96 protein-coding genes (2 of these 96 only partly in view) are annotated in these 115343 nt (G+C 62.5%); 30 read left to right on the top strand and 66 right to left on the bottom strand.

What is annotated here, in order from left to right; translation table 11 throughout:
* Positions 1 to 1423, top strand: partial view of a penicillin-binding protein 1A gene (locus tag KW832_RS02785; protein ID WP_218298729.1) — the 3' portion only. The gene continues 971 nt to the left of window position 1, outside the view; the window shows 1423 of its 2394 coding nt (coding positions 972–2394); its start codon lies beyond the left edge, outside the window; its stop codon occupies positions 1421 to 1423.
* A gap of 58 nt (positions 1424 to 1481) precedes the next feature.
* Here KW832_RS02785 and cyaY read toward each other — a convergent pair whose 3' ends face one another.
* On the bottom strand, positions 1482 to 1811 hold the full coding sequence (gene cyaY / locus KW832_RS02780) for an iron donor protein CyaY (protein ID WP_121422414.1): 330 nt from the start codon (positions 1809 to 1811) through the stop codon (positions 1482 to 1484).
* A 12-nt stretch (positions 1812 to 1823) separates the two neighbouring features.
* On the opposite strand from cyaY, the gene KW832_RS02775 reads away from it, so the two are divergent.
* Together KW832_RS02775 and KW832_RS02770 are read left to right on the top strand one after the other, a co-directional pair.
* Positions 1824 to 2033: a lipoprotein gene (locus KW832_RS02775; protein WP_121507458.1), complete on the top strand. Its 210-nt coding sequence runs from the start codon at positions 1824 to 1826 to the stop codon at positions 2031 to 2033.
* Positions 2034 to 2157: 124 nt separating this feature from the next.
* Positions 2158 to 2976, top strand: coding sequence for an MBL fold metallo-hydrolase (locus KW832_RS02770; protein WP_218298730.1), 819 nt, complete (start codon positions 2158 to 2160; stop codon positions 2974 to 2976).
* A gap of 100 nt (positions 2977 to 3076) precedes the next feature.
* Here the strand turns inward: KW832_RS02770 and KW832_RS02765 are convergent, their stop codons facing one another.
* The 5 genes from KW832_RS02765 to KW832_RS02745 all read right to left on the bottom strand — a co-directional run bounded on the left by KW832_RS02765 (position 3077) and on the right by KW832_RS02745 (position 9235).
* On the bottom strand, positions 3077 to 3730 hold the full coding sequence (locus tag KW832_RS02765; RefSeq protein WP_218298731.1) for a sulfite oxidase heme-binding subunit YedZ: 654 nt from the start codon (positions 3728 to 3730) through the stop codon (positions 3077 to 3079).
* A gap of 66 nt (positions 3731 to 3796) precedes the next feature.
* A complete protein-coding gene (gene msrP, locus KW832_RS02760) occupies positions 3797 to 4801 on the bottom strand; it encodes a protein-methionine-sulfoxide reductase catalytic subunit MsrP (RefSeq protein ID WP_055399284.1) in 1005 nt (334 codons plus the stop codon).
* A gap of 145 nt (positions 4802 to 4946) precedes the next feature.
* A complete protein-coding gene (gene ccsB, locus KW832_RS02755; protein ID WP_218298732.1) occupies positions 4947 to 6296 on the bottom strand; it encodes a c-type cytochrome biogenesis protein CcsB in 1350 nt (449 codons plus the stop codon).
* Positions 6293 to 8446, bottom strand: a complete 2154-nt coding sequence (locus KW832_RS02750) for a cytochrome c biogenesis protein ResB (RefSeq protein WP_055399287.1) — start codon at positions 8444 to 8446, stop codon at positions 6293 to 6295. Before KW832_RS02750 ends, ccsB begins: the two co-directional genes overlap by 4 nt.
* A gap of 159 nt (positions 8447 to 8605) precedes the next feature.
* The gene (locus KW832_RS02745; protein ID WP_055399289.1) at positions 8606 to 9235 is read right to left on the bottom strand and encodes a cytochrome c; all 630 of its coding nucleotides are present in this window, start codon (positions 9233 to 9235) and stop codon (positions 8606 to 8608) included.
* Between the two features lie 72 nt (positions 9236 to 9307).
* Between KW832_RS02745 and yihA the strand changes: the two genes are divergently transcribed.
* Both yihA and KW832_RS02735 read left to right on the top strand, forming a co-directional pair.
* Complete coding sequence (yihA, locus tag KW832_RS02740) at positions 9308 to 10057, top strand: ribosome biogenesis GTP-binding protein YihA/YsxC (protein ID WP_121422409.1); 750 nt, start codon at positions 9308 to 9310, stop codon at positions 10055 to 10057.
* A gap of 50 nt (positions 10058 to 10107) precedes the next feature.
* Positions 10108 to 11013 carry an alpha/beta fold hydrolase gene (locus KW832_RS02735; RefSeq protein ID WP_218298733.1) on the top strand — a complete coding sequence of 302 codons (906 nt, stop codon included), beginning with the start codon at positions 10108 to 10110 and terminating at the stop codon, positions 11011 to 11013.
* 52 nt (positions 11014 to 11065) lie between these two features.
* Here KW832_RS02735 and KW832_RS02730 read toward each other — a convergent pair whose 3' ends face one another.
* Both KW832_RS02730 and KW832_RS02725 read right to left on the bottom strand, forming a co-directional pair.
* Positions 11066 to 11935, bottom strand: a complete 870-nt coding sequence (locus tag KW832_RS02730; RefSeq protein ID WP_055399296.1) for a lysophospholipid acyltransferase family protein — start codon at positions 11933 to 11935, stop codon at positions 11066 to 11068.
* Complete coding sequence (locus KW832_RS02725; protein ID WP_055399298.1) at positions 11932 to 12786, bottom strand: lysophospholipid acyltransferase family protein; 855 nt, start codon at positions 12784 to 12786, stop codon at positions 11932 to 11934. The genes KW832_RS02730 and KW832_RS02725 overlap by 4 nt, the downstream gene beginning before the upstream one ends.
* A gap of 132 nt (positions 12787 to 12918) precedes the next feature.
* Between KW832_RS02725 and metK the strand changes: the two genes are divergently transcribed.
* From metK to KW832_RS02710, 3 genes are all read left to right on the top strand, one after another.
* Positions 12919 to 14100: a methionine adenosyltransferase gene (gene metK, locus KW832_RS02720; RefSeq protein WP_056060126.1), complete on the top strand. Its 1182-nt coding sequence runs from the start codon at positions 12919 to 12921 to the stop codon at positions 14098 to 14100.
* A 283-nt stretch (positions 14101 to 14383) separates the two neighbouring features.
* On the top strand, positions 14384 to 14569 hold the full coding sequence (locus KW832_RS02715; protein ID WP_055399302.1) for a DUF1328 domain-containing protein: 186 nt from the start codon (positions 14384 to 14386) through the stop codon (positions 14567 to 14569).
* Between the two features lie 47 nt (positions 14570 to 14616).
* Positions 14617 to 15075 (top strand): hemerythrin domain-containing protein, encoded by a 459-nt coding sequence (locus KW832_RS02710; protein ID WP_055399304.1) that lies wholly within the window; start codon positions 14617 to 14619, stop codon positions 15073 to 15075.
* A gap of 34 nt (positions 15076 to 15109) precedes the next feature.
* Here the strand turns inward: KW832_RS02710 and KW832_RS02705 are convergent, their stop codons facing one another.
* Together KW832_RS02705 and KW832_RS02700 are read right to left on the bottom strand one after the other, a co-directional pair.
* Positions 15110 to 16351: a diguanylate cyclase gene (locus tag KW832_RS02705; RefSeq protein WP_055399306.1), complete on the bottom strand. Its 1242-nt coding sequence runs from the start codon at positions 16349 to 16351 to the stop codon at positions 15110 to 15112.
* A 159-nt stretch (positions 16352 to 16510) separates the two neighbouring features.
* A complete protein-coding gene (locus tag KW832_RS02700; protein ID WP_218298734.1) occupies positions 16511 to 17182 on the bottom strand; it encodes an NUDIX domain-containing protein in 672 nt (223 codons plus the stop codon).
* A gap of 164 nt (positions 17183 to 17346) precedes the next feature.
* Between KW832_RS02700 and KW832_RS02695 the strand changes: the two genes are divergently transcribed.
* From KW832_RS02695 to KW832_RS02680, 4 genes are all read left to right on the top strand, one after another.
* Positions 17347 to 18204: a cysteine hydrolase gene (locus tag KW832_RS02695; RefSeq protein ID WP_218298735.1), complete on the top strand. Its 858-nt coding sequence runs from the start codon at positions 17347 to 17349 to the stop codon at positions 18202 to 18204.
* A 46-nt stretch (positions 18205 to 18250) separates the two neighbouring features.
* On the top strand, positions 18251 to 19450 hold the full coding sequence (gene pncB, locus KW832_RS02690) for a nicotinate phosphoribosyltransferase (RefSeq protein WP_218298736.1): 1200 nt from the start codon (positions 18251 to 18253) through the stop codon (positions 19448 to 19450).
* Positions 19451 to 19454: 4 nt separating this feature from the next.
* A complete protein-coding gene (locus tag KW832_RS02685) occupies positions 19455 to 21155 on the top strand; it encodes an NAD+ synthase (RefSeq protein WP_218298737.1) in 1701 nt (566 codons plus the stop codon).
* 108 nt (positions 21156 to 21263) lie between these two features.
* Positions 21264 to 22301 (top strand): bifunctional nicotinamide-nucleotide adenylyltransferase/Nudix hydroxylase, encoded by a 1038-nt coding sequence (locus KW832_RS02680; protein WP_218298738.1) that lies wholly within the window; start codon positions 21264 to 21266, stop codon positions 22299 to 22301.
* 79 nt (positions 22302 to 22380) lie between these two features.
* Here the strand turns inward: KW832_RS02680 and KW832_RS02675 are convergent, their stop codons facing one another.
* The 5 genes from KW832_RS02675 to KW832_RS02655 all read right to left on the bottom strand — a co-directional run bounded on the left by KW832_RS02675 (position 22381) and on the right by KW832_RS02655 (position 29569).
* On the bottom strand, positions 22381 to 23637 hold the full coding sequence (locus KW832_RS02675) for a Zn-dependent hydrolase (protein WP_218298739.1): 1257 nt from the start codon (positions 23635 to 23637) through the stop codon (positions 22381 to 22383).
* 26 nt (positions 23638 to 23663) lie between these two features.
* Entirely contained in the window at positions 23664 to 25115 is a 1452-nt protein-coding gene (gene hydA / locus KW832_RS02670) for a dihydropyrimidinase (protein WP_218298740.1), read from the bottom strand.
* A gap of 77 nt (positions 25116 to 25192) precedes the next feature.
* A complete protein-coding gene (locus KW832_RS02665) occupies positions 25193 to 26650 on the bottom strand; it encodes an NCS1 family nucleobase:cation symporter-1 (RefSeq protein ID WP_121507475.1) in 1458 nt (485 codons plus the stop codon).
* A gap of 222 nt (positions 26651 to 26872) precedes the next feature.
* Positions 26873 to 28186: an NAD-dependent dihydropyrimidine dehydrogenase subunit PreA gene (gene preA, locus KW832_RS02660; protein ID WP_218298741.1), complete on the bottom strand. Its 1314-nt coding sequence runs from the start codon at positions 28184 to 28186 to the stop codon at positions 26873 to 26875.
* 33 nt (positions 28187 to 28219) lie between these two features.
* Entirely contained in the window at positions 28220 to 29569 is a 1350-nt protein-coding gene (locus tag KW832_RS02655) for an NAD(P)-dependent oxidoreductase (RefSeq protein WP_218298742.1), read from the bottom strand.
* A 361-nt stretch (positions 29570 to 29930) separates the two neighbouring features.
* On the opposite strand from KW832_RS02655, the gene KW832_RS02650 reads away from it, so the two are divergent.
* Positions 29931 to 30638 carry a TetR/AcrR family transcriptional regulator gene (locus KW832_RS02650; protein WP_176888401.1) on the top strand — a complete coding sequence of 236 codons (708 nt, stop codon included), beginning with the start codon at positions 29931 to 29933 and terminating at the stop codon, positions 30636 to 30638.
* A 153-nt stretch (positions 30639 to 30791) separates the two neighbouring features.
* On the opposite strand, the gene KW832_RS02645 is transcribed toward KW832_RS02650, so the two are convergent.
* Positions 30792 to 31679 carry a LysR family transcriptional regulator gene (locus KW832_RS02645; protein WP_218298743.1) on the bottom strand — a complete coding sequence of 296 codons (888 nt, stop codon included), beginning with the start codon at positions 31677 to 31679 and terminating at the stop codon, positions 30792 to 30794.
* A 102-nt stretch (positions 31680 to 31781) separates the two neighbouring features.
* On the opposite strand from KW832_RS02645, the gene argC reads away from it, so the two are divergent.
* The 3 genes from argC (at position 31782) to KW832_RS02630 (ending at position 36794) form a co-directional block, all read left to right on the top strand.
* Positions 31782 to 32732 carry an N-acetyl-gamma-glutamyl-phosphate reductase gene (gene argC / locus KW832_RS02640; protein WP_218298744.1) on the top strand — a complete coding sequence of 317 codons (951 nt, stop codon included), beginning with the start codon at positions 31782 to 31784 and terminating at the stop codon, positions 32730 to 32732.
* 191 nt (positions 32733 to 32923) lie between these two features.
* Complete coding sequence (locus KW832_RS02635) at positions 32924 to 34918, top strand: tetratricopeptide repeat protein (protein ID WP_218298745.1); 1995 nt, start codon at positions 32924 to 32926, stop codon at positions 34916 to 34918.
* A 67-nt stretch (positions 34919 to 34985) separates the two neighbouring features.
* Positions 34986 to 36794, top strand: a complete 1809-nt coding sequence (locus tag KW832_RS02630; RefSeq protein ID WP_218298746.1) for a glycosyltransferase — start codon at positions 34986 to 34988, stop codon at positions 36792 to 36794.
* A gap of 138 nt (positions 36795 to 36932) precedes the next feature.
* Here KW832_RS02630 and KW832_RS02625 read toward each other — a convergent pair whose 3' ends face one another.
* Entirely contained in the window at positions 36933 to 37289 is a 357-nt protein-coding gene (locus tag KW832_RS02625; RefSeq protein ID WP_218298747.1) for a DUF2304 domain-containing protein, read from the bottom strand.
* Between the two features lie 267 nt (positions 37290 to 37556).
* On the opposite strand from KW832_RS02625, the gene KW832_RS02620 reads away from it, so the two are divergent.
* Complete coding sequence (locus KW832_RS02620) at positions 37557 to 38477, top strand: right-handed parallel beta-helix repeat-containing protein (RefSeq protein ID WP_218298748.1); 921 nt, start codon at positions 37557 to 37559, stop codon at positions 38475 to 38477.
* Between the two features lie 129 nt (positions 38478 to 38606).
* Here KW832_RS02620 and KW832_RS02615 read toward each other — a convergent pair whose 3' ends face one another.
* The 12 genes from KW832_RS02615 to KW832_RS02560 form a co-directional block, all read right to left on the bottom strand.
* Positions 38607 to 39221: a NeuD/PglB/VioB family sugar acetyltransferase gene (locus tag KW832_RS02615; RefSeq protein ID WP_233559430.1), complete on the bottom strand. Its 615-nt coding sequence runs from the start codon at positions 39219 to 39221 to the stop codon at positions 38607 to 38609.
* Positions 39221 to 40678 (bottom strand): glycosyltransferase, encoded by a 1458-nt coding sequence (locus KW832_RS02610; RefSeq protein ID WP_199727034.1) that lies wholly within the window; start codon positions 40676 to 40678, stop codon positions 39221 to 39223. The genes KW832_RS02615 and KW832_RS02610 overlap by 1 nt, the downstream gene beginning before the upstream one ends.
* Before the next feature lie 182 nt (positions 40679 to 40860).
* The gene (locus KW832_RS02605; RefSeq protein WP_218298749.1) at positions 40861 to 43161 is read right to left on the bottom strand and encodes a hypothetical protein; all 2301 of its coding nucleotides are present in this window, start codon (positions 43159 to 43161) and stop codon (positions 40861 to 40863) included.
* On the bottom strand, positions 43158 to 43907 hold the full coding sequence (locus KW832_RS02600) for an ABC transporter ATP-binding protein (RefSeq protein ID WP_121507486.1): 750 nt from the start codon (positions 43905 to 43907) through the stop codon (positions 43158 to 43160). The genes KW832_RS02605 and KW832_RS02600 overlap by 4 nt, the downstream gene beginning before the upstream one ends.
* On the bottom strand, positions 43904 to 44686 hold the full coding sequence (locus KW832_RS02595; RefSeq protein ID WP_121507487.1) for an ABC transporter permease: 783 nt from the start codon (positions 44684 to 44686) through the stop codon (positions 43904 to 43906). Before KW832_RS02595 ends, KW832_RS02600 begins: the two co-directional genes overlap by 4 nt.
* A gap of 4 nt (positions 44687 to 44690) precedes the next feature.
* Complete coding sequence (locus tag KW832_RS02590) at positions 44691 to 46211, bottom strand: hypothetical protein (protein ID WP_218298750.1); 1521 nt, start codon at positions 46209 to 46211, stop codon at positions 44691 to 44693.
* Positions 46211 to 47305: a DegT/DnrJ/EryC1/StrS aminotransferase family protein gene (locus tag KW832_RS02585; protein WP_218298751.1), complete on the bottom strand. Its 1095-nt coding sequence runs from the start codon at positions 47303 to 47305 to the stop codon at positions 46211 to 46213. The genes KW832_RS02590 and KW832_RS02585 overlap by 1 nt, the downstream gene beginning before the upstream one ends.
* 10 nt (positions 47306 to 47315) lie before the next feature.
* Positions 47316 to 48407: a GDP-mannose 4,6-dehydratase gene (gmd, locus tag KW832_RS02580; RefSeq protein ID WP_121507489.1), complete on the bottom strand. Its 1092-nt coding sequence runs from the start codon at positions 48405 to 48407 to the stop codon at positions 47316 to 47318.
* Positions 48408 to 48436: 29 nt separating this feature from the next.
* Complete coding sequence (locus tag KW832_RS02575; protein ID WP_218298752.1) at positions 48437 to 49891, bottom strand: mannose-1-phosphate guanylyltransferase/mannose-6-phosphate isomerase; 1455 nt, start codon at positions 49889 to 49891, stop codon at positions 48437 to 48439.
* A 627-nt stretch (positions 49892 to 50518) separates the two neighbouring features.
* On the bottom strand, positions 50519 to 50845 hold the full coding sequence (locus tag KW832_RS02570; RefSeq protein ID WP_147433773.1) for a hypothetical protein: 327 nt from the start codon (positions 50843 to 50845) through the stop codon (positions 50519 to 50521).
* A 9-nt stretch (positions 50846 to 50854) separates the two neighbouring features.
* Positions 50855 to 53143: a M12 family metallo-peptidase gene (locus tag KW832_RS02565; protein WP_218298753.1), complete on the bottom strand. Its 2289-nt coding sequence runs from the start codon at positions 53141 to 53143 to the stop codon at positions 50855 to 50857.
* Positions 53144 to 53601: 458 nt separating this feature from the next.
* Positions 53602 to 54834: a sulfotransferase family 2 domain-containing protein gene (locus tag KW832_RS02560; RefSeq protein ID WP_218298754.1), complete on the bottom strand. Its 1233-nt coding sequence runs from the start codon at positions 54832 to 54834 to the stop codon at positions 53602 to 53604.
* A gap of 497 nt (positions 54835 to 55331) precedes the next feature.
* Between KW832_RS02560 and KW832_RS02555 the strand changes: the two genes are divergently transcribed.
* Both KW832_RS02555 and groL read left to right on the top strand, forming a co-directional pair.
* A complete protein-coding gene (locus tag KW832_RS02555; RefSeq protein ID WP_055395161.1) occupies positions 55332 to 55622 on the top strand; it encodes a co-chaperone GroES in 291 nt (96 codons plus the stop codon).
* A gap of 94 nt (positions 55623 to 55716) precedes the next feature.
* Positions 55717 to 57369, top strand: coding sequence for a chaperonin GroEL (groL, locus tag KW832_RS02550; RefSeq protein WP_055395159.1), 1653 nt, complete (start codon positions 55717 to 55719; stop codon positions 57367 to 57369).
* Between the two features lie 148 nt (positions 57370 to 57517).
* Here the strand turns inward: groL and KW832_RS02545 are convergent, their stop codons facing one another.
* From KW832_RS02545 to edd, 4 genes are all read right to left on the bottom strand, one after another.
* Complete coding sequence (locus KW832_RS02545) at positions 57518 to 59623, bottom strand: TonB-dependent siderophore receptor (protein ID WP_255577468.1); 2106 nt, start codon at positions 59621 to 59623, stop codon at positions 57518 to 57520.
* A 321-nt stretch (positions 59624 to 59944) separates the two neighbouring features.
* A complete protein-coding gene (locus KW832_RS02540) occupies positions 59945 to 60244 on the bottom strand; it encodes a DUF805 domain-containing protein (protein ID WP_218298755.1) in 300 nt (99 codons plus the stop codon).
* A gap of 221 nt (positions 60245 to 60465) precedes the next feature.
* On the bottom strand, positions 60466 to 61095 hold the full coding sequence (gene eda / locus KW832_RS02535) for a bifunctional 4-hydroxy-2-oxoglutarate aldolase/2-dehydro-3-deoxy-phosphogluconate aldolase (RefSeq protein WP_218298756.1): 630 nt from the start codon (positions 61093 to 61095) through the stop codon (positions 60466 to 60468).
* Positions 61096 to 61256: 161 nt separating this feature from the next.
* Positions 61257 to 63026: a phosphogluconate dehydratase gene (edd, locus tag KW832_RS02530; protein WP_218298757.1), complete on the bottom strand. Its 1770-nt coding sequence runs from the start codon at positions 63024 to 63026 to the stop codon at positions 61257 to 61259.
* A 99-nt stretch (positions 63027 to 63125) separates the two neighbouring features.
* On the opposite strand from edd, the gene KW832_RS02525 reads away from it, so the two are divergent.
* A complete protein-coding gene (locus KW832_RS02525; RefSeq protein ID WP_218298758.1) occupies positions 63126 to 64055 on the top strand; it encodes an SMP-30/gluconolactonase/LRE family protein in 930 nt (309 codons plus the stop codon).
* A gap of 191 nt (positions 64056 to 64246) precedes the next feature.
* Positions 64247 to 64717, top strand: coding sequence for a GNAT family N-acetyltransferase (locus tag KW832_RS02520; RefSeq protein ID WP_218298759.1), 471 nt, complete (start codon positions 64247 to 64249; stop codon positions 64715 to 64717).
* 107 nt (positions 64718 to 64824) lie between these two features.
* On the opposite strand, the gene KW832_RS02515 is transcribed toward KW832_RS02520, so the two are convergent.
* The gene (locus KW832_RS02515) at positions 64825 to 66051 is read right to left on the bottom strand and encodes an AGE family epimerase/isomerase (RefSeq protein ID WP_218298760.1); all 1227 of its coding nucleotides are present in this window, start codon (positions 66049 to 66051) and stop codon (positions 64825 to 64827) included.
* A 68-nt stretch (positions 66052 to 66119) separates the two neighbouring features.
* Positions 66120 to 67685: a glucose-6-phosphate isomerase gene (gene pgi / locus KW832_RS02510; RefSeq protein WP_218298761.1), complete on the bottom strand. Its 1566-nt coding sequence runs from the start codon at positions 67683 to 67685 to the stop codon at positions 66120 to 66122.
* 187 nt (positions 67686 to 67872) lie between these two features.
* On the opposite strand from pgi, the gene zwf reads away from it, so the two are divergent.
* On the top strand, positions 67873 to 69327 hold the full coding sequence (gene zwf, locus KW832_RS02505) for a glucose-6-phosphate dehydrogenase (protein ID WP_121422369.1): 1455 nt from the start codon (positions 67873 to 67875) through the stop codon (positions 69325 to 69327).
* A gap of 86 nt (positions 69328 to 69413) precedes the next feature.
* Here the strand turns inward: zwf and KW832_RS02500 are convergent, their stop codons facing one another.
* A complete protein-coding gene (locus KW832_RS02500) occupies positions 69414 to 70325 on the bottom strand; it encodes a helix-turn-helix domain-containing protein (RefSeq protein ID WP_218298762.1) in 912 nt (303 codons plus the stop codon).
* A gap of 126 nt (positions 70326 to 70451) precedes the next feature.
* Here KW832_RS02500 and KW832_RS02495 point away from each other — a divergent pair, with 126 nt between their 5' ends.
* The 4 genes from KW832_RS02495 to KW832_RS02480 all read left to right on the top strand — a co-directional run bounded on the left by KW832_RS02495 (position 70452) and on the right by KW832_RS02480 (position 74622).
* Positions 70452 to 71318: an SDR family NAD(P)-dependent oxidoreductase gene (locus tag KW832_RS02495; protein ID WP_218298763.1), complete on the top strand. Its 867-nt coding sequence runs from the start codon at positions 70452 to 70454 to the stop codon at positions 71316 to 71318.
* Positions 71319 to 71445: 127 nt separating this feature from the next.
* Positions 71446 to 73209 (top strand): FAD-dependent oxidoreductase, encoded by a 1764-nt coding sequence (locus tag KW832_RS02490; protein WP_218298764.1) that lies wholly within the window; start codon positions 71446 to 71448, stop codon positions 73207 to 73209.
* Positions 73199 to 73549 carry an NIPSNAP family protein gene (locus tag KW832_RS02485; RefSeq protein ID WP_218298765.1) on the top strand — a complete coding sequence of 117 codons (351 nt, stop codon included), beginning with the start codon at positions 73199 to 73201 and terminating at the stop codon, positions 73547 to 73549. The genes KW832_RS02490 and KW832_RS02485 overlap by 11 nt, the downstream gene beginning before the upstream one ends.
* Before the next feature lie 68 nt (positions 73550 to 73617).
* The gene (locus KW832_RS02480) at positions 73618 to 74622 is read left to right on the top strand and encodes a tripartite tricarboxylate transporter substrate binding protein (RefSeq protein WP_218298766.1); all 1005 of its coding nucleotides are present in this window, start codon (positions 73618 to 73620) and stop codon (positions 74620 to 74622) included.
* A gap of 31 nt (positions 74623 to 74653) precedes the next feature.
* Here KW832_RS02480 and KW832_RS02475 read toward each other — a convergent pair whose 3' ends face one another.
* The 7 genes from KW832_RS02475 to KW832_RS02445 form a co-directional block, all read right to left on the bottom strand.
* Positions 74654 to 75085, bottom strand: coding sequence for a VOC family protein (locus KW832_RS02475; RefSeq protein WP_218298767.1), 432 nt, complete (start codon positions 75083 to 75085; stop codon positions 74654 to 74656).
* Positions 75082 to 76059: a glucokinase gene (gene glk, locus KW832_RS02470; protein ID WP_218298768.1), complete on the bottom strand. Its 978-nt coding sequence runs from the start codon at positions 76057 to 76059 to the stop codon at positions 75082 to 75084. Before glk ends, KW832_RS02475 begins: the two co-directional genes overlap by 4 nt.
* Before the next feature lie 201 nt (positions 76060 to 76260).
* Entirely contained in the window at positions 76261 to 77328 is a 1068-nt protein-coding gene (locus tag KW832_RS02465) for an ABC transporter ATP-binding protein (RefSeq protein ID WP_218298769.1), read from the bottom strand.
* Between the two features lie 12 nt (positions 77329 to 77340).
* Complete coding sequence (locus tag KW832_RS02460; protein WP_121422358.1) at positions 77341 to 78210, bottom strand: carbohydrate ABC transporter permease; 870 nt, start codon at positions 78208 to 78210, stop codon at positions 77341 to 77343.
* On the bottom strand, positions 78200 to 79081 hold the full coding sequence (locus tag KW832_RS02455; protein WP_121422357.1) for a carbohydrate ABC transporter permease: 882 nt from the start codon (positions 79079 to 79081) through the stop codon (positions 78200 to 78202). Before KW832_RS02455 ends, KW832_RS02460 begins: the two co-directional genes overlap by 11 nt.
* A gap of 121 nt (positions 79082 to 79202) precedes the next feature.
* Positions 79203 to 80321 carry a carbohydrate porin gene (locus KW832_RS02450; protein ID WP_121507506.1) on the bottom strand — a complete coding sequence of 373 codons (1119 nt, stop codon included), beginning with the start codon at positions 80319 to 80321 and terminating at the stop codon, positions 79203 to 79205.
* Positions 80322 to 80444: 123 nt separating this feature from the next.
* Positions 80445 to 81695: an ABC transporter substrate-binding protein gene (locus tag KW832_RS02445; protein WP_121422355.1), complete on the bottom strand. Its 1251-nt coding sequence runs from the start codon at positions 81693 to 81695 to the stop codon at positions 80445 to 80447.
* 224 nt (positions 81696 to 81919) lie between these two features.
* Here KW832_RS02445 and KW832_RS02440 point away from each other — a divergent pair, with 224 nt between their 5' ends.
* Both KW832_RS02440 and KW832_RS02435 read left to right on the top strand, forming a co-directional pair.
* Complete coding sequence (locus tag KW832_RS02440; protein ID WP_055395176.1) at positions 81920 to 82639, top strand: response regulator transcription factor; 720 nt, start codon at positions 81920 to 81922, stop codon at positions 82637 to 82639.
* 178 nt (positions 82640 to 82817) lie between these two features.
* Positions 82818 to 84212 (top strand): sensor histidine kinase, encoded by a 1395-nt coding sequence (locus KW832_RS02435; protein ID WP_121422354.1) that lies wholly within the window; start codon positions 82818 to 82820, stop codon positions 84210 to 84212.
* A gap of 1070 nt (positions 84213 to 85282) precedes the next feature.
* Here KW832_RS02435 and tal read toward each other — a convergent pair.
* The 4 genes from tal to KW832_RS02415 form a co-directional block, all read right to left on the bottom strand.
* On the bottom strand, positions 85283 to 86233 hold the full coding sequence (gene tal, locus KW832_RS02430; RefSeq protein WP_116748975.1) for a transaldolase: 951 nt from the start codon (positions 86231 to 86233) through the stop codon (positions 85283 to 85285).
* A 7-nt stretch (positions 86234 to 86240) separates the two neighbouring features.
* The gene (locus KW832_RS02425) at positions 86241 to 87323 is read right to left on the bottom strand and encodes an ABC transporter ATP-binding protein (protein WP_218298770.1); all 1083 of its coding nucleotides are present in this window, start codon (positions 87321 to 87323) and stop codon (positions 86241 to 86243) included.
* Positions 87324 to 87350: 27 nt separating this feature from the next.
* Positions 87351 to 89501: an ABC transporter permease gene (locus KW832_RS02420; RefSeq protein WP_370628624.1), complete on the bottom strand. Its 2151-nt coding sequence runs from the start codon at positions 89499 to 89501 to the stop codon at positions 87351 to 87353.
* A gap of 99 nt (positions 89502 to 89600) precedes the next feature.
* Positions 89601 to 90629, bottom strand: a complete 1029-nt coding sequence (locus KW832_RS02415; RefSeq protein WP_121507513.1) for an ABC transporter substrate-binding protein — start codon at positions 90627 to 90629, stop codon at positions 89601 to 89603.
* A 229-nt stretch (positions 90630 to 90858) separates the two neighbouring features.
* Here KW832_RS02415 and KW832_RS02410 point away from each other — a divergent pair, with 229 nt between their 5' ends.
* Positions 90859 to 91704 carry a MurR/RpiR family transcriptional regulator gene (locus KW832_RS02410; RefSeq protein WP_055394300.1) on the top strand — a complete coding sequence of 282 codons (846 nt, stop codon included), beginning with the start codon at positions 90859 to 90861 and terminating at the stop codon, positions 91702 to 91704.
* A 48-nt stretch (positions 91705 to 91752) separates the two neighbouring features.
* Here the strand turns inward: KW832_RS02410 and KW832_RS02405 are convergent, their stop codons facing one another.
* The 12 genes from KW832_RS02405 to KW832_RS02350 all read right to left on the bottom strand — a co-directional run bounded on the left by KW832_RS02405 (position 91753) and on the right by KW832_RS02350 (position 106699).
* The gene (locus KW832_RS02405) at positions 91753 to 93477 is read right to left on the bottom strand and encodes a hypothetical protein (protein ID WP_218298772.1); all 1725 of its coding nucleotides are present in this window, start codon (positions 93475 to 93477) and stop codon (positions 91753 to 91755) included.
* A gap of 339 nt (positions 93478 to 93816) precedes the next feature.
* A complete protein-coding gene (locus tag KW832_RS02400; RefSeq protein ID WP_218298773.1) occupies positions 93817 to 94800 on the bottom strand; it encodes a tripartite tricarboxylate transporter substrate binding protein in 984 nt (327 codons plus the stop codon).
* A gap of 126 nt (positions 94801 to 94926) precedes the next feature.
* Positions 94927 to 95859: an electron transfer flavoprotein subunit alpha/FixB family protein gene (locus KW832_RS02395; RefSeq protein WP_218298774.1), complete on the bottom strand. Its 933-nt coding sequence runs from the start codon at positions 95857 to 95859 to the stop codon at positions 94927 to 94929.
* Positions 95860 to 96609: an electron transfer flavoprotein subunit beta/FixA family protein gene (locus tag KW832_RS02390; protein WP_121507084.1), complete on the bottom strand. Its 750-nt coding sequence runs from the start codon at positions 96607 to 96609 to the stop codon at positions 95860 to 95862.
* Between the two features lie 47 nt (positions 96610 to 96656).
* Positions 96657 to 97661 carry a tripartite tricarboxylate transporter substrate binding protein gene (locus KW832_RS02385; RefSeq protein WP_121507516.1) on the bottom strand — a complete coding sequence of 335 codons (1005 nt, stop codon included), beginning with the start codon at positions 97659 to 97661 and terminating at the stop codon, positions 96657 to 96659.
* A 38-nt stretch (positions 97662 to 97699) separates the two neighbouring features.
* Complete coding sequence (locus KW832_RS02380; protein WP_218298775.1) at positions 97700 to 98707, bottom strand: tripartite tricarboxylate transporter substrate binding protein; 1008 nt, start codon at positions 98705 to 98707, stop codon at positions 97700 to 97702.
* A 78-nt stretch (positions 98708 to 98785) separates the two neighbouring features.
* Positions 98786 to 100033 (bottom strand): CaiB/BaiF CoA-transferase family protein, encoded by a 1248-nt coding sequence (locus tag KW832_RS02375; protein ID WP_121422342.1) that lies wholly within the window; start codon positions 100031 to 100033, stop codon positions 98786 to 98788.
* Positions 100030 to 100866 (bottom strand): oxepin-CoA hydrolase, alternative type, encoded by an 837-nt coding sequence (locus tag KW832_RS02370; protein WP_218299088.1) that lies wholly within the window; start codon positions 100864 to 100866, stop codon positions 100030 to 100032. Before KW832_RS02370 ends, KW832_RS02375 begins: the two co-directional genes overlap by 4 nt.
* A 4-nt stretch (positions 100867 to 100870) precedes the next feature.
* The gene (locus KW832_RS02365; RefSeq protein WP_218298776.1) at positions 100871 to 102004 is read right to left on the bottom strand and encodes an acyl-CoA dehydrogenase family protein; all 1134 of its coding nucleotides are present in this window, start codon (positions 102002 to 102004) and stop codon (positions 100871 to 100873) included.
* Positions 102005 to 102014: 10 nt separating this feature from the next.
* Complete coding sequence (locus KW832_RS02360) at positions 102015 to 103223, bottom strand: acyl-CoA dehydrogenase family protein (protein WP_218298777.1); 1209 nt, start codon at positions 103221 to 103223, stop codon at positions 102015 to 102017.
* Between the two features lie 45 nt (positions 103224 to 103268).
* Complete coding sequence (locus tag KW832_RS02355; protein ID WP_218298778.1) at positions 103269 to 104444, bottom strand: acetyl-CoA C-acyltransferase; 1176 nt, start codon at positions 104442 to 104444, stop codon at positions 103269 to 103271.
* A gap of 134 nt (positions 104445 to 104578) precedes the next feature.
* On the bottom strand, positions 104579 to 106699 hold the full coding sequence (locus tag KW832_RS02350; protein ID WP_218298779.1) for a 3-hydroxyacyl-CoA dehydrogenase NAD-binding domain-containing protein: 2121 nt from the start codon (positions 106697 to 106699) through the stop codon (positions 104579 to 104581).
* Between the two features lie 161 nt (positions 106700 to 106860).
* Here KW832_RS02350 and KW832_RS02345 point away from each other — a divergent pair, with 161 nt between their 5' ends.
* Positions 106861 to 107781 (top strand): LysR family transcriptional regulator, encoded by a 921-nt coding sequence (locus KW832_RS02345; protein ID WP_218298780.1) that lies wholly within the window; start codon positions 106861 to 106863, stop codon positions 107779 to 107781.
* 153 nt (positions 107782 to 107934) lie between these two features.
* Here KW832_RS02345 and KW832_RS02340 read toward each other — a convergent pair whose 3' ends face one another.
* The 7 genes from KW832_RS02340 to KW832_RS02310 all read right to left on the bottom strand — a co-directional run.
* A complete protein-coding gene (locus KW832_RS02340; protein WP_121422336.1) occupies positions 107935 to 108945 on the bottom strand; it encodes an ABC transporter ATP-binding protein in 1011 nt (336 codons plus the stop codon).
* Complete coding sequence (locus KW832_RS02335; RefSeq protein ID WP_218298781.1) at positions 108942 to 109928, bottom strand: ABC transporter ATP-binding protein; 987 nt, start codon at positions 109926 to 109928, stop codon at positions 108942 to 108944. Before KW832_RS02335 ends, KW832_RS02340 begins: the two co-directional genes overlap by 4 nt.
* 26 nt (positions 109929 to 109954) lie before the next feature.
* Entirely contained in the window at positions 109955 to 110866 is a 912-nt protein-coding gene (locus tag KW832_RS02330; protein ID WP_055398531.1) for an ABC transporter permease, read from the bottom strand.
* A gap of 131 nt (positions 110867 to 110997) precedes the next feature.
* Positions 110998 to 112578 (bottom strand): ABC transporter substrate-binding protein, encoded by a 1581-nt coding sequence (locus tag KW832_RS02325; protein WP_029413932.1) that lies wholly within the window; start codon positions 112576 to 112578, stop codon positions 110998 to 111000.
* Between the two features lie 84 nt (positions 112579 to 112662).
* Positions 112663 to 113880, bottom strand: coding sequence for a M20 aminoacylase family protein (locus KW832_RS02320; protein ID WP_218298782.1), 1218 nt, complete (start codon positions 113878 to 113880; stop codon positions 112663 to 112665).
* A 148-nt stretch (positions 113881 to 114028) separates the two neighbouring features.
* Positions 114029 to 115009 (bottom strand): ABC transporter permease, encoded by a 981-nt coding sequence (locus KW832_RS02315; protein WP_121422333.1) that lies wholly within the window; start codon positions 115007 to 115009, stop codon positions 114029 to 114031.
* Positions 115010 to 115327: 318 nt separating this feature from the next.
* Positions 115328 to 115343, bottom strand: the end of a protein-coding gene (locus tag KW832_RS02310) for an ABC transporter substrate-binding protein (protein WP_121422332.1). 1565 nt of this gene lie beyond the right edge of the window; the window shows 16 of its 1581 coding nt (coding positions 1566–1581); the start codon falls outside the window, past its right edge; its stop codon occupies positions 115328 to 115330.

Raw genomic sequence — 115343 nt, 5'->3', positions numbered from 1 at the left:
TGCGTATGCGGCGCTGCGCCGGGGCATCATGGACTACGAACGACGCCAGCAGTACCGCGGCCCGGAAAAGTTCGTGGTGTTGCCGACGGCGGCCCAGGAGGTGGAAGACGCCATTGACGACGCGCTGGCCAATCACCCGGACAACGGCGACGTCCTTTCTGCCGTGGTTCTGGAGGCCTCGCCGCGCAAGATCGTTGCGGCCCGCGCGAACGGCGACACACTTGAAATCACCGGCGATGGACTGAAGCCCGCACAGTCCGGCCTGAGTGACAAGGCCGCGCCCAACATCAAGGTCCGCCGTGGAGCAGTGATCCGGGTGGTGAAAACACCCAAGAACGCCTGGGAAATTACACAGCTGCCCGAAGTCGAGGGCGCCCTGGTGGCACTGGACCCGCGCACTGGAGCCATCCGGGCGCTGGTCGGCGGATTTGATTTCGACAAGAACAAGTTCAACCACGCCGCACAGGCATGGCGCCAACCCGGGTCGAGCTTCAAACCCTTCATCTACTCAGCGGCACTGGAGAAAGGGTTCACGCCCGCAACGGTCATCAACGACGCCCCTCTGTTCTTTGATGCAGGGGTGACCGGTGGCCAACCATGGGAGCCCAAGAACTACGATGGCAAGTACGACGGCCCCATGAGCATGCGCACGGGACTGGCCAAGTCCAAGAACATGATCTCGATCCGCATCTTGCAGGCCGTCGGGCCGAAGACCGCGCAGGAGTGGATATCCCGCTTTGGCTTCGATGCTGAAAAGCACCCGGCCTACCTCACCATGGCGTTGGGCGCGGGCTCCGTCACACCCCTGCAAATGGCTACAGCCTATTCCGTCTTTGCCAACGGCGGATACCGCGTGAACCCCTGGCTGATCACCAAAGTCACCGACCACAAGGGTCGCGTCATCTCTGAAACGACTCCGCCGGTCACCAGCGAACAACCGCGCGCCATTGATGCCCGCAACGCCTTCGTAATGAACAGCTTGCTGCAAGAGGTCACGCGCTCCGGTACCGCAGCGCGGGCGCAAGCAACTCTGAAGCGGCCAGACCTCTACGGAAAAACCGGGACCACCAACGATTCAGTGGACGCATGGTTTGCCGGATACCAACCTACGATCGCTGCAGTGACCTGGATTGGCTACGACACGCCGCGTAACCTGGGAAGCCGCGAAACAGGGGGCGGCCTCAGCCTGCCGGTATGGATCAATTTCATGGAACGTGCACTCAAGGGTGTCCCCGTCATGGAGCCCACAGTGCCCGCTGGCGTGGTCAATGTCGGCGGGGAATGGTTCTACGACGAGTACGCGCGCAACAGCGGTATCCCAAGTGTAGGTCTCGATGACCGATCCGCATCACCCGCTGTGGCTCCACAAGCGCCACCGCCCACCGAAGAGCGAAACCGCATCCTGGACCTGTTCCGCAACTGATGGCGTTGCGGACGCCCTTCCATCTACCCGAGAGACGTGAGCCACCCAGGAGGGTGGCTCACGCTGAAAACTGCAGTGGCAACCCCGCTTGGGCGGCTGCGTCGCGGCTCAGGCACTCAAAGAACTCCCCAGCTCCTTTGGTGTCCTGCCAGGCTTGGCCGTCAAACCGGTAGTGGTAACCACCGGACCGCGCGGCCATCCACACCTCGTGCAGAGGTTTTTGCAGATTGATGACGATCTGGCTGCGATTGGGGAACGTCAATGTCACCATGCCCCCGGAGCGCTGGGCGTCCACATCGGCATCGGTCGCATCGTTGATGCGATCGCAGCTGCGCTCGACGGCAAGCAGCAGTTTTTCGGCGTGGTCCATGAATTCGAGGTCGGTCATTACAATTTGCGCATGTTGAAAGCTTCCCAAATTCTAGTCAGGACGCTTGTCCTTGCTGCCAGTGCGGCAGCCCTTGCAGGTTGCGGTCAACGGGGCCCCCTGTATTTGCCCAGCAGTCCGGCAGCTGCGCAGCGTGCGACCCTGCCCCAGACCTTGACCCCCGGCGTCGGTACCGCCAGCCCTGCGCAGCCCCCCGCAGCTTCAGCGTCAGCGCCGCGCTGAAAAGCGGCAGAAGGACCGGGACAACGGTTCTGATCACCAATACCACCAGGGCACTTGATTTCTATCAAGGACGTCTCAGAGGGTCAATCGTACAGTTCGTGCTTTATTGCACCGCAGGATGGCCATGGCCCTCGAACTCTACCGCGACAAGAACCATGCTTGTCTGATGTTCACCGACCTCATCGAAGAAGACGGTCAGGCCGTTCAGGCCAACCAGTTTCTGATCGTGGACGACGACACCGGCGCCATCATCGACCCCGGTGGCAACCTGGCCTTCAACGAGCTGTTCATGGGGATGACCAAGCACTTCCCGCCGCACAAGCTGTCGTACCTGATCGCTTCGCATGCAGACCCAGACATCATTGCCTCGCTGGATCGCTGGATGACCAGCACTAAGGCCGACCTGGTGATCTCACGCGTCTGGGAACGTTTTGCGCCCCACTTCACCAAGGTAGGCAAGACGGAAAATCGCGTCATCGGTGTGCCCGACAGTGGCGGGCATCTGCCCCTGGGCCGCCATGAACTGGTGCTGCTGCCTGCGCACTTCATGCACTCCGAGGGCAACTTTCACTTCTACGACCCGGTCAGCCGCATCCTGTTCACCGGCGACCTAGGGGTGTCGATGATGTCGGGCGCCGAGGCTCGTGTGCCGGTGACCGACCTCCAGGCTCACATCCCGCGCATGGAGGGATTTCACCGCCGCTATATGGTGTCCAACAAGATCCTGCGGCTGTGGGTCCGCATGGCACGGCAACTTGATATCGCCATGCTGGTGCCACAGCACGGCGCGCCCATCATGGGCAAGCAGGCGATCAGCGATTTCTTCAGCTGGATCGAGAACCTCATGTGTGGCATCGACCTGTTTGACGATCGGGCGTACCAGATTCCCACCGGTTACATCGATCCTGTGACCCGGCAGATGCGCGCGGCACCGGCGCGGTAGCCACAGGTCTTGGAATTTCAGGCTAAATTTGCTGCTGGCGCTTTACCATCAAGCGCCAGCAGCTATTATTTATATAGCAAATAACTCCACAAGCACAGCGCTACGACGTGCGGGCGGCTTGGGATGCCTTGGCCCCCGCCGTACCCTGGGTTGGCCGACGCTTGCGCAGCCGGTGCCACAGCCGCCAGCCCAGCAAAGCTGACAAAACCGCCGCATACACCGCCACCTCGCCAAAATCATTCTTGCCAGCGCGCATCCAGAAGAAGTGCAGGATGGCCAGGCCCGCCACTGCGTATACGCTGCGGTGCAGCGCCTGCCAGCGCTTTGCGCCCAAAGCCTTGATCGCGCGGTTGAACGATGTGGCGGCAAGCAGCGTGAGCACCAGCAGCGCCAGAGACCCGACCAGGATGAAAGGCCGCTTGATGATGTCGCGCACGATGTCGGTCCCATCAAAACCCATGTCGAACCAGGCGTAGCTCAGCAGGTGCAGCAGGCCGTAGAAAAATACGAACAGGCCCAGCATGCGCCGAAAGCGCGCAAGCTGGGGCGTGGAAGTCACCACGCGCAGCGGCGTAACGGCCAGCACCAGACAGAGCGCGCGCAGCGTCCAGTCACCCGTGGCGCGGATCAGGGCCTCGGCCGGATTGGCGCCCAGCTGATTGGCCGCCGCAGCGTAGACCAGCCACGCCAACGGAAGCAGGCACAGTGCAAAGACCACGGGCTTGGCGGCAGGATGGAGGAAGAGTTTGCGCATGGTGATCCGCGCCCCTCTTCTGCCGCTTTACCTACACGTCAAGCGGAGAAAAAAGGCGAATGAAGATCAGTAGAACTTCTTGAGGTCCATGCCCGCGTACAGCTGCCCCACCTGGGCTTCATAGCCGTTGAACATGAGCGTCTTGCGCTTTTTGGCAAACAGGCCATCTTCGCCAATGCGTCGCTCGGTGGCTTGGCTCCAGCGAGGGTGGTCCACCTCAGGGTTCACGTTTGAGTAAAAGCCGTATTCCTGCTTGGCCGCCTTGTTCCATGCCGTGCCGGGTTCTTTCTCGACAAAGCGGATCTTGACAATGCTTTTGGCGCTCTTGAAGCCGTACTTCCACGGCACCACCAGGCGAACAGGCGCCCCGTTCTGGTTGGGCAGCACTTCGCCATACATGCCAAAAGCCAGCAGAGTGAGAGGGTTCATTGCCTCGTCCATGCGCAGGCCTTCCACATAGGGCCAGTCGAGCACGCGCGATCCGACAAAAGGCATGGTGGCCTTGTCGGCCAGCGTCACAAATTCCACATACTTGGCGCTGCCCTGGGGCTCCACACGCTTGATCAGTTCGGCCAGCGAATAACCCACCCAGGGGATGACCATGGACCAGCCTTCCACGCAGCGCAGGCGGTAGATGCGCTCCTCCTGTGCGCTGAGCTTGATCAGGTCTTCGATGCCGTATTTACCCGGCTTCTTGACCAGCCCTTCCACTTCCACCGTCCAGGGCGTGGTCTTGAGTGTGTGGGCATTGCGCGCGGGGTCGGCCTTGTCGGTGCCGAATTCGTAGAAGTTGTTGTAGGTGCTCGCGTCTTTGTAGTCAGTGAGCTTTTCCATCGTGACCGCACCCGCCACGGTGGACTTGGCACCCGCCAGCGCAGCCAGCTTGTTGGGCCGCACCACCTGCGCCTGCTGCGCCAGTGCCTCGCGGCCTGCCCAGGCCGCCATCGCGGCACCTGCAGCGCCGCCCGCCATGAGCTTGAGCATCTGGCGCCGGTCTTCGTAGACCGCGCGGGGTGTGATTTCGGAGGAGTGGGGGTGGTTGAAACCCGAATCGCGCGAAGGGATCAGCATGGAGAGGCTCCGGTCATGGTCTGGTGGAAACAGCTGCAGCAGTAGAGCAGCACAACTGTTAGTTCGTTCCCTAGACCACGCAGGTTACACCGAAGACGCAATAGTTGCCGGCCCCACCCCGATGCCCGACTGAGCCCTCACCCCATCACAGCGTGCCGTAGCTGTGCAAACCGCTCAGGAACATGTTCACCCCCAGAAACGCGAACGTGGTCACCGCCAGGCCCACCAGCGCCCACCAGGCCGACACGGTGCCGCGCAGCCCCTTCATCAGTCGCATGTGCAGCCAGGCGGCGTAGTTGAGCCAGACGATCAGCGCCCAGGTTTCCTTCGGGTCCCAGCTCCAGTAGCCGCCCCAGGCCTCGGCCGCCCACAGCGCGCCGAGCACGGTAGCAATGGTGAAGAACGCAAAGCCCACGGCGATGGACTTGTACATCACGTCGTCCAGGATCTCAAACGAGGGCAGGCGCGCCGCGATGCGCTTGCGGCCCAGCAGGATGCCAGCCACGATGAAAGCCGAAATGCCGAAGTACACCATCCAGTAGCTGCCACCGTTCTCGGTCGCACCTTGGCGAAACACGATGGGCTCGAAACACAGCACCACGCCCAGCAGCCACAGCGGCGCCAGCTTGTACCAGCGGGTTTCGGTTGCCTGCTGCTTGATGAGGTAGGCAAAGGCCACCATGGCGGCCAGCGCAAACGTGCCGTAGCCGATGAAGTTGGCGGGCACATGCAGCTTCATCCACCAGCTCTTGAGGGCAGGCACCAGGGGCTGGATCTCGTGCGCTTCGCGCACCACCGTGTACCAGAGCAGGAAGCCCACGGCGGCACTGACTACCAACATCACGAACCCGCCCAGTGCACGCGTGTCGTACTGCTGTTCGTAATACAGGTAGAACGCCGCCGTCATCCAGCAGAACAGCACAAACACTTCATACAGATTGCTCACCGGGATGTGGCCGATGTCCGGGCCGATGAGGTAGCTTTCGTACCAGCGCACCAGCGTGCCGATGAGCGCCATGGCCACAGCCACCCAGGCAATGCGCGAGCCCAGCATGCTCATGGTGCGGCCCTCGCCGCGGGAGAACATGCCCACCCAGTAAAAGATGGTGCTCATGAAGAACAGCATGCTCATCCACAGGATGGCAGATTGGCTCGACAGGAAATACTTGAGGCCGAACACCGTATCGGCCCGCGCCAGACTACCCGCACCGTCTTGCTGGTACAGGCCGATGGCCAACAGCGCCACCGCAGCCACGATCAGCATCAGCGCGCGCAAGGGGCGCCAGAACCAGCCCAGCCAGATCGTGCACGGAATGGCACCCAGCAAAATACCTTTCTCGTAGACGTCCATGAAGGCGCCGTAGCGCTGCAACGCATACAGCCCGCCCACGGCCACGATGGCGGCAAACAGCCAGTCGAACCAGTTGCGGCGGGCAAAAAAACCCTCGTTCAGGGTGATCGTGGTGGTCGTGGAGGAAGAAGTCGCGGTATTCATGCGGTGCCTTCGCGGGGCGATGCCCCGATCAGTTTTTGTGCGAGCTGGACAAACTCCTGGTCGCCGTCCATGGTCTTGCGGTTGGTGGACAGGGCCATGGTGGCGTGGGTACGCCCGTCCTGCGGCGCCACCCAGACCCAGACTCGCCGTTCGCGGACGTAGAGCATGGCAAAAACGCCCAGGATCAGCAAGGCACATCCCAGATAGACAACATTCTTGCCAGGGGCTCGCGCCACCTGGAAAACACTGGCCTGTACCTGGGTGAAGTCCTTGAGTTCAAACGCCAGCGGTGCGGGGTAGATCTGCGCGTCGCTGAGCGAGAGCACGGCCTGCGTCATGAAGCCCTGCGTCTGATCGTCCTGGGGAAGCGGCGGCAGGCCGGCACGCTGGCGCGACAACTGCGCCACCTCGAACAGCGTGCCGTTCAAAATGCGCACCAGCACCTCACCCGCCCGCGCGCGCTCGGCCTCGGGCACGTTGGCCTCCATGAAGTCCGACACCGCCTGCAGGCCACCAGTGGGCTTGCCATCGACCATGCCCTGGCCCGCAAACAGAGCCAAGGCCCGCAGTGCAGACTGCTGCAACTGCTCGGCCAGATCCGGGCGCGAGGTGTCGATGGCCTGCGCCACATAGCGGCGCACGGCCTGTTCGCGCGCCGCGGGGTCGGCCAGGGTGGCCTTCATGCGAACGAAACCGTCCATGCTGCCCTTGTCATCGGCTGGCACCCGGAGGTACCGGAATGGCTCTGCAGGGGTTTCGCGCACACCCAGCAGAAACACCGGCACGCCATCGCCCGTGTCCACGGGCAGCATGTAGTTGTGGAACTCACGCGCCTGGCCCGCTGCGTCCCGAAGCTTGTAGCTCACGCTCGGGCCCACGTTGCGCAGTTCTTTTTTGGTGACGGTCTTGTTGGCAGCGCCCAGGCGGGATTCCACCGACTCGCGCAGGTCCACCTTGCGCACATCCACACCGCTGCCACCGGGGCCTGCACCCCCGAAGTTCTCGACATTGATGGTGCGCAGTGCTGTGAACTCTAGCGTCAGCGTCTCGCTGCCCGGGCCGCCACCGTTGTTGGTCAACTGGGTGGAATTGCCGACCACTCCTTCGACCTCAATGGGCTTGGCGCCTGCCACCATGGGAACGCCGCGCAGCTTGAGGTGCGAGCCGCCGTCGTCAAAACTCGACTGGTAGATTTCTATGCCTTTGTAGCTGGCCGGGTGGTTCACCTCCACACGCGCGGGCGTCTTCTCGCCCGTGGCCTTGTCGTGGATGATGATCTCGCTGGCAAACAGCTTGGGCATGCCGGTGGAGTAGTGCTCCACGATGAACTTCTTGAGCTCGATGGCAAACGGCAGGTCCTGCAGCAGCACGCCGTCGGACTGATTCAGGATGGCCGTGCTCGATTGTGTGCCCTCAGCCACCAGCAGGTTGCCCCGAAAGGTGGGGTTGCGCTCGGAAAGCCGGTGCTCGGGCTTCACATCGGCAATCAGGCCGCCGCCCTGGTACGGTGTCTTGCCCCCCAGCAACATCTGGGCGCGCACGATGAGATCTCCGTCCAGCAGACCGCCCACACACACCAGCACGATGGCGCTGTGCGCGGCGATGTAGCCCAGCTTGTTGGCAGCACCCGCCTTGGCCGCCACCATCCAGCCAGTGCCGGGGCCAGAGGTGGTGTCGCGCTGCTGCAGGCGCACCTTCCATCCGCCACCGGCCAGCAGGGTGCCAATGCGGCGAGCCTCGACCTCGGCAGAACCGCTGAGCGTTGCCTCGGCCTTGTGGTGAAAGGCCTTCAGGCTTTGTTCGCGGATGTTTTCCTTGTAGACCTTGAGGTCGATGAGGATCTTGGGTGTATTGCGGGCGATGCACAGCGATGTGCTGATCACCAGAAACGCCAGGATCAGCAAGAACCACCAGGCGCTGTAGACCGCATTGAGTTGGATGGCGCCAAACAACTCCGCCCAGAAAGGACCGAACTGGTTGACGTAGTTGACCGCTGGCTCGTGCTGCTTGAGCACCGTGCCGATCACCGAGGCAATGCAGATCACCGTCAGCAGCGAGATCGCGAACCGCATGGAGGACAGCAGCTCGATCCCGGCGCGCCAGGCCTGGGAACCAGACTGGATGCGAAGGCCTTGGGTGTTATCGGACATGGATGAAAAAGTAAGGAGACGGCGAGGAGGCGCGAGAGAAGGAAAGAAAAAGGGCGGGACCATCTGTGCGATGGGCCCGCCCGTTTTGGGATTGTTATTGGCGGTAGGTTCCGTGCAACCCGGTCTAGCGGGCCACAAGATTGACGAAAATCAAGTCAATCAGCGCAGGCCAGCGATGTAGTCCGCCACGGCCTTGATTTCCTTGTCGTTCAGCTTGGCCGCCACCTGCGTCATCTGGGTGCTGTTGGCACGCGAGCCATCGCGGAAGGTGTTGAGCTGGGCCACAGTGTAGTCAGCGTGCTGACCCGACAGGCGGGGGTACTGGGCAGGGATGCCCGCGCCATTGGGGCTGTGGCAGCCAGCACAGGCAGCGATCTGGCGGTCGGCGATGCCGCCACGGTAGATGCGCTCACCCAGGGAGACCAGGTTCTTGTCCTTGGCGAAGCCGGGTTTGGCCGCCTTGGAAGCCACCCAGTAAGAAATGTTCTTCATGTCCTCGTCCGACAGCGCGGTGGCGAAACCCTTCATGATGGCGTTGTTGCGCTTGCCGGACTTGAATTCCTGCAACTGCTTGACCAGGTATTCGGGGTGTTGCTGCGACAGCTTGGGGTTGGCCGCAATGGCCGAATTGCCATCGGCGCCATGGCAGGCAGCACACACTGCGGTGTAGCTGGCCTCGCCTTTGACGAGATCCGGCTTGGCCGCTTTGGGGGCATCGCCCGCCGCATAGGCCGAAAAAACAGGTGCTGCCAGTGCGGCAGCCGTCAGCAAAGAGGCGAGCAACTTCATATCGAGGGTCTGTGTTTATGTGCGCAAAACCTCGCGATTCTACAATGAGGCTCCCAAGCCTCCCAATATTCCATGACGACCTCTTCCACCGCGCCAGTTGCTGGCTCCCTTCCGCCCGCTCCCGACGCCAAGATCGCCATGGGCTGGATGCACACCGCCAGGTTTCTGACCACGGCCGCCCAGCTGCACCACCTGCCGCCCATCCATGTGCCCGAGATCGCTTTTGTGGGCCGCTCCAACGCGGGCAAATCCACCTGCATCAACACGCTCACGCAGCAAAAGCAGCTGGCCTTCGCCTCCAAACGGCCCGGGCGCACGCAGCACATCAACCTTTTCTCGCTGGGCAAGCACGGCGCGACCGATGCGGTACTGGCCGATCTGCCCGGCTACGGCTACGCGAAGGTGTCGCGGTCCGACAAGGTGCGTTGGCAGCAGGTGATGGTCAATTACCTGGTGAGCCGCCCTGGACTTACCGGCATCGTCTTGCTATGTGACCCCCGGCTCGGGCTGACCGAGCTGGACGAGGCGCTGCTGGAGGTGCTGCGCCCACGCGTCGAAGAAGGCCTGAAATTCCTGATCGTGCTGACCAAGGCGGACAAGCTCACACGCTCGGAGCAAGCCAAGATCCTGTCGATTACGCGACTGAACGCGGCCGGCGGAGAGGTGATGATGTTCTCGGCCCTCAAGAAACAAGGCGTGGACGAGGTGGCACAGCTGCTGTGGCAGTGGGCGCACCCGGTGCAAGCCTCGGGCGACGCAGCCCCTGCCCCCGCCGTTGAGCCCCCAGAGCTCGGTGATTCTGAGGATATTCAGTCAAATTAGGCCCTAGCGCTTATCCATCAAGCGCTATTAGCTATTAAATGCATAGCGCCATGATCCAGACCGTCTCCGCTCCCCTGCCCCACGGAACCACCCTGCACTGCCGCGTAAGCGGCGTGGCGGGCCGCCCAGTGCTGCTGTTTTTGCACGGCTTCCCCGAGGGTGCCTTCATCTGGGATGAGCTGCTGCTGCACTTTTCCCGCCCCGAAAACGGTGGCTACCACTGCGTAGCGCCCTACCTGCGCGGGTTTGGCCCCTCCAGCAGCCCCGCCGAAGTGGATGCCTACCGTGCCAAGCATCTGGTGCAGGACCTGGTAGCGCTGATTGCCCACGAATGCCCCGGCGGCGCGCTGGAATGCCTGGTGGCGCACGACTGGGGTGGCGCCGTGGCCTGGAACCTGGCCAACCAGCAGCCGCAGCTCATGAAGCGGCTGGCCATCATCAACTCCCCCCACCCTGGCGCCTTTGTGCGGGAGCTGGCACACAACGCTGCGCAGCAGGCGGGCAGCCAGTACATGCACTTCCTGTGCAGGCCTGATGCCGAGGCCCTGCTGGCCGAGGACGACTTTCGCCGCCTGTTCGCTTTTTTCAACGCCCCGGACGGCAGCGCCCCCGCGTGGCTGACCGAGAGCGTGCGCGCCCAGTACCGCGCGCTGTGGCAGCAGGGCCTGACGGGTGCCTGCAACTACTACCGCGCCAGCCCCCTGCGCCCACCCCGCGATGGTGACCCGGGCGCGCAAGCCATCACCCTGCCCGAATCCATGTTGACGGTGACAGTGCCCACGCTGGTCCTGTGGGGCATGGACGACCCGGCCCTGCTGCCCGGCCTGCTCGACGGCCTGCCGGGCTGGGTGCCGCAGCTGCAGCTGCGGCAGGTGGAGAAGGCCTCGCACTGGATCGTGCACGAGCACCCTGAGCGCGTGGCCCTGGAACTGCAGCGATTTTTGCAATCAAAATGATAGCTACCAGCGCTTGACAGATAGGCGCCAGATGCTGATTTGACTCAAATTTTCAGGCGTAAAAAGACGGTTCGCCTTCGGGCCGTGTCTTGAAACGCTTGTGCACCCAGTAGTACTGCTCGGGCATGGTGTTGATGACGGCCTGCAGTTCGTGGTTCATGCGCAGGGTGTCGGCCTCGGCATCGTCGGTGGGGTAATTCGCCCAGGCGGGCGAGACCTCGGCCACGTAGCCTGTGGGCGTCATGCGCGAATACACACCCACCACCTTGGCGCGTCCCAGCCGCGCAAACCGCGACAGCGACGGGATGGTGGCCGCCGTCACGCCATAGAACGGCACAAACACCGAATCATTGCGCCCGTAGTCCATGTCGGGCAGCAGGTACAGCAGGCCGCCCTTGCGCAGGTTGGCGATGATGGGTTTGACGCCGTCCGAGCGGTTGAGCATGCGCACGTCACCAAAACGCTGGCGCCCGGCCATGAACCAGCCGTCCACCGCCGGATCGGGGTGGGTGGCAAAAATGGACGTGAACGCTCGGCCCGAATGCAGCGGCAGCGCCAGGCCACCCGCGTCCATGCCATAGAAGTGCGGGGCAAACAGTATCGTGGGGGTGTCGCCGTCGAGCTCGTGCACGGCACCTCTGAGTTGCACGCGCCGCTCGACCACCTCGCGAGGCGCGGCCCAGAGCCAGCTGCGGTCCAGCCAGGTCTGGCAAAACACCACAAAACTGGCGCGCGCCACGGCGCGGCGGCGCGCCTCGGTCCAGTCCGGGAAACACAACTCCAGGTTGCGCAGCGCCACCTTGCGCCGGGGCGCCACCAGCACAAAGGCCACCTGCCCCAGCAGCCATCCCATGCCGCGCAGCACGGGCAGCGGCAGGTGCGCCAGCACCCGCATGAACCACACACCCAGGCGTCCCGTCATACCGCAGCTCCCGCAGCAGGCGCTGCCTCGGCGCGCGGCTGCTTGTAACGGGCATAGCCCCACAGGTATTGCTCGGGGCACTGGCGGATAAGGTGTTCCATGGCCTGGTTGATCTGCACAACGGCAACGTCCAACTGGTCCGACAGCGGTTGCGCCAGCGGCTCGAAATGGGTGACAAAACCACGGCCCCAGGGCAGCCGCTCGCAGCGCACCAGCACAACGGCAGCACCCGTCTGCTGCGCCAGGCGCACGGCCAGGGTCATGGTGTAGGCATCGCGGCCAAAAAACGGCGCCCAGAGGCCCTGCCCGTCCGGCGGGACCTGGTCGGGCAGCAGGCCCACGGCCTCACCCCGCCGCAGGGCCTTGATCATCTGGCGCACACCCGCCAGTGTGGTGGGCACGGCCAGCATGCCGGGCCGGTTGCGTGCGGTCTCCATCACCTTGGCCAGCCAGGCCTGGCGCGCGGGGCGGTACAGCACCGTGATGGGGCCGCGCTCCGCGCTCCAGCGCCGGGCCGCTGCCTGGGCCGACAGTTCGAAGCACCCCTGGTGCGGCGTGAGGTACAAAATGCCGCGCCCGGCCGCATACGCCTGCTCCACACAGGCCTCGCCTTCGATGCGGCAGGGCAGTGGCGCCCCCAGCCACAGGCGCGGCAGCTCGGCCACCATGCGGCCGGCATGGGCCACAGCGGCACGCACGTCGCCGAGCGAATACCCTGCCAGGGCCGAATTGGCGAGAAAGCGACGCCGGTACGTGGGCGACGCACAAAACGCAATCCAGCCCATGGCCGCGCCCATGATGTGCAGCAACCACAGTGGAAATACGGAAAAGAATCGAAAGACGACTGGCATTAAAATGACGGGGTCGCTGAGTTAAATGAGCAACTTGCAGGGCGACGTTAAAAAAATCTGCTAAAGCGTTCGCCAGATCTCCTTCGGGGTGAGGGCAACGCCCCAAATGCCGGAACACAGGAGTTTATTCAAATGGCGAACGACTTTCTCTTTACCTCGGAATCCGTCTCCGAAGGCCACCCCGACAAGGTGGCCGATCAGATCTCGGACGCGATTCTCGATGCAATCTTCAAGCAAGACCCCCGCAGCCGCGTCGCCGCCGAAACGCTGACCAACACTGGCCTCGTGGTGCTGGCGGGCGAGATCACCACCAACGCCCACGTGGACTACATCCAGGTGGCGCGCGACACCATCAAGCGCATCGGATACGACAACACCGACTACGGCATCGACTACAAGGGCTGCGCCGTGCTGGTGGCCTACGACAAGCAGTCCAACGACATCGCCCAGGGCGTGGACCACGCGAGCGACGATCACCTGAACACCGGCGCCGGCGACCAGGGCCTGATGTTCGGCTACGCCTGCGACGAAACGCCCGAGCTGATGCCCGCGCCCATCTATTACGCGCACCGCCTCGTCGAGCGCCAGGCCCAGCTGCGCAAGGACGGCCGCCTGCCGTTCCTGCGCCCCGATGCCAAGTCGCAAGTGACGATGCGCTACGTGGACGGCAAGCCCCACAGCATCGACACCGTGGTGCTCTCCACCCAGCACCACCCCGACCAGAGCGAAACGCAAACCAAGATGAAGGCCTCGTTCACCGAAGCCATCATTGAAGAGATCATCAAGCCCGTGCTGCCCAAGGAATGGCTGCAGAACACGCGCTACCTGATCAACCCCACGGGCCGCTTTGTCATCGGCGGTCCACAAGGTGACTGTGGCCTGACCGGCCGCAAGATCATCGTGGACACCTACGGCGGTGCCTGCCCCCACGGCGGCGGCGCTTTCAGCGGCAAGGACCCAACGAAGGTGGACCGCTCGGCAGCCTACGCTGCCCGCTATGTGGCCAAGAACATCGTGGCCGCAGGCCTGGCGCGCCAGTGCCAGATCCAGGTGGCGTATGCCATCGGCGTGGCCGAGCCCATGAACATCACGGTCTACACAGAAGGCACGGGCGTGGTGTCGGACGAGCGTCTGGCAGCGCTGGTGCGTGAGCATTTCGACCTGCGCCCCAAGGGCATCATCCAGATGCTGGACCTGCTGCGTCCCATCTATGAGAAGACCGCAGCCTACGGCCACTTCGGCCGCGAAGAGCCCGAATTCAGCTGGGAGAAGACCGATAAAGCTGCTGCGCTGCGCGCTGCAGCCGGGCTGTAAAGCCCGCCGCGCGATAGCGCGGTTTTCGGTCTGCGGACGAAGCTCATATCGCGTCAGCGATGTGAGCGCAGACCAAAAGACCGTCAGAGCCGTCCCACCTCCAAAGCCGCAACGCTCCGCGTTGCGGCTTTTCTTTTGACGCTTCACCACTGCCCGCCAGCGGCCCTCTCCTACACCCACCGCCCGCCCGCACTGACGGCGCTGCCGACGGCCCCTCGGTATCGTTCCTGCACACCCTTTCGCAGCCCCGCTGCCTGAACATCCACTGCAAGGAGCGACCACCATGCTGAAGTACGCCATCATTTTTGCCCTGATCTCCCTGGTCGCCGGTGCCCTGGGATTCAGCGGAGTCGCCGCAGGCGCGGCGGGCATCGCCAAGGTGCTGTTTGTGCTGTTCCTGGTGATTGCCGTGGTGTTTGTGGTGCTGGCCGTCATCGGCGTGGGTGCCGCGCGCAAGGTACTCAAGTAGCCCACCGCACCTTTGTCACAGCTCCACATTCCCCACACAGCCGCACCATGACCGACACCACCAATATCTTTGAAGCCCTGCGCGAGAGCCACGAACGCCAACGAGCGCTGTACACCGCACTCACCGACACCAGCGGAGACACCCCCGAGCGGCGCGAGCTGTTTGACCAGCTCAAGCAGGAACTGACGGCCCATGAGCGGGCTGAGGAACGGCATTTTTATATTCCGCTGATGGCGCACGACGCGGGCATCGACCTGTCCCGCCACGCCATTTCAGAGCACCACCAGCTCGATGAACTGCTGGAGTCACTGGAAGAGGCCGATCCGGCCACCCCCAGCTGGCTGCCGCTGGCCAAGAAACTGGCGGAGAAGGTGGAACACCACCTCAAGGAAGAAGAACACCGCTTCTTCCAGATGGCTGGCAAGCTGCTGACGGAGAAGCAAAAAACCGCGCTGGCGGCGGACTACCGGGCTGACTATGAGGAGGCCAAGGCCGCCATGGCATGAGCGTGCCGGGCTCTGCCCGGAGACACGCAAGGGGTCATACGGACTCTTCGGCCTGCACCACGCAGTTGCGACCGCTGGACTTGGCCTTGTACAGCGCCGTGTCCGCGCGCTTGATCAGGGCGTGGCTGTCTTCCTTGTGGTCCCAGGTGGCCACGCCAAAACTGGCGCTGACATGGCCCACCGCGTCGAACGGCACGCCTGCAATGCGCGCGCGCACCGCCTCGGCCATGGCCATGGCGGCATCCACCGGGGTTTCCTTGAGCAGGATGATGAACTCCTCGCCCCCGAAACGCGCAGCGCAGTCGGACGACCGCAGCAGCTCGCGCACACGCAGCGCCGTGCTCTTGAGCACCACATCGCCCGAGTCATGCCCAAAGGTATCGTTGATGCGTTTGAAAAAGTCGATGTCAAACATCACCACCGACAGACTGCCCTTCTTGATGCGGGTGTCGGCCATCTCGGTCTCCAGCCTCTCAAAGAAGCGGCGGCGGTTGACCAAGTCCGTCAGGAAGTCCTTGGTGGCCAGGTCTTCCAGCTTGCGGTTGAGCCGCGCCATGGGCTCAATCACCAGCGACGACAGCGACAGGTTGAGCCCGACGAAAAGCAGCACAAAACTACCCACCAGCGCCGCCATCACCGTGTTGAAGGTCTGACGCGCCTTCTCCAGCGGGAAATACATCGGCACCTTCACCACCTGGATGCCCACCGTCTCGTTCATGCCCCAGCCAAAGCCGTTCTTGTCGCCATAGACCTTGAGCATGGTGGGCGGCGCCACGGCCGGTGTGCTGTGACAGGCCATGCATTGCGCCTGCTTGATGGTGATGGGGCGGGCCACGTACATGGCGCGGTGCATGCCCTCGCCCACCTCGCCGGTGACCTCTTTCTTGAGGTCGGCCCGGCCTTCGCGGAAGTCGCTGATGATGCGCTCCTCCCACTCGTTGGCACGGTCGCGCAGGTTGGTGGGGTTGAGCACCGCCTCCTTGTACTCATAGCCCGGAAACCGGTTCTGCAGGCGGCGCAGGGTTTCGGTGGCCGCATAGGCAGGCACCGTCTGCGGCAGGAATTTCTCGGCCAGCGTCACGTCCAGGTGGGGCTTGACCAGCTCTGTCGTGTAGTCGCGGATCGCCATGGCCGCGTGCATCATGATCTGCGAGTTGTGCTGCACCTCCTCGATGGCAGACTGCTGCAGAAAGCGGTGCACATAAACTCCCGCCCCCGCCGCTGCCACCAGCAGCACGGCCGCCAGCACCAGGTTGAATTTGAGCCGCAAAGACATGGATTTCCCTCAGGTGCCAGCGTTGTGCCGGCTTGTTGTTGGTGGTGCAACGGCAGCCACCCTGGCCCGCGCGACGCACCCACCGTTCGTGGGACACAAAGTTTGCGTTTGTGCCAGATTTCCGTGCGGCGGTCCAATAGTTTGTGCGCTAAGCCCGCGCTACAGCCCGCGCGCGCTCAGCGACAGATTGCGCCGGTAGGCCGGGCGCACCCGGTACAGCTGCGCGGGCCGGTGGGCGCCGCCGCCTTGCAGCGCTCCCGGCACCGGCTCCAGCATGGCCAACTCGTCCATCTTGCGGCGAAAACTCACCTTGTTGACCGGCTCGCCCAGCACCGCCTCGTACACAGCCTGCAGCTGCGGCAGCGTGAACGGCTCGGCGCACAGGTGCACGGGCATGGACGAATACTGGCTTTTGCTGCGCACGCGGGCCACGGCGGCATCGACCATGGCACGGTGGTCAAAAGGCAGCGCAGGCAATTCGGCCACGGGTACCAGCGTTAGCGGTGCCTGCGCCAGCACCTCAGGCGGCACCAGGGCACAGTAAGCGACGGCCAGCGACCAGCCCCGGGGGTCGCGCACCGGGCCGGAGAAGGTGGCCAACTGCTCCAGGTACGGGCTCTGCAAGCCCGCCTTGTCGCGCAGCACCCGGGCCGCGCTGGCCTGGGCATCGACATCTTCTTGCGCATGGATGTAGCCACCCGGCAGCGCCAGAGCCCCGGCAAACGGCGCGCGCTCACGGCGCAACAGGGCCACTTGCAACGCCCCTTGCTTCAAGGTCAGCAACACCACATCGACGGTACAGATCACAGTGGGCAAAGCGGATTCGGTCATGCACCGAGTTTGTCACAAGCATGAACAAACCGGAACCCAGATCGCGAACCACATTCCCTAGAGCAAATTCTTTGAGACCACTAAGAAACAAGTGCTTTCAACTTAGTTAGTTTATTTTTTTTACTAACAAGATTACACTGCATCCAACAACCCAGGAGAAGACCATGCCCCGCAACATCCAGCTGCTGGTGATTGACCCGCAAAACGACTTTTGCGACCTGCCTGCCGCATGGCAGCCCGTAGATGCGCTCACCGGCCAGCACACCGCCCCCACACTTCCCGTGCCGGGTGCGCATGCTGACATGCAGCGCCTGGCCCAGTTCATCCGCAACCAGGGCGACCAGCTTGACGGGATCACCGTCACGCTCGATTCGCACCAGCACTTTGATATCGCCCACCCTGGCTTCTGGCAGACCGGCGCGGGTGCCGATGTGGCGCCCTTCACCCCCATCACCGCCGCCCAGGTGCGCGCAGGCGACTTCACGCCGCGAAACCCCGCCACCCTGCCCCGCACCCTGCAGTACCTGGACGCACTCGAAGCCCAGGGCCGCTACACGCTGATGGTGTGGCCCGTGCACTGCGAGGTGGGCAGCTGGGGCCATGGCGTGCACGCCGATGTACTGGCCGCCTGCGGGGCCTGGCAACTCCAGCGCCAGCGCGCGGTGCGCAATGTGTTCAAGGGAACCAACCCCTGGACGGAGCACTACAGCGCCATCGAGGCCGAGGTGCCCGATGCGGACGACGAAGGCACCGCACTCAACACCGCCCTGCTGCAGTCGCTGGGCCAGGCCGATGTGCTGCTGGTCGCGGGCGAGGCCAGCAGCCACTGCGTGCGCTCGACCACCGAGCACATCGCGCAGCACCTGCCCCGCCTGGTGCCGGGCTGGCAGGTGAGCCGCATCGTGCTGCTGACCGACGGCATGAGCCCCGTGGGCGGGTTCGAGGCGCAGCACCAGGCATTTCTGCAGGTCATGCGGGCAGCCGGTGCGCATCTCGCAAATATGAATGAAATCAGGCTATAGCGCTTATCTATCAAGTGCTAGCAGCTACCAATTTTGGAGCAACACCATGAACCCTGTCATCACCAGCCTGCTCGACACCGACCTCTACAAGTTCACGATGTGGCAGGCGCTGCTGCACCGCCACCCACAAACACAAAGCGAATACCGCTTTGTGTGCCGCAACACCCCAGCCTACCCGCTGGCCGAGCTGCTGCCCGAGGTGAACGCTGCGCTGGACCACCTGTGCAGCCTGCGCTTCACGCCCGAAGAGCTGGCCTATGTTGGCAGCCTGCGCTACATCAAGAGCGACTTTGTGGACTTCCTGCGCATCTTCCAGTTCCAGCGCAGTTTCATCAGCGCCTGGGCCGAGGGCGAGCAACTGCACATCGTGGCGCAAGGCCCACAGGTGCATGTGATGGGGTTTGAGATCTTCGTGCTGGCCATCGTGAACGAGCTGTACTTTCGCCGTTTTGACGCGGCCCAGGCCCTCGCCAGCGGCCGTGCACGGCTGGCCGCCAAAGTGCATCAGCTGCAGGCCCTGGCCAGGCAGGCCGCGCTGCGCCACCCTTTCGAGCTGTTCGACTTTGGCCTGCGCCGCCGCTACAGCGGCGCCTGGCAGCGCGAGGTGGTGCAGACCTTTGCGACAGAGGCGCCGCAGTGGTTCAAGGGCACCAGCAACGTGCTGCTGGCGCGCGATTTGAACCTGGTGCCCATCGGCACCATGGCGCACGAGTATTTGCAGACCTACCAGGCCCTGGGCGTGCGGCTGCGCGACTTTCAAAAAGCCGCACTCGAAGACTGGGTGCAGGAATACCGGGGCGACCTGGGCATTGCGCTGACCGACACCGTGGGCATGGACGCCTTTCTCGCTGACTTTGACCTGTACTTCGCCAAGCTGTTCGACGGCCTGCGCCACGACTCAGGCGACCCGGTGGCCTGGGGCGAAAAAGCCCTCGCGCACTACACCCGGCTGCGCATCGACGCACACACCAAGCGGCTGGTGTTCTCGGACGGACTCGACCTGGGACGCGCCCTCATGCTGTACCGCCACTTTGGCGACCGCACACAGCTCGGCTTTGGCATTGGAACGAATCTCACCAACGACATGGGCGACGCACCGGAGATGAAGCCGCTCAACATCGTGATGAAGCTGGTGCGCGCCAACGGACAACCTGTGGCGAAACTCTCAGACACACCCGGCAAGACGCTGTGCGACGATGAAACCTACCTGGCCTACCTGCGTCAGGTTTTCAACGTGAAGGACTGACACCATGCTCCGCATCACCATTGCACAGCTCAACTTCACTGTCGGCGACATCGAAGGCAACATGGCCCGCATGGTGGCCGCCGCGCAGCAGGCGGCGCGCGAACAGGCCAACATCATCGTGTTCAGCGAGCTGTCGCTGTGCGGCTACTACCCCGGCGACATGCTGGAGGAAACCGGCTTTCAGCAACGCATCGAAGCCGGTATCTCCGCGTTACAACAGGCCTCTGCTGAATTACCCCAGCTGCACTGGGTGTTGGGCGCGCCCACACCCGCGCGCGGCCCCGGCAAGCGCTTGCACAACAGCCTGCTGGTGCTGCAAGGCGGGGCTGTGCGCCTGCAATACGCCAAGCAGCTGCTGCCCACCTACAACATCTTTGACGAGCGCCGCCACTTCGAGCCCGGACCAGACGTGGCCAAGGTGCTGCGCATCGGCAGCACGCAGGTGGGCCTGCTGATCTGCGAAGACGGCTGGAACGACCACGGCGCCGACTACGCCACCAACCCTTTCGAGCGCATGCGCGACGCCGCGCCCGACCTGGTGGTGAGCATCAACGCCAGTCCCAGCCACACCGGCAAACGCGAGCAGCGCCACCAGATCTTTGCCGACGCCGCGCGCCGCCACGGCCTGCCGATCCTGTACGTGAACCAGATCGGTGGGCATGACCAGGTGGTGTACGACGGCGCATCGTTCGCGGCCGAGCCCGATGCGGGTGTCGTCTTTGAAGCGCAGCGGTTTGTGGAAGACGTGCCCACCCTCCAGTTCGACAACGGGCATTTTCTGAGCGCGGAAGGCGCACGCCCCGCCCCCGTGCCCGCACAGGGTCTGCCCACCATGGACTTCTACCGCCAGCAGATCGTGCTGGGCCTGCGCGACTACGCACGGCGCTGCGGCTTTACGCAGGTGGTGGTGGGCAGCTCGGGCGGCATCGACAGCGCGCTGACGCTCGCCTTGGCCGTGGAAGCGCTGGGTGCGGACAACGTGGTCGGCATCACCATGCCCTCGCGCTACTCCAGCAGCGGCTCGGTCGATGACTCGGTGGCGCTGTGCCGGAACCTAGGTGTGCAGCTCTTCACGCACCCGATTGCCGAGCTGGTGGCGGGCTATGCGCAGCAGTTCGAGGCCAGCTTTGGCCAACCGCTGCTAGGCCTGCCGCTCGAAAATCTGCAGGCGCGCATTCGCGGAACGGTGCTGATGGAATACTCCAACGCCTTCGGCCACCTGCTGCTCACCACGGGCAACAAAAGTGAGATTTCGGTGGGCTACTGCACGCTGTATGGCGACACCAATGGCGGCCTGGGCCTGATTGGCGACCTCTACAAGACGGAGGTGTTTGCCCTGTCGCGCCACGTCAACGAACACGCCGGGCGCGTGCTGATTCCACAGGCCATCATCGACAAGGAACCCTCTGCCGAACTGGCCCCCGGCCAGCGCGATGTGGACAGCCTGCCGCCCTACCCCGTGCTCGACGAAGTGCTCAAGCTGCTGATCGAAGGCGACCGACTTTCTGCCGAGGAGCACCAGGCAGCGCAGAATTTTGTGGCCCAGCTGCAAACCGACGACGCGGGCCGCGCCCTGGTGCAGCGCGTGCGCATGATGGTGGCGCGCAACGAATACAAGCGCCGTCAGGCCCCGCCCATCGTGCGCGTGCGAGCGCGGGCTTTTGGCAGCGGGCGGCAGATGCCGATTGCAGCGCGATATGTGTGAAATCGGTCCACGGTAAAATCACTACTAAAACGATAGCTGCTAGCGCTTTATGGATAAGCGCTAGAAGCCAAAAACACTTAAAAGTTACCCGACAACGACTGGAGACACATGGTCGATACCGCCATCTACATCGGGCGTTTTGAGCCCGTGCACAACGGCCACATTGCGCTGCTGCAGCGCGCGCTCGACAGCGCGCAGCAGGTCATCGTGGTGGTGGGCTCGGCCTGGCAGGCGCGCTCGCCCAAGAACCCCTTCACTTGGCAAGAACGCGAGGCCATGCTGCGCAATGCGTTGCCCGAGGTCGACCGCAGCCGCATGGTGGTCCTGCCCATGCGCGACTACTACAACGAGGCGGTCTGGGTGCAGGCCGTGCGCCAGGGCGTGGCGCGGCTGACGACACCCGGTGCGCGGATCGGTCTGGTGGGCCACTTCAAGGACGCCACCAGCGGCTACCTGAGCGCGTTCCCGGGCTGGGAGCTGATCCATGTGGAGCGCCAGGGGCCGATTGACGCCACCGCCATCCGCGACGCCTGGTTTGGCGCCACACCCGACACGGTGCAGTCCGCCCTCGCTCCTCTGGCTGACCAGATGCCTGCCAGCACCCTGGCCACGCTGACCGAGTTTGCGCAGACCCCGTACTACCTGGCGCTGCAGCAGGAGTGGCAGATGCTGCGCGGCTACCGGCAGGCCTGGGCCGCCGCGCCCTACCCACCCGTCTTCGTGACGGTGGACGCGGTGCTGCGCTGCCAGGACCATGTGCTGCTGATCCGCCGCGCACACGCACCCGGCAAGGGCCAGCTGGCCGTGCCCGGTGGCTTCATCGAACAGCGCGAAACGGTGTGGCAGTCCTGCCTGCGCGAACTGGTGGAAGAAACCCACTGCCACCTGCCCGAGGCCACCATGCGCGCCGCGCTGCAGTCCGTGGCCGTGTTCGACCACCCCGACCGCAGCCAGCGTGGCCGCACCATCACGCATGCGCACTACTTTGATTTGGGAGATGCGCAGTTTCCAAACGTGCAAGCAGACGACGACGCGCTGCAGGTGCAGTGGACACGCATCGACCAGCTGGCGGGGATGGAAGAGGAATTCTTTGAAGACCACTTCCACATGCTGGACCACTTTTTAGGGCTGACGGAGCTGCACTGACAACGTGCAGCCAGACTTCAAGTAAAAACAGCCGCCAGCGCTTTTCCATCAAGCGTCGACAGCTGTAATTTAAATAGCATCAAGTCCCCGCACGCTCCAGCATGGCATGCAGCAGCACGTTGCATCCCGCCTCGATGTGCTCGGGTTTGGCATCCTCGATCTCGTTGTGGCTGATGCCGTCCTTGCAGGGGATGAAGATCATGCCGCTGGGTGCGAGCTTGGCCATGTAGACGGCGTCGTGCCCCGCGCCGGAGACGGCGGGCATGTGGCTGTAGCCCAGCTTGGCGGCTGCGCGGCCTACGGCGTCCACACACTCGGGCTGGAAGAGTTGCGCGGGGTAGCTGGACACCATCTCGATGTGCACCTGCACGCCATGCTCCTTGGCTACCTGGTCGGCAAAGGCCTTGACCTCGGCAGCCATGGCGTCCACCAGCGCGTCGGTGCTGTTGCGCAGGTCGATGCTGAACTTGACCCGGCCGGGGATGACGTTGCGGCTGTTGGGGAACACTTGCACCATGCCCACGGTGCCGCGCCCGTGCGGCGGGTGGCGGTGGGCGGCAGCGACTACGTCTTGCATGATGCGTGTGGCGGCCAGCATCGCGTCCTTGCGCAGGGCCATGGGCGTGGGGCCTGCGTGGGCTTCCATGCCGGTGACGGTGCAGTCAAACCAGCGGATGCCCAGCACGCCGCTGACCACGCCGATGGTCTTGTCGTTGTCTTCCAGCACCGGGCCTTGTTCGATGTGGGTTTCGAAGTAGGCGCCGATGGGGTGGTCTCCCGGTTCCTGGTCTCCGATGTAGCCGATGCGCTCCAGCTCGCCCTTCACCGTCTTGCCTTCGGTGTCGGTGGCGGCGTAGGCGTGCTCCAGCGTGAAGGCCTTGGCGAACACGCCTGAGCCCATCATCACGGGCACAAAGCGGCTGCCTTCTTCATTGGTCCAGAAGGCGACTTCGATGGGGGCCTCGGTTTCGATGCCGTGGTCGTTGAGGGTGCGCACCACCTCGATGCCTGCCAGCACGCCGTAGTTGCCGTCGAACTTGCCGCCGGTGGGCTGGGTGTCGATGTGGCTGCCGGTCATGATGGGCGGCAGTTTGTTGTTGCGTCCGGGGCGGCGCATGAATCCGTTGCCGATCTTGTCAATGGTGACGGTCATACCCGCTTCGCGCGCCCAGCGGGTCACGAGGTCACGGCCTTGCTTGTCCAGGTCGGTGAGCGTGAGGCGGCACACGCCGCCCTTGGGGGTGGCGCCGATCTGCGCCAGCTCCATGAGTGACGCCCACAGGCGATCGCCGTTGATGCGCAGGTTCTCGATGTCGGTCTTCACTTTGGTGTCCATGGTGTTCTCCGGATGCATTGCAGCGGTCAGCGTGCAACGGCGGTGGGGGCCAGGTCTTGCGCACGTTTTTGCACGGCCTGGAAGTTGGCGCCAAACGCGGGGCGCTTGATGTAGCGGCCCTTGCCCTGCTCCGCCCGCAGGTCGCCGTTGGCAAACACCACGCGGCCCTGGCTGATGGTGTGGCTGGGGATGCCGCGCACGGTGCGGCCTTCAAAGATGTTGAAGTCGCCCTTGCTGAACTGCGTCTTGGCCGAGAAGGTCTTGGTGCCTTGCGGGTCCCACAGCACCAAGTCGGCATCGGCACCTTCGCCGATGAACCCCTTGCGCGGGTAGATGTTGAACAGCTTGGCGGCGTTGGCCGAAGTGATGGCCACGAACTCGCTGGGCGTGAGGCGGCCGGTGTTCACGCCGCCGTCCCACAGCGCAGCCATGCGCTCTTCCACACCGCCGGTGCCGTTGGGGATCTTGGCGAAGTTCTCCTTGCCCATGGCCTTTTGCGCGGCGCAGAAGGTGCAGTGGTCCGTGGCCGTGGTGTGCAGCTGGCCCGACTGCAGCCCACGCCACAGCGCCTCCTGGTGCCCCTTGGGGCGGAAGGGCGGGCTCATCACATAGGCGGCGGCCTTGGCAAAGTCGGGGTCGCGGTACACGCTGTCGTCCACCAGCAGGTGGCCCGCCAGCACCTCGCCGTACACGCGCTGGCCGCGCGCACGGGCGCGGGCAATCGCGTCGGCCGACTCCATGCAGCTCACATGCACCACGTAGATCGGCACGCCCAGCACGTCGGCAATGGCAATGGCGCGGTTGGCGGCCTCGGCCTCGACCATGGGCGGGCGCGACAGCGGGTGGCCCTCGGGGCCGGTGATGCCCATCTTGGCGACCTCTTGCTGCAGCAGGTACACCAGCTCGCCGTTTTCGGCGTGCACCGTGGGCATGGCGCCCAGCTCCAGCGCGCGCTTGAAGCTGTTCACCAGGGTTTCGTCATCGCACATGATGGCGTTCTTGTAGGCCATGAAGTGCTTGAAGCTGTTCACCCCCTCGTCCTGCACCAGCGTACCCATGTCGGCGCGCACCTGCTCGCTCCACCAGGTGATGGCGACGTGAAACGAATAGTCGGCGGCCGACTTCTCCGCCCAGCCGCGCCACTTGCGATAAGCATCCAGGATGGGTTCTTGCGGATCGGGGATCACGAAGTCGATGATGCTCGTGGTGCCGCCGGCTAGCGCAGCCGCCGTGCCGGTGAAGAAGTCGTCCATGGTGACGGTGCCCATGAACGGCAGCTGCATGTGCGTGTGCGGGTCGATGCCACCAGGCAGCACGTACTGGCCGCTGGCGTCCAGCGTCTGCGCGCCTGCGGGGGCCTGCGCAGCCGCCCCATCCCCCACGGCCACGATGCGGCCATCGACGCACAACACATCGGCGCGCTGTTCACGGTCGGCGTTGACCACGGTGCCACCGCGGATCACAAGGGCTTGGGTCATGGGGGTCTCCTTCAGGGATGCGGATCAGATCGAAAAAAAACCCTGCACTGGCACCAGGCCCAGGCAGGGCCAAGGGGTCACTTCTTCTTGGCAGTCAGGTAGTAATAGGTGCCGGCCACGGCCAGGCTGAAGAACCAGCCAAAGTCGAACAGCGCCAGCAGCAGGCCGGGCACAGCCGCCTTGTCGATCACGCCCGACACGGCCAAGTAGCCCGGCAGGCAGGGCAGCACACCCAGCGCAAAGGCAATCAGCGCCTGCACGTTCCAGCCATTGCTGTATTCGTATTCGCCGCCGCGGCGGTACAGGTCGTCCACCTTCAGCTCGCTCTTGCGCACCAGGTAGTAGTCCACCAGCAGGATGCCCGCGATGGCGCCCAGCAGCGTGCCGTAGCCGCCCAGCCAGGTGAACAGGTAGCCGCCCGAGGTGGCCAGCAGCTTCCAGGGCATGAACACCAGGCCAATCAGCGCGGCGATCAGGCCACCCATGCGGAAGCTGATCTTGGACGGTGCGACCTGGCTGAAGTCATACGACGGCGACACCAGGTTGGCGGCGACGTTGGTGGTCAGGTTGGCCAGCAGGATCACCAGCAGGCCCACGCCCGCAGCCACGCTGCCCATTTGCGTGAGCAGGCCGTCGGGGAACAACTGTGCCTTGCCATACAGGATGGCTGAGGCCGAGAAACCAATCACACCCACCATGGAGAACAGTGCCATGGGAATCGGCAGGCCGATGGCTTGGCCCATGACCTGGTCCTTTTGCGACTTGGCAAAGCGCGTGAAGTCCGGGATGTTGAGCGCAAGCGTAGCCCAGAAGCCGACCAGGCCCGTCAGCGCCGCCCAGGTCTTGGGGCCACCTTCGACCACCTTGGCAGGCAGGTTGAAGAGCTGGCCCGAAGGCACCTTCATCATCAGCACCACGACGAGCACGATGGACGCAATGATCATCAGCGGCGCGGCGATCACTTCGAGCTTGCGGATGGACTCTGGGCCCTTCCAGATGAAGTAGATGTGCACTGCCCAGAACGCGAGGAAACACATGAACTGCGAGGTGCTGATGGTCTGCCCCTCCGCCGGGCCCGCGAGCCCCATGCCCAGGATGTTCAGGAAGCCATGCAGCGCCAGCGCGCCGAAATAGCAATTGATGGAGAACCAGCCACACGCCACCAGGCCCCGCAACACGGCAGGCAGGTTGGCGCCTTTCACACCGAACGAAGCGCGCGCCAGCACCGGGAACGGCACACCATATTTGGGCCCCACGCGGCCGATCAGCACCATGGGCACGAGCACGATGCAGTTGGCCAGGAACACCAGCCACACCGCCATCTGCCAGGTGAAGCCCTGGTCCAGCATGGAGCTGGCCATGGTGTAGGTGGGCACACACACGACCATGCCCACCCAGAGTGCGGCGAAGTCTTTCCAGGTCCAGTGTCGCTGCGCGGCGGTGGTGGGGAGCAGATCTTCATTGGCGAGCGTGTTGGAGGCTCCGCCGGGCATTAGCCCCGCCACATGGGCAGCGCTGCCGGTACTGTTGGTCATGCCTGTACTCCTGTCAAAGACGTCGTTGGGGTTGCACACAACCCGCCGTCTGTTTCAGCGCCCTCACGCTGGCAGATGGCGGGCAAAGGGAAGCGAGCGATGCTAGAGATCACGCAAGAACTGCACCAGATGCAGTGCAGCATGCGTTGCAAATCAGCACCACAACGGGTGCTGTCACAACGCCTTGCAGGGTCTGTGGCACACGCACGCATGGGTCGCATATCAAGCCGCTGCAGACACGCGCTGCGGGTTGTTGGGGTGCGTGGTCCAGTTGGCGTATTCGCCCGTCACCTTCTTGCCCGTGCGGACATCGACTTCGCCCGGCTCCAGCGCGCGCATGGTGATGCACTCGGGCACGGGGCAGATCGACACGCACAGGTTGCAACCCACGCACTCGGCCTCGTTGATCTCGAACTTGCGCACGCCCCCCTCTTTGGTGAAGGTAATGGCCTGGTGCGAGGTGTCTTCGCACACCACATGGCAGCGGCCGCACTGGATGCAGGCGTCCTGGTTGATGACGGCTTTTTCGATGTGGTTGAGGTTGAGGTTCTTCCAGTCCTTCACAGTGGGCACGGCCTGGCCCTTGAAGTCGTCCAGCGTGGCGTAGCCGTGCTGGTCCATGAAGTTGGACAGCCCATCGCACATGTCCTGCACGATCTTGAAGCCATACACCATGGCCGCCGTGCACACCTGCACCGTGCCGCAGCCCAGCGCAATGTACTCGGCCGCATCGCGCCAGGTGGTGATGCCGCCAATGCCGCTGATGGGCAGGCCCGAGGTCTGCGCGTCGCGCGCGATCTCGGCCACCATGTTCAGCGCAATGGGCTTGACGGCCGGGCCGCAGTAGCCGCCGTGCGAACCCCAGCCGTCGGTGCTCGGGCTCATCACCATGCGGTCCAGGTCCACACCCATGATGGAGTTGATGGTGTTGATGAGCGACACGGCATCGGCTCCACCCGCCTTGGCGGCGCGTGCAGGGTGGCGTACGTCGGTGATGTTGGGGGTGAGCTTCACGATCACGGGCAGCTTGCTGTAGTGCTTGCACCAGGCCGTGACCATCTGGATGTATTCAGGCACCTGGCCCACAGCCGCGCCCATGCCGCGCTCGCTCATGCCGTGGGGGCAGCCGAAGTTGAGTTCGATGCCATCGGCGCCGGTGTCTTCCACGAGCGGCAGGATGTTCTTCCAGCTCTGCTCCTCGCACGGCACCATGAGCGAGACGATCATGGCGCGGTCCGGCCAGTTGCGTTTGACGCGTTTGATTTCTTCGAGGTTGGTGTGCAGCGGCCGGTCAGTGATCAGCTCGATGTTGTTCAGGCCGATCACACGGCGGTCTTGCGACATCAGCGTGGAGTAACGCGGGCCGTTGACGTTGACCACCGGTGGGTCTTCGCCCAGCGTCTTCCACACCACGCCGCCCCAGCCCGCCTCAAAGGCGCGGGTGACGTTGATCTCTTTGTCGGTGGGTGGTGCGGAGGCGAGCCAGAAGGGGTTGGGGCTCTGGATGCCCAGGAAATTGCTGCGAATGTCTGCCATGGGTTGCTCCCGTGAAAACTTGGTGGAAGGGGTTCAAGCCATCAGTGCGGCGTGGATGGAGACAGCGGCGACCTTGCCGTGCTCCACCGCTTCCACCGTGAGGTCGCGGCCGCCCACACGGCAGTCGCCACCGGCCCATACACGCGGCAGGCTGGTCTGGCCTTCGGCATCGGTGGCGATACGCCCGCCCTCCAGTGCAATGCGGTTGCCCACGGGCTCGGCCACAAAGGTCTGGCCGATGGCCTTGAGCACCATGTCGGCATCGAGCGTGAAGGTCTCGCCGGTTTCCACCAGCTTGCCGCCGCTCAGCGCCGTGGCGGCAAAGCGCACACCCTTCACTGCACCGTTTTCGCTCAGCACCTCTTTCGGTGCGGCCCAGTGGCGGATGGTCACGCCGTTCGTCTGCGCCCATTGCTGTTCCACGGCCGATGCCGACATGGCCTCTGCGCCCCGGCGGTAGACGATGGTCACTTCTTCCGCGCCCAGCTTGCGCGACTGCACGGCGGCATCCACCGCCGTCATGCCGCCGCCAATCACCACCACGCGGCGGCCCACGGGCAGTGCCGAGAGGTCGGTGCTCTGGCGCAGCTCGGCAATGAAATCCACGGCATTGCGCAAGCCTGTGGCCGTGGGCTCGGTCACGCCCAGCGCGTTCACGCCCTGCAGGCCCAGGCCCAGGAACACGGCGTCGTAGGCGCCCAGCAGGCTGTCCAGCGTGATGTCACGGCCCAGCTGCTGGCCCGTGCGCACCTCGATGCCGCCGATGGACAGCAGCCACTCCACCTCCTTCTGCGCGAAGTTGTTGGTGGTTTTGTAGCTGGCCAGGCCGTATTCATTGAGGCCGCCCAGCTTTGGGCGTGCCTCGAACAGCACCACGTCATGGCCGCGCACGGCCAGGCCATGCGCGCAGGCCAGGCCCGCCGGCCCTGCGCCCACAACAGCCACGCGCTTGCCGGTGGCGGCTGCGCGCTGGAACAACGGTGCACCGGGCTTTTCAAAAAATGCGTCAGTCGCATAGCGCTGCAACGAGCCGATCTCCACCGGCTTGTCCTCGTTGGTGTTGCGCACACAGGCTTGTTCGCACAACACTTCGGTGGGGCATACACGGGCGCACATGCCGCCCAGCGGGTTGGCCTCCAGGATGGCACGGGCAGCACCCCGGTTGTTGTCCTGCGCAATGCGGTGGATGAACGATGGGATGTCGATCCCCGTGGGACAGGCGGTGGCGCAGGGCGCATCGTGGCAGTAGTAGCAGCGCTCGGCCTCGATCAGGGCCTGGGGTTTGGTGAGCGGCGGGTGCGCATCACTGAAGTTGGCAGCGTAGTCGGCCAGGTTCAGGCGTGCGGCATGAATGCCGCAGGCACGGCTTGCGGGTGTGTCCATCAGGTTTCCTCCGAGCGGGTGAGGGTGGGGGTCTGGGCGCAGGCCATGCAGACGCTCCAATGCGCCCGTGCCACGCAGCGCTGGCTGCGCATGCGGCTGGGGCCAGCCAATGCAGCGCAGGCGCAGGCACCTGTGCTTGCAAACTTCGGAGGTTTCATCGTGGGCCTCGCTGTAGGATTCAGGTGCCCGCTGCTTTGGCGCAGCGGTGCCCTGTGTGGTGGGTCAATTTACCAACCCGTAAAAATTTACCAATTGGTAAAATCCCTAGAGCAAACCCCGTGCCAGCCAAATCGCCACAAATCTCCGTCTCACGCCAGCGAAATGCCAGTTTTTGGCCCCTGGCTTGTTCCACAATGGTGCGATGACCGACGCCCGCCCGTCCCCCGCAGACACAGCCCCCCGCGCTCCCAGGACAACGCGCGCCACCTCCAGCGACGAGACAACGCCCCGCGCGCCCACCGCCTCGCGCTTGCTCAAGGAACAGGGCATCCTCACTGAGGCCGAGAACCACTTTGCGCAGTTCGGCTTTGAGGGCGCCTCGCTGGAAAACATCGCTGCCGCCATCGGCATCAGCCGCCACAACCTGCTGTATTACTTTCCGAGCAAAGAGGCGCTGTACCAACGCGTGCTCGACGACGTGCTCACCCAGTGGCTGGCCGGGATGGAAGACTTGTCGCACAGCGACGACCCCCAGCAGGCGCTGCGGCGCTATATCCGCGCCAAGCTGCAGTATTCGCGCACGCGCCCCCAGGGCGCCAAGGTCTTCACCAAAGAGGTGATTGCCGGTGCACCACGTTATGGCAACGCCATCATCGAGCGCGTGGCACCGCTGCTCAAGACCGAGGTGCGCACCTTCGAACGCTGGGCCCGAGAAGGCCGCATCGCCAAGGTCAACTTCACGCACCTGATGTTCATCATCTGGTCGGTCACGCAGGCCTATGCGGAGCAGGAGGCCCAGTTCGCCCTGCTGCTGGGCAAACCGGCACTGACAGAACGCGACTACGAAAAGGCCGAGGAGCTGATCGTGCGCATGGTGCTCAGCGCGCTGGCGCCCGAGAACCCCCTCTGAAGCAGCCACCAACGCTACTATATTGATAGCTGCTCGCGCTTTATAGATAAGCGCCAGAGCCGATTTTTATCTGTAATTTTCGCATCCGATCTTGCGCCGCATGGTGAGCAACACGATGGGCATGGGCGGTACCGCCCCCGCCTTGCCACTGCCCTACCCCTGCTTTTGCTGCCACAGCACATCCAGCACATGCTGGGTGGCCCGCTCGACTGGCCCCGCACGGTGCGCGATACCCAGCGGCCGCCACAGGCGAGGCTGCAGCGGCAGCATGCGGATGCGGGGGTCCCGTGGCACGGAGGTGGAAGCCTCTTGCGGCAGCAGCGTTGCACCATAGCCTGCCGCCACCAGGCTTTTGATGGCGTCGTTGTAGTTCAGCTGGATGCGCGCCTTGGGGTGTTCGCCGGCTTGCGCAAACCACTCGCCCGTCAGCCGTGACAGGCTGGTGCCGTCATCGTTGAGGATCAGCGGCTGGCTCGCCAGCCAGCCGGGAGTGACCCGCGCGGGCGAAGGCCAGGTAGACGGCAAAAACGCCATGACCGGGTCGCGCCGCCACGGCAGCACCGCCACACCGCGCAGGGCTGCCTGTGGCAGGGCCACCAGGCCCACATCCAGCACACCATTGGCCAGCCGCGACATGGTTTCGTGCGAAGTGAGCACGGCCACCTGCACGTCGATGCCGGGGTGGTGCTGGCCCAGCGCCTCCAGGGCCTGGGGCAGCAGGTGCGCAATGGCGCCCGTGGAGGCGCCCAGGCGCACACGCCCCGCCAGCCCCTGCACCTGGCGTTGCACCAGGTCCATCGCTTCATCCGCGTCCGCCAGCAAGCGCCGGGCACGTTCGACCAGCACCTCACCCACGGCGGACGGACGCACCTCGCCCCGCTTGCGCACCAGCAATGGCGCACCGATGTGGGCCTCCAGGTCCGCGATGTGCAGGCTCACCGTGGGCGGCGCCAGGTGCAGCGTGCGCGCGGCTTCTGCGAAGGAGCCCAGGTCGGCAATGGTGACCAGGGTGCGCAGCCGGTCAAGATTGAGTTCGCGCATGACGTTCAGTAAACCTGATTCTGATGTTTGTGAAATTCAACTTTTCAAAGTTTAGACCGGGACCGAAGATTCCACATCCCCTCCATTGCAGGAACCCGCCCCATGACCACCCCACCCCTTGTCTTCATCGATGGCGACCAAGGCACCACCGGTTTGCAGATCCACGAACGCCTGCGTGGCCGCACGGATCTGCAGCTGCTGACCCTGCCCGAGGCCGAACGCAAGAACGCCACCCGCCGCGCCGAGGCCATCAACAGCTGCGATATCGCCATCCTGTGCCTGCCCGATGCCCCTGCCCGCGAAGCAGCCGCCTCCATCGTCAACCCCGCCGTGCGCGTGATCGACGCCAGCTCAGCGCACCGCACGGACCCGCAGTGGGTGTATGGCTTTCCAGAGATGGGCGCTGCCCAGGCCGCGCGCATTGCTGGCGCCAAGCGGGTCAGCAACCCAGGCTGCTACCCCACGGGCGCCATCGCCCTGCTGCGGCCCCTGGTGCAGGCGGGGCTCGTGCCCGCTGACCTTCCCATCACCATCCACGCGGTGTCGGGGTATTCGGGCGGCGGACGGGCTCGCGTGGACGAACATGAAGGCATGAACGCAGCCAACGCCCCGGCCTTCCAGCTCTACGGCCTGGGTCTGGAACACAAGCACACCCCGGAAATCGCCCTGCATGCCGGGCTGTCGCAACGCCCGTTTTTTCTTCCAGCCTATGGTTCGTTCCGCCAGGGGATTGCGCTCACCATTGCGCTCCATCTGCGCCAGCTGCCCGCAGGCACCACCGGAGAGCGTTTGCACGCTTGCCTGGCCCAGCACTTTCTCGGTGCGGACCATGTTGAGGTCCTGGGCCTGGCGCAAGCGCAAGACACCCAGCACCTGGACCCGCAGGCCCTCAACGGCACCAACCAGCTGCAGTTGGGCATTTTCAGCAACGCCCGCCATGGCCAGGTGCTGCTGACTGCCGTGTTCGACAACCTGGGCAAGGGGGCATCGGGGGCGGCTGTTCAGAACCTGGATTTGATGATCGGACGGGGCCCACAGAAATCCCAACCGTAACCGCCCTCCGGAGACAAGACAGACATATGCGGTCACGCCCAAAGCGGCCGGCACTACAAACCACCGCAGCGCGCTCCATCTAACGGCTCTCTTCTGCGACATTTTTCACGATTTGAGACGTTTTTTGGTCTGCTAAACTGGTTCGGTCTACCGTCCCACCTGGGCTCTGGCCCTCCTCCAAACGCCCTTCCATGGCCCAATCCGGCAAAGCCCCCTACTTTTTCGCCCTGGTTTTGGTATTGGCTGTGCTGGGCGTGTATGTGCCAGGACTGAACAACGAGCTGCTGTTTGACGACATACGGCTCACGGAAGGCTCCATCTTTAGTGGCTACGGCAGCCTGCTGGACCTCAAGGCGCGCATGGTCTCGTACGGCAGCTTCGTCTGGGTGGACCAGATCGCAGGCGCTGGCTGGTGGAAGCAACGCATCGTCAACATTGCCTTGCACCTGGGTGTGGTGGCTGCCATGTATGCGTTCTTCAAAGCGCTGATGGCCAGCACCCGTTTCCCGCAGGACATGGAGGACCAGGCGCACTTTGCCGCATCGCAAAGGGCTGCATTGCAGGTTGGGGTGGCATTGTTTGCACTCCACCCCATGGCGGTTTACGCGGTGGGCTACCTGATCCAACGATCCATCCTCATGGCAACCCTGTTTGCCGTGCTCGCATGCTGGGCCTTTGTGCGTGGGCTGCAAACCAAGCGAATGGTCTGGTACGCAGGTGCACTGCTGGCCTATCTGCTGGCTGTGTTGTCCAAAGAGCATGCGGTGATGACCGCCGCCCTGACCATTCCTATCTACATCCACATACGGCGCCCCAGCTGGAAGAGCATTGCCGTCGTGTTGGGTGCTGCACTTTTGCTGATGGGCGTGGCCACTGCCGCACTGCTGCACTTTCGCGGCGACTTGATTGGTCAGCTCTTTGATGCGCAATCTGTGGCCTTTGCGCAGCAGCTCGAAGCGCTTCGCCCGGGCATTACGCAGCAGATTTTTCCCCTGAGCATCCTGAATCAAGCAGGGCTCTTCTTTGCATACGGGCTGCTCTGGATCGTGCCCTATGTTGGCTGGATGTCTATCGACCTGCGTCCCGCCTTTCCGCTGGGCTTTGCATCGTCCTGGCACCTGGCTGGCGCGGTGGCATATCTGGCGCTCTTTGCAGGGGCCGCGTGGCTGCTGCTTCGTCGCACAGGCGCATTGAGTCTTGCTGCCGTACTCCTTCTTTTTCCACTTTTGTGGTTTGCCACGGAGTTCATCACCGTCTGGGTGCAAGACCCTTTTGTGCTTTATCGCAGCTACCTGTGGGCAGTGGCGCTTCCTGGCTTGCTGGCGATTGTGCTCACCGGCTTCAAGCCCAAAGCAATCTATGCCCTTGGCGCTGTGCTGGGGTTGTTGTGTGGGGCGCTGGCCCTGGAGCGCAACCTTTCTTTGAGCGACGAGGTGGCCGCATGGACCGATGCTGCCGAGAAGATCGATGTCAAAGCCCCCGCCAATGCCGTTGGGCGCAGCCGCCCTTTTCTGAATCTGGGGGCCTACTACCTGCGCAAGGGCATGACAGACCAAGCGCAGTGGAACCTGTCTACTGCGGCAGCCCTTGGAGACCTGGGCGAACTGGGACGCAGTGCACGCTTTAACGCGGGCGTGGTTCTGCAGCTCAAGAAAAAGCACGCGGAAGCACTTCAGGCTTTTGCCGCGGCAGAGGCGCAGGGGTACGCAGAGCCCGCCCTGTATTACCACCGAGGCGAATCCCAAGCAGCGCTGGGGCAACTTGCACCCGCGCTGGAGAGCTTCCACACTGCCGTGGTCAAGGCTGAAAAAGATCCTCAACTGCAGAGTACGGTACCCACAGTGCGCATACGGCTGGTGGAGACCGCGATGGCCCTGCAAAGGTATGACGAGGCCATCAGCGGTTTTAAGGTGCTGCTGCAGACAAACCCCAAAGATCCGCGCCTGCTGCTCGGCCTTGGCATGGCACGGGTGGGCAAAGGCGAGACCAAGGCAGCCATTGAGGTGTTTGATCAACTCATTGCCACCAACCCCGGCGCCCCGGTCTACTACGGCCGCGCCATCGCCCACCACCAGGCGGGCCAGCAGGCAGCAAGCTTGAGCGACATCGATCAGGCCATCAAGCTGGACCCTCGGAACCCGCAGTACAACCAGATGCGCGCCATCATCGCTGCCCCAAAGAAGTAGCGACAGGCAGGCTGTGACTTTGCGCGTATTACACATTGGCAAGTTTTATCCCCCACACCGAGGGGGGATGGAAGTGTTTCTTGCCGACCTGATTCAAGAGCAGCGGCGCCAGGGCCTGGATGTCCATGCATTGGTGCACGGCGATCCCCTGCCCGATGATCCCGTCTGGTTGCAGCGGGTGCCTGTGCAGTTCAGCGTGGTCTACGCCCCCATCGCACTGGGATTTCGAAGAGCCCTGGCGCAGGCCATTCAGCGCACCCAGCCTGATGTGCTGCACCTGCACATGCCCAACAACTCTGTTTTCTGGGCGCTCACCCTAGCGCAGGCGCGCGACATTCCGTGGGTGGTGCACTGGCATTCCGATGTGGTGGTATCACGCATCCGCACGGCAGTTGCCATCGCCTACCGCCTTTACAGGCCTTTTGAACAAGCAGTACTCAGCCAGGCGGCGCGGGTCATTGCCACATCCACGCCGTACCTGGAAGCCAGCGAGCCGCTTCGAACATGGCGGGACAAGTGCGATGTAATTCCCCTGGGCCTGGATTGCACGAACCCGGCACCACCCGACGACACCGAACCGCTGAAAAGCTGGTCAGCCGAAGATGGCGGCGCACTGCGCCTGTTGTCGATCGGGCGCCTCACCTACTACAAAGGTTTTGAGACACTGGTCCGCGCTGTGACGGGCCAGCCAGGGCTGGAACTGCTGATCGTTGGAGAAGGCGAGTCCCGCCAAGAGCTGGAGACCCTCATTGCCACCCAAACCCGGTCCGGCGAGCCGCCCAATGTGCGCCTTTTGGGGAACGTGGGTGACAACGAGAAACATGCCCTGCTTCAGAGTTGTGACGTTTTCTGCCTTGCTTCGTGCGAACGGACCGAGGCCTTCGGAATGGTGCTGCTAGAAGCCATGCACCATGCCCGGCCTTGCATCGTGAGCGACCTGCCCGGATCCGGCATGCCCTGGGTCGTCTCAAGGGCCGATGCTGGCTTGCGCGTTCCCCCGGAAGACGGTATTTCGGGCTGGCGGGCGGCGTTCCAGCACATGCAAGACCAGCCAGAACAACGCGCGGCATTTGGTGCGGCGGGACAGCGTGCCTTGCTTGAATATTTCTCGATTGCCGCCTGCGCAAAAGCGCTCGCCACCAGCTATAAGCTGGTGGCCCCAGAGGCGGAAAAACCGGCTCGGGGCAAGGACCTCCTGGTGGTAATCCCCGCGCGCAACGAAGCCGGCACCATCGGCAGCGTGCTGCAGCATCTGCATGCGCAGGGCTGGCACGATGTGCTGGTCATCAATGACCAGAGCACGGACGATACGGCAACCATTGCCAGCGCGGCAGGTGCCCGCGTGCTGAATCCTGTGCTACCCATGGGTGCATGGGGTGGCATGCAAGCGGGCATTCGCTACGCACTGCTGCATGGCTACCAAGCAGTCATCACCATGGATGCCGATGGCCAGCATGAGGTCAACGAGATCCCTGTTTTGCTGCGGGCGCGGGATCAGGCCGACCTGGTGATAGGAGCCTACCCAGAGCGCGCCAGCCGCACGCGGCAACTGGCCTGGAACTGGTTTCGCCACCTGGCAGGTTTTGACTTGCGCGACCTCACCTCGGGATTCAGGCTCTACAACGCCGAAGCCATGCAGGTACTCGCATCGCGTGAAGCCACCTTGCTGGACTATCAGGACCTGGGCGCCCTGCTACTGGTGCGCCGCGCCGGGTTGCGTATTGTCGAAGTGCCCGTCTCCATGAATCTGCGCGCGGTCGGCAAGTCGCGAATTTTCAACTCATGGTTCAGTGTGGCCAAGTACATGGCGGCCACCACGCTGCTATGCCTTGCGCGGTGGCAAGTGCGCCGGGCAAGCCGTCGCGCTGCTCCTTGATTCTCTGCAGTGCTTCATTGGCCAAGGCGTGGAAATGCGCCCACCATCCCCCCTTGGCATCGGTTTATCTACGCTAGCGCCCCAACTAAGCGGCGGACCGCAAGCAACGCCCCCTCCGAAGCCTGCTTTCGGCAACAACTAACGCTGCCGGAGTTCTCGCAAAGCAGCGTTGTCTGCCTCCAATATGGCCAGCCGCTGGTTGAGGCGCCTCACATCTCTTTCCACCCGGGTATTGACGATATCGGTGTGCAGCGTTTTGATGAGGACGATCACCACAGCCACCAGCAAAAGCAGAGCGGGCGGGTAACTGATGCCCACCACCACCGCGAGACGATCAATCAGACCCGGCCAGACTCCCAAGACGGCCGCAGCCCCCGCTACCAAGATCCAGAACAGGCCGTGCAAAAGGTAGAGGTGATCACGCCGGACGAGCAGCAGAATGACGGCGGCAAGGCCGATGCCCAGCAAGGTGGTCGTGATTTGAAGTGGCGCCATGATTGAGAGTTATAAGAAAACCAGTTGCATGCAGACGCCTGTGCGTCCGCCGGCCACATTCGCAATGCGCCCCGTCACCTAGGCATCCAAACCTCTGAACGGAGCGATGGATTTTAACGTTCGCCCACAAACCGTTTCCCTCCTTCAGGCCACTAGATCGTTAGGGCACCAACTGGTACCAACATCACTTGCAAAGCGGTTAATTCAGCGTAAGCTCAGCACGCGTTACAGAGAGTAGTGATAGCAAATATCCAACTGGAGGTTCCGATGCGCAAGCCCAACATTTACATCGTCATCTGCGGCCTTCTTCTGGCCGCGTCCGCAGCCCATGCTCAAGCCACGCGTACGTGGGTGTCTGGGGTAGGAGACGACGCAAATCCCTGCAGCCGAACGGCTCCTTGCAAAACCTTTGCCGGTGCAATCTCCAAAACTGCAACCAACGGGGCCATCAACGTACTTGACCCAGGTGGTTTTGGGGCAGTCACAATCACCAAGAGCATCACTATTGATGGGGCAGGTGGGCAGGCTGGAGGCATACTCTCTGCCGGGACAAATGGCATCATCATCAATAACGCGGCGGCACATGTTGTCATTCGCAATGTTGTCATCGACGGTGCGGGCACGGGCATCAACGGCATCAATGTCTTGAGCGCGGCGGGAGTCATCCTCGACAATGTCAGAGTGTCCCGAGTTACCGGCCAATGCGTCAATTTTGCACCTACAACCCCGGCAGATAGCAATCTCGCCATTCGCAAATTTCTCGGTGACCACTGTGGTGGCGGGGGCATCTGGATCGTTCCTGGTCCGGCCACATTGGCTACCGTATCTATTTCCGACACTCGTATCGACCAAAGTCAACGCGGTATCCGGGCTGATGACGGAAGCGACGTATCCATCGTGAATACGATCGTGAGCTCCAATACCAATGCAGGTTTTATTTCGAATAGCGTATCGCGCCCTGTCAGCATGAGCATCGAAAATTCGGTCTCCGACGGCAATATTCAAAGTGGTGTGCGCTCGTTTGGTGCGCAATCGTCAATTCGCATTTCGTCCAGCACCATTACCAACAACACCGGACTGGGCCTAGAAACATTATCGGGAGGACAAATCCGGAGTTTTGGGAACAATAGGAATTCTGGAAATTATGGCGGCAACGGAGCACCTACAAGCACGTTGAGTCTGCAGTAAGCAGCGAATAAAAAAGGCTCCATCAAGGAGCCTTTTTTATGTGATGCTGCCGTGCCCGCACATCATGCTGATGGCTTTTCCGACTTCTCGCAAACATCCAGCACAGGCCACCTAAGTCAATTCATCTATCTACTTGCTCTTTCGAGCCGGAACACCTGTGTAGATGCCTGGCTCGACTATTGATCGATGCACCACGCCTCCCGCACCCACCATAACTCCGCTGGCAACTGACACGCCATCGATGATGACAGCGCCAGCCCCCAGCATTGAATATGCTCCCAAGCTGCTTCTTCCGGCAATCGTGCTATTCACTGAGATATGGGCATACTCGCCAACCTGAGCTTCATGCTCAACGACAGCTCCCGTATTGACAATACAACCAGTGGCTATGGACGCCAAAGGACCGATGTGCGCATGATGGCCTACGAAGCAGCCTGCTCCGATGGAACTTCCAACCCCCACACTGGCGAGCGGAGAAACAAGGGAAACCAAAGGCAAACCCAGCTGCTCAATAGCCAGACACTGCTGACTTCGGCGTTTATTGTCACCGGCAGCGGGAAAAGCGCTATATTCTTGAAAATCATCTATCGCCAGAGACGAAACTACGGAATGCCCTAAAAAACTCTCCCCAGGCCGTGCATTTTCGTCGACAAACAATAAACTGATGTACCCGCATGCCAGCGCCAAATCGGCTGCACTACGCGCATGGCCACCATATCCGAAAATTATCAGTTTTTGAGACATCATTGCAGATTCTTGATTCGATCTACCCTGGAAATTCGGTCCAGAACTTCGATGTGCTCATTCACAACATCAGACCAGGAACGCTGGCTAAGTTGATCATAGGTTATGCGCTGCCGTGCTAGCAACTCCTGCGGATGAGCAAGTCCCCATTCAATGCGCCGTGCGCAGTCCTGCCAATCATAAGGGTCAAAAAAACTAATCTCTTGCAATTGAGGATCTGTCAAAACTTCCTCTGTGACCGGTATACGCGCCATAACCACTGGAGTGTCAACGGACAGCGCCTCAGTAAAGGTAAAGGGACATCCTCCTTCGCTCAGACTTGGATTAACAGCCAATGTCGCCAGCTTGTAACAAGCAGCCAACTCAGCAATACTGAGCTTGGGCAAGCATAGAACATCATTCTCTAATCGATTGATAGAAATAAAATCTTGTATCTCAGGTGCCGAACGCGGATGCCCAGTCAATATCAGTTTATGCGAAATATAGCGATTACGCAAAAGATACTCATATGCCCGAAGCAGGGTAATAATATTTTTATTCGGCCTGAACTGACTCGCATAGAATATAAACTGCAGCTCTCCATTGACCAGTCCAGAGGTATAGTCAATATTGGTGGCACGTAGTAGTGCTTGGAATAGCAGCTTCTGACAATGGTGCTTTGCCGTTTTTTCGGTGTCGGGAAACCCTGTAATTTCCACAGAGCGGTTCAATTTATTGGCAGCATGATGAATCACAGAAATTTTTTCCGCATCAACGCCATAGCGATCCACCAGCGTACCCCATTTCACTGCATCACTGTAGGTCACCAAGTTGTGTGCAGAATGAATCGATTCTTGAACCTTCTCAAAAACCTGCAGAGTGTAGTTTCCATTGACCGATGAGAAACCCACGGGAAAATCAGTCAATACAACATCCGGCACACACATCAATCTTGGGGCCTTGATCTCATTGAACGCTGGCCAGAAGGCCGTAGGGCAGTACCAAGCTGTTACCTCGTGCAGCCGCTCAATGACTTTCTGCATGCGCTGGGACTCAGAGTGCTCCATGTCAGCAAACAGACGCTGAACAAGTCCTATCCCTTGCGGCTCATCCAGCAAAGCTTTCAGCCGAGCTCTTTTGACAGCAATTCTGGGAGCCAGCCGCTGAAATCCGCGTTGAAGGAGCGGTTTCCAGCGATTGACCAGCAGCATGGGAATCCACAGGGGAGCCAGCATCAGAAGCAGGGCCCCCACTGGCAGCGCCTCCACGCAGAACATCAAAAGCGTGGATAAGCTGTTTACCGTGATGCCCCGCCGCTCTAAGCGCATCTGCGCCCTAGTGGCTACTTTATCCATGCCACGAGACAGACGCCGAAGCCAGCTCGAACCTCGCTCGCGTTTCAGGTAACTTTTCCAGGCCTCATAAACGTAGAGCGCGTACGGCTTTCCTTTAGGTCCAATGACGCGCACGCGATCCATGGGAACGTCCTCGCTCAGGAATAGCTGTTCCAATGAATCATGAGACCAACTGGGGCAAACAATCGTGAAGCGCACGTCAGTGCGCCCCTCCGCCCCTTTGAGAAATGCCGCCAAGTATCTACCTAGACCTTCCACCCTCAAATCAACCGTGGGGGGATATGCGACGTAAATTCCGTATTCTTTTACAGGCACGAGCGCACCTCTTCCCAGTACTGGCGTGCAAGCGCCTCCACACTCTGGCCGGCAAGTTGTTGTGGTGAAGGCAGGTGGGCACGCCTGCCAGGGGCGTCAGACTCCATTTGCTTAAGCTGAACCGCCATATCGCGGGGAGACTTGGCGTCCATCCACGCGAGGTTCAGTGCAAACTGCGTATCCATCTCACGCATAGCGGGATAGTCGCTGGACAGCGATGGAACCCCCAAGCAAGCAGCCTCAATCACGCTGAACGTTCCGTTATCAATATTACCTGCATGCCATAGGAACACGGCCCCTTCCACGAGTTCGCGATAAGTGGCGTCTAACAACTCGCCGCACCACTGAACCCGCGCCTTCAACAGTTCACTGCGTTCAAAGACCTTGGCCATTTCTCGCAAATGAGGAGTCTGACTGGTCAGCATGTCCCGGGTGTTGACCCCCGTAACGCGGCAATCCAGCTTTCCGCCCAATTCGCCGTAGTAGATCTCTAAGGCCTGCGCCGCGCGAGCATGATTCTTGTGCAGGGAAGCATTGGTGGTCCAGATAAAGTAGCCCCGACCCGAACCTCGTTCCTTATTGTGGGCTGCCCTGCGTATGGGAAACTCAGGCGCCAACATAGGAACCCGACGAACCAAGCGAGGCTGAAGACCCGCATATTGGGTTGCGTCTCGCCAAGTGAAGTCTGTGGTCACAAGCACGCGCGCAGCAGACTGAGCAGCCAGTAGAAAAAAGTAGTCCGCGCCCTGCGGCATGACGGCTTCATAGCGCTGCAAATAGTCATACACCATGAGCACATTGGGCTTCAGTGGAAGCAAAGGACTCGACAAACGGTCGCTGACGACAAGCCAAAGGTCACAATCTTGCAGCTGCTGAATTCCGTCGTCGGGCACGAGGTATTGCTGAACTAGGGGCTCCCACTCCGGAAAGCCCGCGTACCGCATGGCACGGCGCGCCTCGCCAGCTCGCAGGGACTTCCACTTATATGGCCTTCGCTGGACCCCTTCGGCCAAGTCATCAAAATCAGTTGTCGAATACACCGCAGGGTCGTCCAGATGCAGAAACACAACATCTGTCGGCTCTCCTGCTTGGCGACTGCCGATATACAGCGCCTTGGCTAGCAACAACGCGCCTCGTAGGCTGCCACCGCGATACCCCACAGGCAAGATCACCGCAATGCGTTTGCGCTTCGTCACGAGGGGTCGACGCGCTTGTTCTGCGCGCGCCAGGGCGAGTTCTGAGGCGATGCGGGCAAAACCAGCCTGCCATGCACCTTCACAGTTCGCTGGATTCATCGCATCCAGAAGCATCGTTTGACTTCCTCGGATGCTCCGGATCAGATCTTGGTCGTCATTCAGGATACGTTCAATTTTTAGCCGCGCTTCACGGATGGTTTCGCAACGCCCCGGAAGCTTCGAGCCGCCCATCCGATCCAACATACCGCCCCCCATGAATACAAGCGGCATGCCGATGCGAACGGCCTCAAAGGGGTGGTAATGAATATGATGTGATTCTTGGCTGTGATAAAACATGACGCGGCTTTGAGTCATGTTATGAGCATGCTGCTCATTGCTCACGAAGCCGAGAACCCTCGGGTCATCCACTTGAATCGGTTGTGCGCCAGCGACGATATAGGGTAGATCCCCAAAACTTCGGCAAAACGATTCATATATCTGCCGATAGTAAAAATTGAATCCAATATCTGGGCAGACAAAAACAACCTGTTTTAGCGCACCTTCCCAGCTATCCTTATAATCAACACTTTCCATACCCAAAGGGAGATAGCATCTTCTGTCACGAAGATACTTAGCCTCTTGATCCCCCAGATGTGGATAGGCCTCACCAAAATAGAATCGCCCACCCAAACCCCTCACAGTTGAAGCGATTCCGTAGTGCGCTATTATTTTCTCATAAGTGACTGGTTTTTCCGTCCCGAACGCCCTCAAAACGATGGCCCCACGAAAATACTTCGCAGCAGATACCAAAACCTCCGCTGAATGCAATATCAAGAAAACAACATCAAAGTGTCGATTTGCAATCTCCCAGGCATCTTGACTTGCTCCAGCATACCAATCCGCCGCATTTAAAACCTGCAGATCATGCACTGTTATAGCCAGTCTATCGTCCTCTGAGAAGTCAATATTTGCACTCCGAAAGCTTGGGTCAGCTGGAAATATTTTTGGCTGGAATATCTGCTCCACGCCAATGCGTTTCAGCATTGGAATCTCGAATTTTCGTGCTGACGTGTGGTTAAGCAACCACATTACACGCAAGGGCTGATCATTCCTCATGGAATATTATTCACCTTCTTGTACTCGACTACCGCCTTGGAAATGGAGCCGTCAAAAACTATCTCACCACGGTGAAAAACCAATCCTCTCTGGCAAAGGCTATTAAGGGCGCCAAAATCATGAGAAGCCAGCAGAAGAATTTCTGCGCGCTCAATCAACTCCGCAATTCTCTGCCTCGCTTTACCCATAAAATTCGCATCCCCCGCCCCAATAACCTCATCCAGCAATAATATATCCCCACCAACCGCAGTAGATATAGCAAATGCCAATCGCACTTGCATGCCTGCAGAATATGTTTTAATAGGATAATCTATAAATTCCCGGAGATCTGCGAACTCAACGATCTCGGCCTGTTTTTCACGCATGAACCGTGGCGTTAATCCCAACAACAGTCCCCGATATAGAATATTTTCACGACCGGTAGCATCCGGCTCGAACCCTAAGCTCAAATCAAATAGCGAACGCACCTGCCCTCGAACATTGACCTGGCCACTGGAGACTGGATACAAACCGGCAACGGTTTTGAGGAAAGTGCTTTTTCCAGCGCCGTTGTGCCCCAGGAGCCCCACACGCTCTCCACCTTTGATTTCAAGAGTTATATTCTTGAGCGCATGAACATCTTTGATCTCACGTGCACCACTTTTCCCAAAAGGTCGTGATAATAAAGATTTAAGCGAACGCTCTTTGAACGCAACCGATGCATAATGCAGATTGACTGCTTGAAGATTGATTTCAGGCTGGTTCATAAATAAAAGATAACCTTGCTCTCAGCCTTCCGCCCCACCAACCAGGCGAAAAGACCAAACACCAGAGCTATTGCAAAGGAATAGCTGTAGTTTTCGACGGTAGGCCATGCCCCCTCCAGCAACGGCGCTCTAACCAACTGGAGCACGTGGTAAATGGGATTGAAGTCCACCAGAAAACCCATCCCCCCTTGCCTAAACATTTTGGCTTCAAAATAGACCGGCGATATAAACCATAAGGCCTGCATCAATAGCCCCATAGCGTGGGGCACGTCCCGAAAGCGCACACCAATATACGCCAAGGTCGTAGCCAAGGGCCACGCGATCAGACCCAAAACAGGGAAGATGGTGAGCGTCGCCAACCAACTCCAGCCGAAGTTCTGCGGAAGCACAACCAGCGACCATCCAAACAGAGCAACGCTTGCCAACATCAGAACAGCCAGGCTCCCTAAAACGGTGCGGAGGGTATATATGGCCAATGGGTGTTTACACTGCTTGATATATGCATCTGCCTGAACGAACGATAGGGCTCCCCCCGTAACGTTGGCAACCACAAATTCCCAAACAATCAAGCCAGAGAGAATGTAAGGGGCATAAGTTGTGATGTCTGACTTGAACATCTGGCTGAACACCACCGCCAGTAACGCCGTCATGCCGAGGGGTTGAATAATTGACCACAAGGCCCCAAAGAAGGAACGCCGCCAACGCGAGCGCAGATCAGCCAGAGCGAGATGGGTCCAAAAATAGCGGGATTGCCATATCCCTTTCCAGTATCGATTCATTAAACTAATCCAGTGGTTTGACCGTTGCACCTATCCATCGAATACCCAGCCCTTTGTTGCAGTGGTCCAGCCCCAACGTGGATGCATCCAGACGCAATATCTCGGTACCTCCTACAGATAGAATCGCCGTCAAATGGCTAGTTTTTAGCTGAACATCTCCCTCCAGAGGAAGTCCAAATACATTTGCAATTTCCGTCAACTGCCTCCACCCGTCTCCTTTGTGGCGCCATGCAGACAATACCCCTCCTCCGACCGAACTCTGAATCAGTAATGCAGCCATATGGGTATCCCCACCCTTACCCGTGTAACCGAGCACTGCAGAGACATGCGACACCTGCCCAGCTTCAAGGGCATAGGAAAAGCACGCCATAGATTGATTACCAGAGTCCTTTTTCAAAGCTAGGCACAGGTTATCTACAGCAGCTCGCTTACTTCCATCATTTAACGTTTCTGGTGACCCGAGGACCAAAGGGTATGACGACCAGGTGGCTTTCCCGCCCCAAACAGCGCGAGCCAAATCAAGCTTGCCCTGAACCAAATCGGCATTAGACATTGCAAAATTTTGGCCATTTTTTTCGCTCTTTTCCATTTCAGCCGGGGGAAGATCTCGGATCTCACTTTCCGCGAGGAAATTTTGGATATTATGCAATGGAGTGCCATGGTGGGCCAGATCGGGCACATCCAACAATCTCACCTCATTCACTGCTCCATAAGGCCCCAAGCAGATGTAGTCAATCGCTTGCCATTGCTTTCGATCCAATACCCAAATCGCACTCAGCGAATTGCGACGCAAATCTCTCCCGGTCTTTTGGCTCTCTCCTACAAGCACGTAATCATCGGTAGCAGCCAGCCCGCGCGTATATACAGGTGAGCCTGATTCCCAAAGAGGCTCTGCGCAATCTATATCGATCAGGGCCCCAATTTCAGAATGACAACTTATACTCTGGCCTTCAGAGGTAATCCAAATATTGTGAAGCCCCGTTCTCTCACCGAGAGGAGTGACTGATAACAAGTCAAGATCCGGGTATGAAAAAACAGCCAACTTAGAGCCTTTATTGTGGCCATGCGCTACTACAAACAGTTGATCATTCTGGAGAAATACGGAATTCAGGTGATCGCCTGTAATTTTTTCCAGCGACAATCGGTCCCATCGCGCGTTACTGATACCCGCCTCTTGAAATAGATTGAGGCGATTCAAGTCAACTATCGAAATAACATTTCTACCCGTGTTCGTACAAATAATTCGACCATCAGGCGCACACAATATCTGGTGAGGAGCAGATAAGAAACGCCTCCCATTCTGAGTACCTTTGGAGAGCCAGCCCTGTTCAGATTGGGCATAAGATGCTATGTCGATGAGATCTGAATTATTCACACCTGAATGTGAAAGAACCAGCTCCGAATCTCCCGGGAACCAGGATATTCCATAATATTCTGGCTGATCTTTTTTCAAAGGGGTAACGCGCTTCGAATCTAGATCGACCAGCAAAATATAGCCAGTGGTGGCGACTAGCGCATACTTCATTACACAAGATTCTCAAAAAATAGTCGCAAGTGCTTAGCGATATCTTGTACATTTTCAAACGCAAGCGCGGGGAAGCTCGGCAGATTGATTCCTCTAGCCCCTAGATATTCAGCAACAGGAAATACGCCTTCAGCCTGACAATGAGGCATGGTGTGCGCAGGATAGAAAACGGGCCGTGTTTCAACGCCTTGCTCGCGCAGGTGCTGGCGAAGCCCGTCCCGTTGGGTGGCATCGTTCACCAGAACGGAGCACATCCAGAAGGAATGTGTCGTTCCGGACTCTTCACGATGCACCTCCAGCGGCAATCCCTGCAGGGCTTCTTCATACCAAAGTGCAATTTGGCGTTTCTTTTCAAGAATGACGTCTGCTTGTTCCAGCTGTGCCAATCCAATCGCGGCACAGATATTAGTCATTCGGTAGTTATAGGCAACGACATCGTGCCAATATTCCCGGCTTGACGATACGCCTTGATTTTTCAGGTGAAATGCTTTCGCGAGCACTGCTGCATCTTTGGCAATTACCATACCTCCTTCGCCCGTGGTAATGGTTTTGTTGCCAAAGAAGCTGAAAGTGGCGACATCACCAAAGGTGCCAACATGTCGCCCTTTGTAATAGCTACCAAAGGCCTCAGCGCAATCCTCAACCAAGAGAAGATTGTTCTCTTTGCAAATTTGAACAATCGGATCCATGTCACAGGATTGCCCATACAGATGAACGGCCATCACCGCCTTGGTTCTTGGTGTTATTTTTTTCCGTATATCTTCGGGGTCTACCTGCCATGTAGCTTGCAACGAGTCCACAAATACGGGAGTTGCGCCCGTTTGGATGATGGTGTTGACCGAAGCAATGTAGGTGAAGGTTGGCACAATCACCTCATCGCCAGGACCAATGCCCAATGCGGCCAGGGCCAGATGAATGGCCACGGTGCCATTGCAGACACTGGTTGCACCTCCTTGCGCACCCACATAATTTGCGAAGGCCGACTCGAACTTGCCAATGAATTCCCCCTTGGAGGAAATCCAAGTGGAGTCCAGGCACTGATTGACGTACTCTTTTTCGCGTCCGTTGAAATAAGGTTGGTATACCGGAATCATGCCTGGCCGATCATTCGTGATGGTTGAAGTATTTAAAACCATTCTGTTTGACCAGCTCGTCGCGTTGTGCCTCCTTAAGGTCTTCCCGCATCATTTCTGAAACCAGCTCGGCGAAAGTGGTAGTCGGTACCCAGCCCAATTTCTGCTTGGCCTTGGTTGGATCGCCAAGCAGTGTTTCAACCTCTGAGGGACGGAAATACCTGGGATCGACCGCCACAATACATTTACCCGTTGCCGTGTCGTAGCCTTTTTCCTCCACACCCTGCCCCTGCCACTGGATATGGATATCGATCTCTTTCGCTGCAAGATCCACAAATTCGCGAACTGAGTGCTGCTCTCCGGTCGCAATTACAAAATCTTCCGCTGTTTCCTGCTGCAGCATTAGCCATTGCATCTCTACATAGTCGCGCGCGTGACCCCAGTCGCGCAGAGCGTTCATATTCCCGAGGTACAGGCATTCCTGTAATCCAAGTTTGATTCTCGCAAGTGCGCGCGTGATCTTGCGTGTTACGAAAGTTTCACCCCTCAAGGGAGATTCGTGATTGAACAAGATGCCGTTGCAAGCGTACATTCCGTATGCTTCACGGTAGTTCACCGTGATCCAATAGGCGTACATCTTTGCAACCGCATAAGGAGATCGAGGGTAAAACGGGGTGGTTTCCTTTTGGGGAACCTCCTGCACCAAGCCATAAAGCTCAGAGGTAGATGCTTGATAAAAGCGGGACTTCTTTTCCAAACCGGCAATACGTATGGCTTCTAGTATGCGCAACGTACCCAAGGCATCCGAATTGGCGGTGTATTCGGGCTCTTCAAACGACACGGCGACATGGCTTTGGGCCGCGAGATTATAAATCTCGTCTGGTTGAACCTGTTGGACAATACGGATAAGACTGGAGGAGTCTGTGAGATCACCATAATGGAGCGTTAAATCCAGCCCTTCGCTATGGGGGTCGTGATAAAGATGATCAATACGATCCGTATTGAACAACGATGCACGCCGGCGAATACCATGAACAGAGTAGCCTTTGCTGAGCAACAACTCGGCCAAATACGCTCCATCCTGCCCTGTAATGCCAGTAATAAGTGCTATTTTCTTTTTCAATTCACTCTCCTGAATGTAGATTTCTTAGATTAGGAGCACATCCGCCCGTAAGTATCGTCAAATCTCACGATATCATCCTCCCCCAAATAACTTCCTGATTGGACCTCAATAATCTCAAGCGGTACTTTTCCGGGATTAGAAAGTCGGTGGACGTGACCCACTGGGATATAAGTCGATTCGTTCTCACCCAAGAGAAAGACCTTATCCCCATTGGTGACCTGAGCCGTCCCCTTAACAACCACCCAGTGTTCGGCGCGGTGGTGGTGCATTTGCAGACTGAGGCTTGCACCAGGATTGACCACGATGCGTTTGACTTGGAACCGCTCACCGCTGTCGATACTGTCGTACCAACCCCAAGGCCGATGTACTTTCCGGTGGGTGTTCGCCAAAGCGCGTTTGTGCGCTTTGAGGTGAGCCACGACATGTTTGACGCTCTGGGTCTGTGACTTGTCGGCAACAAGTACGGCGTCGGGAGTTTCAATCACCACGATATTCTTCAAGCCAACGCCTGCAACCAGACGGCTGCTCGTCATTACTAGTGACCCAGTCGAATCGGTTAACACTGCGTCGCCGACTACGGCATTACCATTGGCGTCATGGCCCAGGACTTCCCACAAGGCATCCCAGGCGCCAAGGTCAGACCACCCGGCCTGCAGCGGTACGACACACGCAGGAATATCCAGGTCTGGGCGTTTCGGCAGACGCTCCATGACGGCGTAGTCAATGGAATCCGACGGGCAGGCCGAGAAGGCGCTCACGTCAGGCCGTACAAAATCCAGATCGCACTTCGCCTCCGCCATCGCACGGGTGCACGCCTGGAGGATCTCCGGATTGCAAGCGCCCAACGCTTTCAGCCAGACACTTGCACGCACCATGAAGAGCCCGCTGTTCCACAGATACTCTCCTGAGTCGATGTACCTTTGGGCGGTATCACCATCAGGCTTCTCCGCAAAATTGGCGACACGGTAAGTCCCGGGCTCATACTCTGTGCCCCGCTGAATGTATCCATAACCCGTCTCGGGCCTGTCCGCCACGATGCCAAACGTGACCATGGCACCTTGCGCAGCTATCCCCAAAGCTCGAAGGATTGCAGCGTGCAAGGCTGGCCGATCAGTGAACACATGATCCGCAGGCATGGCCAGCAGTATCGGGTCACCCCCGTCACGACAAGCTTGCAAGGCTGCGAGGGTAAGGGCAGGGGCCGTGTTCCGCCCAGAGGGCTCCAGGACGATGCTTGCGCTGTCTATTTTGGCGGCAACCAGCTGACTAGCGGCGAGAAAACGGTGCTCGACGTTGCATACGAGCACAGGAGGTGTCAGCGAAACGCATTCTGGCAGTCCGTGCAGACGCAACACGGTGTCCTGGAGCAAGGTGAACTCACCGTTAAAAGTCAGAAACTGTTTCGGATAGGTTTCACGCGACAAAGGCCACAGCCGGGTGCCGGAACCTCCACACAAGACGACAGGAACCAGTGTGTGCTTCATGAAAAGGGACAAAAAAGGAGCGCTTCAGTGTTCGCTGCGGCCCTAACCGCTTGGAAACTGACCCGTTCAAAATTGGGGGAGCCATGGCGGCAGACTCTGCGCCGCACGCGTAGAAGAAGACTTGACACCGGTCTAGCGGTCCGGCACTTCTTTAACGCATTGTATCTTTGCCCCTATACGCGCCAGCCAAGGTTACATCGGGTTTCCTTCCCCCAGTCTGAAGGTTCGGCTGCCCGCTATGACCGAGCGGATCAATCCACAAGACCTCGTTGCGACGGGATATCGGCCACCAAAAAGTGTGCCGCTCTGCATTGTTTTTCAGACCCGTGGGGCCCCGGCAATCGCACAGCGCTCGACTCGGCTGTAAAGCACACGACCTGCCCGTACGAAAACCGAGCTGTGGCCCTGCTGATCTGTGCCAACTGCTAAGTCAGGGCTGAACAACCATTGAAGCCCACCCTCAAGGGGGAGGCACACGCCGAGGTTCGCAGAGGCGTCCCTTGCAACTGAGCGTGCCACTATTGAATCTTCGCGCAAAGCGCCAGCAAGGGGGATTGCGCACGGGTCTCACTGTAGCGTGGCCTGCCCCCAACTCCCGTCACGGCGCTCCTTCAACCAAACAGATATTCACTCTGAAATGGCATAAAGAACATCTTCACGATCACCCCAATTGTTGCAGGTGTTATTACCAAAAACAGATACGGTCTTGTCTTGTGCTTGCGCAGAAAGCAACAACGCGTATATCGTCTTCCCTTGCGCAGTAGCTAGATTGATAGCCCACTGATTGTTGTTTCCACAAGTAGGAGATCCCGTCTTGGTACCAGCAGTAAAGAAAAGAAAATTACTGGCATTAATAATCATCGTAGTGACTTTGCCAGAAGACGTTCCTGCCTGAACATTAAATGCAAGAAGTATGGCACAAGCGGCGAACGAAGCTTTTTTAACTATTTTCATATAAATCCCTCAGTCCAAAAGAAGTTGCAGTATCGGAGCAAGATTAATTGGTTTTTTGTGATATGACGCCGCCAATGTAACTCCACTATATTGACTATACCCGCGCAGCATCACATGGTACGTACCCGCAGCCGGTGTTGGGAACGTACAGCTCTCCTCGTTTCCTGGCAAATAGGGCCTGCAATCGTATGAAGTGGTCGTTGGTACCTGCCCGAACTTGACGAAGAGATCCACATCCCCAATTCCGCCACTTATCTGGACAATCAGGTTTTTGGCACCTGCTGGAATGGTTACAGTGCGGTAGAGAACAGAGCCCGCAGCCCCTGTCAGATTTGTCTCCAGAAGAGGCGTTGTGGCAGGGCCCCCAGCGTTGTTTGACTTGAAGTTCGCGGTCACGGTGGTGTTGGCATTGACCGTGAATGAGCAAGCGCCCGTCCCGCTACAAGCACCTCCGCTCCATCCAACAAAGGCACTTCCGGCCGAGGGGCTTGCAGTCAGCGTCGCGATGGTACCTGGGGTCAGTGATTCGCTACAGGTGCTACCGCAATTGAGCAATCCCCCTGTACGGCTTACTGTGCCCGTCCCCGTGCCGATCTTGGCTACAGAAAGCACGCCTTGGGGAGTTGGAATGAACGTGGCGGTCACATTCCTTGCCGCACTCATGGTTACGGTGCAAGACCCAGTTCCTGAACAATCGCCCCCCCACCCAGAGAAGGTGTACCCAGTTCCCACGACTGCAGACAGCGTGACTACAGTGCCCGCGGCGTAGCTTTCGTTGCAGTCCACGCCACAATTAATACCCGCTGGGGAGCTGGTTACCGTGCCCGTCCCCGTTTTGCTCACACTCAGGTCAAAGGTGCCCGAAGTATCCAGGGGCAGCTTTGTCTGCGCTTGATCTGACATCACAGTGGGAACCCGACCAGCGTTCACACCATAGGCGTGATTGGTTCCAAACGTCCATGCGATATTGCTCATCCCGCCACTGAGCAAATGGCAGTAGCTCATGATCGTCCCATTGCCCTGGCCGGCTCCACCGCCCGTAGTTGACGACAGGCCCGGCAAAAAGCCAAAACGGCCTGACCCCCCGAGGGCGATTCCACACTGCCCAGTGGAGTTGCCCGAATAGCAGCAATCAATCGCGCCACCGGTATTGGGAGTTGGTGCAATATAGGGATTATCGTAATCATGCGTATGGGAGCTACCAAACGCATGCCCGATTTCATGGGCAACTACAACCGAATCCCAAATGACTTGCGGATTTGACGGGTTGAAATTTCCTTCGATATTTGCACTTACCCCGTAAGCGATCGCTTGGTTGGACAGGCTACCTACATAGGCAATGCCACCTCCAGAATTTTTACCACTTAGCAAGTGAACATGGTGCCGGGAAATAGATGCATTGGCCCCTGCGTTCCAAAAAGTCCGCAACTCATCGAGCATTGCACTTGTGGCGGTCTGGGTCCACGGGTCAGCCGATGTCGTTCTGATCACAATTTGCTTCAGATTGAAGCGGGTAGCCACTTCGGCCTGGTACCTACTGCCGACATAAGTAAGCAGGTCCGTGACGTATGTGAACGCAGCCGACTCAGAGCCAAAATTTTGATAGAACTCGTAGTCGCTATCAATAATTATGTCAGCACGCCGTGGGCTTCCTGCTTTCTCTTCACCCAGAATTTTTTGTGAATTCTCTCTACCGGTTTTCAGTAGATTTTCAATGCCGAGCTTCCGCTGCCCAGGATCGGATTGAAGAAATTCCGGACTTACTCCGCAAGAGAATTCTCTGTTGACAAAGTCCTTTTGATGATCGACAAGGCGCGAAACAGCTCCCCCTGAGCCGCCGCCCCTTGCAGGCAATAATTCATTAACAACGGTTTCTTTTCCTCGGTGAATGATCGTCCTGATCTCACCACTAGGGTTCACCGTGACGAAGGCGTAGCTATCAGAATTTCCCTCGAGTGCTCCCACGAAATGAGCACTCGCAGCAAGCGGAAATGCCCTAGAACCCTTTTCATCAACAACAATGAACTGTGTATCCCCGTTTATTACTTCCGAGCGACGCAATATGAGATTAACAACCGAAGGAAGTTCATCATTAATTTTGAGATTTTGAATATGAAGGGCTTCGCCAGGCTTGATACTCATGGCGGTAAGCGCTAGTTTTTCAGACGGCGCCTCTCCCGGCGTAAGCTCCAGAATCTGCTGGGCATGAGCCCCCACCAAATAGAAGGCAAACGCAGCAACTGCCAGAGATTTGGTGGATCGCCAACTCAATTTATCGAACATTGTTTTATTTTTCATAGTGATAAACGATCACCAAATTAATTTAGCACACCCATGGTCGCTCCCCCCCAACACGTGAGGATTTGCACCCCAAAGACTGCAGCTCAAAAATCTAGCGCAAATGCGTAAGAACAGCAAGAGCATCTTCACTAGCCAGGCGCTCCTGAGATGCGGTCCAAATCAGGCAAAAAGGCGTTTCCAATGTTCACGGAACAACGCCCATCCCGCAACATCTGCAAGCCACTTATCAGTGGCGTCCACCACACCCAGTCTGAGTGCGCCTGCGCCTCCCACCCCTTCCCGGCCCCAGGACCATCCAAAGCCCAACCCAGCTACGCTCGCGCCAAGCCGCCAGACTCTCAGACGCGCAAAAAATGCACTGCCATGTGAACAGCATTTTTAATGCCAATAGATTATAAATATAGTTTTAATGCAATCAGAAAATTCGCGCATTCAAATTCAGCTCACTCAGTAGCTTACTTTTTCAGGAATGGCTTTAACACAGACTGAAGTGTTTGCATCACGCGCCACGATCGCGATCCCACAATATCCCGGTAAACCTGCTGAAGTTGCATGTGACTTGCACCGAGATGCGCCAGCTGAGTGCGAAGCAAACTATTCTCCGCGTCAACCTCTGCGGCGCTCTCCTGCGCTACCCTCACGGCATTTTGATTCAGTTCTGACGCCCGCAAGTGCGCTACTTCCAGTTGCTCCAATTGAGAACGCAACATCCTGTTTTCAGTCTCAATTCTCTCGTTTTCGGATTTCAACGCTGAAATCTCTAATTGCGTGGCTTCATTTCTACCCCCGGATGGCTGGCCGTCGGGCGCATATTCCTGGGTGTCCTCGGCCCTTCGGCCAAACCCCTTCACTGAATAGGTTGACCGCGGGCTAGCACGCCACTCCTGAAGACGCTCCTTAAAGAGTTGGCACGCGTACTCATACAACTTTTGATCGTATTCAACCTGCCCGGCAATTATTTCCCTTGCACGATTACTCACTTGATCGACTGAAATTCGAGATCTGTTTTCCATTTCAGGGCCGATTTCATAATCACTCAGATCTGGAATCATGCAACGCAAAAGTTCCAGCGACTCTGGAAAACTCTCAGTGATTCCAAAGAAATCCAAAGCTGCCAGATTCTTCTTGGCACTCTCAAGATGCTGCGCCAGATCATCACCGGAATAGGTAGAAAGATACATGGTTTGCTGATTACCCAATGCACCATCCACAATCACGGCATTATCTGAACACACAAACTCCTCCAGGGAGGCCCGCTGCGCAAAGACAAGCGCGTCACGCTCCACGGTATTTGCAACCTTATAATGAGGATCATCAGGTTGGAAGTTTTTCTCGTCGTGCCAAGATTTATATTGAGAAATAGTGCGCTTCAACGGATCACGAACAAAAGTTGCCAAAAACGCGCCCGGGCAGAATCGCAGGAGATCTTTATAGTAAAAGTGACCAAAAACAAATGCCGATGCCCCTTCATTTCGAAAATACATTTCAAGCGACTCCGGCTTGTCATTTCTGTCAAGTCCAGTAAAAGCCCGAGATTTCTCAAAACCTACGCCTTGAGACAAAATATAGTTTTCGAATGCGGTCCCGGAGCATTTCGGTATGTGCACGAACGCAAATGGAGTCTTAAAGCCGGATAGTTCGCCATGCTGATCGCCATCCGCGGTACAGCGGATATCTGAGAATTTCATAACAAATATATCTATTCGAAGATTAGAGAATTCGAGACACGATCAGAACGGAAATGGACATCAAGATGATGGCGAGAGGGGAGCCATTCAACGCACCTCTTATGCACTTCTCAAAAGCTGGCCTAGCTATGCAACGGCGGATGGCGCAACACGCGCCCCAACCCCGCCGAATGAAGGCCCACAGACCAGCATGTGGAACCTCTCGACTGACAGCAAGGGCTCATGAATCAATGCAGGCAAGGGCCACTCACTATATCTTTGAACCCATCGTCCGCCAGATCGCAAACCCCCTCTGCAGCGCACCTGCGCAAGCAGCCACCGCACCGCCCACCAGGTTCCGAAATCTGTAGGGCATCTTGAAACCGTCACAAATGCCCGTATCATTAGCACTCACCGCAGACGAGTGCTAACACCGCCTCGGCTGCTGGAAGTTTGGTAGCGCCTGGGCCTCCAGGCGCTGAGTACGTCAGCTTTTTACTGAAAACAGGAGCATTGCAATGAACCTTCGCCCTCTGCACGATCGCGTGATCGTCAAGCGTATCGAAAGCGAAACCACGACCGCCTCCGGCATCGTGATCCCTGACAACGCCGCTGAAAAGCCCGATCAAGGTGAAGTGCTGGCCGTCGGCCCCGGCAAGAAGAACGACAAGGGCGACGTGATCGCCCTGAACGTGAAGGTCGGTGACCGCGTTCTGTTCGGCAAGTACTCGGGCCAGACCGTCAAGGTCAACGGCGATGAGCTGCTGGTCATGAAGGAAGACGATCTGTTCGCAGTGGTCGAGAAGTAATTCTCCCGCTGATCCGCTCATCTTTTCATAGCTGCTACTGCTTACTGGATAAGCGCTAGCGGCCAATTTGAACCCAATTTTCAGGAGCTCCAAAATGGCAGCAAAAGACGTAGTTTTCGGCGGCGAAGCCCGCGCACGCATGGTTGAAGGCGTGAACATCCTGGCCAACGCGGTCAAGGTGACTCTGGGCCCCAAGGGTCGCAATGTGGTGCTGGAGCGCTCGTTCGGCGCCCCTACCGTGACCAAGGACGGTGTGTCCGTGGCCAAGGAAATCGAACTCAAGGACAAGCTGCAGAACATGGGCGCCCAGCTCGTGAAGGAAGTGGCCTCCAAGACCAGCGACAACGCTGGTGACGGCACCACCACCGCTACGGTGCTGGCACAAGCCATCGTTCGCGAAGGCTTCAAGTACGTGGCCGCTGGCATCAACCCGATGGACCTGAAGCGCGGTATCGACAAGGCTGTGACGGCCCTGGTTGCCGAGCTGAAGAAGGCTTCCAAGCCCACCACCACCTCCAAGGAAATCGCCCAAGTGGGTTCGATCTCCGCCAACTCCGACGAAACCATCGGCAAGCTGATCGCTGACGCCATGGACAAGGTTGGCAAGGAAGGCGTGATCACCGTGGAAGACGGCAAGTCGCTGGACAGCGAACTGGACGTCGTGGAAGGCATGCAGTTTGACCGCGGCTACCTGTCGCCCTACTTCATCAACAACCCAGAAAAGCAATCCGCGATTCTGGACAACCCCTTCGTGCTGCTGTTCGACAAGAAGATCAGCAACATCCGCGACCTGCTGCCTACGCTGGAGCAAGTTGCCAAGGCTGGCCGTCCCCTGCTGATCATTGCCGAAGAAGTCGAAGGCGAAGCCCTGGCTACGCTGGTGGTCAACACGATTCGCGGCATCCTGAAGGTTGTGGCTGTGAAGGCTCCAGGCTTTGGCGACCGTCGCAAGGCCATGCTGGAAGACATCGCCATCCTGACGGGCGGCAAGGTCATCGCTGAAGAAGTGGGCCTGACGCTCGAAAAGGTAACGCTGGCCGACCTGGGTCAAGCCAAGCGCATCGAAGTGGGCAAGGAAAACACCATCATCATCGACGGCGCCGGTGCTGCTGCTGACATCGAAGCCCGCGTCAAGCAAGTGCGCGTGCAGATCGAAGAAGCCACGTCCGACTACGACCGCGAAAAGCTGCAAGAGCGCGTGGCCAAGCTGGCTGGCGGTGTGGCCGTGATCAAGGTCGGCGCTGCCACCGAAGTCGAAATGAAGGAAAAGAAGGCCCGCGTGGAAGACGCACTGCACGCTACACGTGCCGCTGTGGAAGAAGGCGTTGTGGCCGGTGGTGGCGTGGCCCTGCTGCGTGCCAAGCAAGCTGTGGGCGACTCGGTTAAGGGCGACAACGCTGACCAGGAAGCCGGCATCAAGCTGGTGCTCAAGGCCATCGAAGCGCCTCTGCGCGAAATCGTGAACAACGCTGGTGGCGAAGCCTCGGTGGTGGTGAACGCTGTGTTGGCCGGCAAGGGCAACTACGGCTTCAATGCCTCGAACGACACCTACGGCGACATGCTCGAACTGGGCATTCTGGACCCCACGAAGGTCACCCGTACGGCCCTGCAAAACGCTGCCTCCGTGGCATCGCTGCTGCTGACGACCGAAGCCATGGTTGCTGAAGCACCCAAGGACGAGGCCGGTGCTGGCGGCGGCATGCCCGACATGGGTGGCATGGGCGGCATGGGCGGCATGGGCATGTAATGGCCGGCCGCTCCGGGTGGAACCCAGGTTCTGCCCGGTAGCCCCAAAAGAAACCCCGCAGGTTGCAAAACCTGCGGGGTTTTTTCCTTGCCGGGCCGACATCCACGGGTGAATGCCGCCGGTGCAGCAGATCGCCCCGATGGGTCGGTCAGAACCTGTAGGTCGCGCTCAGCACCACATTGCGCCGTGTCGCCCACCAGCAGTCACCACGCGCCAGACAGGTGCTCATGTACTTCTTGTCGGCCAGGTTGCTGATATTGAGCGCGTAGCGCCAGTCCTGGCTGTCGTAGGCCAGCAGCGCATCCACCACACCGGCCGCCGGAACCTTCGGCCCCGTGCCGTCGCGGAACGACGACAGCCAGCGGTACCCCGCACCGGCCGAGAAGCCGCGCACGCCGCCAATGGAGAACCGGTACACGCCCCACACGGCCGCCTGGTGGCGCGGCAGGTTTTCCAGCAGCGGATCGACGTCCGTGTAGTTGTAGTGAGCGGTCAGGTCAAACGCCGTGGCCACGCGCGCCTTGTATTCCAGCTCCAGGCCCTTGTTGCGGGTCTGGCCCACCTGCAGCGAGTTGTCGGGGTTGGTCGGGTCAGCCACCTTCTGGTTCTTTTCCTTGAGATCGTACACCGCCGCCGTGAACTGGGTGGTGCCGCCTGAGGGGGCATATTTCACGCCCACCTCGATCTGTTCGCCCTCCAGCGGCTTGAAGCGCTGGCCCGAGGCGTTGGTGCCGCTCACGGGGCTGAAGGATTCGGCATAACTGATGTAGGGCGTCCAGCCGCCCCCCAACTGGTACATCACACCGAGGCGCTTGGTGGTGTCGCTGGTGCGGTCATCGGACTGGCCTGCCAGGCTGTTCACAGCACGGTCGTGGCGCAGGCCGGCGATGAAGATCCAGTTGCCCCACTTCATCTGGTCCTGCACATACAGGCCGCTTTGGCGCTGCACGTTCTCAGGCCGTGCGATGAGCGTCGGGTTCAGAACGTTGCCGTACACCGGGGCGTAGGCATCGATGGGCGTGTTGTACGCATCGTCGGCCTCGTTCTTGTTCTCAGTCTGCCGGTTCCAGTCCACACCCAGCAGCAGTTGGTGGCTGAGGGCGCCGGTGGTGAGGTTGCCCTGCAGATGGGTGTCCACCGCTGCCATGCGGGTGCGTGTAATGTTCTTGCCGTAGACGCGGCCCGTCAGGCGCTGGTTCACGGGGTCCCAGCCGAACCCGCCGGGGACTTTGAAGAAATCGGCGTAGTGGTAGCCACCCCGGTTCTCGTTGCGCGCCAGGCGCAGGTTCTGGCGCACCGCCCATGCGTCGTTGAAGCGGTGCTCGAAGAGGTAGCCGATGGATTCGCGGTCGCTGTCGTAATAGTCGCCCTGCTCGCCGATGAAGCGGTTGATGGGCAGCTGGCCATTGGGGTTGGGCAACAGCGTGCCCGACCAGTGCAGGAACTGCGCCGTGGTGCCCGTGCGGTCCTGCTGCCAGTGGGCCTGCAGCACCAGCGAGGTGGCGGCATTGGGGCGCCAGGCCAGCGATGGCGCGATCAGTCGGCGGTCGTTCTGCACATAGTCCGTCTGCGTGTCCGCATCGCGCGCCACCGCCACAAGGCGGTATGACCAGTCGCCGTTCTTCGTTAGCGGGCCGGTCAGGTCGGCCTGCAGCTGCTTGCGGTTCCAGCTGCCCAGTTGCACGCCCACTTCGCGCTGCGCTTCCTGCAACGGGCGCTTGCTGACCATGTTGACCACGCCCGCCACCGTGCCCGCGCCAAACAGCATGCCCGACGGGCCGCGCAGCACTTCAATGCGCTCGAGCGTGTAGGGTTCGGCGGGGGTGGTGCTGGTGTACCAGTTGTAGTTCTGGCGCAAACCATCCAGGTACGTGTCGGGGGAGCTGCCGCGCACCCGCACACTGTCGGCGCGGCTGTCCAGGCCATAGGCGTCGCTGCGCACCCCGGCGGCATACAGCAGCGCCTCTTGGAAGGTCGTCGCGCCCTGGTCCACGATCTGGTCGCGCGTGACCACGGTGACGGACTGGGGGGTTTCGGCCAGGGGCGTGTCGGTCTTGGTGGCCGTGGCCGCGTTGCGGGCACGGTAGCCGACCACCGGCGCGGTGGCCGATTCTTTCTCGGCGCTCGCGTCCACACGCACCTCGGACAAGGTGGCTCCCACGTCCTGGGCCTGGGCCGCGACCCAGGCGGGGACGCCTCCAAAAGCCAACGCAATACCCATGCAGACTGCGGTCCGCTGATGCTGGAGTTTCATGATTTTCAAGAATAGAAATAAGAATGATTACCATTCTAAAAATCAAACCACACAGGTGCGCGTTGCAGGTACAAGATGTCGTACAACAGCAACAAGTTGCGCTCGGATTGCAGTGAGATTGCTTCTATTTTTATAGCTATTTGCGCTTGTCAAGAAAGCGCCAGAGCCACTTTTGACCAGTATTCTGGCTGCACAAGGTTGCGGTACCTCTCTGGCACCCCGGAGCCCCCGCCACACCCCCACAAAAAAGCCCGCTGACCGTAAGACCAGCGGGCTTGGCGCGGGCGGACTCAGAGAGAGCCCGCAGCGGCGTCGCAAAGATCAGGCCTCGCTGGGCTGCACCCACCAGTAGATCAGCAGCAGCACGCCGATGCCGGTCAGCGTCAGCAGTTGCCACCAACCCGAGCGGCCAATGTCGTGCAGTCGGCGCGCGCCCACGGCGAATGCGGGCAGCAGCAGTGCAATGGAGACGATGCCGGAGACCACGTCACCCAGGAAGCTGGCGATCACCATGACGATGATCTGGAACAGGAAAAACCACCAGAACTCGGAGCGCACGGCGCGGCCCGAGAAACCCGCGTACTGCCCCAGGCAGCTTTTGATAGCCGAAACAAAATCCATACTGAACTCCCTCTCTTTGAAACGTAAAGCCGTTGTGGCAGGGCCAAGCCCCGCGCCATGATAGGGGCGCGCAGGGCAGCAAGTCCACACGCCCAGTCACCCCACCGACTACGCCTCACTCTGCAGGCGGACCAGGGAACAGTGGATGCTTCTATTGTTATAGCTATCAGCGCTTACAGGACAAGCGCTAGAGCCCTATTTCGCCTCAAATCCTGGAAAAGTCACACGGCCTTGCGCAGCGCATGCGTCTCGCGCGCCAGCTGGGTGATGCGCGCCCAGTCGCCCGCACGCACGGCGTCGGCGGGCGTCAGCCACGAACCGCCCACGCAGCGCACATTGGGCAGCGCCAGGTAGTTGGGCGCAGTGGCCAGGCTGATGCCACCCGTGGGGCAAAAGCTGATCTGGCCAAACGGACTGGCCCAGGCCTTGAGCAGAGGGATGCCGCCCGCGGCCTCGGCCGGGAAGAGCTTCAGGAACGAGAACCCATCGGCCAGCGCGGCCATGATTTCGCTGGACGTGGCCACTCCGGGAAGAAGCGGCAAATTCAGGCCCTTGCAGGCGCCACCCACTTCGGAGGTGTAACCCGGGCTCACCGCAAAACGTGCACCGGCCTCGCTCGCGCGGCGCGCATCGTCGGCGTTGAGCACCGTGCCCACGCCCACCACGGCCTCGGGCAAATTGCGCGCAATGGCTTCGATGGCGGGCAGGCCAGCAGCGGTGCGCAGTGTGACTTCCAGCACCTTCACGCCACCGGCCAGCAGCGCCTCGGCCAGGGGCAGCGCGTCTTCCACGCGGTCGATCACGATGACGGGGATGACGGGGCCATGGCTGGCGATGTCAATGGGACTCATGGAAATACTCCTTGATGTTGGATGCCGCACGCGGCGTATGACAGGGGCGCGGCCCATACCAGTGCACCCGTGGAACTGGCTTCGCCAGGCCACTGGGTGCGTCCCCCTCCCGCGCAGCGAGAGAGGGGGAAGGCGCGCAGCGACTCAGGGGGTGCATCCTGCTACAACCATGTGCAGGCTCCTTGTTCGGCACCGCCTGCGTGGCGGCGAAAGTTGGTAAACAGTTCCCGGCCAAAGCCGGTGGCGGGAGGCGCGGTGTACGGCGCCACGGGGCGAGCGGCCCAGGTGGCTTCATCGACCAGCACATCCAGCGTGCCGGCAACGGCGTCCACCCGCACAATGTCGCCGTCCAGCACCTTGGCCAGCGGGCCACCGGCCAGTGCCTCGGGCGTGACGTGGATGGCGGCGGGCACCTTGCCCGATGCGCCGCTCATGCGGCCGTCGGTGACCAGCGCCACTTTGAAGCCCTGGTTCTGCAGCACGGCCAGCGGAGGGGTGAGCTTGTGCAGCTCGGGCATGCCATTGGCCTGCGGGCCCTGAAAGCGCACCACGGCCACCATGTCCTGCTGCACCTCGCCCGCAGCAAAGGCGGCGAGCAAAGCCTCTTGCGAATCGAACACGCGCGCAGGCGCTTCGATGATGTGGCGGTCTTCGGGCACGGCCGACACCTTGATCACCGCGCGACCCAGGCGCCCTTGCAGCAGGCGCAGACCGCCGGTGGGCGAGAACGGCCGGGTCACGGGGCGCAACACGGTTTCGTCGCCCGACACCGCCGGGGCGCCCTGCCCGCCTGCGGCAATGCCGCCGGTGTTCACGCTCATCACATCGGGGTGCATGAAGCCGCCGGACAGCAGCTCGCGCAGGATCCACGCGGGGCCGCCTGCGGCCTGGAACTGGTTCACGTCGGCATCGCCATTGGGGTACACGCGGGCCAGCAGCGGCACGGCGGACGACAGTTCGTCAAAGTCCGACCAGTCGATCAGGATGCCCGCGCTGCGCGCAATGGCCACCCAGTGGATCAAATGATTGGTGGAGCCGCCCGTGGCCAGCAGGGCCACCATGGCGTTGACGATGCAGCGCTCATCCACCACGCGCCCGATGGGCGTGAAGCGAGCACCGCGCTTGCCAATGTCGAGCACCGTGCGCACCGCCTGGCGCGTGAAGGCTTCGCGCTCTTCAGTGCCGGGCGGTGCAAAGGCCGCGCCAGGCACGTGCAAGCCCATGGCTTCCAGCAGCATCTGGTTGCTGTTGGCCGTACCGTAGAACGTGCAGGTGCCGGGGCTGTGGTACGCGGCCGATTCGGCTTTCAGCAGCTCATCGCGCCCCACCAGCCCTTGCGCGTACTGTTCGCGCACCTTGGATTTGTCCTTGTTCGACAGGCCCGTGCCCATGGGGCCTGCGGGCACAAACACGCAGGGCAGGTGCCCGTAGTGCAGCGCACCGATCAAAAGGCCGGGCACGATCTTGTCGCACACGCCCAGCAGCAGCGCGCCATCGAACACGTCATGGGACAGCGCTACCGCAGTGGCCATGGCAATGGCATCGCGGGAGAACAGCGACAGCTCCATGCCGGGCGTGCCCTGCGTCACGCCGTCGCACATCGCAGGCACACCCCCTGCCACCTGCACCGTGGCGCCGTGCTGGGCGGCCTCATCCCGCAGAACGGCGGGGTAACTTTGGTAGGGCTGGTGGGCCGACAACATGTCGTTGTAGGCCGTGACCACGCCAATGTTGGGCGCCTTTTCGACCGTGATCTTGAACTTGTCAGCGCCGGGCAGCGCGGCATAGGCATGGGCCAGATTGGCACAGCCCATGCGGTCTTGTGCAGGCTTGCGGGCGATCATGGCGTCGATGCCTGCGAGGTAAGCGCCGCGGGTGTCTGCGCTGCGCTGGACAATGCGCTCGGTCACGCGCGCTACAACTGGGTGCATGGAAGTCTCCATCGGTGGGTGGCAGGACCCCGTGCATGGCGCCGGAGCCCGTTGTCTGAGGCCCTAGAATGTAACTCGATAACCACCCCACTTCAACCCATGTCCCTGCAAACCCTGCCCCTGCCGCCCTCCGAACTGGGCGAATCACCCTTCTGGCACCCCACGGAAAAATCCCTTTACTGGTGTGACATTCAGGGACAAGCAGTACACGCATGGCATCCTGAAAGCGGTCGCCACCGGCAATGGCGCATGCCCAGTGAGCCCGGCTGCTGCGCGCCTGCAGCCGGCGAGCGATTGGTAATCGGGTTACGAAACGGTTTCTACCTTCTGGATACGGCGAAGGACAGTGCCGACACCACCGCCCTCACCTGCCTGGCCCTGCTGCCACCTGATCAGCACGACACCGCTGTGCTGCGCCTGAATGATGGCCGGTGCGACACCGCAGGCCGGTTCTGGGCGGGCTCGGTCATCAGCCCTCGCACCGCGCCGGATGCCGCGCTGTGGTGCCTGCAGGCCGACGCGGCCAGTGCCACGGGCTACAGCGTGCGCCAGATGGCAGCCAACAACTTCACCGCCAACGGCCTGGCCTTCAGCCCCGACAACCGCACGCTGTACTGGTCCAACACGCCCGAGCACCGCATTGACCGGTTTGACTTTGACGTGGCCACGGGTGAGATCACGAACCGCCGCCCCTGGGTGCAGTTTGACCGCAAGGTGGAAGGCCAGCCTTACGGCGGCAGGCCCGATGGCGCGGCGGTGGATGTGGAAAGCAACTACTGGGTGGCGATGTACGAAGGCGCTTGTGTGTTGCAACTCTCGCCATCGGGTGAGGTGCTGCAGCGCCTTGCAGTGCCAGTGCAGTGCCCGACCATGGTGTGTTTTGGGGGGGAGGATCTGCGGACGCTGTACGTCACGTCGGCACGGGCTGGGAGGCCGGTGGAGGAGCAGGAGGCGAAGACTCCTGCGGGATCGCTGTTCAGCGTGCGCGTGAAGGCACAGGGACTACCGGTGAATTTCTTCGCAGGCTGAGTGCGTGGTACGGGATCCTGCTCGGGGAGAGAGGTGCCGGGCTTCGGGTTTGGGCCCACAGATGAAGGAGCGGATCTAGCGCCAAAGTCGAATCTTTGCCCCGCCTCGGCGATGTACTGATGCATTGGCCTGAAACTTTGCTGAACTTCGCCTCCGCGAAATGCTTGCTCATCGTTGAGGATCAACAGACTATGAACATTCGTCCTGCTAAGACACAAGATGCAGAAGCCCTCAGTGCACTCATCAATTCTTCAGCTCACCATTTCTTGATTGATTCCAGCGGTAGAGGTGCTGAACGATTTTTAGAAGGAATCACACCACAAGCCATTCTTGGCTATATCACCAGTTCCAACTTCTACTATTTGATTGCAGAAGACGGTACCAATCTCGCTGGCGCCGTGGCTCTTCGAGATGGCCGACACCTCTTCCATCTCTTTGTCGCGCCAGCCTATCAGCGGCGGGGTTTGGCTCGCGCTCTTTGGGAAGCGGCAAAACAAGGCGCCTCAAAGGATCTGAAAATTTTCACAGTCAACTCGAGCCCCAATGCGGTGGCTGTATACAAGCGATTTGGCTTTACCACCAATGGACCACGTACAGAAAAGAACGGTATCGCTTTCGTCCCAATGGAAGCCGCTGCGACTGCTGGGTCGTCTCGACATTGAGGTTCAAGCGATATCCAGCGATGTGGCGGTCAGCCAAGCGGAGGCGTTGAGAAAGCTCTTTTTCCTGCAGCCAGCGTCGGCTACTGGCCGAAAGCCACCATTCCGACTCACACCTCCCCCATCGCCCCCAGCACATCAAAGCACGCCCCCATGTTGTGATAGTCCACCTTCCCCGCATTGCTTTTCTCGCGGGTGGTGTTGCGGTTGTCGCGGTGCAGGATGCGAAACCAGGCGCCGTGTTGGTGGTCCACAAAGTGCTCCCAGCAGTAGGCCCAGATGCGGTCGTACCACTGCCAATACCGATCGTCGCCCGTGCGCACAGCCAGAACGGCAGCGGCGGCCATGCTCTCGGCCTGCACCCAGTGGTATTTGCCGTCGTCGCAGATGCTGCCGTCAGGCGCCATGCCGTAGTACAGGCCTCCGTGCTCGGCATCCCAGCCGCGCTCTACGGCGGTATCGAACAGGCGCTGTGCACAGGGCAGGTGCCAGTCGGCGGGCAGCAAGGCATCAAGTTGCAGCAGCAGCTTGGCCCATTCGGTCTGGTGGCCGATCTGGTAGCCCCAGGGGCGGAAGATGTTGCTGCGGTCGTGGCGGTTGTAGTCCCAGTCCACCGACCAGTCGGCGTGGAAATGCTCCCACACCCAGCCTTCGGCAGCCGGGGCGCTGGCAGGGTTGGATAACGCCGCCTGCCGCTGGCAGATGCCTTGCGCCAGTTGCTCGGCACGCTCGATGTAGCGGCGCTCGCCCGTGGCGCGGAAGGCCGAGATCAGGGCCTCGCAGGCGTGCATGTTGGCGTTCTGGCCCCGGTAGCCTGTGAGCTGCCAATCGGGACTGGCCTCGTCGGCGTACAAGCCTGCGGCGGGTTGCCAGAAATGCTGTTCGGCGGTATCAAAGGCCTGGGCCAGCCACTCGCGGGCTTCGGGCACGCCAGCTTCAAAGGCGCGGGCGTAGGCCAGCATCACAAAGGCCATGCCGTAGCAGTGGCGCGTGGCGTCTTGTACGGTGGCTCGCCCTTCATTCCAGTCGATCAGCCAGGCGTAGCCGCCCGTGGCGGGGTCGAGGAACGCGGTGCGCAGAAAATGCAGCGCGTGCAACATGCCGGCCTGGTAGCGCTGCTCGCCCGTGGTGCGGTACAGCATGGCGTGCGTGACCACAAAACGGGTAGCGCTGACCAGGTGGCGGGTGCGCGTGTCGTACACCGCGCCGTCATCCAGGAAGAAGTGGTACTGCCCGCCGCTCGCGTCGGTGGCCACGGGGTCGTAGAACGCCATGGTCTGGCGGATGTGCGCGCGCAGAAAGTCGGCAGAGCGGTAATTCGGCCGGGGTGCAGTCATGGTGTCTCCTCGAAAAATCGCCACTGCCCGTGGTCGCGCCGCCTCACGGCGGTGGCCACGGATCTTCTTCAGACGCCGGTGCGCAGCTGGGCAAGCAGCCCGGCGGTGGAGCCATCCAGCCCCGCAGCGTCGCCACTGGCCAGCCGCGCCTCAATGTCCTTGGCCAGCACCTTGCCCAGTTCCACGCCCCACTGGTCAAAGCTGTTGATGCCCCAAAGGCTGCCGCTCACAAACACGCGGTGCTCCTGCAGCGCAATCAGCGCGCCCAGCGATGCGGGGGTGAGCGCATCCAGCAGCAGGAAGGTGCTGGGCCGGTTGCCCGGGAAGTGGCGGTGCCCATCTTCCCCTTCCTTGCCCACCATCAGCGCCTGGGCCTGCGCCAGGGCGTTGGCCAGCAGCTTGTTGTGATGGCCCGGGAGTGGGTGGGTGGGCTGGCGCACGGCGATGAGTTCCAGCGGCAGCACGTCGGTGCCCTGGTGCAGCATCTGAAAAAAAGCGTGTTGGCCGTTGGTGCCCGGCTCGCCCCACAGCACGGGCGACGTGGCATAGGGCAGCGGCTGGCCGTCCAGCCCCACGCGCTTGCCGTTGCTCTCCATCTCCAGTTGCTGCAGATAGGCCGGCAGGCGGCGCAATGCGGCATGGTAGGGCGCAATGCAGCGGCTGGTGAAGCCATGGAAGTTGCGGTACCAGATGTCCAGCAGGCCCAGCCGCACCGGCAGGTTCTGCGCCAGCGGCGCTGTGCGGAAATGCTCGTCCATGGCATGGGCACCGGCCAGCAGATCGCGAAAGCCCGCCGAGCCAATCGCAATCGCGATCGGCAGGCCAATGGCGGACCAGAGCGAATAGCGCCCACCCACCCAGTCCCAGAAGCCGAAGGTGGTGGTGATGCCCAGCGCCTGCGCGGCATCGACATTGGTGGTCAGTGCCGCAAAGTGGCGCCCCACATCCTGACCGCCTTGCGCCGCAAACCAGGCCAGCGCCGAGCGCGCGTTGGTCATGGTCTCTGCCGTGGTGAAGGTCTTGGAGGCGATGAGGAACAGCGTGCTCTCGGGCTTGAGCGTGCGCAGTGTGGTGTGCAGCTCATGCCCGTCCACGTTGGAGACAAAGTGCAGGCGCTTTCCCGGTGCGCGGAACTGCTCCAGAGCCAGCACGGCCATGTGCGGGCCCAGGTCCGAGCCGCCGATGCCGATGTTCACCACATCGGTGATGGACTCATGAGCACGCACCGTGTCGGCATAGGCCAGCATGGCATCCAGCGTGGTGTGCACCTGGGCCAGCTTGTGTGCAATGTCTGGCCCGTCGCCGGGCAACGCCAGGCCCCGGGGGCGGCGCAGCAGCGTGTGCAGCACGGCGCGGCCTTCGGTGCTGTTGATGTGCTGGCCGCCGAACATGGCGTCGCGGTGCCGGGTGAGTCCACTGGCACGGGCCATGTCCAGCAGCAGCGCTTCGGTGGCGGCGTCCCACAGGTTCTTGGAAAGATCCGCAAACACCTCGGGCGCATGCTGGCTGAAGTGCTCAAAGCGCTGCGCATCGCTGGCAAAGACCTTCCGCAGGTCCAGACGGCTGCCATCTGCGGAGAACGCGGCCTGCAACTGAGGCCACTGCGGAGTTTGGTCGCAACGGAGGGAGGACATGGTGAATTCAGGATGTGGGGAGGTGAAAACCGGCGAGATAGTAACTTGATTACACAATTTATCTAATAATTTTCTGCGAACGAACTGTCAAAAAACGTTTTACAGCCTCTACAGCTACACAATTCAATGTAACGAGATTACAATTTCCAGCCGCAGACGCACAACAACACCCTGATACGGAGACCCCATGAGTTTTGACCTTGTCCTGTTTGGTGGAACAGGTGACCTGGCCTGGCGCAAGCTCATGCCCGCATTGTTTCAGGCGTTCCGGCACGGAACGCTGCCCGAGGGGGGTCGCATCATTGCCGTGGCGCGTGACGAGCTGAGCCACGAACAATACCGCAGCCTGATAAAGGCGCGGTTTGACAGCGTGGAACTGGCCAAGCGCCCCACCCCGGACGAGTTCGAACGCTTTGGCGCGCTGCTGCACTACCTGCGCATGGATCTGTCCAAAACAGAGGACTACACCAAGCTGGCCGCCATGCTGCATGAACGCGGCGCCGACTCGGTGGTGATGTATGTGGCCACCGCGCCCAGCCTGTTCACCAACGTGTGCGAGCAGATCGCCGCCGTGGGCCTGAACGGCCCCACCACCCGCGTGGTACTGGAAAAACCGCTGGGCCACGATCTCCAATCGAACCAGGCCATCAACGACACGCTGCGCCGCGTGCTCAAGGAAGAGCAGGTCTTTCGCATCGACCACTACCTGGGCAAGCCCTCGGTGCAGAACCTGTTTGCCATGCGCTTTGGCAACGCACTGTTCGAGCCCCTGTGGCGGCGCGAAACCATTGCCAACATCCAGATCACCATTGCCGAAGAACTGGGCGTGGAAACGCGCGGCGCGTTCTATGACCAGACCGGCGCCCTGCGTGACATGGTGCAGAACCACGCGCTGCAACTGCTGTGCGCCATCGGCATGGAGCCGCCCATCAACTCCAGCGCCAACGCCATCCGCGATGAAAAGCTCAAGGTGCTGCAGTCCCTCAAGCCCTGGAGCATGGAGACCATCGGCCAACACGTGATTCGCGGTCAGTACGCGGCGGGCAACGTGCACGGCGCGCAAGTGCCCGGCTACGCGCAGGAAAAAGGCGTGGCCCCCGGCAGCACCACCGAAACCTTTGTCGCGCTGCGCACCGAGATCAGCAACTGGCGCTGGGCGGGTGTGCCGTTCTACATCCGCACCGGCAAGCGCCTCGCGGGGCGCGACGCGCACATCGTCGTCAACTTCCGCCCCGTGCCGCACCCCATCTTCAAGACCCCGGTGGGCGCGGCCAACCGCCTGGTGATCAACCTGCAGCCCAAGGACGGGCTGGAGCTGCACCTGCTGGCCCAAGGCGCCGCCCAGCACCAGACGGAGCCCGCGCTGTCGCAGGTGCACCTGAACCTGGACTTCGACCAGCGTTTTGGCACCGAGCGCGTGGGCGCCTACGAGCGCCTGTTGCTCGACGTGATTGCAGGCCGCCTGAACCTGTTTGTGCGCAGCGACGAGCAGGAAGAAGCCTGGCGCTGGGTCGAGCCCATCCTGCAGCACTGGAAGAACGACCCCGTGGGGCCGCGCCCGTACACGGCGGGCAGTTGGGGGCCTAGCTCGGCCAGCGCGATGATTGCACGCGATGGGTATTGCTGGAGCGAGGAGATGTGAGCGGGGCGTTCACGCCACCTTTCTCCACCACGTCTCTCCTCGCCATCACGCTCTTCACCCGGGCGCGCCGCGCTGCGGCAGATCAATCAGGCGCCCGCCAGCTGCGCCCGGGCCTCCCGTCTGAAATCGGTGGGGCGTTGGCCTGTGTGTTTCTTAAAGAACCGACCGAAGTACGCCTCGTCCTCAAACCCCAGCTCGGCGGCGATCTGCTTGACCGACAGGGACGAATACACCAGCTCTCGTTGCGCTTCGTGCACCACGCGCGCGTTGACCATATCTTGGGCCGACATGCCGAGCACTTCGCGGCACAGGCGCGAGAGTTGCCCTACGGAAATCCCCAGCGCGTCCGCGTAGGAACGCACGGGCGTGTGCTGGCGGACATGCACATCCAGCAAGGCACGGAACCGCTCGATCTGCCCGGCCTTGCGCGAGCGCCCAGGCCCCGGCAGCGCGGCGGACGTCTGCGCCAAACGGGCAATCTGCACGAACAGAGCCACCAGCAGGGGCATACCTGCGGCCCTAACGCCCCCATCGCCATGGGACTCCTGCTCGATCACCTCAAACAAGGGTTGTAGCGCCTGCGCATGACGTCCACCCGGATCCACCGGCAGGACCAGGGGGCGGCGGATGTGCTCCAGCAACTCCGGCGCCGCCAGGGCAGCCAGCGACTCCAGCGGCTTCTGCGCCGCAGTGATGACCGGGCCGTCCGTGGCCGGATGAAAGCTGAACCCATGCACCGTGCGCGCGGGAATCACCACAAGGCATGGCGGGTGCAGCGGCCAGCGCTGGCCGTCCATCAGCGCGCTGCCGCCCGCGCCGCCCGCCGTCAGGTACAGCACTTGGATCAGCCCCTCGTGGAAATGCAAGTCGATCTCCCAACCAAACAAGCTGGAACGTTCAGGCACCCGCTCCAGATGCACCAGATCGGCCCAGGCCGGCGAAGCGTCCTGCGTGCCGTAGAGCGCGAACTGTCGCACCGTCCCGGGCTCGATTCTCATGGTTTTCCCTCATTCTGAGTGGGTGGCATATGCACGAATTGTCCTGTTCATCGCTCGCTTTGTCGATTGAGAAAAGCCGCAGGGTGCGGGATGCTTCACCCCATCACCACAAGGAGACAGCGGCCCATGAACCACAGCGACAACCGCATCGCTCACGATGAATTTTCCTCCGCGCAGGGCGCGGACTGGCTACGACTGAAGGGACGCGTCTGCGTCGTAACGGGGGCCGGCAGCGGCATCGGAGCCGCCATTGCAGGCGCATTTTCAGCGGTCGGTGCCCAGGTGGCGTTGCTGGACCGTGACGGAGAGGCCGCCCGACAGGTGGCCACACGATTGACCACCCAAGGAGGCCATGCGCTGGCTGTGGCCTGCGACATCACCGACGAAAGCGCTGTGTCCGCCGCAGCCGTGCAGGTTCGGGAAAGCCTTGGGCCCGCCGCCGTTCTGGTCAACAACGCGGGCCTGCTTCGTCCGGGTAGTCTTGACAGCGTCACGCTGGCCGACTGGAACGCCGTGTTGGCCGTCAACCTGACCGGCTACCTGCTATGCAGTCGTGCCTTTGGGCAGGACATGCTGCAGGCGGGCCGGGGTTCACTGGTGCATGTTGCATCGGTATCGGCCCTGCACCCGCAGACCGCCAGCGGCGCCTACAGCGCCAGCAAGGCGGGTGTGCTTCTGCTGTCGCGCCAGTTGGCGGCCGAGTGGGGCCCCCGGGGCGTGCGCAGCAACGCCATCTGCCCCGGGATGATCCGCACCGCGCTGTCTGCCCGCTTCTATGAGGAGCCAGGCTTCGAGGCGCGGCGCGCAGCAGCCACGGCCAGCCGCCGCGTTGGCGAGCCCCGGGATATTGCCGAACCCGCGCTGTTCCTCGCCAGCGACCGATCGGCCTACATGAACGGTGCAGAGCTGCTGGTCGATGGCGGCCTGGGCTGCATGTTGATGGACATGGTGCCGCGCCCGGGCTTCAACCGCACGCCGACCCCAGCCACCTGACGCGCACCGCCCCGAACGGCGCCACCCCTGACCAGAACCCACGCACCAAGCGCCACCGGTGCAGGCCGCCGCATGGGCAATGCCCAGCGCCCCCTGCACATACGCCCCTCAACAAGGAGACTGCAACATGAACCCTGCCAACCCTTCCTCCAGCGAGGAACTGACATGCGACCTGCTGGTCGTGGGCTCCGGCGCCGGCGGCCTGTCCACCGCCATCGCGGCCAGGAAACACGGACTGGATGTCATCGTGATCGAAAAGGCAACCTGCTTCGGAGGCACCACTGCCTTCTCGGGCGGGGTGCTCTGGATCCCCGGCAACACCCAATGTGCTGCACCAGACACCCGCGAGGCCATGCGCACCTACATGAAGGACCAGACGGGGCCGTTCTACCAAGCTGATGCGGTCGACGCCTTCCTGGACCATGCGCCCGAGATGGTGGCCTGGTTCGAGCGCGAGACTGCCGTGCGCTTCGTGCCCACGCTCTACCCCGACTACCACCCCGACGCACCAGGGGGCGCTGCCATTGGCCGCTCCATCCTGGCCGCGCCCTATGACGCGAGCCAGCTGGGTCCAGAGCTGGCACGGCTACGCCCACCGCTGTCCACGATCACCTTCGTGGGCATGATGTTCAATTCGTCGAACGCCGACCTCAAGCATTTCTTCCGCGCCACCAAATCGGTGGTGTCGGCTGCCTATGTGGCACGGCGCCTGGGGGGCCACCTGCTGGACCTGCTGCGCTACCGCCGGGGCGTGCAGGTGACCAGTGGCAACGCCCTGGCTGCGCGCCTGGCCAAGACCTGTTTCGACCTAGGCATTCCGATCCACACCGAGGCCGAAGCGCGCGAACTGCTGCAAGCTGATGACCGCGTGACCGGTGCACGCGTGCACACGCCCCGGGGCGAACGGCGCATCCGCACCCGCCGGGGCGTGGTGCTGGCCTGCGGCGGCTACCCCCACGATGTGGCCCGCATCACCCAGCGCTACCCGCACCTGGCGAGTGGTGGCGAGCACCTCTCGCCTGTGCCCGCAGAGAACACCGGCGATGGCCTGCGCCTGGGCGCGCAGGTCGGTGGGCAAGTGGATGAGCGCTTTGACGGCGTGGGCGCAGCCGCCTGGATGCCGGTGTCGCGCGTGCCCCTGAACCAAGGCCGCACGGGGGTGTTTCCGCACCTGCTGGACCGCTACAAGCCCGGCATCATCGGGGTGCTGCGCAACGGGCGGCGTTTCACCAACGAGTCCCATTCGTACCACGACGTGGGCGCTGCCATGATCGAGGCCTGCCGCGACCAGCGCGAGACCGCCATGTGGCTGCTGTGTGACCAGGCCACGCTGTCCAAATACGGCCTGGGCTATGCCAAGCCCGCGCCCATGCCCGTGGGCGGCCTGATTCGCAAGGGCTATCTCTTCAAGGGCCGCACGCTGGCCGACCTGGCCCAGGCCGCTGGCATCGACCCCGAGGGGCTGGAAGCCACCGTGCGCGAGTACAACGCTGGCGCGCGCACCGGCGAGGACCGCCAGTTCGGGCGCGGCACCACGGCCTTCAACCGCTACCTGGCCGACCCCGACCAGCAGCCCAACCCCTGCGTGGCCCCTATTGGTGCCGGCCCTTACTACGCCGTCAAGGTCGTCATGGGCGACCTGGGCACCTTCGAGGGCCTGCGCACCACCACCGAAGGCCAGGTGCTGCGTGCCGACGGGCAGGCCGTACCCGGGCTGTACGCCGTGGGCAACGACCGCACCAGCATCATGGGCGGCAACTACCCTGGTGCCGGCATCACGCTGGGGCCGGCCATGACCTTTGGCTGGATCACCGGCCGCCACGTGGCGGGCGCATGGCCGCCAGGCGAGCGCACAGCGCCCGCCCGCAAGGAGGCCTGCCATGCCGCATGAGCCCTTGGCCAAGCCCCTGGTGGACCACCGCATCTACACCATCCGCCTGCGCAAGATGGGCGAGTTCCTGGAGGTGTTCAACCGCATGGCCATGCCCGTGCTGATGGACACGCTGGCACACCCGGTGGGGTTTTACGTCAGCCAGGTCGGCCCCTTGAACCAGTTCGTGCACCTGTGGGCCTACGAAGACCTGGCCGACTACGAGCGCCGCTGCCAGGCCCGCGACAGCCACCCAGCGTTTCCCGCCTACCTGGCAGCGTCCGAGCACCTGATCATGGCGCAGGAAACGCGCCTTGTCCGCGCAACGCCCATGCCGGGCTGGAGGACGCACCAGCCCTGAAGCAACAACACCCGCCCTGCCCCATTGCGCCCACCAGCCACCACAGACAACATCAACGGAGACAAACCATGCACATCCCATCCCTTCGCACCTTCATCACCCGTCGCAACCTGCTGCTGCGCGCCAGCGGCGCAGCCTGCCTGGCAGCCACCACGGGCGCCAGCCTGGCCCAGCCCCCAGCGTGGCCGAGCAAGCCCATCCGGCTGGTCGTGGGCTTTCCGGCTGGCGGTACCACCGACGTGATGGCCCGCGTCGCAGGCGCGGCACTGAGCAAGTCGCTCGGCCAGCCCGTCGTGGTGGACAACAAGCCGGGGGCCAGCGGCAACCTGGGCGTGATGGAAACCAGCAAGGCCGCACCCGATGGCCACACGCTGATGGTGGCCCCCATTTCGGTGCAGACAGCCAACCCCTTCCTGTTCAAGCCTGCACTGAACCCCGAGCGCGACCTGCGCCCCGTGGCCAGCCTGGGCTACGCCCAGCTCTACCTCGTGGCCAAAAAGGGGCTGCCCGTGCAAAGCGCCAACGACCTGGTGGCCATGGCCAAGGCGGCGCCTAGCAAGCTCAGCTATGCCTCCGGGGGGGCTGGCACCCAGATGCACCTGGTGGGCGAACTCTTCAAGCAGCAGGCGGGATTTGACGCCGTGCATGTGCCCTACCGGGGCGCGGCACCGGCGCTGCAGGACATCCTGGCCGGGCAGGTGGACTACTACTTCGACCCGGCCACCGGCTTCCAGCACATCCGCGAAGGCCGCGCACGGCTGCTGGCCGTGACGGGCACCAAGCGCTCGGCCTTCTTCCCGGAGGCCCCCACCCTGACCGAGCTGGGCATCAAGGGCGTGGAGCTGGGCAACTGGTTTGGCGTGTTTGCGCCCGCAGGCACGCCCAGCGACATCGTGAACCGACTGGCCAGCGAGATCGCCAAGGCGGTCGCCCTGCCGGAGGTGAAAAGCCGCTTTGCCGACCTGGGGGCCGAACCCATCGTCCAGGACGCCACCGCCTTCCAGCAGACCATCGGGGCAGAAACGCAGCTCCTGTCAGCGCTCATCAAGGAACGCCGCATCGCCGTGGACTGAGCGCAGGGCAACGAAGGAGAACCTGCACCGGTCAGGCCGGCCCGACCAGCTCGATCGGCAACCCGTCCGGGTCGGCAAAAAAGGTGAACAGCGCCCCGGTGAACGGGTCCGTGCGCACCGGCTCCACGGCCACGCCGTGCGCCGCCAAGGCAGCGACACTGGCCGCCATATCGGCCACGCGCAGAGCCAGGTGGCGCAGGCCACAGGCCTCGGGGTAGGACGGGCGCGCAGGCGGTTCAGGAAAGGAAAACAGCTCCACCTGCGTGCCATCGGGCAGTTGCAGGTCGAGCTTGTACGACTGCCGCTCGGCGCGGTAGTGCTCGTGCACCACCTGCAAGCCCAGCACCTCGGTGTAGAAGCGGCGCGAGCGGACATAGTCGCTGGCGATGATGGCCACATGGTGCACACCGCTGACCTGTAGTGCAGGCCCCGGCGCGGGCGGTGCGGCAACTTCGCTGCTCATCCTTCAGAGCCGGCAATATCGAGCGCACGCGAAGCGCCATACAGCGCAGGCGTGGCGCTCGGGTCGATGATCCAGCAGGGGATGGACGCGAGGTAGGGCTGAAAGCGCCCCTTGGACTCAAACCGTGCGCGGAACGAGGATTTGTCGAACCACGTGCCCAAGCGCGGCACCATGCCGCCGCCAATGAACACGCCGCCGCGCGCGCCCAGGGTAAGGGCCAGGTTACCCGCCACGCTGCCCAGAAACCCGCAAAACAGGTCCAGCGCCTCCAGCGCCAGTGCGTCGTTGGACTGCAGGGCCAGCTCGGTCACTTCGGCGGCCGAACTGATCTCCTTGCCGCCGCGCTGGGCCAGCCTGCGCAGCGCGTGGTACAGGTCCACCAGCCCCGCACCCGATACCGCGCGCTCTGCGGACACATGGCCATAGCGTTCTTGCAGGATGGCCAGCACGTCGAATTCGCGCTGCGTTTGCGCGGCCAGCGACACGTGCCCGCCCTCGCCCGACAGGGGCACGCCGTTACTGGACCCCGGCGGGAAGACCAGACCCGACACGCCCAGGCCCGTGCCCGGGCCCAGCAGCGCGATGGCGGCGCCCGGCACGGCCTCGCCGCCGCCCACGGGGCGCAGCAGGTCGGCCGTCAGCAGGGGCAGCGCCAGTGCCAGCGCGGTGAAGTCGTTGATGACCACCAGGCGCTCAAAACCAAACGCCTCGCGCACCGCGCGCTGCGAGAAGCTCCAGCTGTGGTTGGTCATGCGGATGGCGTCGCCCGTAACGGGGTTCGCAATGCCAAACGCAGCCTCGCGCGGGGTGGGTACGCCCACTTCTGTCAGATAGGCCGCCAGCGCAGCATCCACAGTGGGGAACTGCGCACAGGGCAACACGCGCGTGTCGTGCAAGGGGCCGCCCGGTTCGTTCTGCCAGGCCAGTCGGATGTTGGTGCCGCCGATGTCGGCAAGGAGGCGCTGAGGGTGCATGGGAAAAATATGAAAACCAAAGGTCACACGCCCCCATTGCCCTGCGGCAGACGGCGGCCTGTGGATCGCTAACGCTATTATTTATATAGCTATTGGCGCTTGACGGATAAGCGATGGAGCCTCTTTTTACCTGAATTACCGCTTCAGGCAAAGACCAAAGCCCCTTCTTGCAGCGACCCAGGGGCCGGGGCTCCCAACCGCTCAGCCTGTCAATCGATCTTCGGACTTGGCGTCGAACCAGTGGGCGTTGGCGGGCTCTACCGCCAGGCCCACAGCGTCGCCGGGCTGCACACGGGTCTGCGCATCGGTGCGCAGCGTGACGCTGCCTGCGGCGGTGTCCACCATCACATAGGTGTCGGGGCCCGTGGGCTCCACCACGCTGACCCGGCCGCGCCAGGGGGCGGTCTCCTGCATCACAAGGTGCTCGGGGCGCACGCCCAGCAGCACCTCGTTAGCACTGGATGGTGGAGGCGCCAGGTTCAACGCCGCACCCTGGATGCCAAACTGCCCGCCCGTGACCGCGCCACGCAGCAGGTTCATGGTGGGTGAGCCGATGAAGGTGGCCACGTAGGTATTGGCCGGGCGGTTGTAGATCTCGTCGGGCGTACCCAGCTGCTGCACCACGCCGCCCTTCATCACCGCGATGCGCGAGCCCAGGGTCATGGCCTCGACCTGGTCGTGCGTCACGTACACGCTGGTGATGCCGCTGGCCTGGTGCAGGCGCTTGATCTCTGCACGCATCTCCACGCGCAGCTTGGCGTCCAGGTTGGACAGCGGCTCGTCGAACAGGAACAGCTGCGGCTGGCGCGCCAGTGCCCGGCCCATGGCCACGCGCTGGCGCTGGCCGCCCGAGAGCTGGCTGGGGCGGCGGTCGAGCAGGTGGCTGATCTGCAGCATGGCAGCCACTTCGTCGATGCGTTTTTGCCGTTCTGGCTTGGGCATCTTGCGCATCTCCAGCGCAAAGCCAATGTTGTCGGCCACGGAGAGCGTGGGGTACAGCGCATAGCTCTGGAACACCATGGCGATGTCGCGGTCGCGGGGGGGCATGCCCACCACGTTCTTGCCGGCGATGCGGATCTCGCCCTCGGTGGGCTCGTCCAGGCCCGCAATGATGTTGAGCAGCGTGGACTTGCCGCAGCCAGAAGGACCTACCAGGATCAGGAACTCGCCCGGTGCGACGTGGATGTCGATCTTGCGCAGCACCTCCACGCTTTTATCGCCCTTGCCAAAGCGCTTGTTGATGCCTGCGATGTCGAGTGATGACGCCATGATTTCTAACCTTTAACCCTTGACTGCGCCCGCCGTGAGGCCGCGCACAAAAAACTTACCTGCAAGAACGTAGATCACCATGGTGGGCAGGCCCGCGATGATGGCGGCCGCCATGTCCACGTTGTAGGCCTTCACACTGCTGCTGGTGTTGGCCAGGTTGTTCAGGCCCACCGTCACGGGCTTCGAGTCCGTGCCCGAGAACACCACACCGAACAGGAAATCGTTCCAGATGTTGGTGAACTGCCAGATCAGTGTGACCATGATGATGGGCGTGGACAGCGGCAGCACGATGCGCCAGAAGATCTGGAAGAAGCTGGCGCCATCCATGCGCGCCGCGTTCACCAGCTCCTTCGGGATCGCCGCGTAGTAGTTGCGAAAGAACAGCGTGGTGCCCGCCAGCCCCGCCAGGCAGTGCACCAGCACCAGCCCGGTGATGGAGCTCGAAAGCCCTAGCCATCCCAGCACCTGGCTCATGGGCAGCAGCACCACCTGGAACGGCATGAACACGCCAAACAGCAGCATGCCGAACAGAGCATCGCTGCCGCGAAACTTCCACAGGCTCAGCACATAACCATTGAGCGCGCCCCACACGGTGGAGATCATCACGGCCGGCACGGCCATGGCCACCGAATTCCAGAAGAACGGGCGCAGGCCATTGCAGTCCACGCCCGTGCAGGCGCTGGACCAGGCCGTGCCCCAGGCTGCCCCGTTCAGCGCAGCGGGCAGCGCCAGCAGCGAGGTGCTGCGGATCTCCTCGGCATCCTTGAACGAGGTGACCAGCATGGCGTACAGCGGCAGCAGGAAGAACGCGGTGGCCAGGGCCAGCACGGCATAGACCAGCAAGCGGCCGAGCGACGGAAAGAGGGAGGGCTTAGCGGTCATGGGGCTTGGTCCGCAGTTCGCTGTAAAGGTAAGGGATGACCAGTGCCGCCACGGTGGCCAGCATCATGGTGGCACTGGCGGCGCCCAGGCCGATCTGGCCGCGCGAGAACGACATGGTGTACATGAACGTTGCGGGCACGTCGGTGGAAAAACCAGGGCCACCGGCGGTGAGCGCCATCACCAGGTCAAAGCTCTTGATCGCCAGGTGCGACAGCACCATGACCGTGGAGAAGAACACGGGCCGCAGTGCTGGCAGCACGATGCGCCAGTAGATGCGTGGCAAGGATGCACCATCGACCTGCGCGGCCTTGATGATGCTGTCGTCGATGCCCCGCAGGCCCGCCAGGAACAGCGCCATCGCAAAACCAGCGCTTTGCCAGATGCCTGCAATCACCACGCAGTAGATGGCCATCTCGGTGTCCACCAGCCAGCCAAACTCAAAATTCGGAAAGCCCCAGTCGCGCACCATTTTTTCGATGCCCAGGCCCGGGTTCAGCAGCCACTTCCAGGCCGTGCCCGTGACCACAAACGACAGGGCCATGGGGTACAGGTAAATGGTGCGCAGCGCGCCCTCAGCGCGGATCTTCTGGTCCAGCAGCACTGCCAGCACGACGCCGATGGCCAGGGACCCGCCCACGTAGCCCACGCCGAAGATGCCGAGGTTCTTGAGCGCTACCCACCAGCGGTCCATCTCCCAGAGTTTTTCGTACTGCGCGAGGCCCACCCACTCGTAGTTGGGAAGCATGCGCGATGCGGAGAGGCTCAGCACGCCATTCCAGACCATCAGGCCATAGATGAAGGCAAAGCCCAGTACAAAAGCCGGTGTCACGACCAGCTTGGGAAGCCATGTTTCAAAGGTGTTTTTGCTCATGGCCACGGTATGTGTTTGTCATCGTCCTGCATGTAAAAAAAGCGGGGGACACGCAGGAGTGCCCCCCAAATGAACAAAGTAACCTCTGACTAACTCGCTAACTCACTACCTACTCAACGGATCACCACCACACCTCGTACTGCACGCCCACCAGCGTGCGCGAGGTCTTGCCATTGGCGCCAAAGGTTGCGGCATTGGCCAGTGCCGCCGCCTGGTTCCAGTTGGCCTTGGTCACGTACAGACGCAACTCGGGACGTGACCAGAAGTCTTCCGACAGGGCCAACGCGCCCGCCAGCGTGACCTTGGACAGGCGCTGGTCAGCACCAGTGCCCTTGCGGGTGGTGGTGGACAGTTCCACCAGGCCCTTGAAGTTCTTGGTGAACGCATAGGAGCCACGGCCGCCCAGCGAGAAGTCCTTGGTCTCCACGCCCGTCAGATCAGCCTTGTTGGTCTGGTAGCCAATGAGGGCCTGACCACCAAACGGGCCGCTTTGCCAATTGATGGAGTCGGCGATGCGGGTGGCGCGCTTGCCAGCGCTGGTGCCCTCGATGGCCTCGAACTCTCCGTCGATGCGCGCATGGCCCCGCGATGTTTGCAGGTACAGCGTGTTGGTGATGCTGGGCAGCAGGAATTCCTTTTGCGTATGCATGAAGGAGATGCCCGAGCCCGAACCGCCATTGACCTGGCCCTTGCCCCCCACCGCCGTCAGCAGCACCCGCAGCTTGCCACCCGGGTTGGTGTTGATCTCCGACAGGTCGGCGTTGATGCGGTGTGCCTTCACGTTGTTGGGCAGGCCACCGTCGAACTTATCGCCGGTGAACACGCCCAGGCCCAGCTTCATTCCGCCGACGGGCACGTCGGTCACACCGGCGCCGATGTTGTCGCCGTAGTTCAGCAGGAAGTAGTCGACGATGTGCACGTCCTGGATCCGCAGGCGGCGCTGGCCGACCCAGAACTTGGCTTCGGGCGAGAACGAGAAGCCGCTCATTTCCACAAATGCCTGTTCGGTGCTGATGTCGCCACTGCCCCACTTGGCGGGCATGTAGTTGACCTTCCACTTGACACCGCCGGCTTCAAAACCACGTGCAAAGTTGACTTCGATGCCGTTGTCACCCTCGTTGCCCAGGCGGTATTTTTGCAGCTCGCCACCCAGCGAAAGGTTGCCCTTGACGCCGTCGGAGTGGTTGAACACCGGGCCGCCCCGCGAGTAACCGTTGAACTCAAAGCCTGCTACATCCATAGCAAAGGCGCCATTCGCGCATGCGGCGGCCAAAGCCACCGCCGTAAGGCGGTTTCTTGTCTTCATGATGGGATCCCTCTGGGGTTGGTTTTAGTGCGTGTGTGCGCGTGTGTCTTGCACGGCTTACTTGGTTTTCGCGGCGGCCGCGATCTTCTTCATGGCATCGGCGACGCTGACCTTGTCGTCGTTCCAGAACTGGCTGACCACGTCCTTGATGGCGCCTTCGGTGGCCGGGGCAATTGCCATGCCGTGGGCCGCGCTGGGCACCAGGCCGCCGCTCTTGGCGGTGTCCACAAAGTCCTTGGCCGAGGCCTTCGCGCAGTCGTCAAACTTGTCCATGGGCTGGCCCGCGCGCACGGGGATGGAGCCCTTGTTGAGGTTGAACACTTCCTGGAAAGCCGGGCTCATGATGGCGCTGGCCAGGTCGCTCTGCGCCTTCTGTGCGGCAGCATCCTTCAGCTTGAACAGAATGAACGAATCGACGTTGAAGGTGAACGCGTTGGCCGAGCCCGGTGCAGGAGCACACAGGAAGTCCTTGCCCGGCGCCTTGCCTGCGGCCAGGAACTCGCCCTTGGCCCAGTCGCCCATCAGCTGAAAGCCGGCCTTGCCCTGGATCAGCATGGCCGTGGCCAGGTTCCAGTCACGGCCAGGGGCGCCGGGGTCGGTGTAGCCCTTGATGCGGCGGAAAGTCTCCAGCGACTTCTTCATGGTGTCGCTGTTGATGGCCTTGTCGTCAAGCTTGACCAAGGCGTCCTGGTAGAACTTGGGGCCACCCACGCCGAGCACCACCGATTCAAACGTGGTGAAGTCCTGCCAGTTCTGGCCACCGTGGGCCACGGGCACCAGGCCTGCGGCCTTGAGCTTGTCGGCTGCCGCAAAGAACTCGTCCCAGGTCTTGGGCATGGCGGCCACGCCAGCCTTCTTCAGGGCCTCGGAACTGCCCCACATCCAGTTCACACGGTGCACATTGACCGGGGCCGCCACGTAAGCGCCCTTGTACTTCATGACATCGGCGACCACCTTGGGCAGCAGGTCATCCCATTTTTCAGCCTTGGCCAGGGTGTCCATGTTGGCCAGCACGCCTTCGGACGCCCACTCCTGAATGGCCGGGCCCTTGGTCTGCGCAGCCGACGGTGGGTTGCCCGAGATCACGCGGCTCTTGAGCACGGTCATGGCGCTGTCGCCACCGCCACCGGCCACGGCAAAGTCGCGCCAGGTGTGGCCCTTGCCCTGCATGATCTTCTTGAGCTCGGCCACCGACTTGGCTTCGCCGCCCGAAGTCCAGTAGTGCAGGACCTCCACCTCCCCCGCGCTGGCCGACATCGCTGCCGCCAGGCCCACCGCCACTGCGGCGATTTTTGTCATCTTCCACATACCCGTGTCTCCTCGATGTTTGAATCCGTTGGTGCGCCGCAATCCGGTGCTGTTCAGCGCAGTCGGTACTTTAATTACAATAATTAATGAACATATCAGGGCTTTCCCGGGTGTGGGTTACATACCAACGCCATTGGCCCGTTATTGCATTACCAACCGCTGCGGGTGCAAGCATTGCCGTGCTGCAGGAGCCGCTGGCGGGGTGCTTTGTTATGCTCAATCCCATGGCCACGATACTGATTGTTGAAGATGATGCCCTGCTGCTGGACGCGCTGACTGGCCAGCTCCAGCAGCTGGAATTCGGCGTGCACACGGCCTCCAGTGTGGCCGAGGCCACCACGCTGCTGCAGTCGCAGGCGGTGGACGGCATCATCCTGGACCTGGGCCTGCCCGGCGCCGACGGCATGGAGCTTCTGACCTGGGCGCGCACCCACATTGCCGGCCTGCCCGTGCTGATTCTGACCGCGCGCGATGGCGTGGAAGACCGCGTGCTGGGTCTCAATGCCGGGGCTGACGACTACATCACCAAGCCCTTCAACATGCAGGAGCTGCAGGCCCGCCTGCAGGCCATGCTGCGCCGTGCGCGCCAGCCCGCCTTTACCCAGGCCAGCAGCGCCGCAGGCGGCGCCAGCACCACCATCGGCCCGCTGGTGCTGGACCACGCCAGCCATTCGGCGGCGCTCAATGGCGACCTGCTCGACCTGACCCAGCGCGAATGGGAGCTGCTGGAGTTGCTGGTCAACCGCTGCGGCGAAGTCGTCACGCGCGACGATGTGCTGGCCGCCTGGCGCGCCAGCCCCCCGGAGCCCGGACAAACCGCCGCGCCCCCGCTCAACTCCAACGCGCTGGAGGTGTATGTGCACCGCCTGCGCAAGAAGCTCGACACCTCGCCGCTGGCCATCCGCAACATCCGGGGGCTGGGGTACATGCTGAACAGGCCGTAGATGGAACACCCCCCTGAGTCGCTGCGCGCCTTCCCCCCGCTCTCGCTTCGCTGCGCTACGCGGGCAGGAGGACGATGCCCTCGCTGCGGGGCGGCCCTTGCTCGGCATCCCTCGCGGGGGCCGCGCCAGTGGCTGGCATCGGGGGTCCCACTGATCTCCGCAGGCCCAGGCCACTGACATGCGCCACGTACCGGGGGTTTCTCTTCAACGCAAGCTGCTGCTGTGGCTGCTGCTGCCGCAGCTGGTGCTGTGGCTGTCGGGCGGGTTTCTGGCGTGGCGCATTGCGCTACAGAACGGCGAGAAGGGCATTGACCAGACGCTGACGCAGTCGGTGCGGGCGCTCGCGCGGCAGATCAAGCCGATCGGGGACGGGTTGCTGGTGGACTTTCCCAAGGCCGCGCAGGACATCCTGGAGCAGGACCCGGCCGACCGCATCACCTACATGGTCTCGTCCCCGCCCGGCCGCTTTCTGCTGGGCAATGCCCAGTTGCCCCCGCCGCCGCCCGTGGAGGTGCGCGTAGGCGACCCCTACCTGTACCACGCCCGCGTGGACGACCGCCCCGTGCGCGTGGCGCTGCTGGACGTGGACTACGGCACACCCCAGACGCGCCAGACCCTGCGCGTGCAGGTGGCGCAGAGCCTCACCGTGCGCGAGCGCATCGCGCAGGAGCTGCTGGAGCAGATGGTGTTCCCCATGGGGCTGATGGGCCTGGCGCTGAGCGCCGTGGTGTATGCGGGCGTGCTGCGCGGCCTGCAGCCCTTGAAGCGCCTGGAGGCCCAGATCGAGCGCGCCGGCGCCCTGCCGCAGGCTGGCACCACACCGCTGCCCCCCATCGAGCTGACCTCGGCTCCGCAGGAGGTGCATTCGCTGGCCAGCACCATCAACCGGCTGCTGGAGACCGTGGCGCGCGGCCAGCAAAAGGAAAAGCGCTTTCTCAACGACGCTGCGCACCAACTGCGCACCCCGCTGGCCGGGCTCATCGGCCAGACCGAGCTGGCCCTGCACGAAAGCCATGAGCCCGCCGTGCAGGAACGGCTGCAGAAAGTGCTTTCGGCCGCCCAGCGCAGCGCCCACTTGGTGCACCAGCTGCTGCAGCTGGCGCGCTCCGAATCGAACGTGGAGATGCAGGCCATCGACCTGGCCTGCCTGGCCCGCGAAGTCGCTCGCGAATGGGCAGCCCGCGCCCTGGCGCAAGGCATGGACCTGGGCTACGAGGGTGACGACAGCCTGCCCGTGCAAGGCCAGCCGGTGCTGCTGCGCGAGGCGCTCAACAACCTCATCGACAACGCACTGCACTACGCAGGCCCCGGCGCCACGGTGACAGTGCGTGTTGGCCACGAGGAGCCCGGGCGCTGGGCCTTGCTGCTGGTGGAGGACGACGGACCGGGCGTGCCAGCCGAACACCTGGGCGATCTGTTTGCGCGCTTCTGGCGCGGGTCGGACAAGGCGGGGGGGTGTGGGCTCGGGCTGTCGATCGTGGAAGAGATCGCGCTGCGGCATGGCGGCCGGACGGTGGCGGAGGGGGTGGTGCCGAGGGGGTTGCGGGTGGGGATGCGGCTGCCTGCAGGGTAGGTGTTTTTGGTATTTTTTTGGGGCCTTGCGCTTGGCCCACGAGCGCGAACAGCTACTTTTTTTCATAGCACTTTGCATTTGCTATTCGGGCTGAGCCTGCCGAAGCCGGGGCACACCCCCACCCGCTCGGGCTGAGCCTGCCGAAGCCGGGGCACACCCCCACCCGCTCGGGCTGAGCCTGTCGAAGCCAGGGCACACACGCTCGCTGATCTGTGCGGTATGCCTGGTTTCAGGGCGGGAGCCGGGGGGTGCGCCCGGCGGCGCAGTAACTTTCTCTTGTCTCGCCAAGAGAAAGTCACCAAAGAGAAAGCGACCCTGCTGTCTGCGCCCCCTTCGCTGCGCTACGGGGCAACCTGGGGTGCTCGGTCACGGGGTGCACCGCAGAACTCGCTGCGCGCCTGCGGCGCTCCGCTCGGACAACTGCGGTGAGTCAGTTCACGAAACATGTGTGTCCTTCGGCACACATGCCACCCCGCGCCCTGCGCGCCCCAGGCGCATACAGAAGGGAACCCAACGAACATCCATCCGGGCCATCGCTTTGCTCGGCCCCATCTCACGGGCGCAAGCGCCACGCGCTGCGCAGGCGGGGCCGAGCGCAGCAATGGCCCGCGTGGCTGTTCGGCTGTTGGATGTTCGGCTGCCCAACCCCCTGCTGGCTGCGCCTGCGGCGGGGCGGTTGCGGGGTGGCACGCGCGTCGGAGCGCGCGTGCTTCGTGCACTGACTCGCCGTGGTTGTCCGAGCGGCGCGCGCCAGCGCAAAGCGAGTTCCACGGCGCACCCCGCAACTGCCCCGACGCAGGTTTGCCCCGTAGCGCAGCGAAGGGGTCGCAGACTGGGGGTCGCCTTTCTTTTGGGTACTTTTCTTTGGCGAAGCAAAGAACAAGTACCTCGCCCGCCGGGGCGAGTCCCGGCCTCCGCCTTCAACCCCAGCATGCTTTTCACACCAGCGCGCCAAGGCTTCGACAAGCTCAGCCCGAACGGTATGGGGCAAACTGAGAAGCTATAAAAACAATAGCGGCTAGCGCTTTCTACACAAGCGCTAGCCGCCAAAACCACTAAAAACTCCGACCTCAAGCCGCCAGGATCAGCTTCTCCAGCTTCACTGCATCCACCGCAAACGCCCGAATCCCCTCGGCCAGCTTCTCGGTGGCCATCGCATCCTCATTTAGCGCAAACCGGAACCCCGCCTCGTCGTAGTTCACCGCGGGCAGGTCCATGCCCTTGGCAGCCTCTGCATCCAGCGCCCGCTGCAACGGCGCATCGCTCGCCGCCAGCTGCGCCAGCAGCTCCGGCGCAATGGTCAACAGGTCGCACCCAGCCAGCGCCGTGATCTGGCCCACGTTGCGGAAGCTTGCACCCATCACCTCGGTGGCAATGCCAAAACGCTTGTAGTGGTTGTAGATCTGCGTGACCGACTGAACGCCCGGGTCGTTGGCGCCCGCGCGCGCGGCCTCATCCCAGCTCGCGCCCGCCTGCTTCTTGTACCAGTCGTAAATGCGGCCCACAAACGGGGAAATCAGCTGCACCTTGGCCTGGCCGCAGGCCACGGCCTGGGCGAACGAGAACAGCAGCGTGAGGTTGGTATGGATGCCCTTGCGCTCCAGCTGGGCAGCGGCCTGAATGCCCTCCCACGTGGCCGCGATCTTGATGAGCACGCGGTCGATGTGGATGCCTTCGGCCTGGTACAGCTCGATGATGCGCTCGGCGCGCGTGACGGTGGCGCTGGTGTCAAAGCTCAGGCGGGCATCCACTTCGGTGGAAACACGGCCGGGCACGTGGGTCAGGATCTCGCAACCAAAACGCACCAGCAGGCGGTCGATCACCTCGTCCATCGCACGCCCTTGCCATTTGGCGACGGTGTCCTTGAGCAGCGGCGCGTATTCGGGCTTTTGCACCGCCTTGAGGATCAGCGAGGGATTGGTCGTGGCGTCCTGCGGACGGAACTGGGCCAGTTGCAGAAAGTCGCCAGTGTCGGCAACCACGGTGGTGAACTGTTTGAGGGCGTCGAGTTGGTTCGTCATGGCGCCATTATTCCGCATTGGTCCAGGCGCCTTCGGTACTACCAACCACTGATACGCCGTGGGCACCCAGGCTCAGCTGCACCGCGTCGCCCACAGCCAGCACATCGTCCAGGTCGGACGACACCACAAAAATGTGGCCCAGCGCGGTCTCGAAGGTGTATTCGTACACTGCGCCCAGGTAGGCCCGCTTGTCCAGCCGCGCGGGCAGCAGGCCCTCGCCCTGGCGGTGAATGCGCCAGGCCTCAGGGCGCACCGCCACCTTCACCGGGCCGCTCTTCACCGCCATGCGGGGGCGCAACACCAGCGGGCCGAGCGCCACCGTGCCGTCAGCGTCGGCCACGGCCGGGAACAGCATGGCCTCGCCCATGAAGCCCGCGACGAATTCGCTGTGCGGGGTTTCATACAGCGCGCGGGGAGAGCCCTTTTGCGCAATCAGGCCCTGGTTCATCACGATGATCTGGTCGCTCACCGCCATGGCCTCAGCCTGGTCGTGCGTGACGTAAGCCACCGTGAGCGACAGGCGCTGCTGCAGCGCACGGATCTCTTCACGCATCTCGCGGCGCAGGCGGGCGTCGAGGTTGGACAAGGGCTCGTCAAACAGCAGCACCTCGGGCTCCAGCACCAGCGCACGGGCCAAAGCCACACGCTGCTGCTGCCCGCCCGAGAGTTCACTGGGCAGGCGGTCGTCATAGCCCACCAGGCCCACGCCGCGCAGCGCCTCCACGGCCTTGGTGCGGGCCTGCTCCTTGGGCTGGCCTGACATGCGCAGGCCGTACATCACGTTCTCCACCACATTCATGTGCGGGAACAGCGCGTAGCTCTGGAACATCATGCTCACATTGCGTTGCGCGGGGCCCAGCGTGGTCACGTCCTGGCCTGCGATGAAGATCTCGCCCGAAGTGGGCGATTCCAGCCCCGCAATCATGCGCAAGGTGGTCGTCTTGCCGCAGCCCGAGGGGCCGAGGATGGTGGTGAGCGTGCCGCGTGGCACTTCAAAGCTGATGCCCTTGACGGCCAGGGCCGCGCTGCTGTCGCTGCCGTAGCGCTTGGTGATGTTGCGGAACACGATGCCCGCGTCATTGTTGTTCATGGCGTGTTTTCTTTTTTGTCAGAGGGGTCAGTGCGCAGCGGGAGCGGCTCCACGGCGGCCCAGTTTGCGGTCACCCACCAGCAGCTGAATGAGTCCGATGGAGGCCGACATAAGGACGATGAGCACCGTGCAGTACGCCAGCGCCACGCCATAGTCGCCATTGCCCACGCGGCCAATGATGTAGGTGGTGGCCAGCTCGTTTTCGGCCGTGACCAGGAAGATCACCGCACTCACGGTGGTGATGGCGCGCACAAAGCTGTAGACCAGCGCCGCCACCAGCGCAGGTTTGAGCAGCGGCAGCACCACATGGCGCAGCGTCTGCACACTGCCCGCGCGCAGCATGACGGACGCTTCATCCAGCGACCGGTCCAGCTGCTTGAACGCGGCAGTGCCCGCCCGCACGCCCACCGGCAGGTTGCGGAACATGAAGCACAACACGATGATGAGTGCCGTGCCTGTCAGCTCGAACGGCGGCACGTTGAAAGCCAGGATGTAGCTCACGCCCAGCACCGTGCCGGGAATGGCAAACGCCAGCAGCGCTGCAAACTCGAACGCGCCCTGCCCCCGGAACTCGGTGCGCGCCAGCAGCCACGCAATGCCGATGCCCAGCGTGGCCGTGAGCGGCGCCGAGATGGCCGCGAGCTTGAGCGTGGTGAAAAACGAGTTCCACGCGGTGCCCGCCCACACCACACCAAATTCGCCCCACTCCACACTGAACGCCGTGCGAAAGTGCGCCAGCGTGATGGTGTAGTCGCGCCCCCAGGTCTGCACAAAACCGCCCGCCAGTGCAAACAGGTACACGATGAGCGTGAAGGCCATCCAGGGCAGTGCAATGGAATGCACCACGCGGCGCACACCGGTGGGCAGCGGCATAGCAATGCCTGCATCACCCTTGCCCGACACGGTGGTGAAGTTCTGCTTGCCCAGCAGCCCGCGCTGGATCGCAAACACGGTGAGCGCAAAGAACGTGAGGATCCAGGCCAGCGACGCGGCACGCCCCTGGTCGTACTGCGCACCGACGATGGCAAAGAAGATTTCGGTCGAGAGCACCGAGAACTGCCCGCCCACCACGATGGGATTGCCGAAGTCGGCCATGCTTTCGATAAAGCCCACCAAAAACGCGTTGGCCAGGCCGGGCTTGAGCAGCGGCAGGGTTACGGTCATGAAGGTGCGGTGCGGGCTGGCACGCAGCGTTTGGGCTGCCTCTTCCAGGCTGGGCGCCACGCCCTGCACCACGCCGCGCATGATCATGAAGGCGATGGGCGTGAACGCAAAGGTCTGCGCCACCCAGATGCCCAGCCAGCCGTAGAACCAGCGCGTGGGCGTGATGCCGAACGCGTACTCCAGAAACTGGTTGAACACCCCGGCACGGCCGAACAGCAGGATGAGCCCCAGGCCCACCACAAACGGCGGCGTGATGATGGGCAGCAGCGCCACGATGTTCAGCGGCCGCGCATAGCGGCGCGACGCGCGCTCGGCCATCAGCGCCATGAAAGTGCCCAGCAGCGTGGTGCTGGTGGCGGTCATCAGCCCCAGGAACAGCGTGTTCCAGGCCACGCCGCAGCGCTGGCCACCGGCCAGGCACGAGAGACCAAAGTTGCGCTCGTGCGCAATGCGCTCCCACACCACGGCCAGCGAGAACGGGCCATCCTCCAGAAAAAACGCAGCCGACAACGCCTTGAGCACCGGGAACACGATGAACAGCGCGAGCAGGCTTCCACAGCCCACCACCGCAGCCGCTACGAACAGATCGCCTTTGAAAAATCCTCGCCGTGCCACGCCGAACGACAGCAGCACCAGCAGTGCTGACAACACCACAAACCCGCCCCAGCCCATGCCGGGCTGGCGCGCGCCCAGTTCACCCAGGCTGGTGTTCATCCACTCAAAGGCCCAGCCTCGTGCGCCAATCGCAAAGCCACTGAGCAACAAGGCCACAAGCCCCAGCGCGCCCCCCGCCGCAAGCACGGCGCCCTGCTTGCGTCCCGCAGGCAGGCAGGCGCCCAGCCCCGCCACGGCCAGACCGGCCAGGCCTAGCCAGAGCCAGGGCCGACCAAACAATGCCGCCTGCATGAGCCCGTTGGCCGCCTGTTCGCCGCTGAAAACCTGGCCCACCGCGAGCAGGCCATTGGCATCCTGCTGCGCATACCAGGGGAACACGAGATAACCCAGCACGCCCACGACCAGCCAGACCCACAAGGGCCGGTTGACCGAGGCGCTGGGTGCTGTGGTTCGGAGGGTTGCGTGCGCCGCCGCTGCTGCTGCCGACACCACCACCCCTTAGCGCGCCGCGTTCTGCACGTCTTTTTCCCAGCGCGCAATCAGGCGGCGACGCTCGGCGCTGGCGCCGTATTTAGCGTAGTCGTAGTTGATGAGCTTCATCTTGGAAGGGTCGGTCATGCGCGGGTCCTTGGGCACCTGCGTGTTGCTGGGCAGCTGGAACTGCTTGGCCGCCAGGCCAAACTGCTGGCCGCCGGGCGTGAGTGCCCATTCGTAGAACTTCTTGGCGGCCTCGGTGTTGGGGCCGTTCTTGACGATGCTCATGGAGCCCACCTCGGCGCCCGTGCCTTCCGAAGGCGTGACCGAGCCCACAGGGAAGCCATTGACCGCCTCAGTGGTCACGTCGTGAACGAAGCTCACCGACACCGTGGTCTCGCCCCGGGCGGCCGCCTTGACGGGCGCCGTGCCCGAGCGGGTGTAGGTGCTGATGTTGGGGTGCAGGGCCTTGAGGTATTCAAACGCCTTTTCCTCGCCCATGATCTGCACCAGCGTAGCGATCATGGTGTAGGCCGTGCCACTCGATGCCGGGTTGGCCATCTGCACCTCGCCCTTGAACTCGGGCTTGAGCAGGTCGGCCCACGACTGCGGGGGGTTGAGCTTGCGCTTGGCCAGCAGCTCCTTGTTGTAGCCAAAGCCCAGCGGGCCCAAGTACACGCCCACCGTGCGGTACTTGGAATCCGCCGCCTGCTTTTGCGCCCAGGGGTACAGCTGCGGCAACTGGGGCGATTTGTATTCGAGCGTGAGGCCCTGCTCGGCCGCCTGCAGGTGCGGGTCGCCCGTGCCGCCAAACCAGATGTCGGTCTTGGGGTTGGCGCGCTCGGCGTTGAGCTGCGCCAGCGCCTCGCCTGAGCCCTTGGCTGTCATGTTGACCTTGGTGCCTGTGGTCTTGGCGTACACCGTAGACATCAGGTTGCACCACTCGGCTTGCACCGAACAGATGATGTTGACCTGGCCCTGGGCCCAGCTGCCGGAAGCGGCCGCCACCAGGGCCGTGCCGGCCAGAAGTTTCGTCAGCAAAGGTTTGCGCATGGGAGTCTCCTCAGTATCTGGATAACGTGATTAACGCGATGCAAGGATGCTAGTCCTGCAGGCAGACCAGGGTCAGCGGGGAAACTCCCAGACCGGGTGCAAGCAGGTTGAAAGGCAGGGATGGAGCCCTCCCCGCCGCCTTGGGAACCAAGTTACATTAAGAATGGTTCCCGCAAACCTGTTCGAAGGCCTCACCTGAGCAGCCCGCGCTGCACACCCTGACTGAGACATGCTCGACCGCATCACCGCCTCCCTGCCCTCCCTGGCCCCCGCCGAACAGCGCGTTGCCCGGCTGGTGCTGACCGACCCACGCACTTTTGCACGCCTGCCCGTGCGTGAATTGGCCGAACGCGCGCACGTGAGCAAGCCCACGGTGGTGCGCTTTTGCCGCAGCATGGGGTATGACGGACTGGCAGATTTCAAGCTCAAGCTGGCAGGCAGCGTGAGCGAAGGCGTGCCCTTCATCCACCGCAGCGTGGACGCCGACGACAAGACCGGCGACGTGCTGGTGAAGGTGGTGGACAACGCCGTGGCGGCCTTTTTGCAATACCGCAATGCCGCCAGCACCGTGGCGCTGGAGCGTGCGGCCGAGGCGATTGCAGCCACCTGGAAAACCGGCAAACGCATCGAGTTCTACGGCGTGGGCAACTCGGGCATCGTGGCACAGGACGCGCAGCACAAGTTCTTCCGCCTGGGCGTCACGTCCATTGCCACCAGCGACGGGCACATGCAGGTGATGAGCGCGACCCTGCTCGGCCCGGGCGATTGCGCGGTGATCATCTCCAACTCGGGCCGCACCCGCGATTTGATGGACGCAGCCGACATCGCCCGCAAAAACGGCGCCACCACCATCGCCATCACCGCCAGCGGCTCGCCCCTGGCCAGCACCTGCCAGATCCACCTGGCCGCCGACCACCCCGAGGGCTACGACCGCTACAGCCCCATGGTGTCGCGGCTGATGCACCTGCTCATCATCGACGTGCTGGCCACCTGCGTTGCGCTGCGCATTGGCAGCTCGCTGCAGCCAATCCTGCAGCAGATGAAAGAAAATTTGCGGGCCAAGCGCTACGCGTGAGCTTGCGGGCGCACTCGGCCGCTGCGCCCGCCCGCCACCCACCACCTGCTACTGCAGCGTACAGACGTTCGTGCAGCCCGGCGTGCCATCACACACTTCGCCGCCGTTAACGATACCGTCGCCACAGAACGCACCTGTGAGGTTAAGCGCCTGGGAACAGGAGGCGTTGCAAGCTGTGCAATGTGCAACCCCGTAGGGGCAGCTTGTTTCGGTGCCGATGTTTCCGTCATCGCACACCTCTGGCCCGTTGACCATGCTGTCACCGCAGTAGCCGCCCGTCAGTGGTAACTCTGCCGTGCAGGTCGCGTTGCACCGGGTGCAGTTTTGCGTGCCGTAGGGGCAACTGCTTTCCGTGGTGTTGTTCCCGTCATCGCACACCTCCGGCCCGCTGACCATGCTGTCACCGCAGTAGCCGCCCGTCAGTTGCGCTGTAGCGGAGCAGGTCGCGTTGCAGCGGGTGCAGGTTGGCGTGCCATAGGGGCAGCTGGTTTCCGTGGTGGTGTTCCCGTCATCGCACACTTCGGGGCCGTTGACGGCGCTGTCGCCGCAGTACGATCCCGTGAGGTTCACCACCCCGGTGCAGGTCGCGTTGCAACCGGTACAGGCGGCCGTGCCGTAACTGCAGGCCACTTCGGTGACGGTGTTGCCGTCGTCACACGCTTCGCCCGCGTTGACGGCACCGTTGCCACAGAACGCTCCCGCTGCCACCTGCACCGTGGCCACCCCCCACTTCCCCGCAAAGAAACGGTTGCGCGCGCGGTATTCAAAGCGGAAAAGACCAGGCTCCGTGGGCGCATCCACGACAAAGCCTCCGTCGGCGTTCACCTGCAGCGTGCTGCCCGCGAAAGGCACGGCGGCGCCCGCGGGTGTGGCGGTCGGGCTTCCCTGGACACGAAATTCATTGACCTGCATGGCGGGCGACCCCAAGGCGTCGTTGGCCAGCAGGCCGGGGGCGGCAACGACCAGCGCCGCTCCCTCGGTGGCGCTGTAGTCATCGTCGCGCACGGTGCCTTCGCGCAGGCCCAGGTCCAGGTCGTAGCGCAGATGCAGCATGCTGCCTTCGACACGCGCATAGACCGCCGCGAACTGCAGCGGCGCCGACGTGGATGCCGTGGCCACCGGCGATGCGCCACTCCAGTCGGACGGGTCGCCATCGCGAACCATGGCCGCCCAGGCCAGACCGACCACGAACACCAGACACAGCGCGGCACCACTGGCCGCAAACTGGCGCACCCGGGCGTAGCGGTAGGTGGCGGCGAGCAGCAGGCCCACCAGCAGCGCGAAGCCCACCGTGCCCAGCGCGGGCACGGCGGCCACCGGCGACGCTGACAGCTGAATGGCCCCACCACCCGGTGCGCCGTTGCGTGTGAGCAAGGCCGCAGGCGCGATGCTCCCGTCCGTGGTGTTCGCCACGAAGCCAAGCCGCAGAGCCCCAACGGGCGCCAGCAGCCGGGTGTAGCTTTCCACCACGTCAAGTTGCTCGCCCGCGGCCGCCACGCCCACAGGCCAGCGCAGCGGCGCCAGGGGCGCGAAACCGGTGTCGGCCACCAGCACCCCGCCCTGGCAAATCTCGCGCGAGACATCACCCACCGGCTCGCTGGCCGACAGATCAATTCGCGTGAGCGCCGCCAAGTCCACGCCATTGAAGGTGCCCGCAGCGGTGACTACGGTGCAACCAGTGGCCGGATTGCCGTCGCTGTCGATCAGGGTGCGCAGCTCGGTTGCGGCATGCGCAGCGGTGGCGCCCACCAGCATCCACAGTGTCCACGCCAAGAAAAGCGCCCTGCGGGCGGCAGAGCGCACCGCGCCAACAGGTGAAAGCAAGAGGAATTCCACAAGGAAACGAAGGCAACGCGAAACCAGCGAGCGCATCGCAAGCGCAAGAGAAGGCATGAAGGCGGGAAGGCAAAGGGTTGGCAGACCGCTGCGGCAATAGGCGCAGCACATCTGCATCCGCGCCCAACACCAGCGGCATTCTTGGTAGCGGCGCATCATACAAATGCGCGCGCAGGGCGCCAAGCATCTTTTGGCACCGCGTTGCGGCGGTGCAAGGTGGGTGCCGGCATGCGGCCGTGGTCCGTGCCGCGGCGCCTCGCCGGCGGTGTTTGCGCGTCAGTCCAGCGTCACGCCCGCGTTCTTGATCACCCTGCCCCATTTCACCGTCTCGGCCTCGATGAAGGCATCGCAGGCCTCGGGCGTGGTGCCTTCGGGGAAGGTGCCCATGGCTTCGAGCTTGGCCTTGGTCTCTTCGCTTTGGATGATCGCGTTCACGGCGTCCGACATGCGCTTGACGATGTCGCGCGGTGTGCCGGCCGGGGCAATCATGCTGGCCCAGGTGCTGCCCACCAGGCCGGGGATTCCCTGCTCGATGAACGTCGGCACATTGGGCACGGCGGGCAGGCGCTTTTCGCCTGAGACACCGATCAGCTGCACGCGGCCCGCCTTGCCGGCCTGGATGAGCCCCGTGGGCGCATCAAAGAACAGCTGGATCTGGCCGCCCAGCAGGTCGGTGAAGGCCGGCGCAGCGCCGCGGTAGGGAATATGCAGCATGTACGTCTGCGTCAGCGCCTTCATCAGCTCGCTGGTCAGGTGCGCTGCAGAGCCGGTGCCCGATGAGCCAAAGCTGATCTTGCCGGGGTTGGCCTTGGCGTACGCCACCAGTTCCTTGGTGTTCTTGAACGGCGCGTTGTTGGGCACGGCGGCCAGCAGCGGCGACACGCCCATGAGCGACACACCCACCAGATCCTTGCGCGGGTTGTAGGGCAGCTTGGGGTACAGGCTGGTGTTGGCCGCATAGGCCGCGATCACCACGCCGAAGGTGTGCCCGTCAGGCGCCGCCTTGGCCACCGCATCCACGCCGATGATGCTGTTGGCACCCGGCTTGTTGTCGATCACGATGGGCTGGCCAAGCGCCTTTTGCAGGCCCACCTGCAGCAGGCGCGCCATCTGGTCGGTAAAGCCGCCTGCCGTGTAGGGCACGATGATCTTGATCGGCTTGCTTGGCCAAGCCGTTTGTGCCAGCGCGGGCAGCGCGGCACTGGCCAGCGCTGCGCCGGTGGCTTGCACAATGCGGCGGCGGGAAAAGGTGGCATTCATGGTTTTGTCTCCTGTGTGGTTATGAATGAAAAATAGCTGCAGCGCTTATTGGAAAAGCGCTTGCAGCTATTTTTTTAGTAGCGTCCAGCATGTGAGGGCGGGTCGCTGGTGGCGAACGTCGATGGGTCAGAGCGCCTTGACCAGCTCCGGCACGGCCGTGAACAGATCCGCTTCCAGCCCATAGTCGGCCACGCTGAAGATCGGTGCCTCAGGGTCCTTGTTGATCGCCACGATCACCTTGGAGTCCTTCATGCCCGCCAAGTGCTGGATGGCGCCCGAGATACCCGCTGCGATGTACAGCTGCGGCGCCACGATCTTGCCGGTCTGGCCCACTTGCCAGTCGTTGGGCGCGTAGCCTGCGTCCACTGCGGCGCGGCTGGCACCGAGGGCAGCACCCAGCTTGTCGGCCAGTGGGGTCATGACTTCGTCGAACTTTTCCTTGCTGCCGAGGGCTCGGCCACCGGAGACGATGATCTTGGCGGCCGTGAGTTCGGGGCGGTCGCTCTTGGCGATTTCGCTGCCCATGAAGCTGCTCTTGCCAGCGTCTGCGGTGGCTGCGGCGGTTTCAACGGCTGCGGAACCGCCCGTGGCGGCTGCGGCGTCAAAGCCCGTGGCGCGCACGGTGATGACCTTTACGCTGTCTGCGCTTTGCACGGTGGCAATGGCGTTGCCGGCGTAGATGGGGCGCTCGAAGGTGTCGGCAGAAATCACCTTGGTGATGTCGCTGACCTGCGCCACGTCCAGCTTGGCGGCCACGCGGGGAGCCACATTGCGGCCGCTGGCGGTGGCCGGGAACAGGATGTGGCTGTAGTTGCCTGCGATGGCGAGCACTTGCGCGGCCACGTTCTCGGCCAGGCCGTGTTCCAGGCCAGGGGCGTCGGCGTGGATGACCTTGGCGACACCGGCGATCTGGGCGGCTGCGCCGGCGGCTGCACCGGCGTTGTGGCCGGCCACCAGCACGTGCACGTCGCCACCGCAGGCCACAGCGGCGGTCACGGTGTTCAGCGTGGCGCCCTTGATGGACGCGTTGTTGTGTTCAGCAATAACGAGTACCGACATTTAGATCACCTTCGCTTCGTTCTTGAGTTTCTCGACCAGAGCGGCCACGTCCGCCACCTTGATGCCAGCACCGCGCTTGGCGGGCTCGGTCACCTTGAGGGTCTTCAGGCGGGGAGCCACATCCACGCCGAGGTCTTCGGGCTTGACGGTATCGAGCTGCTTTTTCTTGGCCTTCATGATGTTGGGCAAGGTGACGTAGCGGGGCTCGTTCAGGCGCAGGTCGGTGGTGATGACCGCTGGCAGCGACAGCTGCAGGGTTTCCAGGCCGCCGTCCACTTCACGCGTCACGCTGACCTTGTCGGCCGACAGTTCAACCTTGTTGGCGAACGTGGCCTGGGGCAGGTCTGCCAGGGCCGCGAGCATCTGGCCGGTCTGGTTGGCGTCGTCGTCGATGGCTTGCTTGCCCAGGATGATGAGACCGGGCTGCTCTTTGTCCACCAGGGCCTTGAGGATCTTGGCAACGGCCAGGGGCTGCAGCTCGACGTCGGTCTCGACCAGGATGGCGCGGTCGGCACCGATGGCCATGGCAGTGCGCAGGGTTTCCTGGCACTGGGCCACGCCGCAGGAGACTGCGATGACTTCGGTCACCAGGCCTTTTTCTTTCAGGCGCACGGCCTCTTCAACGGCGATTTCGTCAAAGGGGTTCATGCTCATCTTCACGTTGGCGATGTCCACACCCGTGTTGTCCGATTTGACGCGGACCTTCACGTTGTAGTCCACCACGCGCTTGACAGGGACGAGAACTTTCATGGGATTGTTTTCCTTGATTTTTGTTGTGGGAGTGCGGGTGCGCAGGCTTACTCGTTCGAGATGCCCTTGTCGCGGATCACAGTACCCCACTTGACGTAGTCCTGCTGAATGCGGCGGGCCATCTTGTCGGGCGCTTGATATGCAGCGATGGCGCCTGCAGTCAACAACTTGTCCTGCGTGTCCTTCTCGGCCAGGATTTGCTGCACCTCGGTTGCGATGCGGTCCACCACGGCTTTGGGCGTACCGGGCGGCGCCAGCAGACCACCCCACGAGACGGCCTCGTAGCCCTTGAAGCCCTGCTCGGCGATGGTCTTGACATCGGGCAGCATGGCCACGCGCTGGGGTGATCCTACTGCGATGGCGCGCAGCTTCCCCGTCTGGATGTGCGGCAGCGCAGCCACCAGATCGGCGTACATCAGCGGCACCTGGCCGCCGATGGTGTCGGTAATGGCGGGCACGCCCCCTTTGTAGGGAATGTGCTGCATTTCAAAGCCCCCCATCTGCTTGAGCAGCTCCATGCTCAAATGGCCAAAGCTGCCCGCACCTGAGCTGGTGTAGTTGAGCTGACCTGGACGGGCCTTGGCATGGGTAATGAGCTTTTGCAGATCGGTCACAGAAGGCATCTGGGCAGGATTGACCACCACGACGATGGGCAGGTCGTACACCGTGGCCACGGGCGTGAAGTCTTTCACCGTGTCGTAGCCCGCCTTCTTGTACAGATGCGGCGCCAGCAGCGTGGGCGTGGCCAGCATCATCAGCGTGTAGCCGTCGGCCGGGCTCTTGGCCACCTGGGCGGCAGCGATGGAGCCCGAAGCACCTGCACGGTTTTCCACCACCACGGGCTGGCCCAGCCGTTCGGCCAGGCGTTGGCCCACGATGCGCGAGGCAGTATCGGTAGGGCCGCCTGCCGGGAAGGGCACCACCAGCTTGATCATCCTGGTGGGCCACGCTTGCGCGTGTGCCGAGGCCGCGCCCCACAGGGCGCTGGCCGCCAGAGCGGCGGACACGGCCAGCACGGCGCGGCGGGCTGCGAAGGTGCGAGAGACAAACATTGGGGTCAAAACGGGCTCAGGTTGCTGGAGGGGTTGCATCAGTCCAGCTTGGCGCCGGACACCTTGACCACGCGCTCCCAGACGGGTGCATCTTTTTTGAACTGGGCGCCGAACTGTTCGGGGCTGCTGCCGACGGGGATGAAACCCATCTGCTGGATGCGCTCACGCACCTCAGGCAGCGCAATCACAGCCTGCAGCTCGCGGCCCAGGCGGGCCACGACCTCCGGCGGGGTGTTGGCCGGGGCGCTCATGCCCAACCAGCCTGTCACCTGGAACACCTCGTCCTTGATGCCCTGCTCGGCCATGGTGGCCAGCTTGGGAAGCGCATCCATGCGCTGGGTGCCCGTCACGGCCAGCGGCTTGAGACGGCCCGAATCAATGTACGGCCGGGCCGACTGCAGGCTGGCAAATGCCATTTGCAACTGCCCGCCCACCAGGTCCTGCAGCATGGGCGCCTCGCCCCTGTAGGCCACATGATTCATGTCGGCCTTGTGCTTGTCGGACAGCCAGGCGCCAGCCAGGTGGGCGTACGAGCCCATGCCCCACGAGCCGTAGGCGACCTTGCCCTTGTTGCGGTCGATATAGGTCATCAGCTCGGCCGCGGTGGACACCGGCAGCTGCGGATGCACCAGCAGCACCACCGGAGCCAGGGCGATCTGCGTGATGAGGGCCTGGTCCTTTTGCGGCTGGTACGGCAGGCGCTCGTACAGGTACTGGTTGATCAGCATGGTGGTGCCCAGCGACACCAGCAGCGTGTAGCCGTCGGCCGGTGACTTGAGCGCCTGGTCGGTGCCGGTCACACCGCCGGCGCCGCCACGGTTGTCTACCAGCACGGGCTGGCCCAGGCGGGCCGAGAGCTTCTCGCCCAGCGTGCGGGCGGTGATGTCGGTGGCGCCACCGGCCTGGTAGGGCACGATCAGCTTGATGGGCTTGCTGGGCCAGGCATCCTTGCCCGACTGGGCCAGGGCGGAACCCAGCAGGCCGGTGCTGGCCAAGGCGGCCAAGCCCTGCAGGACGCAGCGGCGGTGAAGGTGATTGAACTTCATGTTTGTCTCCTGGTTGAGATTGAAAATTTGCTCCAGCGCTTACCCAACAAGCGATTAAAGCTATTATTTTTATAGTGTTTAGAGCGATGGAAGCGTGAGCACGCCCTTGTCGCGCAGGGCTTCAAGCTCTGCCTCGGGCAGCTGCAGCAGTTGCTGCAGCACCTCCCGCGTGGCGGCGCCCAGCGTGGGCGGGGCGTTGCGGATGGGCAGGCGCTGCCCATCGAGTCGATAAGGCGGCGCGAACACATGCGTAGTGCCCGCCACGGGGTGGGGCATCTCCTGCAGCAGGCCGCCGCGGCGCGTACGCTCGCTGGTCAGTGCCTCGTGCAGGCCGGCCACCCTGCCGCAAGGGATGCCAGCAGCGCTCAGGCGTTCGAGAAGCACATCACGCGGGAAGCTGGCGATCAGCGCCTTCATCTGGGGCAACAGGGTCAGTCGATTGCGGGCACGCTCGACGTTGGTGGCATAACGTGGGTCTTCGACGATATCCGGGCGCATCACCACCTGGCGGCAGAACTTGTCGAACTGGCTGTTGTTGCCCACGGCGATGATGAGCGGACCATCCTGTGCCTCGAACATGCCGTAGGGCACGATGGACGGGTGGGCATTGCCGTAGCGCTGCGGGTCGTGGCCCAGCAGCATGGCGTCCAGGCCGTAGTAGCCGGTGATCATCAGGCCGCAGTCGTACAGCGCCATCTCGATGTGGCGGCCCTTGCCCGTGGTGCTGCGGCGAAACAGCGCGGCCAGGACGGCCTGCGCGGCGTACATGCCGGTCATCATGTCCACGGCGGCCACGCCGAACTTCAGCGGCGGCTGGCTGGCCTCGCCGTTGAGCGCCATCAGCCCGGCCTCACCCTGAATCACCAGGTCGTAGCCGGGTCGCTTGGCCTCCGGGCCAGAGCTGTCGTAGCCCGCCACCGAGCAGTAGATGAGGTCGGGCTTGATGGCCTTGAGCTGCTCGTAGCCCAGGCCCAGCTTCTCGGCACCACCGGTCTTGAAGTTCTGGATCACCACATCGCACTGCGGCAGCAAATCGCGGATGATCTTCACGCCTTCGGGCGTCTGCAAATCCACCGTGATGGACCGCTTGTTGCGATTCATGCTGTTGTAGTAGGTGGTCTCGGTCTTGCCGATGCGCATGCCCCAGTCGCGGGTGTCGTCGCCCCGGCCGGGGTGCTCCACCTTGATGACGTCAGCGCCAAAGTCGGCCAGCACCTGGCCGCACAGCGGCCCGGCAAACACGCGCGAGAGGTCGAGCACGCGCACGCCGTCGAGCGGGAAGTCCATGCCCTCGGGCAGCGGGGGTGTCGGTGTTGTAGTGGTCATTTCGTAGTGTCGGGTTGGGTAGCGGCAGTGGCAGGAGCCTGGCGCAAGCGTGCGAAATCGGCCGGGCGCTTTTCCAGAAACGCAGCGATGCCTTCGCGGGATTCTTCGGTGGCCTGTGACAGCACCATCAGCTGTGCCTCAAGCTCCAGCTGGTCAGCCAGCGGCTGCACATAGGCGCTGCGGCACAGGGCCTTGATGTTCGCCATCGCGGTGTCAGGCCCGGTGGCAACTTGCGCAGCCAGGGCCACGGCCTGGGCGAGTGCCTCGCCCGGCTCGGCCAGGCGGTTGACGGGGCCGAGCGCATGCAGCCGCTCACCCGAGATGCGTTCGCCCGTGAGGCACAGCTCGGTCAACACCTGGCGGGACACAAACTCGGCCAGGAAGGCGGTAGCACCGCCGTCGGGCGTGAGGCCCACCTTCACATACGCGACCGAGAACACGGCATTGCGCGCAGCCACCAGCATGTCGCAGGCCAGCGCCAGCGACAGGCCGGCGCCCGCCGCAGCGCCCTCCACCGCCGCAATCACCGGCTTGCGGCAGTCGCGCACGGTGCGGATCAGGTCGTGCAGGCCTTCGAGCTTGGCGCGGCGCTCTTCCACGGGCAGCTCGCGCCGCTTGGCCAGTTGGCGCAGGTCGCCGCCCGCGCAAAAGTGCCCGCCTTCACCCGTGAGCACGATGGCGCCCACGGTGGGGTCGGCCTCGGCCTGTGCCAGTGCCTCGGTCAGCGCCGCATAGAACGCGGGCGACAGCGCATTGCGCGCGGCAGGGTTGTTGTTGGAGAGCACGAGCACCGCGCCCTCACGGCGTTGCAGCAGAGGCAGTGGCTGCTCCATGGCTTCAGCTCCGACCCAGCGCGATAAAGCGCGCCAGGTGGTGGTCTTCATCACCAAACTGGTGGTCCACCATAACGAGGCGCTTGGCGTAGTGGGACAGTGGCAGCTCCCACGTCATGCCAATGCCGCCGTGGAGCTGGATGCTTTCCTCCGCCACCAACGCTCCGATGCGGCCCATGGTGACCTTGGCGGCGGACAGCGCACGCTCGCGCTCGGTGCGGTCGGTGCTGTCCATGGCTGCAGCCGCATTGATGACGGCAGAGCGTGCCTGCTCCACTTCCAGCAGCAGGTCGGCCATGCGGTGCTGCAGGGCCTGAAAGCTGCCGATGGGTACGCCAAACTGCTTGCGGGTCTGCAGGTATTCCAGCGTATTTTTCTTGGCGACTTCCATCGCGCCCAGCGCCTCGGCGCACACGGCCAGAATGCCCCAGCCCACGGCATGTTCCAGCGTGGCAAAGCCCTGCCCTTCAGTGCCCAGCAGTGCATCGGCACCCACCTGCACATTCTGCAAGCTGACTTCTGCCACACGGCCGCCATCGATGCGCCCCATGCCACGGCGGCTCAGGCCTGCGGTATCGGCGGGCACCAGGAACAGCGAGATGCCGTCTTCATCGTCCACAGCGCCCGCTGTGCGGGCACTGACCAGTAGCAGTTGAGCCTGGTCGCCATGCAGCACCACGGCCTTGTGGCCGGTGAGCAACCAGCCGTCGCCATTGCGCACGGCGCGGGTGGTCACGCGGTCCAGGGCGTAGTGCGCGCCGGCTTCCTCGTGCGCCAGGGTCGCCACGGTGCTGCCGTCGATGATGCTGGCGATGTGTTCCTTCTGCGCTGCGCTGCCCGCCAGGCCCAATGCCCGGCCCACCATGAGTGCACCCACAAACGGCTCGGCCACCAAGCCTGCGCCCAGGGCTTCAAACACCACGGCCACGTCGAAGCCTGCGCCGCCAAAGCCGCCGTCGGCTTCGGGGAAGAGCGCGCCAACCGCGCCCAGTTCGGCAAAGCGGCTCCACAGCGCCGCGTCCATGCCGCTGTCGCCGTAGGCGATGTGGTTGCGCGTCTCGACCCCGTACTGCTCGGCCACAAAACGGTTCAGGGTGTCCGCCAGCATGCGGCGGTCTTCGGTATGTTCAAAGTTCATCGCGGCAACCTCACAGGCCCAAAATCATTTTTGAAATGATGTTCTTCTGGATTTCATTGGAGCCGCCAAAGATCGACAGCTTGCGGTAGTTGAAGTAGTTGGCGGCTGCCGTCGCGGCCTCCTTCGGGCCCACGGGTTCATCGGCATAGCCTTCGTACTGCGCTTCTTCGATGAAAGGCAGCGCGTACGGGCCCACAGCGCGGCGGATGAGCGACAAAATTTCCTGGCGGATCTCGGTGCCCCGAATCTTGAGCATGGAGCTTTCTGCACCCGGCACTCCGCCACCCGCCACGGCGGCAATCACGCGCAGGTTGGTGGTCTTCATGTTCTCCAGGTCGATCTCGACCTGGGCCATGCGGGCGGCAAACAACGGATCCTGGTCCAGCGGCTTTCCGTTTTTCATGACCTTGGCGGCAATCACCTGGAGCTTGGCCAGCGCAGCGATGCAAAAACCCACACCTGCGATGCCGGTGCGCTCGTAGGTCAGCAGGTACTTGGCATACGTCCAGCCCTTGTTCTCCTCGCCCACCAGGTTTTCCACCGGCACCTTCACATCGGTGAAGAAGACTTCGTTGACTTCCTTGTCGCCATCGAGCGTGCGGATGGGACGCAGCTCCACGCCGGGCGATTGCATGTCCACCAGCAAAAAGCTGATACCCGATTGCGCCTTGGCCTCGCGGTCGGTGCGCACCAGGCAGAAGATCATGTTGGCGTGCTGGCCCTGGGTGGTCCAGGTCTTCTGGCCGTTGACGATGTAGTGGTCACCTGTTTCGTCCGTGACTCGCACTGCCGTGGTCTTCACGGAAGCCAGGTCCGAGCCCGCGCCGGGTTCGGAATAGCCCTGGCACCACCAGTCCTCACCGCTCAGGATGCGCGGCAGCCAGTATTTTTTCTGCGCCTCGTTGCCAAACTTGATGAGCACCGGGCCCAGCATGTTCACGCCAAAGGGCACGATGCGCGGGCCACCGGCCAGGGCGCATTCGGTGTCAAAGATGAACTTCTCGACCGCACCCCAACCGGGGCCGCCGTAGGCCTTGGGCCAGTGGTTGGCCAGCCAGCCGCGCTCGTTCAGGATGGCGTGCCACTCGTCCTGGTCCGCCTTGGACAGGCGTTGCCCGGCCTTGACCTTGTTGGCGATGCGGGCGGGCAGCTTGGCTTTCAAGAAAGCCTGCACCTCGGCGCGGAAGGCTTCTTCTTCGGGGGTGAAATTCAGGTCCATATCGGGTCGCTTGCAGTGTTCAGAGTTCGGTGGTGTCGCGCGGGGTCAGAAAATTTCAAACAGGCCTGCAGCGCCCATGCCGCCTGCAATGCACATCGTCACCACGCCGTACTTGGCCTTGCGGCGGCGACCTTCGAGCAGCAGGTGGCCCACCAGGCGCGCACCCGTCATGCCAAAGGGGTGGCCAATGGCAATGGCGCCACCGTTCACGTTCAGCCGCTCGGACGGAATGCCCAGGCGGCGCTGGCAGTACAGGGCCTGCGAGGCGAAGGCCTCGTTCATCTCCCACAGGTCAATGTCCTGCACCGTGAGGCCGTGGCGCGCCAGCAGCTTGGGCACGGCAAACACGGGGCCAATGCCCATTTCGTCGGGCTCGCAACCGGCCACCGCAAAGCCACGGAACGCGCCCAGGGGCTGCAGGCCACGGCGCTCGGCTTCTTTCGTTTCCATGAGCACGCAGGCGCTGGAGCCGTCGGACAGCTGCGAGGCGTTGCCTGCGGTGATGAACTGGCCCGGACCTTTCACCGGCTCCAGCTTGGCAAGGCCTTCCAGCGTGGTGCTGGCGCGATTGCAGTTGTCGTGCGTGGCCGTCACTTCGCGGTAGGTGACCTCGCCGGTCTCCTTGTCCTTTTCCATCATGCGCGTGGTGCAGGGCACGATCTCGTCGGCGAACACGCCGCCTTGCTGTGCGGCGGCGGTGCGTTGCTGGCTTTGCAGCGAGAACAGGTCCTGGTCTTCACGGCTGATGCCGTAGCGGTGGGCCACGATGTCGGCGGTGTCGATCATGGCCATGTAGAGGTCGGGCTTGTGCTCTTGCAGCCAGGGGTCGATGTCTGCCGGGTTGCCTGCGCGGATGGCCGAGATGCTTTCCACCCCACCGGCCACCATGGCGGGTACGCCCTCGGCCACGATGCGGCCTGCGGCAATCGCCACCGACTGCAGACCCGATGCGCAAAACCGGCTGGCCACCATGCCCGCTACAGACAGGGGCAGGCCCGCACGCAGCGCCGTCTGGCGGCCAATGTTCTTGCCGGTGATGCCCTCGGGGTAGCCGCAGCCCATCACCAGGTCTTCGATCAGTTCGGGATCGATGCCTGAGCGCTCCACCGCTGCCTTGACGGAAAAGGCCGCCAGTTGCGGGCCGGGCGTGGCGTTGAACTCGCCCCGGTGCGACTTGGTCAGCGGGGTGCGGGCGGTGGAAACGATGACGGCTTCACGCATGATTTGCTCCTAAATTTATAGCTTTTAGCGCTTATAGATAGTGCGCTAGAGGCCAAATTGACCCAAAACTTGATTCAAACTGATGCAGCGCGATGTACAGCGCACTCGGCGCTGTGCACTGCGTACAGCCGTCTTCAGCCAGCCTTGTTCAGGCTGTCGAAGTTGCGCCCCTCGGCCACCAGCTTTTCGAGTAGCGGCGCGGGCTGCCAGAACAGCGGGTCTTCCTTGGCGAATTCGCGGATGTCGGCCAGCACCTTGGAGAGGCCGGTCATGTCGGCCCACTTCATGGGGCCGCCACGGTAGCGCGGAAAGCCGTAGCCCGCGACAAAGGTCACATCCACATCCAGCGGGCGCAGGGCAATGCCCTCGGCCACCACCTTGGCGCCTTCGTTGACCATGGCGGCCATGTAGCGGCGCATGATCTCGTCGGCGCTGAAGCTGCGGGGCGTGACGCCTTTCTTGGCGCGCTCGGCAGCCACTATGGCCAGCACTTCCGGGTCGGGCTGGCCCGTGCGAGCACCGTCGGGGTACAGGTAGAACCCGCGCCCGGTCTTTTGCCCGAACCAGCCGCGTTCGCAGATGCGGTCGGCAATCTCCACGTACCGGGCCTTGGGGTCGCGCGTGGCAGCGCGGCGCTTGCGCGTGGCCCAGCCAATGTCGCCACCGGCCAGGTCTGTCACCTGGAACGGGCCCATGGCAAAACCAAAGCCGCGCACGGCAGCGTCGATCTCGTAGGGGCTTGCGCCGTCTTCCAGCAGGTAGTCAGCGGCCTGCTTGTACACGGCCAGGATGCGGTTGCCGATGAAGCCGTCGCACACACCGGCGCGCACAGGCACCTTTTTCAGCTTGCGGGCCAGCTCGAATGCCGTGGCCACCACGTCGGGCGCCACCTTGGCGGGCACAACGATCTCCAGCAGCTTCATGATGTTGGCGGGGCTGAAGAAGTGCAGGCCGATCACATCCTGCGGGCGGCCGGTGGCAGCGGCAATGGCGTCGATGTCGAGGTAGGACGTGTTGGTGGCCAGCACGGCACCGGGCTTGCACACGCGGTCCAGCTCGCGGAACACGGCCTTCTTGACTTCGATGTCTTCAAACACGGCCTCGATCACCAGGTCCACCTGGGCGATGTCGGCATAGTCGGTGCTGCCGGTGTAGCGCGCCATCACGGCGGCCTTGGCGGCTTCAGTCATACGGCCTTTGGCGACCAGGCCGTTGTAGACCTTTTCCACATTGGCGCGGCCGCGGGCGATGGAATCGGCGTCGCGCTCAATCATGGTGACGGGCAGGCCCGCATCCAGCGCCGCCACGGCAATGCCCGCGCCCATGGTGCCACCGCCGATGACGGCGATGCTGGCGACGGGGCGCGGCTGCGCGGCCTGGGCCTCGGGCACCTTGACCACTTCACGCTCGGGAAAAAAGGCGTGGATGAGCCCTGCGCGTTGCGGGCTGTCGATGCATTCCATGAACAGCGCACGCTCGCAGGCCATGCCTTCGTCAAACGGCAGTTGCAGCGCAGCATGCACGCATTCGATGATCTTGAGGGGGGAGAACAGGCCGCGCGACTTCTTTGCCGTCTCGGTCTTTTGCTCTTCCAGCCAGGCCAGTGCAGCCTGCGGCTCGGCAATGGCGAGGTCACGCGTGCGGCGCACGGGCGCATTGGCGGCGAGCAGTTCGCGCACATAGGCCAGGCCTGCGGCCAGCGGGTCGGAGCCTTCTACCAGCTTGTCCACCAGCCCGGCCTGCAGTGCGGCCTGTGCCTTGAGGGGCTGGCCGCTGAGCATGAGGGTGGTGGCGGCCTGCACGCCCATCAAGCGCGGGGCGCGCTGGGTGCCTCCCGAGCCGGGCAGCAGGCCCAGGTTCACCTCGGGCAGGCCCAGCGTAGCGGCAGGCAATGCCAGGCGGTAATGGGCTGACAGAGCCACTTCGAGACCGCCGCCCAGCGCCGCACCGTGCAGCACGGCCACCACGGGCTTGTTCAGGTTTTCGATGGCGCGGCAGAGCTCGGGCAGGATGGGAGCAACCGGTGGCTTGCCGAATTCGCGGATATCCGCCCCGGCAATGAAGGCCTTGCCGGCGCCCACCAGCAGCACAGCCGCCACGGCGGCATCGGCCTGCGCCTGCAGCATGGCGGCCAACAGGCCCTGGCGCACGGCGGCGCCCAGGGCGTTGACGGGCGGGTTGTCGATGGTGACGACAAGCACATCGCCCTGCAGCGCGGTTGTGACAACGGAAGATGCGGGAATGGCGGCGCCCATGCTGGAAAGTCTCCTGGTCGATGGCTATTGACTGCCTGTGAATGACTCGGTGATTGTTGATGCGTGAAGTTATCTTGACAATTACATAGCCCGTTGACAGACTGTCAAACGCCTTTTGACAAACACCCCCGCAACGGCATCCCGCACCGCCTCCCTGTTCAATGGAACTCACCTCCCTCACCGTGCTAGTCGACATCCTCGATGCCGGCAACCTCAGCCAGGCCGCCCGCAACCTGAAGATGTCCCGTGCCAACGTCAGCTACCACCTGCACCAGCTCGAAAAGTCAGTGGGTGTGCAGCTGGTGCGCCGCACCACGCGCCGGGTGGAGCCCACCGAGGTGGGCCTGCGCCTGTATGCCCATGGCCGCGCCATTCAGAACGAAATGCTGGCGGCGCGCGAGACGATTGCCACGCTGGGCCAGGGCCTGCAGGGCCGCGTGGGCCTGAGCGTGCCCAGTGGCTACGGGCAGATGGTGATGTCAGACTGGCTGATCGACTTCAAGCGGCTGTACCCTGGCATCGTGCTGGATGTGCGCTTTGAAAATCGGGTGGACGACCTCATCCGCGATGAGGTGGACATCGCCATCCGCGTGATGCCCGAGCCCCCACCCACGCTGGTGGCGCGCGACCTGGGCAGCGTGCGCTACATCGCCTGCGCATCGCGTGGATACGCCCAGGAGCATGGGCTGCCCCAGGACTTCGAAGCTCTGCAGGCCGCGCCGGTGATCACCGCAGGGGTGGTAGGCAAGCAGCTGCGCCTGCGCGGGTACCGGGGTGACCAGCGCCAGGAAGCCATGCTGGAGCCCACCCTCATTTCGGAGCACTTTCCGTTTCTGCGCCAGGGCATCCTGGCAGGGCTGGGCGTAGGGCTGGTACCGGATTACGTGGTGCAGGACGCCGTGTCCAGCGGGGAAGTGCTGACCACGCTCGACGACTGGCGGCTGAGCATTTTTGGCACCCAGATGTTCATGCTCTACATGCCCAACCGCCACCAGACCCGAGCGGTGCGCACCTGCATTGACTACCTGCTGGGGCGTGCCCTGCCGGCAGCCGGCCAAGGAGTGACTGCGGAGCCAGGATGAGCATCTTCTGCGCGTTTACAAGCAAAAATAGCCGCAAGCGCAGGTATTCATTGCGCTAGCAGCTATTTTATTAATAGCAATCGCTACTGCGACAGTAGCAATGCCGGATGAGTCCCTCCGCCGCGCGTCAGCAAACCCGCGTGGCGGCTGGCATCAGATCCGCCCTTCCTCCACCGCATGGCACGCAATGCGAATGCCACCAATGCTCTTGAGCTGGGGGCGCTCGGTGCGGCAGCGGTCATTCACGTGGGGGCAGCGCGGGTTGAAGGCGCAACCGGGTGGTGGGTTCAGCGGGTTGGGCACCTCGCCCTGCACGGGGGTGCGGGCCTTGCCGGTGTCGTGCATCTTGGGGATGGCATCGAGCAGCATGCGGGTGTAGGGGTGACGCGGTGTGTCGAACAGCGTGTGTTTGTCGGCCAGTTCCACCAGGCGGCCCAGATACATCACGCCGACCTGATCGCTGACGTGGCGCACCACGGCCAGATTGTGGCTGATGAACAGGTAGGTGAGGTGCCGCTCGCGCTGCAGGTCCTTCATGATGTTGAGCACCTGGGCCTGCACCGACACGTCAAGCGCACTCGTCGGCTCGTCGCACACCAGGAACTCGGGCTCGGTGGCCAGGGCGCGCGCGATGGAGATGCGCTGGCGTTGGCCACCGGAGAACTGGTGCGGGTATTTCACCATGTCCAGCGGCGACAGGCCCACGGACTTGAGCAGTTCGCCCACGCGCTGCTTGAGCTCGGCCTTGTCGGTGATGAGGCCATGCTCCTTGAGCGGCTCGCCAATGATGTCTTCGACCAGCCAGCGGGGGTTCAGGCTGGCATACGGGTCCTGGAAGATCATCTGGATGCGGCGGCGCATGGCCTTGGCGTCGTTGCCCTTGAAGGCGGCATGCGCATCCTGGTTGTCAAACGTGAGGCCGCCGCGTGTGGGCTCGTACAAACCCACCAGCAGGCGCGCCACGGTGCTTTTGCCGCAGCCAGACTCGCCCACCAGTGCCAGGGTCTTGCCTTTTTCGATCTCGAAACTCACGCCGTCCACCGCATGCAGCAGCGTGCGGGGCTTGCGCTCGATCACGCGGTTGAGCCAGGGGGCGGACACGTCAAAAGTCTTGGCCAGATCGTGCGCCTGCACCAAAGCCTTGCTTTTCATTGCTGCGCTCATGCGGTCACCTCGGTTTTTGTCGTGGCACCAGCGTGCAGCCAGCAGGCGGCGCGGGTGGAGCCTGCGTCCATCAGGTCGGGGCGATCAGTTATGCAGCGGTCAAAAGTCTGGGGGCAGCGCGGGTTGTAAGCACAGCCCTGGGGAATGGCGTTCAGACGGGGCATGGCGCCGTCGATCTGGTTCAGGCGTTCACGGTCCACCGTCATGTCGGGGATGGAGGCCATGAGGCCGCTGGTGTACGGGTGCGAGGGCTTGTTGATGACGTCGTGCACGGGACCGATCTCGGCCACGCGCCCGGCATACAGCACGGCCACGCGGTCGCAGGTCTCGGCGATCACGCCCATGTCGTGGGTAATCAGCATCACGGCCGCACCGCGCGATTTGCAGATGTTCTTGAGCAGCGTGATGATCTGCGCCTGGATGGACACGTCGAGCGCCGTGGTGGGCTCATCGGCCACGATGAGCTTGGGCTCGGCCGCCAGGGCCAGGGCAATCACCACGCGCTGGCGCATGCCGCCGGAGAACTGGTGCGGGTAGTGGTCGATGCGCTCTGCAGCGGCCGGAATGCCAGTGTCTTGCAGCAGCGCAATGGCACGCTGGCGGGCCTCGGCGGGAGTGACCGGCAGGTGGGCCAGGATGGTTTCGGTGAGCTGGCGGCCCACGGTGTACAGCGGGTTCAGCGAGGTCAGCGGGTCTTGAAAGATCGCGCCGATGCGGCGGCCACGGATGTGGCGCATTTCCTCGTTGCTCAGGTTGTCGATGCGCTGGCCTTCGAGCAGGATCTGGCCAGATGCCACGCGGCCCGGGGGCTCCAGCAGGCCGATGATGGCAGCGCCAGTGAGCGATTTGCCCGCGCCGGACTCCCCCACCACGCCCAGGATCTCGCCGGGTGCAATGGAGAAGGAAATGTCGTCCAGGGCGCGCAGGGTACCGCGACGGCCCGGGAATTCGACAACGAGGTTTTTGACTTCTAGGAGACTCATGGGGATATCGCTTTTCTTGTTCTTGTTCAGCGCAGGCGCGGATTGAGGGCATCACGCAACCAGTCGCCGAGCAAGTTCACACTCAGGGCGATCAGCACCAGCATGGCACCGGGGAACACGGTGATCCACCATTCGCCGGAGAACAGGTAGTCGTTGCCGATGCGGATCAGCGTGCCCAGCGAAGGCGAGGTGGGCGGTGCGCCCACGCCCAGGAAGGACAATGTGGCCTCGGTGATGATGGCCGTGGCCACCTGGATGGTGGCCAGCACCATCACAGGGCCCATGACGTTGGGCAGCACGTGCTTGCGCATGATGCGCAGCGGCGAAACGCCCGTCACACGGGCAGCCTGCACGTATTCCTTGTTGCGCTCGACCAAGGTGGAGCCGCGCACCGTGCGCGCGTACTGCACCCAGCCCGTGAGCGAGATGGAGATGATCAGCACACCAAATGCCAGCGACTCGTGCGCGTTGGGGAACAGCGCACGGCCCACACCCGCAATCAGCAGTGCCACCAGGATGGCCGGGAACGACAGCATCACGTCGCACAGGCGCATGAGCACGGCATCGATCCAGCCACCGCGAAAGCCGGCCAGCAGTCCAAACGCCACGCCCACCACCACGGAGAGCACCACCGATGCGAGGCCCACCACAAGGGAAATGCGCGCTCCATAGATGAGGGCGGAAAGGATGTCCCGGCCCTGGTCGTCGGTGCCCAGGGGGTACTTCATGGAGCCCTCGGCGCTCCAGGCCGGTGGCAGCCGCGCGTCGCTGAGTTCGAGCGTGGCCAGGTCAAAGGGGTTATGGGGCGCGACCCATCCGGCAAATACCGAACAGAACACACAGATCAGCGCGATGGCAGCGGCCACCATCGCCATGGGCGATGTGCGGAAGCTGTAGCCAACATCGCTGTCAAACCAGCGGGCAAGGGTTGTTTTCATTGTGGGAAACCAGTAAACAAGCACCAACGCAGAGCCCGGGTAGCGGCCATGCGTTGGTGTGGACGTTCAAAGAACCGGTCGTTCTCTCTTTTCTCTGCGATCGACTAACGTAGGGACTTCTGCACCCCTTCTTACTTGGTGATGCTCATCCACTTGAAGTGCATGAAGTTGTCGGCCAGCTGCACGAGCTTGACGTTCTTGCCCACGCCCCAGGCCAGCGCTTGCTGGTGCAGGGGAATGTGGCCAACATCGGCAGCGTGCAGATCGAAGACTTCCTTGATCATCGCGTTGCGCTTGACCTTGTCGGTCTCGGCCTGGATCTTGAGTGTCAGCTCATCGACCTTGGGGTTGCAGTAGGCGCCCAGGTTGAACTGGCCGGACCCCTTGTCATCCACGCAGCGCATGAGGGCGTTGAGCGCGTTGTGCGAGTCGTAGGTGGCGGGCGTCCAGCCCAGCATGTAAAAGCTGGTGTCGCGGCGCAGCACCTTGGGGAAGTAGGTGCCCTTGGTTTCGGCCTGCAGGTTGATCTTGACGTTGATGCGCGAGAGGTTGGCGGCCACCGTCTGGCAGATGCGGCCATCATTCACGTAGCGGTCGTTCGGGCAGTTCATGGCCACTTCGAAGCCGTTGGGATAGCCGGCTTCGGCCATCAGCTTCTTGGCAGCTTCGACGTCGTAGGGAAGGCGCTTCGCGTCAGGCTGGAAGCCATTGATGCCGGGACCCACGAGCAGGGCCGAGGGGTTGGATGCACCACGCATCACGGTCTTCTTGATCCCTTCGATGTCGATGGCCTGGTAGAAGGCCTGGCGCACACGCTTGTCCTTGAAGGGGTTCTTGCCCTTGACGTTGGAGTACAGCAGCTCGTCACGCTTTTGGTCCATGCCCAGGAAGATGGTGCGCAGTTCGGGGCCGGTGATGGCACGGGTGTTGGCGCTGCCGTTCACGCGTTCGATGTCCTGCACGGGTACGGGTTCCATCACGTCCACCTCGCCCGAAAGCAGGGCGGCCACACGGGTCGCATCGTTGCCGATGGGGGTGAAAACGACTTCGCTGACGTTGCCTTCGATCTTGCCCCAGTAGCTGCCGTTGCGTGTAAACACCGAGCGCACGTTGGGCTGGCGCTCACGCAGGCGGAAGGGGCCCGTGCCGTTGGCACGGAACGAGGCGGCGTTCTCGATGCCCTTGCGGCGGTCCACCGGGCCCAGGGCCTGGTTGGTCTCGCACCACTTCTTGCTCATCATGTACACGAGCGAGATCACATCCGGCAGGATCGGGAAGGGGGTCTTGGTTTCGATTTCGACCGTGTGGTCGTCGATCTTGCGCACTTCCTTGAAGTCGTTGGTGTAGCTCTTCATGTCCGAGCCTTCCACTTGGGTGCGCCCGAAGCTGAACACCACGTCATCGGCCGTGAAAGGGGTGCCGTCGTGGAATTGCACGCCCTTGCGCAACTCGAAACGCCACACGGTGGGCGACGTCTGCTTCCAGCTCGTCGCCAGGGCAGGCGCCAGGCTGAGGTCCTTGTTGCGGCCGACCAGCGGCTCATAGACGTTGCCGGTGACGCTCAGCTGCAGCGACTCATTGAGAGAGTGGGGGTCCATCGACAGCGAGTCACCCTGGTTGGCGATGCGGATGGTCTGAGCTTGGGCCACCAGGCTCGCCGCCGCCAACGCGGTGAAGAGAGCGGTCAGAGCGATTTTTTTATGGAATTTCATGGAAACCTCCAGGTTGGGGAAAGCGGGGGAAAGGGTTGGGCCGTGGCGCGGTAGTGCAAATGGGCAGGCAAGCTGGACGGTGCTTCAAGCCACCGCCAAAGGCATGGCCTGCTCGATAAGGCTTGCGTGCAGCGCTGAGCCCAGGGGCAGGATGTCGTCGTTGAAGTCGTAGCGGCTGTTGTGCAAGGCGCTGCCACTGGCCCCTGTGCCCTGGCCGATGCGCAGATAGGCACCGGGGCGGGTCTGGAGCATGAAGGCGAAGTCCTCGGCGCCCATACTGGGCTCCAGGTCACGCACCACATGGTCAGCACCCAGCAGGGATTCGGCCACGTCGCCAGCAAAGATGGCTTCGCTTTCGCTGTTGATCGTGGCAGGGTAGATGCGCTCGTAGTGCACCGTGGCCGTGGCGCCAAAGCCCAGGGCGATGGCGTTGCACAGCTCCTTGAGGCGCTTTTCCACCATCTCCTGCACGACCGGATCGAATGTCCGCACGGTGCCCACCAGGGTGGCAGAGCCCGGCAGCACACTGAAGGCCCCCAGGTCGCCAGCCTGTGCGGCGCAGATGCTGACCACGGCGCTTTCAATGGGGCGCACATTGCGCGAGACGATGCTTTGCGCGGCCGTAATGATGTGCGCGGCCACAACCAGCACGTCCACCGTCTGGTAGGCATGGGCACCGTGGCCGCCACGTCCCGTGATCTCGATGGTGAAGCGATCCGCCGCAGCCATCATGGGGCCGGAGTTGATGCCCACGGTGCCGGGCTTCATCGCGGGCCAGTTGTGCATGGCGTAGATGGACTGCACCGGAAAACGGTCGAACAGGCCGTCTTCCATCATGACGCGAGCGCCAGCAAAACCTTCTTCGCCCGGCTGGAACACGAGCACGGCTGTGCCGTCGAAGTTGCGGGTCTCGGCCAGGTAGCGCGCAGCCCCCACCAGCATGGCGGTGTGGCCGTCGTGGCCGCAGCCATGCATGAGGCCCGGCTTGCACGACTTCCAGGAGAAATCGTTGTGCTCGGCCAGCGGCAGCGCATCCATGTCGGCACGCAGGCCGACCATGCTGCCACTGGAGGTGCTGCGGCCGCGGATCACGCCCACGACTCCCGTGCGGCCAATGCCGTCGTGGATCTCGTCCACGCCGCAGAGCTTCAGGGCCTCTTTGACGCGCGTGCTGGTGTAGATCTCCTCGAAACCCAGCTCAGGGTGGGCATGCAGGTCCCGGCGCAGCGCGGTCAGCTCGGGGTGGTACTGCGCGATGTGCGCAAACGCCCGGCCTCCGGCTTTGTATCGAAGCGACTGCATGTCAGGCGTCCCGAAAGCTCGTGCAGCGCCAGCAGCCGGCAAAACCGGCGCGGCACAGGCCAGCGCTCCCGCGCAAGGGCCGCCCCGCCGCGCTGGGAGCGTCCCCCCTTTGGGGGGATGGCGCGAAGCGACTCAAGGGGGAGTTCATTCAATGCCCTCCTGCCTTGCCTACGCGCAGGCGTGGGTCGACCGCAAAATACAACAGGTCCACCACCAGATTAATCACCACAAAGATCAAGGCGATCAGGCACAGGTAGGCGGCCATCACCGGAATGTCGGCAAAGGTCACGGCCTGGATGAACAGCAGGCCCATGCCGGGCCACTGGAACACGGTCTCGGTGATGATGGCGAAGGCAATCAGACCACCCAGCTGCAGGCCGGTGATCGTCATCACGGGCACCAGCGTGTTCTTGAGCGCATGGCCGAAGTGAATGGCGCGATTGGACAGGCCCCGGGCGCGTGCGAACTTGATGTAGTCGGTGCGCAGCACCTCCAGCATTTCTGCGCGCACCAGCCGCATGATCAGCGTGAGCTGGAAGATCGCCAGCGTGATGGCAGGCAGCGTGATGTGGTGCCAGCCCTTGGCCTTGAGCAGGCCCGTGCTCCACCATCCCATCTGTACCACTTCACCGCGCCCGAAGCTGGGGAACCAGCCCAGGGTGACAGCGAACACCAGAATCAGCAGGATGCCGATCAGGAACGTTGGCAGCGACACGCCCAGCAGTGAGATGGTCATGAACAGCTGGCTTGTGAAGGTGCCGCGCTTGAGGGCTGCATACACGCCCATGGGCACGCCAATGACCAGGGCCAGGAAAGCAGCCACCAAGGCAAGCTCCAGTGTGGCAGGAAAGCGCTCTGCAATCAGCCGCGAAACCTTGGCACCCTGGCGCAGGCTCAGGCCGAATTCGCCCTGGGCTGCGTTGACCAAGAAATGCCAGAACTGTACGAAAAAGGGCTTGTCCAGGCCGAGCGAGGCGCGCAGTTCGCGGATCTGCTCGGGGGTGGCGTCCTGGCCCAGCAGGAACACCACAGGGTCTCCCACGTACTGGAACAGCATGAAGGAGATGAAGGCCACCGTGACCATGACAATCACAGCCTGTATCAGGCGGCGCAATATAAAGGCGAGCATCGGAGAGTCGATTGAGTGTTCGATGGGAACGCCGCAGCCACTTTTGATGGCAGGGCGCTGGCAGGCAATAAGCGGTCGTCAAACCGGACCAGAAAACAAAACAAAGAAAGCAAGGGCCTCTGGGGATGACCTGTATCACTCCCTGCGGTCTGTGATAGCGCAGTCTCGGGCGGTCCGCTGCGTTGCTTTTCTTGCCAATAGCTTGGCTATTGGCTGCAAAAAGACGCCTTGCAGCCCATCCCGATCCGCACTACCACAGCCTCACGAGGGTTATGCAGGTCATCCCTAGGCCCTTGCTCTCAGTGTGTCAGGCACCGGTCAATTCACCTTGACG

The sequence above is a fragment of the Acidovorax sp. sif0632 genome (genome assembly GCF_019218805.1).
GTDB lineage: Bacteria > Pseudomonadota > Gammaproteobacteria > Burkholderiales > Burkholderiaceae_C > Acidovorax > Acidovorax facilis.
This window is presented reverse-complemented; position numbering and strand designations above follow the sequence as displayed.

What these genes read in the sequence shown, in the direction of transcription:
- cyaY (WP_121422414.1), bottom strand. Translation starts at nt 1,811, where the DNA reads ATGACCGACCTCGAATTCATGGACCACGCCGAAAAACTGCTGCTTGCC.
- KW832_RS02775 (WP_121507458.1), top strand. Translation starts at nt 1,824, where the DNA reads ATGTTGAAAGCTTCCCAAATTCTAGTCAGGACGCTTGTCCTTGCTGCC.
- KW832_RS02770 (WP_218298730.1), top strand. Translation starts at nt 2,158, where the DNA reads ATGGCCCTCGAACTCTACCGCGACAAGAACCATGCTTGTCTGATGTTC.
- KW832_RS02765 (WP_218298731.1), bottom strand. Translation starts at nt 3,730, where the DNA reads ATGCGCAAACTCTTCCTCCATCCTGCCGCCAAGCCCGTGGTCTTTGCA.
- msrP (WP_055399284.1), bottom strand. Translation starts at nt 4,801, where the DNA reads ATGCTGATCCCTTCGCGCGATTCGGGTTTCAACCACCCCCACTCCTCC.
- ccsB (WP_218298732.1), bottom strand. Translation starts at nt 6,296, where the DNA reads ATGAATACCGCGACTTCTTCCTCCACGACCACCACGATCACCCTGAAC.
- KW832_RS02750 (WP_055399287.1), bottom strand. Translation starts at nt 8,446, where the DNA reads ATGTCCGATAACACCCAAGGCCTTCGCATCCAGTCTGGTTCCCAGGCC.
- KW832_RS02745 (WP_055399289.1), bottom strand. Translation starts at nt 9,235, where the DNA reads ATGAAGTTGCTCGCCTCTTTGCTGACGGCTGCCGCACTGGCAGCACCT.
- yihA (WP_121422409.1), top strand. Translation starts at nt 9,308, where the DNA reads ATGACGACCTCTTCCACCGCGCCAGTTGCTGGCTCCCTTCCGCCCGCT.
- KW832_RS02735 (WP_218298733.1), top strand. Translation starts at nt 10,108, where the DNA reads ATGATCCAGACCGTCTCCGCTCCCCTGCCCCACGGAACCACCCTGCAC.
- KW832_RS02730 (WP_055399296.1), bottom strand. Translation starts at nt 11,935, where the DNA reads ATGACGGGACGCCTGGGTGTGTGGTTCATGCGGGTGCTGGCGCACCTG.
- KW832_RS02725 (WP_055399298.1), bottom strand. Translation starts at nt 12,786, where the DNA reads ATGCCAGTCGTCTTTCGATTCTTTTCCGTATTTCCACTGTGGTTGCTG.
- metK (WP_056060126.1), top strand. Translation starts at nt 12,919, where the DNA reads ATGGCGAACGACTTTCTCTTTACCTCGGAATCCGTCTCCGAAGGCCAC.
- KW832_RS02715 (WP_055399302.1), top strand. Translation starts at nt 14,384, where the DNA reads ATGCTGAAGTACGCCATCATTTTTGCCCTGATCTCCCTGGTCGCCGGT.
- KW832_RS02710 (WP_055399304.1), top strand. Translation starts at nt 14,617, where the DNA reads ATGACCGACACCACCAATATCTTTGAAGCCCTGCGCGAGAGCCACGAA.
- KW832_RS02705 (WP_055399306.1), bottom strand. Translation starts at nt 16,351, where the DNA reads ATGTCTTTGCGGCTCAAATTCAACCTGGTGCTGGCGGCCGTGCTGCTG.
- KW832_RS02700 (WP_218298734.1), bottom strand. Translation starts at nt 17,182, where the DNA reads ATGACCGAATCCGCTTTGCCCACTGTGATCTGTACCGTCGATGTGGTG.
- KW832_RS02695 (WP_218298735.1), top strand. Translation starts at nt 17,347, where the DNA reads ATGCCCCGCAACATCCAGCTGCTGGTGATTGACCCGCAAAACGACTTT.
- pncB (WP_218298736.1), top strand. Translation starts at nt 18,251, where the DNA reads ATGAACCCTGTCATCACCAGCCTGCTCGACACCGACCTCTACAAGTTC.
- KW832_RS02685 (WP_218298737.1), top strand. Translation starts at nt 19,455, where the DNA reads ATGCTCCGCATCACCATTGCACAGCTCAACTTCACTGTCGGCGACATC.
- KW832_RS02680 (WP_218298738.1), top strand. Translation starts at nt 21,264, where the DNA reads ATGGTCGATACCGCCATCTACATCGGGCGTTTTGAGCCCGTGCACAAC.
- KW832_RS02675 (WP_218298739.1), bottom strand. Translation starts at nt 23,637, where the DNA reads ATGGACACCAAAGTGAAGACCGACATCGAGAACCTGCGCATCAACGGC.
- hydA (WP_218298740.1), bottom strand. Translation starts at nt 25,115, where the DNA reads ATGACCCAAGCCCTTGTGATCCGCGGTGGCACCGTGGTCAACGCCGAC.
- KW832_RS02665 (WP_121507475.1), bottom strand. Translation starts at nt 26,650, where the DNA reads ATGACCAACAGTACCGGCAGCGCTGCCCATGTGGCGGGGCTAATGCCC.
- preA (WP_218298741.1), bottom strand. Translation starts at nt 28,186, where the DNA reads ATGGCAGACATTCGCAGCAATTTCCTGGGCATCCAGAGCCCCAACCCC.
- KW832_RS02655 (WP_218298742.1), bottom strand. Translation starts at nt 29,569, where the DNA reads ATGGACACACCCGCAAGCCGTGCCTGCGGCATTCATGCCGCACGCCTG.
- KW832_RS02650 (WP_176888401.1), top strand. Translation starts at nt 29,931, where the DNA reads ATGACCGACGCCCGCCCGTCCCCCGCAGACACAGCCCCCCGCGCTCCC.
- KW832_RS02645 (WP_218298743.1), bottom strand. Translation starts at nt 31,679, where the DNA reads ATGCGCGAACTCAATCTTGACCGGCTGCGCACCCTGGTCACCATTGCC.
- argC (WP_218298744.1), top strand. Translation starts at nt 31,782, where the DNA reads ATGACCACCCCACCCCTTGTCTTCATCGATGGCGACCAAGGCACCACC.
- KW832_RS02635 (WP_218298745.1), top strand. Translation starts at nt 32,924, where the DNA reads ATGGCCCAATCCGGCAAAGCCCCCTACTTTTTCGCCCTGGTTTTGGTA.
- KW832_RS02630 (WP_218298746.1), top strand. Translation starts at nt 34,986, where the DNA reads ATGGAAGTGTTTCTTGCCGACCTGATTCAAGAGCAGCGGCGCCAGGGC.
- KW832_RS02625 (WP_218298747.1), bottom strand. Translation starts at nt 37,289, where the DNA reads ATGGCGCCACTTCAAATCACGACCACCTTGCTGGGCATCGGCCTTGCC.
- KW832_RS02620 (WP_218298748.1), top strand. Translation starts at nt 37,557, where the DNA reads ATGCGCAAGCCCAACATTTACATCGTCATCTGCGGCCTTCTTCTGGCC.
- KW832_RS02615 (WP_233559430.1), bottom strand. Translation starts at nt 39,221, where the DNA reads ATGTCTCAAAAACTGATAATTTTCGGATATGGTGGCCATGCGCGTAGT.
- KW832_RS02610 (WP_199727034.1), bottom strand. Translation starts at nt 40,678, where the DNA reads ATGGATCGCGTGCGCGTCATTGGACCTAAAGGAAAGCCGTACGCGCTC.
- KW832_RS02605 (WP_218298749.1), bottom strand. Translation starts at nt 43,161, where the DNA reads ATGAGGAATGATCAGCCCTTGCGTGTAATGTGGTTGCTTAACCACACG.
- KW832_RS02600 (WP_121507486.1), bottom strand. Translation starts at nt 43,907, where the DNA reads ATGAACCAGCCTGAAATCAATCTTCAAGCAGTCAATCTGCATTATGCA.
- KW832_RS02595 (WP_121507487.1), bottom strand. Translation starts at nt 44,686, where the DNA reads ATGAATCGATACTGGAAAGGGATATGGCAATCCCGCTATTTTTGGACC.
- KW832_RS02590 (WP_218298750.1), bottom strand. Translation starts at nt 46,211, where the DNA reads ATGAAGTATGCGCTAGTCGCCACCACTGGCTATATTTTGCTGGTCGAT.
- KW832_RS02585 (WP_218298751.1), bottom strand. Translation starts at nt 47,305, where the DNA reads ATGATTCCGGTATACCAACCTTATTTCAACGGACGCGAAAAAGAGTAC.
- KW832_RS02575 (WP_218298752.1), bottom strand. Translation starts at nt 49,891, where the DNA reads ATGAAGCACACACTGGTTCCTGTCGTCTTGTGTGGAGGTTCCGGCACC.
- KW832_RS02570 (WP_147433773.1), bottom strand. Translation starts at nt 50,845, where the DNA reads ATGAAAATAGTTAAAAAAGCTTCGTTCGCCGCTTGTGCCATACTTCTT.
- KW832_RS02565 (WP_218298753.1), bottom strand. Translation starts at nt 53,143, where the DNA reads ATGAAAAATAAAACAATGTTCGATAAATTGAGTTGGCGATCCACCAAA.
- KW832_RS02560 (WP_218298754.1), bottom strand. Translation starts at nt 54,834, where the DNA reads ATGAAATTCTCAGATATCCGCTGTACCGCGGATGGCGATCAGCATGGC.
- KW832_RS02555 (WP_055395161.1), top strand. Translation starts at nt 55,332, where the DNA reads ATGAACCTTCGCCCTCTGCACGATCGCGTGATCGTCAAGCGTATCGAA.
- groL (WP_055395159.1), top strand. Translation starts at nt 55,717, where the DNA reads ATGGCAGCAAAAGACGTAGTTTTCGGCGGCGAAGCCCGCGCACGCATG.
- KW832_RS02545 (WP_255577468.1), bottom strand. Translation starts at nt 59,623, where the DNA reads ATGAAACTCCAGCATCAGCGGACCGCAGTCTGCATGGGTATTGCGTTG.
- KW832_RS02540 (WP_218298755.1), bottom strand. Translation starts at nt 60,244, where the DNA reads ATGGATTTTGTTTCGGCTATCAAAAGCTGCCTGGGGCAGTACGCGGGT.
- eda (WP_218298756.1), bottom strand. Translation starts at nt 61,095, where the DNA reads ATGAGTCCCATTGACATCGCCAGCCATGGCCCCGTCATCCCCGTCATC.
- edd (WP_218298757.1), bottom strand. Translation starts at nt 63,026, where the DNA reads ATGCACCCAGTTGTAGCGCGCGTGACCGAGCGCATTGTCCAGCGCAGC.
- KW832_RS02525 (WP_218298758.1), top strand. Translation starts at nt 63,126, where the DNA reads ATGTCCCTGCAAACCCTGCCCCTGCCGCCCTCCGAACTGGGCGAATCA.
- KW832_RS02520 (WP_218298759.1), top strand. Translation starts at nt 64,247, where the DNA reads ATGAACATTCGTCCTGCTAAGACACAAGATGCAGAAGCCCTCAGTGCA.
- KW832_RS02515 (WP_218298760.1), bottom strand. Translation starts at nt 66,051, where the DNA reads ATGACTGCACCCCGGCCGAATTACCGCTCTGCCGACTTTCTGCGCGCG.
- pgi (WP_218298761.1), bottom strand. Translation starts at nt 67,685, where the DNA reads ATGTCCTCCCTCCGTTGCGACCAAACTCCGCAGTGGCCTCAGTTGCAG.
- zwf (WP_121422369.1), top strand. Translation starts at nt 67,873, where the DNA reads ATGAGTTTTGACCTTGTCCTGTTTGGTGGAACAGGTGACCTGGCCTGG.
- KW832_RS02500 (WP_218298762.1), bottom strand. Translation starts at nt 70,325, where the DNA reads ATGAGAATCGAGCCCGGGACGGTGCGACAGTTCGCGCTCTACGGCACG.
- KW832_RS02495 (WP_218298763.1), top strand. Translation starts at nt 70,452, where the DNA reads ATGAACCACAGCGACAACCGCATCGCTCACGATGAATTTTCCTCCGCG.
- KW832_RS02490 (WP_218298764.1), top strand. Translation starts at nt 71,446, where the DNA reads ATGAACCCTGCCAACCCTTCCTCCAGCGAGGAACTGACATGCGACCTG.
- KW832_RS02485 (WP_218298765.1), top strand. Translation starts at nt 73,199, where the DNA reads ATGCCGCATGAGCCCTTGGCCAAGCCCCTGGTGGACCACCGCATCTAC.
- KW832_RS02480 (WP_218298766.1), top strand. Translation starts at nt 73,618, where the DNA reads ATGCACATCCCATCCCTTCGCACCTTCATCACCCGTCGCAACCTGCTG.
- KW832_RS02475 (WP_218298767.1), bottom strand. Translation starts at nt 75,085, where the DNA reads ATGAGCAGCGAAGTTGCCGCACCGCCCGCGCCGGGGCCTGCACTACAG.
- glk (WP_218298768.1), bottom strand. Translation starts at nt 76,059, where the DNA reads ATGCACCCTCAGCGCCTCCTTGCCGACATCGGCGGCACCAACATCCGA.
- KW832_RS02465 (WP_218298769.1), bottom strand. Translation starts at nt 77,328, where the DNA reads ATGGCGTCATCACTCGACATCGCAGGCATCAACAAGCGCTTTGGCAAG.
- KW832_RS02460 (WP_121422358.1), bottom strand. Translation starts at nt 78,210, where the DNA reads ATGACCGCTAAGCCCTCCCTCTTTCCGTCGCTCGGCCGCTTGCTGGTC.
- KW832_RS02455 (WP_121422357.1), bottom strand. Translation starts at nt 79,081, where the DNA reads ATGAGCAAAAACACCTTTGAAACATGGCTTCCCAAGCTGGTCGTGACA.
- KW832_RS02450 (WP_121507506.1), bottom strand. Translation starts at nt 80,321, where the DNA reads ATGGATGTAGCAGGCTTTGAGTTCAACGGTTACTCGCGGGGCGGCCCG.
- KW832_RS02445 (WP_121422355.1), bottom strand. Translation starts at nt 81,695, where the DNA reads ATGTGGAAGATGACAAAAATCGCCGCAGTGGCGGTGGGCCTGGCGGCA.
- KW832_RS02440 (WP_055395176.1), top strand. Translation starts at nt 81,920, where the DNA reads ATGGCCACGATACTGATTGTTGAAGATGATGCCCTGCTGCTGGACGCG.
- KW832_RS02435 (WP_121422354.1), top strand. Translation starts at nt 82,818, where the DNA reads ATGCGCCACGTACCGGGGGTTTCTCTTCAACGCAAGCTGCTGCTGTGG.
- tal (WP_116748975.1), bottom strand. Translation starts at nt 86,233, where the DNA reads ATGACGAACCAACTCGACGCCCTCAAACAGTTCACCACCGTGGTTGCC.
- KW832_RS02425 (WP_218298770.1), bottom strand. Translation starts at nt 87,323, where the DNA reads ATGAACAACAATGACGCGGGCATCGTGTTCCGCAACATCACCAAGCGC.
- KW832_RS02415 (WP_121507513.1), bottom strand. Translation starts at nt 90,629, where the DNA reads ATGCGCAAACCTTTGCTGACGAAACTTCTGGCCGGCACGGCCCTGGTG.
- KW832_RS02410 (WP_055394300.1), top strand. Translation starts at nt 90,859, where the DNA reads ATGCTCGACCGCATCACCGCCTCCCTGCCCTCCCTGGCCCCCGCCGAA.
- KW832_RS02400 (WP_218298773.1), bottom strand. Translation starts at nt 94,800, where the DNA reads ATGAATGCCACCTTTTCCCGCCGCCGCATTGTGCAAGCCACCGGCGCA.
- KW832_RS02395 (WP_218298774.1), bottom strand. Translation starts at nt 95,859, where the DNA reads ATGTCGGTACTCGTTATTGCTGAACACAACAACGCGTCCATCAAGGGC.
- KW832_RS02390 (WP_121507084.1), bottom strand. Translation starts at nt 96,609, where the DNA reads ATGAAAGTTCTCGTCCCTGTCAAGCGCGTGGTGGACTACAACGTGAAG.
- KW832_RS02385 (WP_121507516.1), bottom strand. Translation starts at nt 97,661, where the DNA reads ATGTTTGTCTCTCGCACCTTCGCAGCCCGCCGCGCCGTGCTGGCCGTG.
- KW832_RS02380 (WP_218298775.1), bottom strand. Translation starts at nt 98,707, where the DNA reads ATGAAGTTCAATCACCTTCACCGCCGCTGCGTCCTGCAGGGCTTGGCC.
- KW832_RS02375 (WP_121422342.1), bottom strand. Translation starts at nt 100,033, where the DNA reads ATGACCACTACAACACCGACACCCCCGCTGCCCGAGGGCATGGACTTC.
- KW832_RS02370 (WP_218299088.1), bottom strand. Translation starts at nt 100,866, where the DNA reads ATGGAGCAGCCACTGCCTCTGCTGCAACGCCGTGAGGGCGCGGTGCTC.
- KW832_RS02365 (WP_218298776.1), bottom strand. Translation starts at nt 102,004, where the DNA reads ATGAACTTTGAACATACCGAAGACCGCCGCATGCTGGCGGACACCCTG.
- KW832_RS02360 (WP_218298777.1), bottom strand. Translation starts at nt 103,223, where the DNA reads ATGGACCTGAATTTCACCCCCGAAGAAGAAGCCTTCCGCGCCGAGGTG.
- KW832_RS02355 (WP_218298778.1), bottom strand. Translation starts at nt 104,444, where the DNA reads ATGCGTGAAGCCGTCATCGTTTCCACCGCCCGCACCCCGCTGACCAAG.
- KW832_RS02350 (WP_218298779.1), bottom strand. Translation starts at nt 106,699, where the DNA reads ATGGGCGCCGCCATTCCCGCATCTTCCGTTGTCACAACCGCGCTGCAG.
- KW832_RS02345 (WP_218298780.1), top strand. Translation starts at nt 106,861, where the DNA reads ATGGAACTCACCTCCCTCACCGTGCTAGTCGACATCCTCGATGCCGGC.
- KW832_RS02340 (WP_121422336.1), bottom strand. Translation starts at nt 108,945, where the DNA reads ATGAGCGCAGCAATGAAAAGCAAGGCTTTGGTGCAGGCGCACGATCTG.
- KW832_RS02335 (WP_218298781.1), bottom strand. Translation starts at nt 109,928, where the DNA reads ATGAGTCTCCTAGAAGTCAAAAACCTCGTTGTCGAATTCCCGGGCCGT.
- KW832_RS02330 (WP_055398531.1), bottom strand. Translation starts at nt 110,866, where the DNA reads ATGAAAACAACCCTTGCCCGCTGGTTTGACAGCGATGTTGGCTACAGC.
- KW832_RS02325 (WP_029413932.1), bottom strand. Translation starts at nt 112,578, where the DNA reads ATGAAATTCCATAAAAAAATCGCTCTGACCGCTCTCTTCACCGCGTTG.
- KW832_RS02320 (WP_218298782.1), bottom strand. Translation starts at nt 113,880, where the DNA reads ATGCAGTCGCTTCGATACAAAGCCGGAGGCCGGGCGTTTGCGCACATC.
- KW832_RS02315 (WP_121422333.1), bottom strand. Translation starts at nt 115,009, where the DNA reads ATGCTCGCCTTTATATTGCGCCGCCTGATACAGGCTGTGATTGTCATG.